This window comes from Gammaproteobacteria bacterium (assembly GCA_035546635.1).
Classification (GTDB): domain Bacteria; phylum Pseudomonadota; class Gammaproteobacteria; order JAURND01; family JAURND01; genus DASZWJ01.
In genome coordinates this window covers 57,672-173,014 of record DASZWJ010000017.1, presented here as the reverse complement: position 1 = coordinate 173,014, position 115,343 = coordinate 57,672, and the positions used below count along the sequence as shown (strand labels likewise).

The window sequence follows — 115,343 nt, the reverse complement described above, 5'->3', positions numbered from 1 at the left end:
TATTGAGGATGATATTGTGGTGACAAAAGAAGGCTCTGACGTGTTGACAGCGGGTGTGCCTAAGACCGTGGAAGCCATTGAGCATTTGATGCGGGATAAGTTTCCAACTCATCCTGCTCACATTATACAAGGAGACTCGGAATGACCAAATACCCAACGACCCCGCAATCGCTGGTGAGTCTGGTAATAACCACGTTAAAAGCTTATCCCACTATTTTTGCGCAGACCTGGCTTTTGGTGGCATTTTCGGCCGCAGTTCATCTCGTTGTGCCGTGGTTTTTTGTCATCAATCCGGCTTTTGGTGGTGTGGCTTTTATTGGTTTTGTCCTGTTTACTTGGTTTTTATATATCGTAATTTTGACACGAGCCAATATCGCCTTGCAGGGCGGTCACATGAAGGATGAAGCCGCCTTCAAAATTGCCAGAAAGCGGTATCTAGCAGTTTTAGGTAGTAACCTGATATTTTTTGGTATCGGCGCATTTTTGTTTTTATTTGAGTTTACTTTAGAGCAGCTGACTAATTTATTAACCCAACATCCTTTTTATTTAATTATCAGCGTTATTATTGATCTGTACATTTTTATTATGCTGTATTTTGCAATTCCCATTATTGTGTTGGAACATAAGCGTGTTTATCCTGCTTTTATCGGAAGCATACAGTTAGTCAGGCATCATTGGTGGCGTACTTTTATCGTGCTTGGTCTATTGGGTGCAGCGATATTAGGTGTTGAAGCGTTAGGAATTTTATTCACGGGGCAGGCGCGGATGTTTTTATTTACCGGCTATCATTTCCTGCTGCAGTTTGTGTTTTATCCGTTGATTGTAGCGGCTACTTTAATTTTGCTACATGATCTTAAGCTGCGTTTGCATCTTAAAGAGGCAGAAACAACGCCAACAGCTGCCAGCCATCCATGATTGAGAAATATGATGTATTGGTGATAGGTGGTGGTTTAGTAGGCGCCACCTTGGCGTTAGCTTTGGCGGATCAGCCTATTAAAATTGGCATTGTCGAGTCATCTAATATCTATCAATCCACCAATCAAAAAAATCAACCTGCCTTGGCACTTTCCAAAGCGAGTGTCAATATTCTCTCCACTTTAGGTCTAAGTGTGGCTTTACAAGCCGTTGCAACAACTATCAATACTGTGCATGTCTCAAGTGTAGGTCAACTCGGCCAAACCCGGATTTCAGCAGCAGATATTCGCTTAGATAGCCTAGGTCAGGTTATTCCGGCACAGTCTTTATTGACCGTGTTACGTGATGCGGTTCGCAAAAAAAGTCATATAAAGTGGTTGTCGCCCGCACATTTACAGCATTTGGAACGGACGGATACCGGTTATCGTGTTGCAGTGAAAATGGGAGAGGATGTTACCACTTTAGACACCAATTTATTGGTGGCAGCTGATGGCAGTGATTCTTTAGTCAGAAATTTATTAGGCATTGCGGTAAAAACTTGGAATCCATTGCAAACGGCCTTGACTGCCATTTTAACGACATCGCAACCGCATCAAGGTATCGCTTATGAGCGCTTTGCTCAATCTGGACCTTTAGCAGCTTTGCCGCTACCTGGGCAACAGTATGCATTGGTATGGGTCTTGAGCACAGCGCAATCGCAGAAATTATATCAACAAGATGATGCTGCATTTTTACGAGGGCTGCAACAAGCTTGGGGCTATCGTTTGGGACGTATATTACAGGTGGAAAACCGGCAGGCGCTGAAATTACACAGCTTATGTGCTTTGCAGCAGGTAGCACCAGGAGCAGTGTTACTAGGCAATGCCGCACATACGCTGCATCCAATTGCCGCACAAGGCTTAAATTTAAGCTTGCGCGATACAGCGGCATTAGCGCAAATCCTCATTGAAGCGATAAAGGCCGGACAAAATCCTGGCGCATTGATGGTGCTGGAAAAATATCGAGCATGGCGTGAGCCTGAACAAACACGTGTGCTGCGTTTTACTGAAGCGTTGAACAATATTTTTTCCAGCACCTTTTTACCTGTAAAACTGGCTAGAAACGCTGGATTGTGCGGTTTGGGCATGATGTCACCGATCAGAAACATGCTGGCTAAACAGGCTATTGGTTTATCGGGAAAAATGCCCAAATTGATTTGTGGGTTAAAGTATTAATCCTATTGGTAATTATTCTTATTGAAAAGCCAGACTGGAAGCAGGAGTAAATTTTAAAAGATCATTTACTTGTTCTGCAAAAATTCTTCCAGATTATTTTTCATTTTTAACAGCTGAGACATCAATTTTTCTACTTCATTAGTAGACATATCTCCTAGAATAGCAGGTCGAATGCTATTACCAATCGCATTAATTTTGTTCATAATGGATTTGGATTTGGGAGTTAAAAAAATGCGTTTAACACGGCGATCTTTTGTGTCACTCTTTTTTTCTATGTAGCCTTTAGCTTGCAGTTTATCCAGAGGTTGAATGAGATTTTGTGGTTCTATATCGATTAAATTAGCGATTTCTACCTGAGTTGCGCCAGAGAAACGTCCAGCCTGAATCATAATCCGCCGTTCAATATTAGAAATTCCCAGTTGCTTATTATGGGCGCTAAAAGCTCTGCGCCATAAGATCGCCACATCACAGATTAAAAATTCAATATCATGCATAGTTACTTAGCTTCCAGTTTAACTGGTTTTATAGCGGTGGCTTGTGCTCGAATGGTGAATACAGCACCCGCAATCGTTAATAAAATTCCGGCGAGAATTGAAGCCGTGACTGGCGTATGCCAAATGATAACGCTGATGATAGCAGCAAACAAAATATTAGATAAGTAGAGTGTGCTTACTATCTGAACATGGGTGTATTTGACTGCATAAACCAAAGTGAGTTGTACGATAAAAAATAATATACCTATACCTATGGCTACGGCAAATACGCTTAATGTGATGGGACTCCAGAACCACAGTGCTCCCAATGCTGAGATCGGCACGGAAAATATAAAATAATAAAATGCTCTAGTCAGGCCGGAATCTTCTTTAGCTTCGCTGATAAATATGATCGAAGTTGCCATACAAATTCCCGCACCTAAAGCCAGAAAAGATGCACTGCTGAATACTTGGCTGTCTGGTTTCAATATGAAAATAATTCCGAGAAAACCAATAATTAAAGGTAGCCAAAGGCGATGATTGAGCCCGCGTGACATAAACAAAAAACCAATAATGGGAACTAACAGCGGCGCGGTATTAGCCAAAAGTACAGCATCGACCAGAGGGATAAATTTGACTGCATAAAATAAAAAATAACTGATGCCTAGGCTGAAAATTGTCCTGAAAAAATGAATGATAGGATGAGCCGTGCGCAGGGTTTGTAATGCAAAGCGCCGTCCTTTGGCCAATATTAACGGTAAGATCAAGATAAAACACACAGTGCTTTGAATAAATACCAGCATCGGAGTTGAGATCTGGCCGCTGATGTGTTTGACGATAGCGGTTTGTATTGCATAAGCTAATGCACTGATAAGAGCAAGGCTCATACCTAGTGAGGATAAATTTTTCATAATGTTTAATGTCTATAATTATTGGTTATAATAATATTGTATTATCAAATTGAATGGGTGTCAAATGAGCTATTGCCCTTATTAATTAGCCAATGTTAATCTATAGTAGATTTTCATGGTTTCCAAATTTTAAAAGGAACTAAACAGATGATACCCATCATAGATTTACAACCTCTTTTTTCCAATGAAACTCGTGGTATTCAAAAAATAGCTGCGGAAATTTATCAAGCTTATTCAACCTTAGGCTTTGCTCAAGTGATTAATCATCAAGTGCCGCAGCAAATAATTACGGATGTGTATACTGCCTCCAGGGATTTTCATAATTTAACCCTTGAAGAAAAAAACCAGATTAAATACAAAGCATATTTACGCGGTTATCTGCCAATTAATATCCAAAAATTTACAAAATCTGATTTGGGTGCGGCCAAAAAACCTAATCAGAGTGAATCTTTTATGTTGTGCAGTGAGCCCCATGATGCCAGGTGGCAAAATAGCATTTTAGGCGGTAAACAAGTTTGGCCGAAACAATTGCCGCAGTTTAAAAATCAGGTGCTGAATTATTATTGGGCATTGGAAAAATTAAGTCAGAAATTAATTCGGGCTTTTTCTTTAGCGCTGGATTTACCGGCAGATTATTTGGATAAATATTTTACCGATCCAAGTATTTTTTTGCGGTTATTATATTATCCGCCAATTTCGAAGAATGCGCCGTCAGATTTATTTAGTGCAGCCCCGCATACGGATTATGGCTTTCTTACTTTATTGCATCAGGATGAGATCGGTGGCTTGCAAGTTCAGGTAGAGGGTGACAAATGGATAGATGTGACTCCCAGGTCAGATGCCCTAGTGTTAAACACTGGCCAAATGATAGTGGTATGGAGCAATGGTAGATTAAAAGCTACTCCGCATCGGGTCATTAATGCTAGTAGCGATAAACCTAGATATTCCATCCCTTATTTTTATGGCTGCAATTTAAGCACGCTTGTTGCGCCCTTACCGAGCTGCGTTTCAGCGGCTAATCCACCCCATTTTGAACCGATCGCTTATGGCGAGCATTTAGAAGAAATGTTTCTAGCAAATTACGCATTTGGGAAATAATAGTGTGTTTGGTGTTGATTGCTAAAAATATTGATCCTGCTTATCCGCTCATTATTTTGTTTAATCGTGATGAGTATTATAGCCGTCCTACTATTCCCCTTTCGCGTTGGCCAAATACTGATATTTATGCAGGTCGTGATGCGCTGAAACAGGGTACTTGGTTGGGTGTGAATGCCAAGGGACGTTGGGGTTTATTGACTAACTATCGTCAAGGAGTCGTCAAAGCGAATCAGTTATTATCACGTGGCAACTTGGTGCGCGAATTTTTAGCATCCGATTTAACCATCAAGGCTTATCTGGAAAATGTCCATTTGACGCATGCCGAGTATAACGGTTTTAATTTAATATGCGGCGACCAACAGAATCTATTTTATTACTCAAGTGCGCTTGATACTTATCAACCATTGGCGTCAGGATTATATGGTTTGAGTAATGCGTTACTCGATACGCCTTGGTCAAAGGTAGAGCGTGCTAAACAGTTGTTCAAGCAATTACTGTCCAATAGAGTCGTAACATTGGAAAATTGTCTGGAATTATTAGCAGATAGAATGATAGCTCCAGATTCTACTCTGCCTGCTACCGGCATTGATGTGGAATTAGAGCGCCAGCATAGTGCCATTTTTGTCGCAAGCGCAGTTCGTGGTACTTGTTCTTCCAGTGTGATATTTGTTGATGCGCAAGGTCAGGGTCAATTTGTTGAAAAAACTTTTTCCAACAGTATGGACAAAGGTAAAGTGGTGAAATTGAGTTTTGTTTGGCCTAAAAACGCGGACGGTTTACTCGATTAGATTGGAAACCATTGTTCTAAATCCTAGATATCACAATTTCCGACTATTAGATATAGGACTTCATAATGGTCTTGACTGTTATGGAGTATAGTATAAATCGGAAGGAGAAAAATATGTCTGTTGCCAAAATCATTGGAAAAATTCATCTCTCAAAACAGCAATTAGTCACTCTCAAAAATTTAGGTGTCTCTTACATAGCTGCAGATAATCCAAATTCGCCAACTGATGAAAAGGAAATAATGCAAAGAATTGGAGAAGCTGAAGCAATTATCATTAACATATCAATTCATATCACTAAAAAAATTATACGGCAATGCAAGAAATTACGATTTATACAAACCTGGTCTACGGGTATGGATAATATTGATTTAGATGCTGCCATGGAAGCGGGAATTCTTGTAAAAAATGTCCCAGATTATTCAACAGAGTCAGTTGCTGAGAAGACTATAGGAATGATGATTTTTATAGCGAATAAAATAAGAGAAGCGCATCAAGATGTACTAAAAGGTAACTGGAATTATTTAAGTTTTCAAGGAGTGGAGCTAAAAAATAAAACATTATTGCTGGTGGGGGTGGGAAGAATAGGTAGCAGGGTAGCAGAATTAGCAAAAGCATTTGGTATGGTAGTCATCAGCGCAGATTCTAAAACGAATAAGGACAATTTAAAAGACATGTATTCTAAAGCAGATTTTATTGTGCTGCATTGTCCACTCAATGAAAAAACCTATCATTTGTTGAGTGATGAAGAATTTAAATTAATGAAAAAAGGGGTTTATCTTATCAATGCTGCTAGGGGAGGTGTAGTGGATGAGTCTGCTCTTTTGAGAGCACTAGATAATGAAATTGTTGCCTATGCAAGCCTGGATGTTTTGGAACAAGAACTACCTAACTCAAGTAATCCTTTAATTGACCATCCCAAAGTTTTTGTGACACCTCATATTATGTGGTATACCAAAGAATCAGTTGAAAGGCTTACAGAATATTGTATAAGAAATTTAGCGGAATACTTATACTCCAAGCGTTTGTCTGCCCAATGACAGTTGGGGCAATTATGACCAAAACATGGACAGATTTTTAAAGCCTAAATAACCCACCAAAACCAAAGCACTGATCCAAAATGATACCGGCCAGTTAGTAATATAAGACAAAATAATTCCTAGCCAAACCATAATGACGCCAATTAATACCGATAGCCCAAGTCCTTTCCAAAATTTTCGGGTGCAGCTTAACGCACTAGCGGGCGGACCTATCAGCAAAGTAAATACCAGTAATATACCAACAACCTGGCTGGCTTCAGTCACAGCAATGGAAACCAACATAAAAAACCATATGGATAAAAAACGCAAAGAAATGCCTTTAGCCTGTGCTAATTCCGGTTCTAAGCTGGCAAACAACAGGCGTTTACCTAATAAAGCCACGCCCAGTAGACTGATTAGAGAATAAATCAGCATACTCTGAATGGTTTTTGTCGATACCCCAAATAAGTCTCCAAATAAAATCACGGTCGCATGACCGGCGTAATTTGTATAAAAATATAAAAATAACACCCCTAACCCGAGAGAAAACGCTAGCGTGATACCGATAGCAATATCGCTTTTGGCAGCTTTTTCACCGAGACTACCCATGCCAATGGAAGCTAAAAGGCTAAGTAGTAATTGCCCTGTTGCGGGTAAAATTCCCACCAATCCTGCACCTGCTGCACCCGCAAAGCCAATATGACTTAAAGCATGTCCGGCAAAAGTCTGGCCGCGTAATACCACAAAATACCCGACGATTGCAGCGACAATGGCAGCGATAGTGCCAGCAGCAAAAGCATTGCGCATAAACTCATAAGCAAATAAATCACTAAATAGGGTCATGATGGTGTGAGTCTCGAAAAATACCGGATTTTTTATGTACGACTAATAGACTTTGCTCCCAGGGTATGACTTCAAGAGGTGTGTCATAAAGCCAGCTCAAGGTGTCGCTATTCACTACTTCGGCAACAGTGCCAATGGCCGCTTTACCATGAGCTAAATAAATAATGCGATCCATCACTTGCAATAATGGATTAATATCATGGGCGGTAAACAATACGGTGATTTTTAATTGCTGCTGAATGTTTTTAACCAAGGCAATCATTTTTTCTTGTTGTTTGAGATCAAGGCTGCTGAGCGGCTCATCCAATAATAAGGCTTGGGGCTGATTGATTAAGGCTTGTGCCAGCCCTAAGCGCTGTCTTTCACCACCGGATAATTGTGCGTAAGGTTGCTCGATAATATCCTCAAGACCGGTTAGAGCGATGACTTCTGCTAGGCGCGCACGTTGTGTCTTATTTAAGAGCGGTAATCCCCAGCCTAATCCTAAAGCAGTTGCTTGGAGATGGGTTTTGCTTGTTAATGGATGTGTTGTACGCTGGGGTCGTAGTTGTGGCATGTAGCCTATATCACGGTTGCCGCGTTGGGGTGGATGGTTATAGACATGGAGGTGACCGCTTAAAGGGCGTAAAAGGCCAAGTATGGTGCGTAACAAAGTGCTTTTGCCGGCGCCATTGGGACCAAAAATGCCGATAAATTCCCCTTGCTGAATGGTCATGCTGAAATCAGTCAACAGTTTTTTTTGTGCAAAGCCAAGGGTTAGATTGTGAAATTCGATTGCGTTCATTTTACTTTTGTTTGCCTAATGCCTCTGCAAGTTCATTTAATTCATGTTGCATCCAACTAAAATAATCTTGTCCTACGGGTTGTGTTTCGCTGACGCCCACTACCGGGATTGACATTTTTTCTGCTAGGTGCCGAAGGTTTTCAGTGAGCGGGTTGTTCACTTGATTATTATATATCAGCACTTTTACCTGATGTGTTTGTAATTTATCTTCAAAATCTCGGATATCGTTGGCGCTGGGTTCAGTATCATTCATGACGCTGAGTTGAAAACTGTTACCATACATTTTTAAGCCTAAGGCTTTTGCCATTTCATTGAATACTGGTTCAGTGGCAATGACAGGTACGTTCTGTAGTTGTTGTTTGAGTGCTGTCATTTGATGGGAGAGAGCGCTATATTGCTGTTTAAATTGAGTGAACTGTTGTTGATACCAATTTTGATGTTGTGGATCCATTTGGCTTAGTTTTTGGGTTAAATTATCTGCAAAGGTTAGCATGACAACAGGATCGTACCAAATGTGCGGGTTATCGCCGCGTTTTTTTCTTAATAAATCAGCAACTACGATAACCTGGCGCGGTTTAAGTGGCGTAGGCGCTAGTAAGTTAGCCATCCACGGATCATAATCCAGGCCGTTGTAAATCACCAAATCAGCTGTGGCAATACTTTTAGCCGTGCTGGGGTTGCTGCTGAATAAATGCGGGTCTTGATTAGGATTGTTCAAAATATGGGTGACGGTGACATAGGGGCCGCCAATTTGTTGGGCAATATCACCATAAAAATTTTCAGCAGCGACGATAGTGATAGGTTTGGCGAAGAGGGAGGTGCTAAAAATTAGCAGTAAAATAAGGATGATTTTTTTTAACATGGTGTATTATTACCTAAGACTACTTGGAGCATTCAAGCGAACCTATGTTATAACGTAACATAGGAATTCTATAAAGAACAGTAGGAAAGTAAAACATGCAGAAATTAAAAGTCGGTATCATAGGATTTGGATTATCAGGTGCAGTATTTCATGCGCCGGTGATTTCGCAAGTAAAACAACTGGAATTAGCAGCAGTGGCTTCGAGACAGCCTGAAAAAGTTAAATATGCTTATCCTTTAGCCACAGTTTATGCAGAGCCAGAGCAGCTAATCGATGACGGTAATATTGATCTGGTAGTGATCTGTTCCCCTAATGAATCTCATTATCCATTAGCTAAAATGGCGCTCGATGCTAAAAAACATGTCGTAATCGAAAAACCTTTTGTGTCAAATAGAACGCAAGGTGAGGAATTAATTCATTTGGCGCACAGAAAAAATCTGCTTTTAAGTGTTTACCATAATCGCCGTTGGGACAATGATTTTCTAGCATTGCAAGAATGTATCAGCCAAGACCGTTTAGGCGATATCAATTATTGTGAAATCCGTTTTGAACGTTTCAGGCCGGAGGTAAACAGCGCAAAATGGCGTGAACAGCAACTGGCGGGATCGGGTATTTTATATGATCTGGGTTCGCATTTGATAGATCAAGCCTTGTGTTTGTTTGGCTGGCCACAGTCTATTTATGCAGATATCACTACTCAGCGTGTCGATGCGGTAGTTGATGATTATTTTCATATTATTCTGGGTTATGAGGGATTGCGGGTGGTATTACATGCAGGCGCAGTAGTGAAAAAATCGGGTCCGAGATTTATAGCGCATGGCTCGAAAGGTAGTTTTATTAAATATGGACAAGATCCCCAAGAGAGTTTGCTCCGTGCGCTGCATGAAAAAACTGAAGTGGATCCGTTATTTGGTGTGAAAAATTATCTGGATAATGTCATGGAAATTACAGTGGATGCCGGAGGACATGATATTGAAGGTAAAATTAATCTGCCTATGGGACGTTATCGTGAATATTATGAAAAAATGTATTTCGCGATTTTAGAAAAAAGCCAACCACCGGTGAGTGCTTATGACGGGCTTAATGTGATTAAGATCATTGAGTTGGCGGTGCGTAGTCATGACGAAGGTAGAAGGCTGAGTATTTGAGTAAATTGACGTAGCTTAGGGGATAGCGAAAGTTATCCAAAATACTTGTCACCCCGCCACTTGATCGCTCAGGCGGATGGCATTTAACTATGGATAGATTGCCAACCCATTAATTAATTTCATCCCGAAAACATCGAGCTAACCGATTCCTTATGATTCACTCGGTAAATCGTCTCCGCCAATAATTCGCTAATACTGAGTTGTCGTATTTTAGTTGCTTGCTGCGCAGTTTCGGTTAGCGGAATGGTATCTGTGATTATCAGCTCATCCAAATCAGAATTTTGTATATTTTCTACGGCCTTACCAGAAAGAATGGGGTGGGTGCAATAAGCTGTCACCGTGAGTGCGCCCCGCTCTTTTAATGCCTTAGCTGCCTGGCATAGGGTGCCCCCGGTATCGACCATGTCATCAACAATAATGCAATTTTTGCCATCAGCATCACCGATAATATTCATAATTTCTGCTTCATTAGGACGCGGGCGGCGCTTATCGATAATAGCTAATTCGCAGTCATCCAGTTGTTTAGCAGTGGCGCGTGCGCGCAATACGCCGCCGACATCAGGCGAAATCATTAATGGATGCGGGTATTTTTTATGGCGAATATCATTAAGTAAAATAGGAGTGGCGTAAATATTATCGACAGGAATATAGAAAAAACCTTGAATTTGGTCAGCATGCAAGTCAACAGTAATAATGCGATCAATTCCCACAACCGAAATCATATCAGCGACAACTTTTGCAGTAATGGGTACTCGGGCAGAGCGGACACGTCGGTCTTGACGGCCATAACCAAAGTAGGGCACTACTGCAGTAATGCCTGCAGCTGAAGAACGGCGCAAGGCATCAGCCATGGCCAGCAATTCCATCAGATTATTGTTGGCAGGTGCACAAGTAGGTTGGATGATAAACGTTTGATGGCCGCGAACATTTTCAAAAATTTCCACCATGGTTTCGCCATCGCTGAAGCTGCTTACTAGTGCTTTGCCTAAAGGTATTTTGAGGTGATAAGCGACTTGTTCGGCGAGTGCCGGATTAGCGTTTCCGGTGAAAATTTTTATATTGGACACTGATAATTCCTCGGTATCATGCGGGAAGAAGTGGGGTGTTGATAACGTGGGTGGCTGGGGTGCCAGGATTCGAACCTGGGTATGCGGGGATCAAAACCCCGTGCCTTACCGCTTGGCGACACCCCAATATCTGTACAACTATTCTAACTAATGCCGGTAGTCTGCTCAAGGCCGTTCGGTGCTGCAAATAAGGGTGAACGATTTACCCCTTCGGCGATAAAGTATTTATAACAGGATGGGACCTGTTTTGCTACCTGCATTGCTTGATTGAATGTAGGAAAGGCTGCAAATACCGAGCTGCCGGAGCCGGTTAAGTGCGCTGTGTTAAATTGTGTCAGCCAGTTTAACGCCTCATTAATCACAGGATAGCGCTTGCGCACCAGCGGTTCAAAATCATTTCGCCCAGCACCTGCTAGAAAGTCGTGTATTGTGATGCGTGGCGTGTCGCGTGTCAATTCTGGATGTGAAAAAATTTCAGCTGTGGTGACTTGGCATTCTGGCACTAGGACTAAATACCAGCTGGGTGGTAACTTCACTGGAGTTAATAATTCACCAATTCCTTCTCCCCAGGCAGAATGACCGTAAATAAAAACAGGGACATCTGCACCCAACTGTTTGCCAATGGCGGCCAGCTGGTTAATGGGCAGATTTAGCCCCCACAATTTGTTTAAAGCAACCAAGGTGGTTGCCGCATCCGAACTCCCTCCGCCAACGCCACCCCCCAGAGGTAAACGTTTTTCCAGTTGTATGGTGATGCCATTTTTTCTAGGCGTTAATGCAGAAAGCGATTTTGCTGCACGCCAGATGAGATTTTGTTCCATGGGAATGTCAAAATCAGACAATAGGAGGATTTGATCGTCAGAGCGCGGTTTGAAATGCAGCGTATCGCCATAGTTCAGCAGTTGAAACACAGTTTGCAAATTATGATAGCCGTCCTCGCGACGGCCGTTGATATGTAAAAATAAATTCAGTTTAGCTGGGGCGGGTAGTGTTAGGGTTTGCATACCAACGGTTTTGTCTCATTTATAATTACTTCTCTTACAACCTTAGCTTTTTTCCTTCTCCCCTTGTGGGAGAAGGAAAAAAGTCATGGCTGTAAGAGCTGTAAGAGGATTACTTATTCTCTAACGCCACTTGCTGCGCAACAGGCGCCACTATCCACTGCCGAATAGCCAGAGTGGCTCGCAGATTAGGATTGGACAAAGTAATCTTTTGCGGTAAATCCACATGATTAACCTGCATAAATCCTAAGTAATTGATAGTCCAACCATTTTGTGTCATAGCGACAATATGGTTTTGTTTGTCAAATTTGAAATCAGCCGTTGCGCCAGGTGCAGCTAAGCCGCGAACCCAATAATAAAGGTTAGTAACCGGCATTTGCCAACCCAGTTGTTGCTGCATTAATGCCTCAGCACTCTTGGCAGATACAGTTGGTTTGCCTGATTGTTGTAGTGTAACGAGGCCAGGTCTTCCGGTAATGGATAAGTGGCCTAAACTTAAGGGACCATAAAGCGCTAACACATAATTGGCACTTTCATGCTGAGTCCAAGATAGCGAAGCCAAATCAGTTTTATTTTGGTGTGTGATGCTCGCTGAACCTAAGACGCTAAAGTGATTAATATCACTGAGTTGTGAATAACGTTGCGGCCAAGAAAGCACTTGCGGTGTGGGCGCAGCTACAGTAGGTGTTTGTGCAGGTGAGGGTGTTACTGGCGGCTTGGTGGTAGCGCAACTAATTAACAACACGCACACAGTGCCGATTAAAAAAGGGCGGATAAATTGCTTTGTCATGATTTAACCTAGTCCATTTTAGTTTAAAGATATGCCGATGTTTGATGTGTAAACGTGTAACGGCTCCTTTATTTTTTCTCCTTCTTCGATAAAGAGAAGGAGGTTCAATACGTTAATACCGTAGTTTAGGTGGAAGTGAGTCTAATGGCAAACATAAAATCATCTGAGAATGCCATCATTTGCAGTTTGAATAGCTGCAAACCCTCAGTTAAATCCCCTTGTCACTTCGCCAGCTAATGGTTTATGCTAAATTATGGCCTTTATCGCATGTGGACTCAATCATAAAACTGCCTCCGTCGCATTACGCGAGCAGGTGGTGTTCGCGCCAGAGAATACCTCTGATACTTTGCGTCAACTTCTGCAAATAGGCGCAGCCAATGAAGCCATGATTTTATCCACCTGTAACCGCACTGAAATCTATAGCCATACCTCTGACCCCGGCCGTTTGGGTCATTGGCTCGCCCAGCATCCCGACATTAAACAAGTTGCTGATACAGATCACTGGTATTGCTACCAAGATCAACAAGCGGTAAGCCACATCATGCGCGTAGCCAGCGGTCTTGATTCCATGGTGTTAGGTGAGCCGCAGATTTTAGGCCAGATGAAACAAGCCTTTGCTTTTGCGCGAGAAGTAGGCGCAGTGGGCACGCATCTCAGTCGGTTGTTGAGTAAAGTATTTACCGTGACTAAACAAGTGCGTACTGATACAGATATCGGAGCTAATCCCGTTTCAGTTGCCTCTGCTGCCGTTAACCTGGCCAAACGGATTTTTGCCAACCTTGCCAAATGTCAGGTGCTGTTAATTGGCAGTGGTCAGATTATTGAATTAATGGCATTACACTTGGCGGACAGTGGTGTAAAGCAGATAGTCATTGCCAATCGTTCTCGCGCCCGAGCGCTGAAATTGGCGCAGCAGTTTTCCGCTCGGGTCATCAGCTTAGAAGAAATCCCCCTCTATCTACAAAAAATTGATATGGTCATTGCTGCGACAGGTAATTCCTTACCCTTGATAAATAAAAACACAGTGGCGCGAGCGTTAAAATCGGGAAAACGTAGGCCGCTGTTGATGGTAGATTTGGCTGTGCCGCGTGATATTGAGCCAGAAGTGGGTCAATTGGAAGATGTTTACTTATACAATATTGATAATTTAAAAGATATCCTGACCGAAAACCTTAAATCCCGTTTAGATGCTGCTGAACATGCTGAACAAATTATCAACGCCCAAGCGCGTTTTTTTATGCGTCAATTACAAGAATTAGATGCCGTCGATACGATTTGTACTTACCGTGAAAAACTGGAGCAGTTGCGTGATACGCAATTGGCTGAAGCGATGGCCCAATTAAAGCGCGGCATGGAACCCGAGGCAGTTCTCAAAGAAATGGCTAGGGTTTTGACTAATCAAATCATGCACGCGCCTACGGTGCAATTGCGTCAAGCGGCTTTTGATGGGGAATTGCAAGTATTGTTAGCTGCGCGTAAGTTGTTTGGCCTCTAATAAGCCTTAGCTTTTTCCCTTCTCCCACAAGGGGAGAAGGAAAAAAGTTACGGCTGTAAGAGAGAATTTTTATTCTTCCAAAACCATCCCCCATTTTGCTATACTTGTCGTTTTATTCTATCACGAGAAACCACAGCCTAATGAGTTTAGCGGACCCTGAAACAGCACAGCAGACCCGAATGCAAACATCGCCTCCTCAAGTTTTAATGGGAACCTTATACGTCATAGCCGCGCCTTCTGGCACAGGCAAAACCAGCCTCACTAGCGCTTTGGTGCGTACCCTGCATGACATTAAAATATCCATTTCTCACACCACCCGTGAACAACGCCCAGGTGAACAGCATGGCGTACATTATTGGTTTGTCAGCATTGCAGAATTTAAGGCCATGCTGGCTCAAGATATATTCCTGGAAAGTGCTGAGGTTTTTGGCAATTATTACGGTACTTCGCGTCATTGGGTTTTGCAGCAATTGGAAAGTGGCACGGATGTGATTCTAGAAATTGATTGGCAGGGTGCGCAGCAAGTGCGCAAATTATTTCCGCAATCCGTGAGTATTTTTATACTACCGCCATCAGCGGATTTATTGCGCAAACGCCTCCAAACCCGCCAACAAGATCATGTCGAAGTGATAGAAAAACGCTTAGCTGCCGCAGCGAGTGAAGTGGCACATTATCGAGAATTTGATTATTTAGTCGTGAATGATTCCTTCGATGATGCCTTGCTGGACATGCAAGCCATTGTGCGCGCCAATCGTCTAATACTATCCAAGCAATTACAGAGAAACCAGAAGCTGCTGGCAGAACTGCAGCAAAAACAGTAATATACTCATCCCTTTTGAAAAAGGGGTAAATGATTAACATTTTTTGCAATCCCCAACTAAGAGGAAAATATGGCAAGAGTCACAGTATCAGATTGTTTAGAGCGTATTTCCAACCGTTTTATATTAGTCATGGTGGCTGCAAAACGTGCCAGACAACTGGAGATGGGTGCCGCGGATCCCTTTGTTTCCTGGGAAAATGATAAGCCAACGGTAGTTGCACTACGTGAAATTGCTGATGGTAAAATAGATACAGGTATTTTAGAAGATGCGAATTCGGTCCTACAGGTTTCAGTTTCAGCAGAGCTTATTGACCACCCGGTTTCTGGAGAAACCGGTGAGGCTGTTTAAAAAATTACAGCAAAAGTTAGATTACTTACCCAAAGAAGCGGTTGATAAAATTTTTCAAGCGTATGTCCTTGCGGCTGACGCCCATAAAGATCAAAGCCGCTTTTCCGGTGAACCTTATATTACCCACCCTTTAGCTGTTGCCTGTATTCTTGCGGACATGCGTATGGATCCAGAAACGCTGATGGCTGCATTATTACATGATGTTATCGAAGATACCCCCACCACCAAAGACATGCTGGCAAAACAGTTTGGTGATTCAGTCGCCGAGCTAGTCGATGGCGTCAGCAAACTCACCTTAATTGAATTTCGTAATCGCCAAGAAGCGCAAGCAGAAAATTTCCAAAAAATGATATTGGCTATGTCGCGGGATATCCGCGTCATGATTATCAAACTGGCCGACCGTCTGCATAACATGCGTACCCTGGTATCATTAACCCCAGAAAAACGTCGACGTATCGCACGTGAAACTTTGGAAATATTTGCCCCCATCGCCAACCGCCTCGGCATGCATGCTATTTTTGTTGAACTGGAAAACTTAGGCTTTGAAGCATTACACCCCCAACGCTTTCGTATTTTGAAAAGTGCTGTCCAGCGTATCCTCGGCGATCAGAAAAAAATCATGCATGAAGTGGACCGGATGCTGCGTGAAGCCATCAGCCGTAGCCAGTTACCGCATTGTGAAGTCATAGGACGACAGAAGAATTTGTACAGCATTTACCAGAAAATGTTGCAGCGGAAAATTTCCTTCAAAGACATCAATGATGTGTACGGCTTTCGCATTATTACGGATTCGGTAGATGCTTGCTACCGGGCGCTGGGTGTGGTGCATTCCTTGTATAAACCCCTGCCGGAACGCTTTAAAGATTATATTGCTATCCCCAAGGCCAATGGTTATCAGTCGTTGCACACTACGTTATTTGGTCCTTTCGGTATGCCCATAGAAGTACAGATCCGCACAAGAGCCATGAATCAGGTCGCTGAAAGCGGCATTGCCGCGCACTGGTTGTATAAACTGGATGAAAAAAATCATGATGATGCCAGAATTCGTGCGCAGCAATGGGTAAAAAATTTGCTGGAAATGCAACAAAAAACCGGCAGTTCGCTGGAATTTATTGAAAACGTCAAGATTGATTTATTCCCTGATGAAGTCTATGTGTTCACGCCACGTGGTTCCATCATGGAATTACCTAAAGGCGCGACCATTATTGATTTTGCTTACGCTGTGCATACTGATGTCGGCAATACGTGTGTGGCTGGCAAGATTGATCGGCAATTGGCGCCACTCTCTACGGTGTTGGCGAGTGGTCAGACCGTAGAAATTATCGTGACAGCCACCGCCCAACCCAATCCAGCCTGGCTGGATTTTGCAGTAACAGCACGTGCGCGTAGCGCCATCCGGCATTATCTGAAAACCGAGCGTCGTCGTGAATCAGTTGCCCTTGGAAAAGAATTACTGAGCAGAGCTTTAGAGCGTCTTTCCTTTAGTATCAAGAAAATCCCAACCCGCGCAGCACAAGCAGTGGTACAAGAAGCGCAGGTAGAAACCTTTGACGATTTATTGGAACAAATTGGTTTAGGAAATCGTCTGGCGGTACTAGTTGCGCACCAATTGGCCATTGCGGCAAGTGGTGCCAAAGAAGCAGAACTCATCACCTTAGCCGAATCCAAACCCTTATTGATTAAAGGTACGGAAGGTGTCGTTGTGCATTTTGCTACCTGTTGTTATCCCATCCCCGGCGATCCTATTGTCGGTGTATTAAGCGCCGGCCACGGATTAATTATTCATGTCGAACAATGCAAGCGTATTGTTAAGTTACGTCAGCAACCGGATAAATGTATGGCTGTGTCTTGGGCTCCTTTCGTAGAAGGAGAGTTTATCGCCTGTATTAAAGTAACTGGCATTAACCAGCGTGGTGCACTGGCCAGACTCGCGCAAGCGATTGCCGATGCGGATGCCAATATCGATGATATTACCGTGTTAGAGCGCGATGCCCGTCATTATGTGAATCAGTTTAAGTTACATGTACGTGATCGGGGACATCTGGCGCAGACTATACGTAATTTACGACGTGTGAAAAACGTGATAAAAGTCGCGCGTAAATAGTTCTTTTGTTCTCTTGTTAACCCCCAATCTTTCCTAACCATAAGGATTTTTCCCGAATGAAACAAATTATTCAAACCCATGAAGCCCCTGCAGCTATTGGCACCTATTCCCAAGCAGTCAAAGCCGGAAACCATGTATACCTATCCGGTCAAATTCCCTTAGATCCGCAAACGATGGAATTGGTCACAGGTGATTTAAAAGCACAGCTACAGCGTATTTTTGATAACTTAAGTGCAGTCGCTAAGGCTGCAGGTGGCAGTTTATCTGATGTCGTCAAATTGACGGTTTACTTACGCGATTTAGGCCACTTTCCTGTGGTTAATGAAGTGATGCCCCATTATTTCTCTGCTCCCTATCCAGCGCGTGCTGTGATTGGTGTGTCGGCGCTACCTAAGAATGCTGAGGTGGAGGTGGATGCGATTATGAAGCTTAAAGATGTTTGAAATGAGGGTAATTTGGCATTAGCTGAGAATTAGCATTGTATGTCCCTCTTCCCTGATAGAGCGTTTGATTAAATCGAATAAATTGAGTATCAATCTATATTTAGTGCAATCCGCCTGAGATCCCGCGATCAAGTCGTGGGATGATGTAGTTGAGGAGATAGCAAAAGCTATCCAAAACACTCGTCATCCCGCGACTTGATCGCGGGATCTCACGCGGATTGCGCTGAACATAAGAAATACTCCTCATTGATTCAACAAAGTTCCTGATAGAAGAGAGAATATGGTACTAATTCTCAATAAAAACCTATGAAAATTGCATCTCAATTTAAAACATCCACCCTTCCATCTGATAAGACAGGCAAAGCCTTATCGCAACTGCCTTGCTCTAGCCTGCGTGGCGTAGGCCCACAACTAACTGCCCACCTGGAAAAATTAGGCATACACACCATTCAAGACTTGTTATTCCACTTACCCTTACGTTATCAAGATCGCACACGCATCATTGCGCTTAAAGATCTGCACCCAGGCGATCATGTTGTTGTACAAGGCACCATAAAAGACACACAACTGCGTCAAGGTAGACGTCGAAGTTTATTGTGCCAAATCACAGATCATACCGGCACAATCACCTTACGTTTTTTCCATTTTAATAAATCACAATTAGACGCATTCGCGCGCAATGGCGCACATATTCGTTGTTTTGGTGAAATACGTTGGGGCATGGCCGGTTATGAAATGGTGCATCCCGAATACCGATTTATCAATCCAGATGAACCGCTTGCCGTGGAAGACAACTTAACGCCAATATACCCAACAACCGAAGGTTTACAACAGGCTAGTTTTCGCAAATTAACCGATCAAGCATTAGCCTTGTTAAAACAGTGCCAAGGTTTGGATGAATACCTGCCCGAGACCTTACTTCAACGCTTTAAATTTTCCGATTTAACTACGGCGATTATGTATGTGCACCGTCCACCACGCGAAGCCTCTCGTGCACAACTGGCTTCGGGACAACATCCAGCGCAGCAGCGTCTGGCATTTGAAGAATTACTAGCCCATCAACTGAGTCGGCGTTGGCTCAAACAAAATTTTCAACAGAAAAAAGCGCCGAGCTTGTCAGAAACACAAGCGTTAATTACCCCCTTTCTGCAACAATTACCCTTTAAATTGACGAAAGCACAGCTGCGTGTTGCAGGTGAAGTACAAAAAGATTTACTGGATGAAAAACCTATGTTGCGTTTGATACAAGGCGATGTCGGCGCAGGTAAAACGGTAGTGGCAGCGCTAGCCATATTGCAAGCCGTAGCCAGTGGCTTCCAGGCAGCATTCATGGCGCCTACAGAATTATTAGCAGAACAACACCATAAAAATTTTAAAAAGTGGTTGACGCCTCTCAATCTCAACGTGGTTTTTTTAGCAAGTCGCCTTACGACACAGGAACGCAAGCAAGCTTTGTCCTCTATTGAAAATGGTCAGGCACAAATCGTTGTTGGTACGCATGCCTTATTTCAAAAAGAAGTCAAATTCGCCCGCCTGGGATTAGTCGTCATTGATGAGCAACATCGCTTTGGTGTAGAGCAGCGTTTGGAGTTAGCAGAAAAAGGTCGTCAGAATGACTTAGTGCCGCATCAACTGATTATGACCGCCACCCCCATCCCCAGAACTTTGGCAATGACAGCTTATGCTGATCTAGACTATTCCGTCATTGATGAATTACCCCCTGGCCGCAAACCCATTACGACAGCAGTGATTTCAAGTTTACGCCGTGAAGAAGTGATGCAGCATATTGATACTGCTTGCCGACAAGGTCGACAAGCCTATTGGGTTTGTACGCTGATTGAAGAATCAGAAGTTTTGCAATGCCAGGCTGCAGAAGCCACGGCAACGTTTCTCACCCAGAGCCTGCCTGGCTTACGTCTGGCATTAATCCACGGCCGTCTTAAATCCACAGAAAAAGAACAAATCATGCTGGCCTTTCGTAATGGTGATATCGATTTATTAGTGGCCACCACAGTAATTGAAGTCGGTGTCGATGTGCCCAATGCCAGCTTAATGGTCATTGAAAATCCAGAACGCTTAGGTTTAGCGCAACTACACCAATTACGCGGCCGCGTTGGTCGTGGCAATGAATCCAGTTATTGCATATTACTTTACCAGTACCCGTTATCGCAGTTTGCTAAACAACGCCTGCAGGTGATTAAGGACAGCCAAGATGGTTTTGTCATCGCGAGCAAAGATTTGGAATTACGTGGTCCAGGAGAAGTTTTGGGCACGCGCCAAACGGGACTGTTGCAATTGCGCATTGCTGATCTGTTACGCGATAAAGCACTATTGCCGGATGTAGAGCAGGCTTCTTTATTATTATTGCAACACTATCCTGAACAGGTCGGCCTGCTGATTGCTCGTTGGATTGCTGCAGGTGGGAAGTATAGTGCTGTTTGAAGTGCGTAGTAACCTACCATAAGTCATTCATTGTATAAATCGCAGGAGAACTAGTGTGTCAGATAAAAAAAACCATAATCCTAAGTCCAAGGCTAAAGCTGCTAGTTTTGAAGAATTAATTCACATATCCCGCAAAGTAGGGGGAGAGATTCAAATACCTACAGCTTCTGCGGAATATTTAAAAAATTTAGCTGAGACTTTAGGAGGAACAGTTTCCCATCAGCCGAGCACGGCAATGGAATCTACGCTATCATTCACTGCTGAGGATGAAGATTTACCAGAGATAACTACTGATATAGTAGATGAACATGAAATTTTGACCCCACCTGCTTCTGCAATAACTGAATCTGAACCGCCTACTCATGACGAAAACGAAGATATATCAAAGCAATCTGAAAATGTAGAAGGAAGAACCGCAGAAAGTTCTATACCGCTGACTCATGTTGATAAAACTTCGACAACACAACTTGACCCAAAGATTATATATATCCGATCAACACTTCCTCGCGAAAAAAAAGATGATGACGAAAGCCTGATATCATCACCACAAGTAGATGAAAAAAAAGTCAGCAATCGAGGCCAATTGCAAAAAAGCCGTAAAAAAGCCAAAAATAAGAAATATAAACAGAATAAACAAGATGAACGGCATAATGACAACAAGGAAAGGTTGGGGCAATATTTGACAAAAGTGTCAACCAAAAAAACACCTGCTCTGCCTAAAACTGTTGGATCAGAAAAAAAATCGCCGCGTCCAACAACGCCAACAATTCAAAATAACCCCATTTTAACTAAACAGTCGACAACTCGCTTAGTCAGTAGTTTATCTCCTACAATAGCGCCGCTAAAAACAGAGTCTACAAAACCGCCCATTGATAAAAAAATTGATTTAATTCCACCTGCTGTAGCAAAAGAAAAAAACCAACCCACCGAGAAAAAAGTAAAAATAAATCCAATTTTTTTTAAGGTGTCATATGGTGTGCTTCTATCATGCCTGAATGATTTGAAAAGCTATCATGATAAAGATTTTGATAAGATTAGTTTTCAAATATACTACAATGCTAGAACTACATTAGCCATAGAGCAATTAGGCTCTCATAGACAGATAGCTTTAGCATTGAATGATCCAGCTTGTCGCGAATATGCTAATAGTTTGGAATCCGTGCAGATTATGTTGGCAGGTTTGGCTATAGAAGCTTATCTTTGGCTTAGCACCCATAATTGTTGTAAAGACACCATCTCAGGATTACGTAGTGGCGAGTTAACTCGATTTTCGGAAACTGATCTCTCTACTACGATAGAACAAATCAGAGTGAATATATTAAAAGAAATGGTAGCAATGGCTAAAAAACCACCTGATATTCCTACAAAAGAAATGCAGGCAATATTTGCGGAATATGCATTTGAATTAAATTCCAATCGCCTAAGAGCTCAAGTTTGGCTTGAAGAAATTAGCATAGAATTAACACAAGCCTATCAGGAAAAAAAACCTACAAACCTGGCTTATCTACATAATTTGCATTTGCCAAAAGCGGAATTAATATATATCGTGGAAGAAGCGCATGAAAAATTTGATGTGACACTTGCATCATTTAAATTAAATCCAAAACCAATGGATCAAAACGCACAAGAATTGGCACGCATTGCCTATCAATTAACCATTGCTTTGGAAGAATTAAAAGTAAATTATCGTAACTTGGAAAGTCGAAAAGAATTTGCGGCCGTTTTTTTTAACGAAGGCCGTGTCAAGGTAAAGGCTAAACCTACATTTCCAAAATACACTGATATTCGAAGCTGTGAATTAGAATGCATTGCCATCTATAAGCGACATCAACAGAAACTTAAACTTAATCAATTAAACTTAAGTCAATTTGGACTCAATTTATTAGAAATAGAAATACAGCCGCTTTTATTATTGCATGAAAAACAAATGCCTAATTCAAAACCGTGGTTGTCTCAAGAGGTGCAAAAAACGACTTTGTTAGCGTTAAATGATGCTTTAATTGCGGATAATGTTTCAGAATCTCAAGATAAAATTAAAAAAGCTGTTTCGAAATTAGAGCAAACATCCGTGAGTATGAAGAGACGTTTCGATATGACGGAGGTTGATCGATTGATAGAACCTAGCCTAAGAGGATTAAAAAAAATATCAGAATTATATCTATTGTCTGAAAAATTGAAACATAATCATCGAATCATTCAGGCTGAAGAAAAACGTTTCTTGAGACTACAACCTCAAGAAAATCACTTAGAAATTGCCAAAGCCCAGCAAAAATTACAAACCATACGCCAGGGTTTGGGCAGTGAAACATCACGCCAGCTTGATGAAATAAATCATTATCTTCGAGAGTTAAATTCTTCGCGTCATGTGGAGAATAGAGCCTTGCTAGATTTAAAAGATACCCTATATTATTTTTTGGCAAGAGCGTTTGTCATAATGAAAACGCAAGGTCAAAGGATAAACGAATTGTTACAGCCCAATATACCCAACGTTACCGGTAGTGAAAAAAAGCAGTTAAGTACTGCAGAATCTACAGTTCAAAGATTAACACCAGCAGAGACAGAAAGAGAAACGCCTAAATTACTGGCCGGAAGTTCGCGATTTGTGGGAAAAACAACCTCAGTTAAGTCACTTGAAGTACAAAAAGCTGAAATTTCTACTATGGTTGCAGAGACGACAAGCGAGTTGCTACATTAGTTTTTTATAATTTAAATCGTTAATTGTATGATGCATTGGAGAACTTTATGTCAGATAAAAAAAATGATAATCCTCAACCGTCCAGAGATGTCCATTCTATACAAGAATTAGAAGAGATATCCGCAACTTTGATAGCAGGACTTGCAATCAAGCAAAAAGAAATGGATAGCGACCCACAACAATTAAAACAGCAAGAGGACTCTCTAAATTACCTAAAACAATATCGTTTACAAGTAGAAGCTGAGTCTGAAAAATCGATAACTTTAGCCAGCAGTGAAGATTTGCCAGTCATGTCCAGCGATGTAGAAAATCAGCCTGAAGAACTTATCTCGGCTCCTCCCGTAATTGAACGTAAAAAACCACAATCTTTAAACAAAGGTAGTGTCATTTACACCAATAGAACACAACGAGGAACAGCGCTTCCTCAAGCTTCTGAAAATTCACCGCCCATACCACCAGAAAGAACAAGCCCTGTTACACATGGATTGGCGCCTGTTATAAATATGCCACCGGCTACAAACCTCAATACCGATGGTGAAGATCCTAAATTTTCTAATTCCAAATCTTCGGCGATAAATACAACAACCCAATTACGACTAGAACGTAAAAGAGAAAAACAGAAACAATATGAAAAACGCAAGAAAGAGCAGCGAAAAACTCAGCAAGTTAGAATGTGGAATCAATTTTTACAACGATCTGAGGTATCAATATCAGCAAAAAAAACTGATGTACAACTAGAGACTGCTGAAACAAAAAAACAAATTCAAACACCTGTTTTAACAAATAACTCAGTGCAGAATAGTTCTGTAACTACACCTGAACTAACGAATATTGTAGTTGAAGTTCCTGGGTCAGAAATAAAACTACAGTCTATAGTTTCAATCGAGAGGTCAGTTCAAGAAAATTCTGTGATTGTACCTGAAGTAGCGGATACTGCGCTTGAAACTACTGAGTCAGAAATAAAATTACAGCCTCTTGTTGCAACTAAGAGCCCAGTTCAGGATAGTTTTGTGACTGCACAATCGACCCCTTACTTGGTCAGTAGCGCATCTCCTGCAATAGTCTCACCCACATCACAACCCATCGCTGAATTAAAGGCATCAGATAAAGCACCTGCGGAAAAAAAAATGGATATGGACCCCATTTTTTTCCTAGAACTGCCTTCTCTTATTATAAAACCCTGTCTAGAAGAGCTGAAAGCTAATCGCGCAGAAGCCCTATTGCTTAATGAAAAAACTGAAAAGTACCGTGAGAAAATTTTTATAGCTAATGTTGAATTACGTACCCTTAGTCAGATCATTTTGGCACTTAATCGTCCAGAATTTAATGGATACCTGGAAGATTGGTTCAGGTTACGAATATTAATGCTAGCTTTAATAGGAGAGTACCATGCTTGGTGCTATATAAATAATGGCTGTGAACAGTCAATTTTAAATATGCGTAAAGCAGCCGTAATTAAGGCTACTCCTGATCTCAACGAAGACCCAATCGATTTTTTAACAAAACAACTGCGAGGAAGTGCGCCCAAAAATTTAGTAGAAATAATTCCTGGGGTAAAGACCCCGTGGGAAGAAGCATTCGAAGCTGAATTAATTTTCTATCGTGATAAAGGGAAAGAAAAATTAGAAAGAAATATCATTGAATTAGGACAAGTTGGACGAAGAGTTTTAGAGCAAAAAAAACACCTAACGGGTTTCATTAGTATATTTACGGTAGATCCTAAAGAAAATCCCATGAAGGAAGATCTAGATCAATTGCATCAAAGAATGTCTGATGAGATTGAAAAGGTGAAAACCAGTAGAACAGATATTGGAGAAAATATACAATGGTTAGCAGAGATAGCTTATCAATTGAGAATTAACTTGGTAAAATTAGAAAAGCAGCATAATAATCTGCAGCAGGCTCGAATGGAATTAATATCTAATTTTCTTAATTTAAAGGATAATGTTAAAGTAAAAAAATATTTTCTGAAAACAAAAAAAAATGTTCAGCAATGCGAATTAAGCTGTGTTGGTATATATACGAAAAATCAGCCGCGGCTAGATTCTTTAAGTTTAACAAGGTTCGGACTTGAGGAATTAGTAGTAAAGATCCAGCCGTTGTTGTTACGCCGTGCAAAGCTAGCGCCGTCTTCAGAGTTGTGGGTGACTCAGGTGGTGCAAAATGCTATTTCACAAGCTCTGGATGATGCATTCATTACTGATAAGTTTTCACTAGCTATAGCAAAAATTAAATCCGCCACCACGAGTTTAGAACAAGCAGCCAAAAATTTGAAAAGATCCGAGACTGCCGTACAGATCAATATACGCTCTTGTCTTGAAGGATTGAAAAGATTATCTCAGGTATATCAATTAATGGATGAGTTGAGAAATATTCAGGGGAAAATTAGCCACATACAATTACCCACAGGTGCTTTAATTGAGAAAGATCAGCGTCCCCTAAAAAGGAACTTGCGGAAAATAGCTCTAGATTTAGAAAATAAATTACAAGGACTTTCTGAAATAGATGCTTATATTAAGCATTATTTAGTGTCAAAAACTATCAAAGAACCGTTGTTGAGTTTGGCAGAAATACTAATTGAACTTCGCGCCATAGTGTCTAAAACTATCACAAGACAGCAAGAGAATGTTGGAAATAAGCAGCGTAGTTTAGAGCCTGTATCTACAGTACCAGAGCAAAAAAATAAAGATGTTGTAGAAGTAAAAAATACGCTTAAGACAGAAAACCCACCTAAATTATTGGCTGAAACTTCTCGTTTTGTGGGCAAAACACCCTCAGTTAAGTTGCTTGAACCAGAAAATAATGAAATTGCTGTTGTGGCTGATCCACTTGCTAACACACAAGTTGAAACTACTACTATTAGTACTTCATCCTCTAGTACACAAAACGAAGCTTTGACTACGTTTCACAGTTAAAGTAATGACCTCACCCCCTTTGAAAATGGGGGTGGGCATATATCTTTAGGTTATATAATGCAACTCTCTTTAGATGTAAATTTACTCAATCAATGCTTGAATAAAATCGCCAATAGTTTGCCTGGTTTTAAAAAGCGTCCTACACAGTGGCACATGATTAAGGCAGTTTATGCGACATTGATGAATAGTGAAGCGCATAAACCGCAAGCAGACGAAAATGGTGTCATGCCGTCAAGGCGTGGTGAATCTATTTTGGTGGTAGAAGGGCCAACTGGTACCGGTAAAAGCTTAGCGTATCTATTACCTGCCGTGATTGCAGCCAAGTCACTGGGTAAACATTTGGTTGTATCCAGCGCTACCGTCATGTTGCAAGAACAACTGGCCTACAAAGATATTCCATTTTTGGCGCAGCATGCCGGATTAGATATTACCTATGCGATCGCCAAAGGACGTGGACGTTATGCCTGTACTTATAAACTTTATCAACATACCAGTCATGCTACTCAGTCGGATTTTTTGGGGCATGATTCAGAACTGCCCCCCTGGGATAGAAAACCCACACCGCAAGAAATAGCAACCTTACAACATCTAGCCGGAATGCTGCATGATAAAAGTTGGATAGGTGATCGTGACACTTTGACACAACCAGTGCCTGACTTGTTATGGTCACGTATCACCAATGATAGACATGGTTGCACCAAGCGCGAATGTCCGCACTTCAAAGACTGCCCTTTTTATAACGCTAGAGCGCAGTTGGAAACGGCAGATATGGTGATTGCCAATCATGATTTGCTATTGGCGGATTTAAGCATGGGTGGCGGTGTAATTTTGCCGGTGCCAGAAGATACGTTTTATTGCATTGATGAAGCGCATCATTTAGCGGATAAAGCCATTAAACAGTTTGGCGCTTCTCATGCTTTGCAGGGCACGCTGTTGTGGTTAGAAAAATTAGGTACTACGGTGGCTAAAGTAGAAGCAGCGCTCAAAGAATCCCATGCCAGTGTTAAAGTTGCCACGCATGCAGAGACGATTGCTTTGACCTTGCAGGAGTTAAGCGTGGCATTAAAAGCTTTACCAGCATTGCAGCCTAAAGAGCTTAATATCCCCGTCATATACCGTTGTCATCAGGGAATTTTGCCTAAAGGTTTTGAAGAATTCTGCCACATTTTACTTCCGGCCATGAAATCGATGTTAAGCACTTTAAATTTGTTGCAGGAAACTTTGCGCCGTAGAAAAGCTAAAGTGGAAGGCCTTGCAGACGAAGCCTTATTTGACCGGTTGGCAGTTGATCTGGGATTTTTTATCACGCGTGTGGAAAATTTAACTGCAGTTTGGACTTTATTGGCGATGCACATTCCCCCAGAATACCCGCCTATTGCGAAGTGGATTGCCGCACAGTGGGTTAATCGGGGCGCTGAGATAGAGTATGTATTGTCTGCTTCTCCTGTCAGTTCTGCCGGTGTATTGTCAGAACGGTTATGGAAAGTGGCTGCTGGCGCCATATTAACCTCTGCCACACTGCGTTCTTTAGGGTCTTTTGATAAATTACTTCGCGATACGGGATTAAGTCATTATCCACAAACCCGCACCATTGCGCTGGAATCACCTTTCAATTTGACCGAGCAAGGCATTTTAAATATTCCGCACATGCAACATGATCCCAAGCAGCCGGATGCGCATACCAGGGAAGTAATTCTATTGTTGCAGGAGTTATTAAAACCGCTGCCAGGTGAGGGTACGTTGGTGTTATTTACTTCTAAAAAACAAATGCAGGAAGTGATTGCAGCGCTGCCGCAACCCATTGTTGCATTATTATTAGTGCAGGGCAGTCAATCAAAAGAAGCGTTAATCAGTGCGCATTTTGCGCGCATAAAGGCGAATTCCGCCAGCATTTTATTTGGTCTTGCCTCTTTTGCCGAAGGGTTGGATTTGCCTGGAAAAGCCTGCACACATTTAATTATCACGAAACTGCCGTTTGCAGTACCGGATGATCCGGTAAGCCAGACTTTGGCGGAATGGACTGAATTGCGCGGGGGCAATGCTTTTGCCGATCTGACTTTGCCGGAAACCAGTGTGCGCCTGATTCAAGCTGTTGGACGCTTGATTCGCTCAGAAACGGATTACGGTAGGGTCAGCATTCTCGATACACGTTTGGTGACGATGCCGTATGGCCGTCAGTTACGCAAAGCGCTGCCACCGTTTAAAACGATTATCTATGGGAAAGAGCAGGAGCTACTGATGTAGGGATTTTAGGTGATTCCACTGGTTTTGGAACGGAGGTGGTTTTGCTATCCGCTATGCCAGTAGAAAACTTTCCTAAAGTGCTTATCATTTTAGCAGGCGTTTTTTTTGATTTAGACTCAATGTTATCCAGTTGTCGGGCTACGGTTAACAGTTCAGAGCGATATTGGTCGGCCTTCAGCAACCAATTTTTTTGTACATCGTTGTAATCATATTCATCACACTGTACTTTTTTTACTCCAGTCTCAATGTTTCGTGCTAACTGAAGGTAAATAGCTACCCGTGTTGCGTTGTCTAGGGTAGTAGAATTCACCGCCAATCTGGTAGCCAATTCTCTGGTTAAGCTAAATGGATTGGTGGCTAGAATCTCTCTCAACCATGGAGGGATATAACCCTTTTGCATAGGTGCTAAGCATTGATACATGACAAAACGGTATAAATTTTCTTTAATTCCTTGGTGCCCGGCTTCTATGGCTTTTTGATAAATCGCAGCCTGTTGCTCCCAGGCTGAAGCACAAACTAATTGCTGCTTGCGCTTTTGTGTTCCTGAAAAATCTTCTGGACGTAATAATGGCGTATCATAGGTCATCATCAGCACAATAAAATCTTGTACCGCAGCCGCTGAACCACCTGCTATGGCCTGACGGTATAAATGCAGTGCTTGATTTTCACGGGTTTCATAAAAATCTGCCGGTTCGATATCTCCGGTTTCAGTTAACCCTCCCAGCCGCCGAAGTGCTTCGCTTGAACCTAATATTGCCGCCTCACGGAAGAAAACGGCGGCCTGTTCTACCGGTGGTTCTTGCAGAAAGGCTTGTCTATCTATGCTTTCAGGCAAATCACTGACCTGTAACACTAGATCTTCTGACAAAATCAAATTTCCAAAATATAGAGCAATTTTAGCTCTCATTTCCTGGTTGATTGCATCCAGAGTTAAAATATCGCGTAAGATATTTGCCGCATAAGCTTTAGATGTTTCCAGGTCTTCACTTTCTAATACTATTTCCGCCAGCTTAAGCAAATCCTGTGGATTTTTAGGTTCAGATTGCATTAGGTAGGCGTGATAAATTTTGACAGTCGGTAAGTCTGCAATAGGCTCCCAATATTGAGATAGGCGCTTCCAGGGTTCTTTTTGATACGTTGATTTAGGGTGTTTTTCAGACGATTTTAAATAAGATTGCCAAACTGAGTTGTCCTCACTAAATTTTTTAAAATCGGTTGATATCCTTTGGTTCTTGGCATTTTCACTAGGCTGCAAAAAGCGAGATATTATATCGCGCTTTATTTCTTCCGGTATTTTGTCCAAATTTGGCTTTGAGTCGCTTTCTTTCATTTTTTCATTACTAGACATATGGTTTCTCTCAAACGGATACATAACCTGGCGCTGCTGAATTACTAAATTACTCTCTTTTTATTAAATTAATATTAGGATGGGTGTAGTGTTTAAAATTTCTTGGTCGAATAATTAACTTTTAACTGATAATACAGCAAGTGCTTTTATCATTATCGGTTTGTATAGGTGGTGATGGTCTTCTTAACAACGGAGTAGTTAAATCTGCATTTTTTTTATGTTTTTGCTCAAACCAGCCTTTTGAAAAAGTAAGACTTGCTGGATTTTTCAATTTGATTTCATTATTCCATTTCGGCTTTGAGTATTTTGAATCGGTAATCTCATCAACAATGCTTGGTGTAGGATATAGCATATTTTTTATATAGGTAGCACCTTGCCGAATCAACCATTCATTCACTATATCAGCATCATCAAGTACCGGTGGATTTTTATCTAAAACGATAGGTATGCGTGCTAAGGAAATTTCTTGTTCATTAAGCCCTGCATCAATGAGTTGTTGTTCACTATAGCTGTCAGGGTTCAAACGTGATGAAGTAATCAGAAATCTTTTCAAGGCGATGCGTGTTGCTTGGAATTGAGAAAAATGCTCATTTTCCTTAATGCCTTCTTGATCTTTTAGGTACTGTTTTAAAAAATCGCACGATTTGACGATATAGTTAGGATCCTTGCTAATGAGGCTTTCTGCTCCCAGCATCATGGGGATGTCGTATTTATTATATATCTCTGGCAAATTTTCCCAGTCAATGGGTTCCGTTCCACCTACCATGATAAATGGAATCCAGCGTTTTTTCGCCGGTGAGTGTGAATGACCTTTTTGATAAGTATGCGTTAAAATGTCAGCTAAAAAATCTTCCAATTTGAGTTTTGCTTCATCTGGAGAAAGAGCCAACTCTTCAAAATCACAACCTTCTAACTGAGCTATGTCGCCTGATACACTTTCACCTTGAGGGTTAAAAAGTCGGTATTGTAATACTAGACCTTTTTCTTGATCGCGAATGAAACTAAGATAAATGGTGTCTTTTTTAAGGGTTATTTTTGTCAGGTCTGATACGAGTGAAAGTGAATATCCTGAGGAATTATAGCCAGTTGATTGATAAAAAGCTTGGCCATCAATAACAGCCATTAATCTATAGTCATCCTCAACTCCGTACTTAATGCAACTGATAGGTTTACTCTTGGCTTCGCGATGTTGATAGGTCATGTGAATATCCTGTAAAAATTTATTAAATTATATGAGGATATTCTTAATGTATTATGAACTACCGTGGTTTGACATACTGAGATTAGCTGACAGACTTTGATTCATTAATATGTTATAATATTTTCCATGAATACAGTTCAATTTCAATTCTGCTACACAATCAATCCAATAATCATTATCTCTGTCCCTGCCTTGCCAGGCACTATCTTAACTTATGAGCCTCTATGAAGCGTAAATATCTTCTGGTTTGCAGTATTTTAGTTATCGTTGTGATTGCTATCTATTACAGTTTTCATCATAAAATGGGTCCTGCAGCTACGGGGCCGTTGGTGGCTGTGAGTTTGGCTGAACAGAAAAATGTCCAGATAAAAGAACAAGCTATTGGCACGGTGGCAGCCGCTGCTACGGCTCAAGTGCGTTCTTTGGTGGATGGGCAATTGCAGCATGTTGCGTTTAAAGATGGCGAGATGGTGCAGCAAGGGCAGTTATTGTTTGAGATTGATCCTCGCCCCTTTCAGGCGCAATTAAACCAGGCTCAAGCCAATCTGGCCCGCGATCAGGCACAGCTAGATAATGCCAGTGCCATTCTGGCGCGAAATAATAAACTATTAAAGGATGGCTATGTAGGTGTGCAGGATTATGACAGTTTGAAGACTGATGTTGCTAAGTTCAAAGCCACAGTGGCAGCGGATCAAGCGGCTGTCGCCACTGCCAGTTTGCAGCTGGAGTATTGCACTATTCGCGCGCCGTTTACCGGCCGTGCGGGTGAAGTGTTGGTGCAGGCAGGTAATTTGGTCAAAGCCAGTGATCCCAATCCGCTGGTGATTATCCGGCAAATTGCCCCCATTAGCGTGAAGTTCTCTTTACCTGAGCAAAAATTGCCGGCATTACAGCAGCAAATGGCCAAAGGAAATATTGCGGTAGTGGCTAAAACTGGCAAAGATGGGGTAGTGTTAGGGCAAGGTCAATTAAGCTTTTTAGATAACACCGTGGATGCCACCACAGGCATGATTACTTTGAAAGCGACCTTTGCCAATACTGACCATAAATTATGGCCAGGGCAGTTTGTGACTGTGGAATTGCCGCTGCAAGCGCTTGACCATGCGGTATTAGCGCCAACACGGGCAGTGCAGAACGGACAAACAGGTAATTATTTATATGTTGTGACTGCAAATGGTAGGGCGAACTATAGATCGGTGGTGATAGGACCTGAGGTTGATGAGAATACGGTGGTGTTGCAAGGATTAAAACCAGGAGAAAAGGTCATTACCGAAGGCCAGTTGAATTTGAATGATGGGGCTAAGGTGAGGCTGCAGTAGATGCTTCATAGCATTTTCTTTCCCTTTCGCACTGTATCCCTCTCCCCTTAGGGGAGTATGGGAGAGGGAGTGCAGCAGAAGAAGCATACGCAAAAAAACGGAAAATCCATAACCCAGATAAAACCAAACCATGAACTTAAGTGAAATCTTCATACGCCGCCCAGTGATGACTATCCTCTTGATGCTGGGATTATTGATCTTAGGCATCAGCGGCTACAAAAAATTACCCGTCAGTGACCTTCCCAACGTGGATTTTCCTACTATCCAGGTCAGTGCTACTTTACCTGGAGCTAGCCCGGAAACCATGGCGACCGCGGTAGCCACGCCGCTGGAGCAGCAATTCTCCAGTATTGCCGGTATCGATTCCATGACTTCTAGCAATACCTTAGGCAATACCCAGATCACCATTCAATTTGACTTAAATCGAAATATCGATGGTGCAGCGCAAGATGTTCAAGCCGCCATTTCCGCAGCATCAGCACGTTTGCCTAGCGATATGCCGAGTTTACCCACTTACCGCAAAATCAACCCGGCGGTAGCGCCCATTATGTACTTAGTGCTGCGTTCACCGAATTTACCCCTATCCACTGTAGATAAATACGCAGAGACCCTATTAGCACAACGTATTTCCATGATTCAAGGCGTAGCGCAGGTGAGTGTGTTTGGCTCACAGAAATATGCTGTGCGCATCCAGTTAAATCCTGATTTATTAGCAGCCCGACAGTTGGACTTAAATACTGTCATGCAGGCTGTACAGAGCAATAACGTTAATTTACCTACAGGTACTTTAAACGGCCCCAAACAAAACTACTTAATTCAGGCGAATGGCCAATTAGAAGATGCAAAAGCGTATCGGCCGTTAGTCGTAGCTTACCGTAATGGTGCACCTGTGCGCTTGCAGGAATTAGGAAAAGTCATAGACAGCGTGGAAAACACCCGCCTCGCCAGTTGGTACAACGATAAACGCGCGGTGGCATTAGCCGTGTTACGTCAGCCAGGTGCTAACACCATTGCGACGGTCGATGCCATCCATGCCATGTTGCCGCAATTCCAAAAACAACTGCCGGCCGATATTGAGCTGAAAGTCATTTATGATCGTTCGGAATCGATACGTGCCTCGGTGCATGAGGTGCAATTCACGCTAGTGTTGGCAGGCTGCTTAGTCGTCATGGTGATCTTTTTATTTTTACGCCGTGCGCAAGCAACCTTGATACCCAGTATTGCGTTGCCGCTATCGATCATCGGCATATTTGCGTTTATGTATTGGTTAGGTTATAGCTTGGATAATTTATCGCTTTTGGCACTGACCCTGTCCGTAGGTTTTGTCGTCGATGATGCGATCGTCATGCTGGAAAATATTGTGCGTTACATCGAACGCGGCGAGACACCATTGACCGCGGCACTTAAGGGTTCTAAGGAAATCAGTTTTACTATTTTATCTATGACTTTGTCGCTGACTGTGGTGTTTGTGCCATTGTTATTTATGGGTGGGTTATTAGGGCGACTATTTCATGAGTTCGCGGTGACGATCTGTGTCACCATTTTATTATCGGGATTTATTTCGTTAAGTTTAACACCCATGTTGTGCGGCCGTTTACTAAAGCTTGAAGTAGCACACAAAGAATCTAACCGATTTTTCGTGCAATCAGAGCGGTATTTTCAAAAGTTATTAGCGCTTTATGAGAACAGTCTGCAATGGGCATTGCGGCATAGGCGTATTATGCTAGGCGTATTTGGCTTAACGCTGATAGTCACTGCGCTATTGTTTGCTATTGTTCCCAAAGGATTTTTACCGAGCGAAGATACCAATCAATTATTTGCTTATACTGAATCTGACCCCGCTATGTCGTTTGATGAAATGTCAAAACGCCAAAATCAGATTGCACGCTTAATTCAACAGAACTCGGATGTGGAAGGCGTTTTATCCAGCGTTGGCGCCGGCGGTTTTAGTGTGACGCCTAACTCAGGACGTTTGTTTGTGCGGTTAAAACCGCGTGACCAACGCCGATTAAGTTCAGATCAGTTGGTGCAAGCATTGCGCCCGCAGCTTGAGAGCGTTGCTGGTATTAATGTGTATTTGCAGAACACGCAGAGTATTCGTATTGGCGGTAAAGTCAGTAAAAGTCCATATCAATACACATTACAGGATACGGATACAAAACAGCTCAATCGCTGGGCAGCGATATTAACCGATAAAATCAGCCAGCTTCCCGGATTACAGGATGTGACGACGGACGTACAAGATACCGGTCCGCAAGTATTTGTAAATATACAACGCGATAAAGCGGCGAAGCTTGGTATTACACCAGAACAAATTGAAATGACACTGGCTAATGCTTTTGGCGGCCAGCAAATTTCGACGATTTATTCAACGATTGATAATTATCAGGTATTGCTGGAATTAGATCCCAGTTATCAGACTGACCCTTCTGCCTTATCGCGTCTTTATCTTCGGGCTAACAGCGGTGAGTTGGTGCCGTTAAACGCAGTGGCAGAACTCACCCAGAGTTATGGTCCACTTACGATAAATCATCAGGGACAGCTACCGGCGATTACGATTTCTTTTAATGTGAAATTGGGTACTTCCATTGGCGATGCGATTACTGAAATCCATAAAATGGAACGTGGATTGAGTTTGCCTGCGACGCTGACTGCGAGCTTTCAGGGTACGGCACAAGCATTTAAAGATTCTAATCAGGGCATGGGTTTGTTATTGCTGCTAGCAATTATTGTGATTTATATTTTATTAGGCATGTTGTATGAGAGTTTTATTCACCCGCTGACGGTGTTATCGGGTTTGCCTTCGGCTGGGGTGGGTGCGTTGCTGGCATTGTTAATATTTCATATTGAATTAGATATGTATGCGTTTATTGGTATCATTATGTTGACGGGTATTGTAAAAAAGAATGCGATTATGATGATAGATTTTGCGATAGAGGCACAGCGCAAGCAGGGGCTTCCCGCATTTGATGCAATTTATTCAGCCTGTTTGACGCGGTTTCGTCCGATTATGATGACGACGATGGCAGCATTGATGGGTGTATTGCCGATTGCCTTGGCATTTGGTGCCGGTTCCGAGACACGACGGCCTTTGGGGGTTGCTGTGGCGGGGGGATTGGTGTTGTCGCAGTTATTGACACTTTATATTACGCCGGTGATCTATTTGTATTTAGAATCGTTAAAAGCTAGATGGAGTGGCAGAAAAACGGCAAAGACTGTGGTTGCAAAAGCTACAGAATCGGTGCATTTGGAAGGAAGCCATTGATTTTGAGTTTAAAGTTTGGGGGTGGGATGTGCGCTCCATGGTGCATCCCACCCCCAAACTTTAAACTCAAAATCAATGGCTTTATGCCTGCGGATGCTATTTTTGCCAACTTTATTTCCTCAAAACCATCATGATTTTCGACTATTCTGCAGCGCATTGGAGAAAAGTCTTGACTTTTCTCCAATGCGCTGCAGAATAGTCGGATGAGACGCATACAAACCACCGCTATTCTCAATGATCTAGACAAGAAAATGGTCTTGCTAGTCGGCCCACGCCAGGCGGGTAAGACCTGGTTGGCCAAGCAAATAGCTCAATCATTTTCATCTAGCATCTATTTAAACTACGATCAGTTAAACGATCGCCCTATCATTTTGCAGCAGAATTGGTTGGCTGGAACAGAATTGGTAATTCTGGATGAACTGCATAAAATGCCTGAATGGAAGAATTATCTCAAAGGACTTTATGATACCAAGCCTGCAGCGACTAGACTGTTAGTCACCGGCAGTGCGCGCTTGGATATTTTTAATCATGTTGGTGATTCATTAGCGGGACGTTACTTTCGTCATCGTTTATTACCTCTATCTCCTGCCGAGTTATATCAAACAGGCATGCCAGTTGATTTAGAAAAACTATTAAAACGTAGTGGTTTCCCTGAGCCATATTTAGCTGACAATGATATTGATGCTGAACGTTGGCGTTTACAATATATGAGTAGTTTGTTGAATACGGATATTTTTGAATTTGATAGTATTCAACATATTAAGGCAATGCAGCTGATTTTTAATTTGTTGCGTCAGCGTGTAGGTTCACCTGTTTCTTATCAATCATTGGCTGAGGATATTGGAATATCGCCTACGACGGTAAAAAAATATATTCAAATTTTGGAAGCGGTTTATATTGTCTTTCGAATTACGCCGTATTCAAATAATATTAGTCGTAGTTTGATTAAGGAACCCAAAATTTATTTTTTTGATACGGCTTTGGTTGAGGGTAATGAAGGTGTGAAATTGGAAAATTTGGTAGCTAATTGTTTATTAAAGCATGTTTATGCTAAATATGATTATGAGGCGGCTGAATATGAGTTACATTATTTGCGTACTAAAGATGGTGAGGAAGTAGATTTTGCTATCAGTAATAAGGGCGTTATAGAAAAGATCATTGAAGTCAAAGCCGGTAACCAGAAATTATCCACTGCACTCATAAAGTTTCATAAGAAGTATGCTTATCCTGCGGTACAAATTGTGAAAAATTTACGCCATGAGTTAGTGCAGAATGGAATTGAAATTATTCGAGCTGAAAATTTTTTGCGGAGTTTATTATTATAAGTAGTTGGGGGCGAAATTTAAAAAAGGCACGTCGTCCCGGCATGGATGCCGGGATCCAGTCTGCAGGGATGCAAACTTTCACCTTCTTGTGACATGGATCCTGGCATTCATGCCAGGACGGCGTGCATTTTTTTGAATTTCGCATCAGCGATTAACACCTCTCGGTTAACATTATAAATTTTGAGAAAATCAGATGTTTAAAAAATTAATCACTATAATATTTTTAACCAGTTTTTTTATCATTGCCACTTATGCTAATGCTAAAAGCAATCCTCTGCCTTTAGGCACTGTGAAAATTAATAGCATTGTTTATCAGGTAGAAGTTGCGGATAACGATGCAACACGTATGCAAGGATTATCTGGACGTTCCGCGCTTGGAAAAAATAAGGGCATGTATTTTGTGTTTCCATACGCAAAAACCTTATCATTTTGGATGAGAGACATGCAGTTTCCTTTGGATATTGTATGGATTAAAGATCAGGTTGTCATAGGTATCAGCCGCAATATCCCGCCTCCAGCACCAGGAACGCTATTGCAGGATTTAGCACATTATATTTCGCCGCAACCAGCAGATAGAGTATTAGAGTTAAATGCTAATGCTGCATCAACCATACAGATTGGCGACACAGTAGTTTTCTCGTCTAAATAATTTTCCAAAATAAAACCGCATCAGACATAATCAAGTTGCTGCCGCTATAGCAGCAGCATAATCAGGTTCATTCGTCACTTCTGCGACTTGTTCACTGTATAGTACCTTACCTTTTTCATCCAGCACGACAATCGCTCGTGACAACAATCCCTGTAAAGGTCCTTCAGCAATAGTCACCCCAAAATTTTTACCAAACTCAGGATGACGAAAAGTTGAGGTGATAATTGCATTGTTAATTTGCGCGGCATCGCAAAAACGAGTGGCAGCAAAGGGTAAATCTGCCGAGACGCAGACCACATTGACATTTTCCAATTCATTTTTTTTATCATTAAATTTTTGCACTGACAAGCTACATACGGGGGTGTCTAGACTCACATAAATATTCAAAATGACTTTTTGTCCGCGCAGGTCTTTGGAACTGATTTCACTCAGATCATTTTTAGTGAGGGTGAATTTAGGTGTGGTGCCTTTGGCAGGTAAAGCGCCAATGGTGCTGATCGGATTTCCTTTAAAAGTGATGTTTGTCATAAAAACTTCCTTCTATTTAACAGGATTGAGTTATTCTGTTTTAACCGGAAAAATACAAATGAATGTACTGCCTTTCCCAGGTTCGCTAAGAATTTTTAAATTAGCTTTATGTAATAATAGCACATGCTTAACGATTGCCAAACCTAAGCCGGTACCGCCGCTTGAACGTGAACGTGCTTTATCTACACGGTAAAAACGCTCCGTGAGACGCGGAATATGTTCGGCTTTGATGCCTATGCCAGTATCGGTAACTGATAGGCAGGCATTATTGCCTTCTTTGTACCAGTGAATGGTAATGTGGCCTCGAGCGGGCGTATAGTTCACCGCATTAAAAATTAAATTAGAAAACGCACTGCGTAATTCATTTTCTAGTCCGTCAATTTTAAGTTTATGATCGGCGATGAGTTTAATGTGATGCAGATGACTGCCACTTAATGCCTTGGCATCGATAGTAATGGCCTTCAGTAGATTGGCGACTGCAACCGTTTTGAAACGTTCATTTTCTGTAACCTCACTCTCCAACCGCGATAATAACAATAAATCTTCAATTAATTTCTGCATGCGTAAACTTTGTTGATACATCTGTTCCAGCATTTTTTTATAGGGCTGTAGCTTGCGATCATCCTCGTCAAGTAACATTTCCAAATAACCATGCACTACAGTCAATGGCGTGCGCAATTCGTGGGAAACATTGGCGACAAAATCCTGGCGGATTCGCTCCAGATGATGCAGTTGGGTGACATCACGCATAATCAGTAAATACTGATTATCCTGCCAAGCCACCAGTGACAGCGATAAATCCATGTCCGGGTGATATAAAGGGGCAGTCTCAATCGTTGGATGAGATTTTTGTCGCGCTAGTTTTTCAAAATTGACTTTATTGAAGATTGTGTTGATGGGTTGCTGAAAATGTTTTTTAGCATTTAAATTCAGCAGATTTTTTGCAGCGAGATTCCATGATTGGATACGTAATTCATGATCTAAAAAAATCAACGGAATGGGTAATAAATCCGGTAATTGTTGATTGTTTTGCACAGACTTAGTCATTCATTGTCTTCCGAAAACAGATAACCCGTTCCGTAAATGGTATGTATGTAATGATCGTAGCCGTAGTTTTTTAACACTTTGCGCAGCCGCCTTATCTGCACATCGACTGTACGATCATTAATATCTTTATCGCCACCCCACACATGCTGTAACAATTGTTCTCGGGTATAGACGCGGTTTTGATGGCGTATGAAAAAATATAGTAAATCATAAATAATCGGCGATAATTCCAGAGATTTTTCGCCGATGCTGACACTGCGTGTATGTGTATTCAGTACTAAATCTTTGATGGTGATAATGCCTTCTGTACTGACTAATGGTCCCCGCCGTAATACAGTTTTTATGCGGGACAGTAATTCGCGTGGCGAGAAAGGTTTGGTGATGTAATCGTCAGCGCCTGCATCTAATCCTTTGATTTTATTTTCTTCTTCTGCTTTGGCGGTTAAAAGAATAATGGGGATATGCATGGTGGTAGGGTCGTTGCGTAATTTTTTGATGTAATCGACACCACTTTGGCCGGGAAGCATCCAGTCTAGTAGAATGAGATCAGGAATACGCGCTGCGTTTTTTTCTTCTGCTGCTTTGGTGCTGCTCGCGGTTGTAGTGGCAAAACCTGCCATATTTAATGACAGCTGCAGCATTTCTAAAATAGCGGCTTCGTCTTCTACGATTAGGATGAGTGGTTTTTTCATATTACAGCCTTAATCTTTTTCCTTCTCCCATCCCACAAGGAGATTTTCTTCGGTCACAGACGGGAGAAGGAATTCAGAGAAAAATTTTTTAATTAACCAACCCGCCCCGTCACAAAATCCCGCGTTGCAGGTTTGGAGGGATTATTAAAAATAATTTCCGTCTCATTGTATTCAATCATCTCGCCTAAATACATATAAGCGGTGTAATCAGATATGCGTTTGGCTTGATGCATATTGTGAGTCACGATACAGATAGTATAATCAGGCTTCAATTCACCGATCAGTTGTTCTATATGTTTGGTAGAAATAGGGTCGAGTGCTGAAGTGGGTTCGTCTAATAAAATCACATCGGGTTTAACGGCGATGGCGCGAGCGATGCATAGACGCTGTTGCTGTCCGCCGGAGAGACTCAATCCGCTATGGCGCAATATATTTTTCACCTCTTTCCATAGAGCGGCTTTTTGCAGCGCCCATTCGACGCGACCTGCTAATTCATCGCGGTGTAATTTTTCATAGAGTTTGACGCCAAAAGCGACATTATCAAAAATTGACATTGGAAAAGGTGTCGGTTTTTGAAACACCATGCCAATTTTACTACGTAGCATATTTAAATCTTGGTGGGGTTGTAGGATATTTTGGTGGTCTAAAAGTATTTCCCCAATCGCATACTGATTGTCGTACAACTCATACATGCGGTTAAAAGTGCGAAGTAAAGTAGATTTACCACAACCGGAGGGACCAATGAGTGCAGTGACCGAATGCTTGGGGATGGTAAAGTTGATGCTTTTTAAGGCGTGGAATTTTCCATAATAAAAATGTAGGTCGCGAGTTTTGATTTTAATAGGCTTGCTATTGGACATGGGTTTTGATTCCGAAATAAAATAAATACAGCCTTAGCTTCTTCCCTTCTCCCATCCCACAAGGGGATTCCCTTCGGTCACAGACGGGAGAAGGAATAAGGAATTTTTTATGTAATAGGCGATTTCTGTTTAAATACTACTCTGACCACAATATTGAGCCCTAGCACACAACCAGTAATTAACAGCGCCCCCGCCCAGGCTAGTTTATGCCAGTCTTCATAAGGACTCATGGCGTATTGAAAAATAACTGAAGGCAAATTGGCTATGGGATGATTCATGTTTAAACTGAAGAACTGGTTATTCAGCGCAGTGAATAAAAGCGGTGCAGTTTCGCCGCTGATACGTGCCAAAGCCAGTAACATACCGGTTAAAACCCCGGTTCTCGATACGCGCAGCACGATAGAGGCAATGACTTTCCAGCGTGGTGCGCCTAAGGCAGCAGCAGCTTCACGCAAAGTGTTAGGCACGAGGATAAACATGTCTTCGGTGGTACGCACCACAATGGGAACTACTAATAATGCCAGCGCGAATGAGCCTGCCCAACCGGAAAAATGCTGCATTTTGACCACATAAATCTGGTAAATAAATAACCCTAATAAGATAGATGGCGCGCTTAATAACACGTCATTGACAAAACGCACAATGTTAGCAAAGCGAGAGTTTTTACCAAATTCAGCCAGATAAGTGCCAATTAACAAACCTATGGGGGCACCAATTAACACGGCGGAAATAATAATTAGGCCACTGCCGACAATGGCATTTAATAAGCCACCAGCAGCGCTTCCCGGTGGCTGTGTGTTGGCAGTAAACATATGCAGTGACAAACCTTGCCAGCCATTTTGTATCAAGCTAACCAGTATCCATGCCAGCCATGCAAGACCAATCAACATAGCCACTGTTGCTAAGACTAAGCTCACGGAATTTATAAAACGGCGTTTGTAATATAGAAAAGACATTTTTATACTGCCCGATAATTCTGTAATCGCTTCATTAGCATTTTAGACATTACAAAGACCAATAATGTAATCCCAAATAAAATCAGACCCAATTCACTTAATGCTGAGTTATAAAGTGTCCCGGTAGCTTCGGTGAATTCATTGGCCAGCGCGGAAGAAATACTGGTACTAGGCATCAACAAAGAACTGGAGAGCTGATGCGCATTACCAATCACAAAGGCTACGGCCATGGTTTCTCCCAAAGCCCTACCCAAGCCTAGAATAATGCCCCCGACCACCCCAACTCGCGAATAGGGCAAAATAATATTCCAAACCACTTCCCAGCGCGTAGCGCCTAATGCATAAGCCGATTCTTTAAGTAAATCGGGGACAATTTCAAATACATCGCGCATGACAGAAGCAATGAAAGGAATCACCATAATGCTCAAGACAATCCCCGCCGTCAAAAGACCAATACCCAAGGGCGCGCCTTGAAATAACGGACCTAAAAAAGGTCGGCTACCGAGATGCTCAATCAGCCAGGGTTGAACATTATCTGCAAACCAGGGGGCAAAAATAAACAATCCCCACATACCGTAAATAATACTGGGAATGCCGGCTAGCAATTCAACCAAAATGCGCAAAGGTTGTCTTAGTATCTCTGGTGCAAGCTCGGTGAGGAATAGCGCAATGCCAAAACTAATAGGAATGCCAATTAATAAAGCAATAAATGAAGTAATTAAAGTACCGAGAATAGGGACTAGTGCACCAAAATCATGTGTAACTGGGTTCCAGGATGCATTGAACAAAAAGTGCAATCGAAAGGCTTTGATACTAGGGGTGCTGGCTTGAAATAATTTAATCACTATCGCAATGGCCAGCACTAACAAACAAGCGGCGAAGAACGCCGCTACCAGTTGTATGATTTTATCCAAGTGGTTTTGTTTGCGAAACAACCGCGCAACTTTTTCATCAATAGCAGGGCGATGTACACCATCTGTTAATGTGGATGTATAGTCCGCATAATTTTCCGGCTTTAATGCCATATGGGATTGCCTTTCTGATCTTTGAGGTTTTCTTTCCATGCTGCATGTATCAAATCTATGGTTGGTTCTGGCAGAGGTACATAATCCATATCCTTTGCCATTTGTTTACCATGCTGATAAGCCCAGTCAAAAAATTTCAATACGTCATGAGCTTTTTCAGCATTATCTTCTGAAGTATGCATGAGGATAAAGGTTGCACCGACAATAGGCCAGCTTTGGCTTCCCGGTTCATCGGTTAAAATTTCAGCGAAATTTGTTTGGCTGCTCCATTTGGCATTCGCGGCAGCTGCGGCAAATGTATCGATAGAGGGGTTAACCAGGTTACCGTCTTTGTTTTTAAGTTCTACGGATACCATTTTATTTTGTTGGGCATAGGCATATTCTACGTAACCAATGGCGCCTTTGATGCGTTGTACATAGGAAGCGACGCCTTCATTGCCTTTACCGCCAATGCCAGTTGGCCAAGCTACGGCGGTATCTGCTCCGGCTTGAGTTTTCCAGTTGTTGTTTACTTTAGATAGATAATCAGTAAATAAGAAAGTGGTACCGGAACCGTCAGAGCGATGTACGACAGTAATGGCGGTATTAGGTAGTTGTATGCCCGGATTTAAGGCACTGATTTGCGGGTCATTCCAGTTTTTTATTTTCCCTAGATAGATATCGCCTAACACATTGCCTGAAAGTTTAACTTGTCCGCTTTGTATGCCAGGTAGATTAATAACAGGAACGACTCCACCGATCACTGTGGGGAATTGGGTGAGGTTGTTTTGTTTGAGTTCATCGCTGGATAGGGGTTTGTCGGAAGCACCAAAGTCGACGGTATTGGCTTGGATTTGTTTGATACCGCCGCCTGAGCCTATGGGTTGGTAGTTGAGTTGAACGCTGGTTTCTTTTTGGTAAGCTTCCGCCCATTTGACGTAAAGCGGGTAGGGGAAGGTTGCGCCTGCGCCTGTGATGATTTTACTGTCAGTGGCGGCATGAGCAGCTACGAGTGTACCGAGCAGCCCTAATTGAGCGAGTAATTTGAATTTCATTGCTGGGTTTCTCCGTGTGAGAATCAGTGGGTGTGGTGAGCAGTGTATATCGCAGATGTTACAAAATAATGACAATTAAGTTTAAAGCTTTATGCAACTCTAATGGTGCCTCAATACGCACTCAAGGAGGTGGGTTAGGGAGGGCTTAAACGAAAACGCTGTGAATACGTCCTTGTACGCTCCGTTGTTTCATCCATGAAACAAAGGTTTCGTTTAAGCCCTCCCTAACCCACCTCCTTGAGTGCTCGCTTCTCTGCCTTCTCAAGTTCTCCACCCCTCACCTCTCATCCCTTACCCCCTTTGAAAAAGGGGGTGAAAGCTTCAGGAGGGGAGTTACAGTAGAGTTCCCGAGTTCCCTACCTCGGCGCAATCATCTCTTCAGGCCGTACCGCACGGTCGAATTCCTCAGCGCTCAAATATCCAAGCGCGACACTGGCCTCCTTGAGCGTGGTATTTTCATGATGGGCTTTATGCGCAATTTGCGCAGCTTTATCGTAGCCGATCACGGGGCTTAACGCGGTGACCAGCATCAAGGATTGTTCCACATTATTTTTGATTTTAGTCTCATCGGCTTTCATACCCAGTACGGCAAATGCAGTGAAAGAGCGGCAAGCATCCGCGAGTAAACGCACTGATTGCAATAAGTTATGGATCATAACCGGTTTAAAAACATTTAATTCAAAATTGCCTTGTGAGCCGGCTATGCCGATGGTTGTGTCATTGCCCATAACCTGTACGCACACCATTGTCATGGCTTCGCATTGGGTGGGATTAACCTTGCCTGGCATAATCGATGAACCGGGTTCATTTTCCGGCAGAATGAGTTCGCCAATGCCAGCGCGGGGTCCTGAGGCTAGCCAACGAATATCATTGCTAATTTTCATTAAAGACACGGCCAAAGTTTTCAAGGCGCCGCTGGCCATGACGATGGCGTCATGCGCGGCTAAGGCGGCAAATTTGTTAAAAGCGCTGATAAAGGGCAGGCCAGTGATTTTGGCGATTTCAGCGGCAGTGCGCTGTCCGAATTCAGGGTGGGCATTTAAACCGGTGCCTACGGCGGTACCGCCGATGGCTAATTCATAGAGTCCGGGTAGTACGCTGTAGATGCGCTGTATATCAGCTTCCAATTGCGCAACATAACCTGAGAACTCCTGCCCCAGGGTCATGGGTACGGCATCTTGTAAATGCGTGCGGCCGATTTTGATGAGGTGGGCGAATTCCTGTTGTTTTTCCGCTAAGGCTTCAGTGAGTTCGGTTAATGCCGGTAACAGGCGATGCGTCAGCATTTCCACCGCGGCGATATGCATGGCAGTGGGGAAGGTGTCGTTAGAAGATTGCGACATGTTGACTTGGTCATTCGGATGGATGGGTTTTTTACTGCCCAACTCGCCACCTGCTAATTCAATGGCGCGGTTGGCGATGACTTCGTTAGCGTTCATATTGGTTTGGGTGCCGCTGCCGGTTTGCCAGATATGCAGGGGAAAATGTGCATCGAGCTTACCTTCGATGACTTCATCAGCTGCTTGAGCGATTAATTTGGCCTGTTCGGCAGATAATTTTCCAAGTGAGGCATTGGCTAATGCTGCGGATTTTTTCAGGATACCAAGAGCTTTGATTAATTCACGTGGCATGATTTCACTGCCAATATTGAAATGGTGCAGGGAACGCTGTGTTTGTGCGCCCCAGTAGCGATCGGCTGGAACTGCAATTTTACCCATGCTGTCGGTTTCTTGGCGGGTTTCAGTGGTCATGCGATATCTCCGGTGGGTGATTAGCGGTGCGGATTATAACATCTATCGATGGGTTGAAAAGTACGTAACTCTTTCTCTCTTGAGCTATGGCTCTCTTTCCTGCACTGTAACTTTGTTTTTTGCGCCATAACTTTCTCCCTGCACTGTATCTCCTCTCCACTTGAAATTAACTAAATAATCAGATAAAAGTTTTTTAATTGAAATGGCCTATGCTCCCCCTCTCCCTAACCCTCTCCCTAACCCTCTCCCACAAGGGGAGAGGGGATACTGTGCTTAGGGATAGGAAATGCATCGTTTAGAGAAGTAATGCATTTTAGAAAATAAATGCATGCTTAGGAGAGACTGCAGTATTTAGAAGTGCTTAAGCTGGTACTGCATTAATGGCAACAAACCTCATCGGAAATACCATTGCGAACCAGACGTTCAGCATTCACACCATCCAAGAAATGCCACAATGCCGCACAAGCCGTTTCTGTCGCTTGCTTAACTTCTTCTTCTGAGGCACCGAGTTCATCGATCATGGATTTCTCTTGTGCAGAGTGCCAGGCATCCACTTCTTTATGCACTTCAAAGAAACACAGAGCGCGTTGATCTTCAATGCCGTAAAAACGTTTTAAACCATCGATCTTGCTCTGACTGATGGCAGGCAGTTGCGATTCGTAAGCATATAACATGGAAAGTCCCACGGCAGGATTGGGGTGTGCTGCCAGCTCCATCAAAGTACGCACACATTCTGCAGTTTCTGCGTTTAATGGCGCAGATATCACTTCATCACGGTTGCAGCCGACACCTTCAGCAAAACGCAGCCACAGCTCACGGTGATTTTCAGCGCCTAATTCTTCATCATTAAGGTTAGCTAAAATCGCCTGACGCATGCTGGGCTGATCGCAAGTAGAGTGAATACGGCTTAACAAACGTGGAAAGGTGGTTTCCAGGGCATAGTATTGTTTGGCATACATTTGTAGATCTGGAAGGGTTAATTGGCCGGCAGACCAAGCAGTATAAAATTTATGTTTCAGTAAAGATTTATTTTGTATACAGGTGTCAATGGTGTTCCAATCCATTTTTTTCTCCTAAAGAAAAAGGTTAGTGAAGGTTTGCGAATGCAGTGGAGGGTAAACAAATGCGGATGATAGTATTTATAGGCAGAAACGGCAAGTCATGAAAAGGCAGTTTGATTTACGCGTAACTTACCTTTTCTAATCAACCGGCATTATGTAAAGATCAGGCGTAAAAGTCTTTATCATTCATTGGGTGATGATTTATGAGTCATCGGTTTCCCTTAAATTTAATTTGCGAATTACCTCTTGCCGCTACTGTCATCCTTCTGCGCTACTAGGAAAGGATGGCAGTAACCTTTCTCAAGCTGCCACTTTCTCCATGCCCAGTATATTCAATTCCAATTTGCCATCCTTAACCTGTACTTTAACCGAACCGCCGCCGTTTAATTTACCAAACAATAATTCTTCTGCCAGTGGCTTTTTGATGTACTCCTGGATCACTCGCGCCATCGGTCTTGCGCCCATTTTGTGGTCATAGCCATGCTCAGACAACCAGTTGCGGCTATCGGTGTCTATGGTCAGGGTGACATTCTTATCTTGCAACTGTAATTCCAGCTCCAAAATAAATTTATCCACGACCCGATGTAAGGTTTCAACACTTAAATGCTGGAAGGAAACAATCGTATCCAGACGATTTCTGAATTCAGGTGAAAATAGTCGCTTTATCGCTTCCATATCATCCGTACGAATGCCATGTTCAGTAAAGCCCATAGTCATTTTCTCAATATCTTCGGCGCCGGCATTAGTCGTCATAATCAGAATCACATGGCGAAAATCAGCCACCCGGCCATTATTATCCGTTAACGAACCATGATCCATGACCTGAAGTAACAGATTAAAAATATCGGGGTGTGCCTTTTCAATTTCATCCAGCAATACGACGGCATGCGGATGCTTGATAACAGCTTCGGTTAATAATCCGCCTTGGTCATAACCGACATAACCTGGCGGTGCACCGATTAAGCGTGAAACAGTGTGACGTTCCATATATTCAGACATATCAAAACTAATTAAATCGATGCCCAATATTTTCGCCAATTGTCGCGTTACTTCAGTTTTGCCTACGCCGGTTGGACCGGATAGTAGGAAAGAACCAATCGGTTTAATCGGTTCGCGTAATCCAGAGCGTGCGAGCTTAATGGCGCCTGCCAGCGATTCAATGGCCTGGTCTTGACCAAACACCTGCATCTTCAGGTTACGTTCCAGATTGCGTAGCACCTCTTTATCTGAATTCGAGACATTGTTTGAGGGGATGCGTGCCATACTCGCGACGATTTCCTCAATTTCACGACAGCCTATGACTTTTTTGCGCTTAGCCAGCGGCTGCAGCCGCTGGTATGCGCCGGCCTCGTCCACGACATCTATCGCCTTGTCTGGTAAGCGTCGATCTGTGATATAACGGTCAGATAACGCTGCGGCTGATTTCAGTGCGCGCAAGGTGTAGATGACATCGTGGTATTCTTCGAATTTTTGTTTCAGGCCTTTTAAAATTTGATAGGTTTCTGGAACAGTGGGTTCCGGCACATCGATTTTCTGAAAGCGGCGCGTTAAGGCGCGGTCTTTTTCAAAGATATTGCGGTATTCTTGATAGGTGGTTGAGCCCATACAGCGGATTTCGCCATTGGCCAGCAACGGTTTGATTAAATTGGAGGCATCAATGGCGCCACCAGAGGCTGCACCTGCGCCTATTAGGGTATGGATTTCATCAATGAAAACGACGGCTTGTGGCATTTGTTTGAGGGCTTTTAATACAGCTTTAAAGCGTTTTTCAAAGTCACCACGGTATTTGGTGCCGGCCAGTAAATAGCCAATATCCAAGTTATAAATCACGTTGTTAAGCATAGGTTCAGGCACTTGGCCTTCGACAATCATAGTAGCCAGACCTTCAGCAATTGCAGTTTTACCTACGCCCGCTTCGCCGACGAATAGGGGATTATTTTTATGACGTCGACACAATACTTGGATGGCGCGAGATATTTCTTCTTTGCGCCCGATCAGCGGGTCTATTTTGCCGATTCTGGCTTGTTCGTTGAGGTTAATGGCATAACGCTCTAATATATTTTCCACAGGTAAATTTTCTAAATCCATTTCGGCAGGCGGTTGTTGGTGTTCTATTTCCATATCAGGTTCGTTAAATGAATGCATTTTGCCGCTGCCTTGGGCAATAAAATTGTTGATGTCACTGCGGTTGATGTTCTCTTGATTGAGAAAATAAGCGGCTTGACTTTCTTGCTCGCCGAAAATGGCAGCGAGGACATTGGCGCCAGTGACTTCAACTTTGCCGGTCGATTGTGCTTGGAATACTGCACGTTGTAGGACGCGTTGGAATCCCAAGGTGGGTTGTACGTTTAGCACTTTATGGGCTGGCACGTGAGGGGTGGTTTCCTCAATGAATATGTCTAAGCCGGTGCGAATACGTTGTAAGTTGGCTCCGCAGGCGATTAAGACTTCTGCTGCCTCTTGGTTTTCCAATAAGGCCAAAAGTAAATGCTCGACGGTCATGAATTCATGACGTTTTTCTTTGGCTTTGGCAAACGCGAAATTAAGAGTCATTTCTAGAGATTTGCTGAACATGGCGTTGACCCTCCCTTAACACCCGGTCAGTTTTAGGGTGTGTTGTTAACAACTATAGGCAGAAGTTCTAAGCTACGAAGCTATGAACTTTTTGATACTTCTTGGGGAATGAATTACTTGCGCTATGCAAGCAATAGAGCCCCAGGAGTGTTTCATCTGGTCTTTAAGTCACAGTACTATCTCAATCTTGCGCGTTCATTCTAGTGTTTCATTTGACTGCCTTTTTGGTGACTTTCCTTGTCTTAGGCATAGGTATTATTGCCTATATAAGTAACATTAGTAGAGGTTTGGGATTTTTGCTTGGGAAAATGAGGAATTATTTTATTGCTACAAATCCCAACATAAATACCCTAGAATACCCGCCATTCTTTCTATCTCAACCGGAGCTAAAAACATGTCTTATTCCAAGGTAAAACTGCCTGAAACAGGCGAAAAAATAACAATAAACGCTGATTTTTCCGTTAACGTCCCCAATCAACCGATTATCCCTTTTGTTGAGGGTGATGGTATTGGGGTTGATATTACTCCTCCAATGCGTCACGTTGTTGATGCGGCTGTGGCCAAAGCATATGGCGGCAAGCGCAGTATTTCCTGGATGGAAATTTATGCGGGGGAGAAATCCACCCAGGTGTATGGCAAGGATGTGTGGTTATCCGATGAAACCTTGGACATCATGCGTGATTATGTGGTCAGCATCAAAGGTCCATTGACGACGCCGGTCGGCGGTGGCATCCGCTCTTTAAATGTGACTATGCGTCAGGTGTTGGATTTATATGTCTGTTTAAGACCGGTGCGTTATTTTGATGGTACGCCCAGCCCGCTCAAGCATCCTGAAAAAACTAATATGGTGATTTTCAGGGAAAATTCTGAAGATATTTACGCAGGTATTGAATGGCCGGCAGATTCCGAAGAAGCTAAAAAAGTTATTGCGTTTCTGCAAAATGATATGGGTGTGAAGAAAATTCGTTTTCCCGAACATTGCGGTATTGGTGTTAAACCAGTGTCCAAAGCTGGTTCACAACGACTAATTGCTCGTGCGATTCAGTATGCGATTGATAATAATCGCCCTTCAGTGACCCTGGTACACAAAGGCAATATCATGAAATTTACTGAAGGTGCGTTTAAAGAATGGGGTTATGAAGTTGCCCGCGAACGCTTTGGTGCCGAGCCTTTAGAGGGTGGTCCTTGGCATGTGATCCGCAAAAATGGCAAAGACATTGTGATTAAAGATGTGATTGCCGATAATTTTCTACAGCAGATTTTATTGCGCCCAGAGGAGTATAGTGTAATTGCTACTTTAAACTTAAATGGTGATTACATTTCGGATGCGTTGGCGGCACAGGTAGGTGGTATTGGTATTGCGCCAGGTGCCAATTTGGGTGATAAAGTTGCTTGCTTCGAAGCCACCCACGGCACTGCACCTAAATATGCCGGCAAAAATATGGCTAATCCTGGCTCATTAATTTTATCTGCGGAAATGATGTTGCGTTATATGGATTGGAAAGAAGCTGCGGATTTAATTATCAAAGGCATGAGTGGAGCGATCAAAGCCAAGACGGTTACTTATGATTTTGAACGTGCTATTTCGGGTGCGACCTTATTAGGCTCAAAAGAATTTGGTGATGCAGTGATAAAAAATATGGGCTAAAAGTTTGTGCATTCCCAGGCTGAAGGCGTGGCCTGGGATGATGCATTGAAGAAAAAATAGGCTAATTTTTTTATTTCAGTTGCTTCATCTCGGCATGAGGCTGGGCAATACTGCTTTAGCAATCCCATTAGCCATCTGCTCAGCCAGTTCTCCTTCCTCGTCATCTGGCCATAATTTTTTCAGCTCTCTAATAAAAAAACCGCTACTTACCAATGCTGTTCCAAGGGCTAGCTTAAAAGCGGGAGTCCCTTGTTCCGAACTTAAAATTCCGTATAAAGCAAGCGCAAAGCAGGTGAGAGATATAAGAGATGTACGACCCGATAAAATAGTACTTAGGTCTTGTGCTGGTCTTTTTTCATCAGCCATGAGTTTCTCCTGGGGTGTTGTATTTGAGTTTTATTAGCACGCAGGACTTAAGACAAACTGCCATCAACCAAGGTTAAAGTTCGGTCCATTTTTGCGGCCAGGGTTAAATCATGGGTCACAATCACCAAACTGGTTTTCAAACGCGAATTTAAATCCAACATCAAGTCAATCACATGTTCGGCATTGCGGTGGTCTAGATTGCCAGTGGGTTCGTCGGCTAGCACACAAACAGGATTGTTTACCAAGGCGCGAGCGATGGCTACACGTTGCCGTTCTCCGCCAGAAAGTTCACCCAGTCGATGCAATAAGCGATGCCCCATGCCTACTTGTTCCAGCATGGCTTTAGAGCGCTCCTCAGCTTGTTTGGGTGGGCAGTTGCCGATTAATAATGGCATGGCGACATTTTCCAAGGCATTGAATTCGGGTAACAAATGATGAAACTGATAAATAAACCCTAAATATTGATTGCGCAGCTGACTTTTTTTACTTTCAGATAAAGCATGTACCTCGTTGCCGGCTATCCACACTTTACCAGTAGTGGGTTTATCTAAACCACCTAAGACATGCAGCAACGTGCTTTTGCCAGCGCCGGAGGAACCAATGATGGCGACTCTTTCACTGCGATGAATGTTGAGATTAACCGAACGTAATACCTCGACCTTTAATTTCCCTTCAGAGAAATGTTTGGACAGATTGGCACATTGCAAAACAAGGTCAGAATTATTCATAACGCAATGCCTCCGCAGGTTGGGTGCGAGAAGCTTGCCATGCTGGATAAATCGTTGCCAGCAGGCTCAAACCCAAAGCGATGGCGCAGACGTGCCATACATCCGGCCATTCCAGACGTGAGGGGAGGTAATTGACGAAATAAACAGATGAAGAGATAAACTCAACATGAAAGACGTTTTGGATAAAGTTTACTACCGAGCCGACATTCAAAGCCAAGATAACTCCGCCGATCAAACCTAAAAAAGTGCCAATGAAGCCGAGTAAAATGCCTTGCACCATAAATGTGGCAAGAATGGTGCGTGGGGTGGCGCCAAAGGTACGTAAAATGGCGATATCTGCTTGTTTGTCATTAACAGCCATTACCAAAGAAGAGACTAAATTAAAAGCTGCGACAGCAATGATGAATACGAGTAACAAGAAAATCATAGTTTTTTCCATGCGCATCGCTTTAAAAAAGGTGCCATATTCTTGCGTCCAGTTGGTAACAACAAACTCAGAAGACAACGAATCTTGCAATGCATTGGCAACCGCGGGTGCGGCATAGAGATCTGAAACTTTCAAGCGTAAACCGATGACGGCATTTTCCAGTTGATAGAGCAATTGCGCGTCACGCATATTGATAAATGCCAGGCTAGTATCCATGCTGGGATTTTCATCAATGTGAAAGATGGCGCTGACGGTGAATTGTTTGAGGCGCGGATAAATGCCTAGCGGTGAGGCGTTGAGCTGGGGAGTATACATCACGACTTTATCACCCACGCTTAAACCTAGATTTTCAGCTAGACCTTCACCAATGACAATATTAAAACTGCCGGGTTGTAAGGTGTCGAAACTACCTTGTATTAAGCGTGATTGCATCGAGGAAACGCGTTTTTCCTGATCGGGCAAGATGCCGGTGACCATCACTGGGGCAGTACCGCCTTGTCGTACCAGCATGCCTTGGGCGTTGACAAAAGGTGCAGCGGCCACCACATGTGGTTGCGCTTCGACTTGTTTGATGAGTTGTTCCCAATCATTGATGCGACCGTCCATGCGGCTGATCGTAACTTGGTTGGCGAGGTTGAATAGGTGGTTACGAATTTCATAATCAAAGCCATTCATGACGGATAGAACGGTGATGAGTATAGCAACACCTAGGCCAATGCCTAACATGGAGATGAGCGAGATAAAGGAGATAAATTGATCGCGACGTTTTGCGCGGGTGTAACGTAAGCCAATATACAGTGCAAGCGGTCTGAACATGAAAGGGTCTAGTGGTTAAATTTTAACGTAAGTATCTACATAAGTAGAGACTAAATCCTTCTCCCCTTGTGGGAGAAGGGAAAAAGCTAAGGCTATTTTGAGGTGGTGCCCGGGGCCGGAGTCGAACCGGCACGGGATTGCTCCCGAGGGATTTTAAGTCCCTTGCGTCTACCTATTCCGCCACCCGGGCGAGGCTGGGGTCGGAATCGAACCGGCGTCCACGGCTTTGCAGGCCGCTGCATAACCACTCTGCCACCCAGCCAAGGCGGAGAATAATCTCACATTTGGGCGGGGGGAGTAAAGGGGATCATGTGTCAGACTAAGCACTGCACTTCTTCCGTGCCTCTTACCCCCTTTTTCAAAGTGGGTGAGAACCTGGGTGCAGTGTTATAGGTTAAGAATTTCAGAACAAAATAATTTGTCACCGCACCAATACCCCTGTAAACTTTGCCAAAATAGTACGGAAACAGTACTATATAAAAATTCTACCAAGAGTTTTTCCCCTCATGTTACGAATCAGTAAACTCGCGGACTATGCAACTGTCATTATGCATCATTTAGCTGTACAGCCCGATCAATGGGTCAGTGCCAGTGAAATTGCAGAGCAGGTTCATCTAGCGATTCCCACCGTGAGTAAAATTCTAAAAATGCTATGCGAGGCCAGCCTGGTTATTTCTGCTCGTGGCACTGGTGGTGGTTATAAACTCGGTAAGCCAGCGTCGGCTATTAGTGTAGCTGAAGTGGTGACAGCCATCGAAGGTAAACCATCTTTGACCGAATGTGCCCAGGGAGCCCAGCTATGTGTTCAGGAGGGTGTATGTGCAGTGAAACATAATTGGCGTGCAATTAACCGCTTTGTGTTTAACACGCTGCAGAATGTGACCTTAGCTGATATGGCGCAGCCATTATCATTGCCGGCGGCACTTTTTCCTTCTCGTGCAAAAAGCGCAGTAATTTCAAATAGGTAAGAGATAAGTAATGCCAAAAGAACGTGACTATATAGACAAACTCGTCAATAAAAAATATCAACACGGTTTCGTCACGCCTATCGAATCTGATGCCTTGGCTCCCGGTTTAAACGAAGACACCATTCGTCGCATTTCGCAGAAAAAAAACGAACCGGATTTCATGCTGGAATGGCGATTGAAAGCCTTTCGTCATTGGCTGACCTTATCACCGCCGGAATGGAGCCAATTACATTACCCACCAGTTGACTATCAGAAGATCGTGTATTATTCAGCACCCAAATCGCAAAAAAATGCCCCTAAGAGTATTGAAGAAGTCGACCCAGCTATTTTAGAAACCTATAAAAAACTCGGTATTCCGTTGCATGAACATGCACGTCTGGCAGGCGTGGCGGTAGATGCCGTATTTGACAGTGTTTCAGTGGCGACGACGTTCAAAGAAAAATTAGCTGAAGCAGGGGTAGTATTTTGTTCTTTTTCCGAAGCCGTGCAAAACCATCCAGAATTGGTTCAACAATATTTGGGTAGCGTGGTGCCTTACCGCGATAATTTTTTCGCGGCCTTAAATTCTGCGGTGTTCAGTGATGGTTCATTTGTCTATGTTCCCAAGGGCGTGCGCTGTCCCATGGAACTTTCGACGTATTTCCGCATTAATGCGGCAAATACTGGACAGTTTGAACGCACCTTGATTATTGCTGACGAAGGGGCTTATGTCAGTTATTTAGAAGGTTGCACTGCGCCTATGCGTGATGAAAATCAGCTGCATGCCGCTGTGGTTGAATTGGTAGCGTTGTCAGGCGCGCAAATTAAATATTCAACTGTGCAAAACTGGTATCCCGGAGATAAAGACGGTAAAGGCGGCATATACAATTTTGTGACTAAGCGCGGCGCATGCCGCGGTGCGCATGCCAAAATTTCTTGGACGCAAATTGAAACGGGTTCGGCTATTACCTGGAAATATCCTAGCGTTATTTTGCAAGGCGATTATTCAGTGGGTGAGTTTTACTCCGTTGCGCTGACCAATCATCACCAACAAGCAGATACGGGTACTAAAATGGTGCATATCGGTAAGAATACACGTAGCACTATTATATCCAAGGGCATTTCCGCAGGTTTGGGTCAGAATAGCTACCGTGGTTTAGTGCGCGTCAATCCAGGAGCAACCAATGCCAGAAATTATACGCAATGCGATACTCTATTACTGGGGGATCGCTGCGGAGGTCATACTTTCCCCTATATTGAAGTGAAAAATAACACCGCACGTGTCGAGCATGAAGCCACAACCTCTAAAATCAGTGAAGCGCAGTTGTTTTATTGTCAGCAACGTGGCATCAGTAAAGAAGACGCCATTTCCATGATTGTCAATGGATTTTGCAAGCAGGTGTTTAAAGAGTTGCCTATGGAATTTGCTGTGGAAGCGCAGAAATTAATGGAGGTTAGTTTAGAGGGAAGCATAGGGTAATCGCTAAAAATTCTTCTTATACAAGGAGAGAAGAATTTACATTCATTCACCAAGAGTCACAACATGTTAAATATACAAAACCTGCACGTAAATATCGCCGAAGGCAAAGAAGTGTTACGCGGTGTCAATTTAAATATTCAACCTGGTGAAGTCCATGCCATCATGGGTCCTAACGGTTCAGGGAAAAGCACCCTGGCCAATGTGTTAGCAGGTCGCAGTGATTACATCATCACCCAAGGTAAAGTTAATTTTTTTGAGCAAGATTTATTAGCACTGAGTCCAGAACAACGCGCGGCCAAAGGTTTATTTTTATCTTTCCAATATCCAGTAGAAATTCCTGGCGTCAACAACATGTATTTTTTGAAAGCCGCTCTTAACAGCATACGTAAACAACGTGGCGAACAAGAACTGGATGCATTTGAATTTATGCAGAAAATCAAAAGCCTGATTAAAGAACTAGACATGGACGAAAGTTTTTTAAAACGTTCAGTGAATGAAGGCTTTTCCGGCGGTGAAAAAAAGCGCAATGAAATATTACAATTGCTGGTATTACAACCGCGGCTGGCGATTCTAGATGAAACCGATTCTGGCTTAGATATCGATGCGCTACAAGTAGTCGCCAAAGGTGTCAACAGTTCACGCAGCAAAGATCGCGCGATCATGTTAGTTACCCATTATCAGCGATTGCTAGATTACATCGTTCCCGATTACGTGCATGTATTTGTCGATGGTCGCATCATTAAATCCGGTGGTAAAGAATTAGCATTAGAATTAGAGGCCAAAGGTTATGGTTGGCTCGATCAGAGCCAGGCTGGGGAACAGGTATGAAGGTGGTTGCTGGCGAAAACATGATAAACGCAACAGATTTTTCTGCTATTTTTCAAAAAGCGCAACCGCAGCTGATAGGTCAGAATTTACCAAAGTTGCAAGCATTGCGTAAAGCTGCGCTAGCAGAATTTTTACAGCAAGGTTTTCCCTCGCGCAAAGAGGAAAATTGGAAATATACCGATCTGACATTTTTAGCTAAGCAACCATTGGTTTTAGCTAGCGGCAACACCGATAAAATGACAGTGCCAATTGATTTTCCTGCACATCAATTGGTATTTGTCGATGGCCATTTTTCACAAACATTATCATCCATACATGATTTGGAAGCGGGGGTATTGTTGTTGCCACTTGGCGTAGCATTAACTAAGCATGCTGAAAAACTGCAAGCCTTTTTGCAGCAACTCGTTGCGACAACACCATTGGTCAATTTCAATACTGCATTTTTTAGTGATGGTGTTTGTTTATGGGTACCACCGAATACGGTGGTGAAAAAACCAATACACTGCGTATTTTTAACTTCAACGCAACAAGAGGTGTGTTTATGTTCTCCTCGCAATATCTTGGTATTAGAGGAAAACAGTAAGGCGGTCATAGTAGAACAACATTTGTCGGAATCAGCTAGCCATCATATCTACTATAAAAACTTAGTTACCCAAATAGAGGTGCGAAAGAATGCTGACTTAAGTCTTTATAAAATTCAACAGGAAAACCCAGCAACTATCCATACAGCAATGACCGTTATTAACCAGCATGCTGATAGTCGGGTGCGTAGTTGTAGTATTTCTTTAGGTGCAAAATTGGCGCGCGATGACTTAAATTTTTCTTTAAATGCACCTGGGGCGTATTGTCAATTGCGTGGACTTTATATTGCTTCCGGCCAGCAGCATGTCGATCATCACACCCGCATCGATCACCGAAGTACGCATGGCACTTCCGATGAATATTATAAAGGCATATTGTCAGATCAAGCCAAGGGCGTATTCAATGGCAAAGTGATTGTGCATCCTTTCGCACAGCATACGCAGTCGCAACAGACGAATAAAAATATTTTGTTGACGCAAACGGCAGAGATGAATACCAAACCAGAATTGGAAATTTACGCCGATGATGTGCAGTGTACACATGGTGCAACGGTGGGGCAGATTGATGATGAAGCGCTATTTTATTTGCGTTCACGTGGGTTGGATGCAGCGACTGCGACTTCGCTGTTGACGGAGGCGTTTGCAAAGGATGTGCTAAGTCAGATCAATGAGCCGGAAATTGCAGAGTATTTGCAGAGATTGGTATTAAAAAAGTTATCATGAAGCGTTGTCATTCCCGCGCAGGCGGGAATCTATCCTGACTTTGTCTCCGTGCCGGAAAAGAAATAGATTCCCGCCTGCGCGGGAATGACAGTGTTTTTTACAGGGTGAGTAGTTACTAGGTTGAGGCTCGATGTATTCGATTTATTCAACAACGCCCCGCAAGCTTAATTACGAGAATAGTCATGACACCACATATAACCGCTAAATCAGCGACACTAGACATTACTCGCATCCGTGAAGATTTCCCCATCTTGAAGCAAAAAATCCACGGCCATCCATTAGTCTATGTCGACAACAGCAATACCACACAAAAACCCATAGCCGTTATCAAAGCTATGAATGATTATTATTGCAATGACAACGCCAACATCCACCGCAGTGTTTATTTATTAAGCGAACGTGCTACCGCACTTTACGAAAGTACACGCGATAAAATTCAAAAGCTAATTAATGCCGAACACCGCCATGAGATTATATTTGTCAAAGGCACTACCGAAGGCATTAACCTAGTAGCTAGCTGTTTAAGTCGAATACAGATTAAAGCTGGTGATGAAATCATTATCAGCGCTATGGAACATCACGCTAACATTGTGCCTTGGCAATTTGTTTGTGAGCAAATCGGCGCCAAATTAAAAGTCATCCCAGTGACTGATGTCGGCGAATTGGATTTAGATGCCTATGCGAAATTACTCAATGCGCGTACACGCCTGGTTGCCATCACCCATGTTTCCAATGTGCTTGGCACCATCAACCCGGTAAAACAAATCATTGCCATGGCGCATGCGCATGACATCCCCGTGTTAATTGACGGTGCCCAAGGTGTGCCACATATGCCGGTTGATGTGCAGGATTTAGATTGTGATTTTTACACATTTTCCGGCCACAAAATGTATGCACCCACAGGTATTGGCGTATTATATGGCAAGACACGCTGGCTAGAGGCTATGCCGCCTTATCAAGGTGGCGGCAATATGATTCGTCAAGTCACCTTTGAAAAAACCACTTACAATGATTTACCCTATAAATTTGAAGCGGGCACTGCCAATATTGCAGCAGTAGTTGGTTTTGGTGCAGCATTAGATTACTTAGCAACCCTAGGCATTGATCGCATTGCTGCGCATGAACATGATTTGCAACAATTAGCGACACAACGCTTCAGTGAAATACCTGAACTGCGTATGATCGGCACCAGCCAACATAAAGCAGCCATCCATTCTTTTGTATTGGAAAATATTCATCCGCATGATATTGGCACCGCATTAGACAGTTTTGGCGTGGCCGTGCGGGTAGGGCATCACTGTGGCATGCCGTTAATGGAAAGATTTGGGCTTGCGGCAACGGTACGGGTGTCATTCGGTTTGTATAATACGGCTGAAGAAATCGAGATTGTGGCAGCGACTTTAACTAAAGTGATTAGGTTATTTCAATAATGTCTGAATTACACGAATTATATCAAGAAGTCATTATCGATCATGGTAGAAGACCGCGCAATTTCGGTGTGACATCGACTGCTAACTGTGTGCTGGAAGGGTTTAATCCATTATGCGGTGATCGTTTGACGGTTTATTTAACTGAGGATAAGGGCGTGGTAACTGATGCGACCTTTCAGGGAACAGGTTGTGCAATCTCGATGGCCTCGGCTTCTTTGATGACGGAAGCGATTAAAGGAAAAACCCTAGATGAGGTGCAGAGAATTTTTCAGCGCTTTCATCAATTGGTGACAGGGGGTGAAACGGCAGAAGTGGAACAGTTAGGAAAATTATCCGTGCTGGCTGGTGTCGCTGCCTACCCAGCGCGCGTGAAGTGTGCCACTTTAGCTTGGCACACGATGATGAGTGCACTGAGGCATGAGTAACCTCTTCCACGAGGAGCGTTGTTAAGTTCTCACCCCTTTTTCAAAGGGGGTGAGGCTGGAAAGATACCACCCACTATCAACGAGAAAAATATGTCAACCAACCATTCAGAATCCATTATTTCAATAACCGATGATGCCCGCAATCACCTAAGACCTTTTTTAGCCGATTTAGGTGAAACTGCCGGCATCAGTATCGGTGTTAAAAAAACCGGCTGTTCTGGTTTTTCTTACTTAGTTGATGTGGCACGGCAACCACGCCCAGATGATATCTGCGCCACCATCAATCAGATACCGGTATTTTTAGCCGCAGATTGTGTGAATATCATCCGTGGCACAGTAATTAATTTTGTAGACAAAGGCAGCGGTCAAAGGCAATTAGTATTTGATAATCCTAACGCTAACGGCTTATGCGGTTGTGGCGAGAGTTTTACAATAAAAGCTGACACCTAGACAAATATTTTACTTTTCTGTGAGCGTTGATAGCCATCTGCGCCACAGCCTAGATAGGTAAACCATGACAGATCACACTATCATCATATTATCGCGCAACGTAGATGCGTTACTCATTCCCTCAGGCGCGCCTATTTATTTAACCGCCGGAACAGAGGTCACCATCACGCAAGAATTAGGTAATACCTTTACCGTCAATGTTTACGGAAATCTGGCACGTATTGATGGCAAAGATGCTGACGCTTTAGGTAGAGAAATTGCGCCGGCATTGGTGGAGCTGCCTGAAGGTATCACCTTGCAAGATCTGGTTTGGGAACGTCTCAAGACTTGTTACGATCCAGAAATCCCGGTGAATATAGTGGATCTGGGGCTGATTTATGATTGTAAAATTACTGAGAAAGACAATGGCGAACAGCATATCGCTATTAAAATGACATTGACAGCGCCAGGTTGTGGGATGGGGCCGGTTTTAGCTGAAGATGTGAAGCAAAAATTACTGGCGCTACCTAAAGTTAAAGAAGTCGACGTTGAATTAGTATTTGATCCGCCTTGGGATCGCAGCATGATGTCTGATGTTGCCAAGTTAGAGTTGGGGATGTTCTAGTAAGCGTGATAGTTCAGAGAGCATACTGCCATTACATATTGATAGAGATTCCTAAGCTATGTTACTGTGGACATACTCTATAAAAATTTCGAGTTTGTATGACCGCCCTTGATCCCAAAATTGGTTTTGTCAGCCTGGGTTGCCCCAAAGCACTGGTTGATTCAGAACGCATACTGACCCAGCTGCGCGCAGAGGGTTATCAAATTGTGCCGCAATACCAACAGGCCGACTTAGTCGTCGTTAATACCTGTGGATTTATCGATGAAGCAGTGACTGAGTCACTGGAAGCCATTGAAGAAGCCTTAGCTAAAAATGGCAAAGTCGTTGTTACTGGCTGCCTTGGTGCTAAAAGTGAATTAATCCGCAAACAACATCCTGATGTGCTGGCCATCACTGGTCCGCAGGATTACACTGCTGTGATGCAGGCCGTCCACACCCATCTACCACCCCCTGCTGACCCATTTACTAGCCTGGTTCCTCCCCAAGGCATCAAGCTCACACCACGCCATTATGCGTATTTAAAAATTTCCGAAGGCTGCAATCACAAATGCGCTTTCTGCATTATCCCATCTATGCGTGGTAAATTAGTTAGCCGTTCCATCGCTGAAGTGTTGAATGAGGCTGCATTATTAGTCAAAGCGGGCGTCAAGGAATTGCTGGTGATTTCTCAAGACACCAGCGCCTATGGTGTCGATGTAAAATACCGCACTGAAATTTGGCAGGGCAAAGCAGTCAAAACACGCATGACAGAATTGGCCGGTGCCTTAGCTGAATTTGGTATTTGGGTGCGTTTACATTATGTGTACCCTTATCCGCATGTGGACGAAGTGATTCCCTTAATGGCACAAGGCCAATTGCTACCTTATCTGGATATTCCATTTCAGCACGCCAGTCCCCGCATATTAAAATTAATGAAGCGCCCCGCCAGCAGTGAAAACAATTTGGCGCGTATCAAGGCTTGGCGTAAAATCTGCCCAGAAATTACCTTGCGCAGCACTTTTATTGTAGGTTTTCCTGGGGAGACGGAAGCAGAATTTGAGGAATTATTGGAATTTTTAACAGAAGCTGAATTAGACCGTGTGGGTTGTTTTCAATATTCACCGGTTGCAGGTGCCACCGCCAATGATTTGCCAGATCCAGTGCCAGACTCCCTTAAACAAGAGCGCTGGGAGCGTTTTATGCAAACGCAAGCCGAGATAAGCGCACGGCGTTTGCAGCGTAAAGTGGGTCAGACTTTACAAGTTTTAGTGGATGAAGTCGATGCTGAGGGGGCAATTGCTCGCAGTGCCGCTGATGCACCTGAAATTGATGGGAAAGTTTATATTCGTGATGCGACTAGACTTAAACCAGGTGACTTCGCGCAAGTGTTGATTGAAGAAGCAGATGCGTATGATTTATATGGTGTGTGCAGTTAGTTGGCATTGTAAATTTTTCTCCCCTACACAGGAAAAAGAGTAACTACTCCCCTTTTTTCAAAGGGGGTGAGTAATTACAAAAAAGAATAAATTCCCCGGAGTCCGCAATGGATACTCAAGAAATCGTTACCGAAAACACCTCTTCTTTTACTCTGCAAATGACAGCAGATTCCTTCTTGCCGCTTGCGGCAGATATCCACGAACAACGTATTCTTATCATCGATTTCGGTTCCCAATATACCCAGTTAATTGCCAGAAGAGTGCGCGAATGCGGTGTTTATTGCGAGATTATCGGAGCAGATACGGATGCATTTGATATAGCGATTGAGGGCACAACGCCAGATGGCATTATATTATCAGGTGGTCCAGAAACCGTAACCGCCAGCGATACGCCACGAGCGCCAGGCATTGTGTTTGAGCTGGGCTGTCCCGTATTGGGTATTTGCTATGGAATGCAGACCATGGCTGCGCAATTAGGGGGTGAAGTGGAATCTTCCACACAACGCGAATTTGGTTACGCGCAAGTCGAAGTACAAGGCCATTCTTCATTATTAAGCGGCATTGAGGATCATACCGGCGCGGGTCATGTGCCTTTGCTCGATGTCTGGATGAGTCATGGTGATAAAGTCATCACGTTGCCGCCGGGATTTAATTGTATCGCCAGTTCTAAAAATTCTCCTTTGGCAGGTATGGCCAATGAGGAGCGGCGTTTTTATGGATTGCAATTTCATCCTGAAGTCACGCATACCCGCCAGGGGATGCGAATTATTCATCGTTTTGTACATGATATTTGTGGTTGTACCGCATTATGGACACCAAAAAATATTGTTGAAGACCGTATTATGCAAATCCGTGAACAGGTGGGTGATGATAAGGTATTGCTGGGTTTATCAGGCGGTGTCGATTCAACGGTCGTTGCTGCGTTATTACATGAAGCCATAGGCGATCAATTAATTTGTGTGTTTGTCGATACTGGTTTGCTGCGCGCAGAAGAAGGCGATGAAGTGGTCAGTAATATCAGCGAACATTTTGGTATCCAGGTGATACGCGTCAATGCCGCCAAGCAATTTTTTGCTGCGCTCAAAGGTGTTAAAGATCCTGAGGATAAACGTCGCATTATCGGGCGTGAATTTATTCGCATTTTTGAGCAAGAAGCCGATAAACTGACCGATGTGCGTTGGTTAGCGCAAGGCACGATTTATCCTGATGTGATTGAATCGGCTGCGACTAAAACCGGTAAAGCCCAAGTGATTAAATCACACCATAATGTCGGTGGTTTACCGCAGCATATGCGCTTACCGTTGTTGGAACCCTTGCGTGAATTATTTAAAGATGAAGTGCGCACCATTGGTTTGGAATTGGGTATCCCTTATGATTTGGTTTATCGCCATCCTTTTCCTGGTCCAGGCCTTGGCGTGCGGATTTTAGGCGAGGTGAAATCGGAATATGTCAAAATTCTCCAGCATGCCGATGCTATTTTTATTCAAGAATTACGTGATGCCGACTTGTATCACAAAATCAGTCAGGCATTTGCCGTATTCTTGCCGGTTAAATCAGTAGGGGTGAAAGGAGATGCGCGCAAATATGAATATGTGATTGCATTACGCGCTGTAGAAACCTTGGATTTTATGACGGCGCATTGGTTTGAATTACCTTATGCGGTGTTACATAAAGTGTCACAACGCATCTTGAATGAAGTCGAAGGCGTATCGCGAGTGGTTTATGATGTTTCGGAAAAACCACCGGCGACGATTGAGTGGGAATGATGAGTGAAAAATTTCCTTACCCACCTTGCCTCCCCCTTATTTTTTGAACATGTGTGTCAACATTTTTCCTTGGGTACATTTTTGCAGTCAGAAGAAATTTCCAACGGCTTATTACACCATGTTTGGCGCATCCAAACGACCCAAGGGGAGTTTGCCGTCAAGCTTTTAAACAGCGCAATAAAAAAACTCCAAGGTCATAAAATCCTGGGCTACGATCAAAGTCAACACATTGCTGCCCAAATGCAAAAGCGTGGTATTCCTGCAGTGGGTGCTATTCCAGTTAAGGTGAATTCCAGGTTAAGTTATCTACTGAATACCGATTCCGGCCGCATTATGGTGCACCCTTGGGTAAATGGTCGAAATGACATTTCTATAACCAACTTACATGCAGCGGCGATAGGCCGCTTGCTTGGGCAAATTCATAATCTGCAATTATCCGCAGCGCAATTTGCTTCACCCCTGTGGGGTGTTTATTCCTCAGCACAATGGCGGCGTTTGTTGCATGAGATAAGTCAGGCGCAAATACCTGAATTAACATTTCTCGCTGAAAAACTTGATTGGTTGGTTGATTTAAGTGCAGAAGCACAACAAGCTTTTACCTTACTGAATTCAAATTTAATACTTAGCCATCGTGACTTAAATCCGAAAAATATTCTATGGCAGGATAACGCTGCTCCTTGGCTGATTGATTGGGAATATGCAGGTCCCATCAATCCGCAATTGGAACGATTCATTGTGGCGTGTAACTGGAGCAATATAACCACTCAAAATCCCAACAAAAATTTATTTCAGGAAGTGATGGCTGGCTATGCAAGCGAAGTTCAAAGCACTGCAAAAATCTTTCCTGAAAAAACTGTGCTGGCAGGTTATGCAGGTTATGTGTTGGACTGGATTATATTTAATTGTCGGCGCGCCATTAATATGCCGTTGCAAAGACCATCATCCATCGAAGAGGTTAGGGGGTCTTTGCGAGCGTTGGATAATGCAGACGCGTTTTGATACGAATTAAGGCACCGGATATATTTGGTATTGTACATTACACGTATTTGGTGCGCTCCGCCTGAGATTCCGCGATCAAGTCGCGGGATCTCAGGCGGAGCGCACCCAAGCTTAAGAGACATTCAGCCACTTCCCACAAGATAAGAGAGCCACCACTGCGAGAGTCAAAAGCCTATCAATTTCAAACCTCGATTTTTCCGCCCTTAACCGGTTATAATCCACAAATTTTCTTCCCCACTTTAAGGAGTATTGAATCTATGAGCTACGCTGACGTCCCCGCCGGTAAAACCCCCCCCGATGATATTTACGCCATTATTGAAATCCCCGCCCAAAGTTCCCCAGTCAAATATGAAATGGATAAAAAACTTGGCGTACTGCTGGTCGATCGTTTTCTAAGCACTGCCATGTTTTATCCCTACAACTACGGCTATGTCCCACAAACCCTGTCCGAAGATGGCGATCCCTTAGACATTATGGTGTTAACCCCATTGCCTTTAGTTCACGGCTCAGTCATACGCTGCCGTCCCGTGGGTATGTTGGCCATGACGGATGAAGCTGGCGTAGACACCAAAGTCTTAGCAGTACCGGTAGATAAACTCTGCGCTACCTATAAACATGTGAAATCAGTAGATGACTTGCCCCAGGAACAATTAGCAGCCATCGGCAACTTTTTTGAAAACTATAAAGCTTTAGAACCCGGAAAATGGGTAAAAGTGGAAGGTTGGAAAGGACTAAAAGCAGCGCAAGAAGAAATTGTCAGCAGTATAAAACGCTATCAAGCACAATATGAAAAAGTGAGTTGTTAAGATTTTCTTCTCACAATGATAATCCCGAAGCCTGACTTACCCCCTTTTTCAAAGGGGGTGAGAGAAGTATATATTTTATCTAACTTTTGAGAAGAACAGAGAAAACCCTATGAGCGCTTTTATTTTCCCCAATGAGCTACAAGAACAATCCCCATTACGCCTTGCTCTGACTCAGGCTTATCGTCAAGATGAAACCGAATGTTTGCAGGCGTTGATTACAGCAGCCGAGCTACCTGAACCTGTTCTGCAAAGTATCAGTGACACAGCACAGATGCTGGTCACCAAAGTGCGTGAACAGCGCATTGGCAAAGGTGGTCTGGATGCATTTATGTATCAATATGACCTGTCCAGCGAAGAAGGGATTGCCTTGATGTGTTTGGCGGAAGCGGCGCTACGTGTTCCTGATTCAGATACAAGGAATCGCTTAATCCAAGATAAAATCGCTTCAGCAAATTGGGAATCACACCGTGGCAAAAGTGATTCCTATTTCGTCAATGCCGCCAGCTGGGCATTAATGCTTACCGGTAAAATTATTAAGCCTGAAGAATCCAGCGAAGGATTTTTTGCCCCAGTATTAAAACGCCTTTTAAAGCGTACCAGCGAACCCGTCATCCGCAAAGCAGTTGCAGAAGCAATGCGGATTATGGGTAGTCAGTTTGTGATGGGGCGCAATATCAATGAAGCTTTAAACCGCTCTAAGAGTTTGGCTAAACAAGGCTACCGTTTTTCCTACGATATGCTGGGAGAGGCGGCACGCACTGCCGAAGATGCAGAACGTTATTTTCAATCCTACCAACAGGCCATTACTGCCATCGGTAAAGTCGCTAAAGGTCAGAGTCTGGAACAGGCGCCTGGGATTTCGGTTAAATTATCGGCATTGCATCCGCGCTATGAGTTTGCCCAGCGTGAACAAGTGCTGCCGCAATTGATTGAGCGCTTACACAGTTTAGCACTGCAAGCCAAAACTGCCGGTGTAGGATTCACTGTCGATGCGGAAGAAGCAGATCGTCTTGAGCTATCATTAGATATTATTGAAAAAGTCGCCACTTCCCCAGAATTAAAAGGTTGGGATGGCTTTGGCCTGGCAGTGCAAGCCTACCAAAAACGGGCGTTTTATTTGCTAGATTGGTTGGCGGATTTAGCCAAGCGTAACCAATGTCGCTTAATGGTACGTCTGGTCAAGGGTGCGTATTGGGATACCGAAATCAAAGACAGCCAAGTCAAAGGCTTATCCAGTTATCCTGTCTTTACCCGCAAGGTCAACACCGATTTGTCCTATCTGGCCTGCGCAAAAAAAATGATCGATTACGGTCATTTGTTTTATTGCCAATTTGCAACACACAATGCCTATACGGTAGCCGCTATATTAACCATGATGGGTAAACGGCGTGACTTTGAATTCCAATGTTTAAAAGGCATGGGCAATGCGCTGTATGATGAGATTGTGCCTAAAGATAAACTGGGTATCCCGTGCCGAGTGTATGCGCCTGTCGGTCGACATGAGGATTTATTGCCATATTTAGTCAGACGCTTACTGGAAAATGGCGCCAATTCTTCTTTCGTCAATCGGATTGTCGATGAAAATACTCCAATTGCTGAATTGATTGCTCACCCGGTTATCAAAGTTAAACAGCTTAAAAGCACGCCGCATCCGCGCATCCCGTTGCCGGCAGATATCTATATGCCGGAACGTCAGAACTCCCAAGGCGTTGATTTTACCGATCATCGGCAATTGCAGGATTTAGCACAAGCGATGACTTTATCGCTTAATCATTTTTGGTATGCCATGCCCACCTGCAATCGTAAAGCAGGTCCTGTACGAGAATTAAAGGGCGGCCGAGATGTTACCGATCCCAGCGACCGTAAGCAGGTGATAGGCACAGTGGTTCATGCGACCCGGGAGGATTTAGAAACCTCTTTAATTCGCGCAAAATTAGCCGCCAATAGCTGGAGCCATCAAACAGTACATGAGCGGGCTGCCTGTCTAGATCGTTTAGCGGTATTGGTAGAAGACAACCGCTCAGAATTGATGGCACTTTTGGTACGCGAAGCGGGTAAAACCTTGCCGGATGCCTTGGGTGAAGTGCGTGAAACGGTAGATTATTGCCGTTATTATGCAGCATGCGCACGCCAACATTTAGCACCTAAAACGCTGGCCAGTCCAACTGGAGAATTCAACCAGTTACAATTTCATGGCCGCGGCGTGTTTTTATGCATCAGCCCGTGGAATTTCCCATTGGCTATTTTTTCAGGGCAAGTATTGGCAGCATTAGTTGCCGGTAATTGTGTGTTGGCTAAACCGGCTGAGCAAACTTCATTGATCGCTGCGCGCATGGTGGAGCTAATGCATGAGGCGGGTATTCCTACGCATGTGGTGCAATTACTGCCAGGCAAGGGTTCAGTCATCGGTGCAGCTGCTGTAGCCGATTCCCGCATTGCCGGCGTGATGTTTACCGGCTCCACAGAAACTGCCCGCGGTATCAATCAAACCTTAGCTAACCGCGAAGGTCCCATCGTACCATTTATCGCCGAAACTGGTGGCCAGAATGCCATGATCGCAGATACTACGGCTTTACCTGAGCAGTTGGTAATGGATGTGGTGATGTCGGCATTCAACAGCGCTGGACAGCGTTGTTCAGCATTGCGGGTATTGTTTTTACAGTCTGAAACGGCGGATCATGTGATTCACATGTTGAAGGGAGCAATGGCCGAATTGAAAATAGGTAATCCTTCCTGGCTAAACACGGATATTGGTCCGGTGATTGATGACGCGGCTAGGATGACATTGGCGGAGCACGCCAGCCTTATGCAAAAAGAGGGTAAGTTAATTGCTGAAGTTCCTTTAGGCAATCAAACCGGACAGGGTACATTCTTTGCCCCCTGTGCTTTTGAAATCCCCAGTCTGTCTTTATTAACCCGAGAAGTTTTCGGCCCCATTTTGCATGTTATCCGCTATAAAAGCTGTGATTTGGATAAGGTGATTCATGCAATTAATGCGACCGGCTACGGTTTGACTTTGGGTATCCACAGCCGTATCAATGCCACTGCAGAATACATTCAACGTCGCACCCATGTGGGTAATACTTATGTCAATCGCAATATGATAGGTGCGGTGGTTGGCGTGCAACCCTTTGGCGGCGAAGGTTTATCCGGAACTGGACCTAAAGCCGGTGGCCCCAATTATCTGCAACGTTTATGCCACGAACGCTCTTTAGCTGTGAATACTTCTGCGGCTGGGGGTAATGCTTCTTTGATGTCGATTGGGGAGTGATGGATTTTGAAGCTTGGCAATGTTCAATAGAAGAGCAAGCCGAGCTTTAAGCCATCCGCCTGAGATTCCGCGATCAAGTCGCGGGATGACGTAGCCGAAGTGGATAGCAGAGGCTATCCCAAAAGCTCTGTCAATATTTTAGTTCCAAACAGAAAATACAGTATTTCATATTTTCTTAATAATATGAGCACATAATAATTTTATTAATTATTAGTTATTATTTGGTGAATATGATGAGTCAGATTAAACAGCCGAAAAAGAATCTCGGACTTGATCAGGGTGAGAAAAAAAATACCAGGTGGGACTGGTTTGGAAAGCCTAAAATTCCACAAACTATTGGCGCCGATCAGCATGGGGAAGAGGTAAAAATTAAAAGCCTCTGGCTTGAAAAACCTCAGCCTTTAACTAAAACAATTGAACTAATGGTGTCGGAAGATACTCCAGGAAGATTGTCTAGTCGCTTAAATCAATTTCGAGGACTCCCTACAGATAACCCTTTGTTTTCTGCAAAAATTGCATTAATGGTATTAGCATCATTATTAGATAGTAAAAATATTAAAAATGAATCACATGCAGTTAAGAAGATTTCAATACTCATGGAAGAAATAATACATAAAGGGACTTGGGGTGAAATTGAACAATTAAAAGAATTTTTACAGAATTATGGTTCGGCTAGTAAAGATCATTCTAAACCACTGGTTAGTGCATTAAAGGATTCGTCTTCGCCATTATTAAAATTAGATGATTATTTTTTTAGTTGGCGCAAACAAAAAGAACTCCAAACAACTGCAGGGTTAGATGACTATAAGCAAAAAAATCCACAATATAAAATGGGGTGGTGGTTCAAGATTAGTCAGCTCTTATCACATATTCTATTAGCTTTGGATACTGAAAACCCGAAGAAAAATCAAGCTCTGTTGGAACTGGCTGAAACATTAGGTATGCTCCAAGTAAAAGTAGTGAGTTCAAAAGATTTTAAAAAAATCTCAGCATATGACTCTAAATATTTGAATATACATGCCAACTCAATGAATGATGATGAGGATGAAGTCCCCCCACTTCCAAAAATTTCAAGTGCTGCCTTCCCCCAATATCTAACAGGATTGCGGGAGGCTTGTTCTAATCTCATAACTAGGCAGCATCAAGATTTAACAGCAGAGGAATTAGAGAAAATAAGGTTGTTGCCGACAGTACTTATAAAGCTGATCCAGGATTATATCAAATTCGAAAAAGATGGTGTAAAAGATACTGATCTGGAGGCTTTAGCGGTTATAGAGCCTAGGCGATTTTTTTAATATATGGATCTATAGCAATTTAGACCCGTATCCGGGTTGCTTTTATTTCTTCAGCAATTCCATTCCATTGCACGGCAATGACCGACTAGCGTCTCAAAGCTTGTTATTTGAGGATTAAAAACGCGAATTTAAAAAAAGATTCATGGCGCCCCGGGCAGGATTCGAACCTGCGACCTATCCCTTAGGAGGGGATCGCGCTATCCTCTGTGCCACCGGGGCGCACGCTTTTCAATATATTTCATTTGACTGCGTATGTAAATCATACCAAAATGCACCCCTGGCTTTTTCCAAACCCTCCCTAAATTCCGCCTGGAACAGGCAAAATGTCTGAGAATGGCGTTAGCAGAGAGTTTATCTATCCAAAGTCATAAAGCGAGAGTGGCGGAACTGGTAGACGCGCTGGATTTAGGTTCCAGTGGGGCAACCCGTGAGAGTTCGAGTCTCTCCTTTCGCACCAAAATTCAAGAAATTAGCATCCATTTAGAGGTTACACATGCAAGTCACTGTAGAAGTATTACCCGGTTTAGAACGAAAAGTAGTAGTCAAAGTACCTGGAAGCGGGGTGCAAAGCGAAATTGAAAAACGTTTAAAAGATTTAGCGCCCAAGGTCAAAATTGATGGCTTTAGGCCAGGAAAAGTGCCGTTTAATATCGTACGTCAGCGTTTTGAAGATTCTGTACGCCGTGAAGTCGTCTCCGAAGTGATTGGCTCTTCCTATCAGGAAGCCATCCAACAGGAAAAATTAACCCCCGCTGGACTGCCGAAAATAGATTTAGCGACCGTTATTCCGGGTCAGGCATTGGAATTTGAAGCCACATTTGAAATCTATCCCACCATCGCACTGAAAGAATTGCAAGATGTTGAAATAGAAACCGTCAAAGTCAACATTGATGAAAATGATGTCGATCAAATGCTGGAAAAACTACGTAACCAACAAGCTGAATGGGTAGAAACTACCGAGCCTGCGGAAAAAGGCAACCGCGTACTCATCGATTTTGAAAGCACCCTGGATGGCAAGTCATTTGAGGGTGGGACAGGTAAGGACGTCACGGTGCAGCTGGGTACAGGCGCTGCAATTCCTGACTTTGAAAATGCCTTGCTAGGTACAGCAGCCGGGCAGGAAAACATCACCTTTACCATCCAATTCCCAGTTAATTATCATCGTAAGGATTTGGCAGGCAAATCTTCTGCTGTCACTGCAAAAGTTCATAAGGTGCTGGTTGCTAAGCTGCCGGAAGTCGATGAAGAATTTGCTAAAAAATTGGGAGTGGCGGATGGTAACATCGAACAGTTACGCAAAGAAATCCGCGATAACCTACAGCGTGAGCTAGATTACAACGTTAAAAACCAACTCAAAGGCCAGGTGTTAACAAAATTGCTTGAGTTAAATCCTGTAGAATTGCCTAAAGTGCTGGTAAATGAAGAAATCAAGAATTTACAGAAGCAAGAGCGTGAGGCTGGCAAACACCATGCGCATGACCACGATCATGACCATGAATGCGATCATGACCACGATCACGATCATGACCATGAGCATAGTGAAGATCATGCACATTCTGAGAACAAAACACAGTTTGAGCAAATGGCGAAGCAGCGTGTAGGATTAGGCTTATTATTCGGAGAAATCATCCGCAATCACCAGCTTAAAGTCGATTCCGCCCAGGTTCAAGCTAGACTGGAGCAAATAGCTGCCCCTTATAAAGATCCACAGCAGGTGGTTGCTTGGTATCGTAACAATAAAGAGCAGATGGCACAAATAGAAGCCTCGGTCATTGAAGACCAGATTGTGGATATCCTCACGAAACAAGTCAAACTGAAAGAAACTGTCAAAACTTACCGTGAACTGGTAGGCCAACAACAAGCAGCAGGGAATGCAAACCTATGATAATTGAAAATAAACATCTTGGCGCCTTATCCACTCAGGCGCAATTGGTGCCAATGGTTGTCGAGCAAACCGCTCGTGGCGAGCGCGCTTACGATATCTATTCGCGCTTATTAAAAGACCGCGTGGTGTTTTTGGTCGGTGAAATTGAGACCCATATGGCGAATCTGGTAGTGGCACAATTATTATTTCTGGAAGGAGAAAATCCTGACAAAGAGATTTCTCTGTATATTAATTCCCCAGGCGGTTCTGTCAGTGCAGCTTTATCTATTTATGATACCATGCAGTTTATTAAACCGGACGTCAGCACGTTATGTATCGGTCAAGCAGCGAGTGCGGGGGCGTTGTTATTAGCTTCCGGCGCAGCCAAGAAACGCTATTGCCTGCCACACTCCACGGTGATGATCCACCAAGTGTTGGGTGGTTTCCAAGGGCAGGGAACTGATATAGAAATCCATGCTCGTGAGACTTTACGCATTGGGGCGTTGATAAATCAGATTTTAGCTAAGCATACTGGCCGAACCCTGGATGAGCTTAAAAAAGACACTGATCGAGATAATTTCATGGAGCCGTCTAAAGCTGTGGAATATGGGTTGGTGGATGAGGTACTTGAGAAGCGTAAATAATGGTTTATGGCTGCCTGTCGCCCTCATATCATTAACCAAAGTAGGCACCTCCCTTCTCCCACAAGGGGAGAAGGAAGGCGTCTATTTGTGGATAATGAGAGAGGGTGAGAGTTGTCTCAAAAATTTCCCATGTTCAGTGGGAAAAACTCCCCAAAACAGCCCAAAATGCCTATATTATGCAAATATTTTCACTTGAACCCCTGTTGTCCATTGAAATCCCACGAATACCACCCCATTATGTACTATAATGGTTGCATTCTAAGCATTTTTTGGCCGAATCGCGCTATTCGCACACCTTGATTCTATTTAACTGGGGGGACTGAACCATGACTAACAAAGAAAAAATGCCCAGCTGCTCTTTCTGTGGAAAATCCAAAAAAGAGGTGCAAAAACTCATTTCAGGTCCTTCAGTTTTCGTCTGCAATGAATGCGTGAAGCTTTGCAATGACATTATCCGTGAAGAAGAAGAGGCCAGTGCGGTTCCTGAGAGTCAAACCAAGCTACCAACCCCAGTTGAAATCAAAGACTTCCTGGATGAATACGTCATCGGCCAGAATGATGCCAAAAAAGCCTTAGCCGTTGCGGTATACAACCATTACAAACGTCTGTACAGCCGCATAAACAGCGATGATGTCGAATTGGGAAAAAGCAATATTTTGCTCATAGGCTCAACTGGTAGCGGTAAAACCTTATTGGCCGAGACATTAGCTAAATTCTTAAACGTGCCCTTCGCCATTGCTGATGCTACTACCCTTACCGAAGCCGGTTACGTAGGCGAAGACGTAGAGAACATTATTCATAAGCTACTGCAAAGCTGTAATTACAAAGTAGAAAAAGCCCAGACGGGTATTATCTATATCGATGAAATCGATAAAATTTCCCGCAAATCTGAGAACCCTTCCATTACCCGCGATGTTTCAGGTGAGGGCGTACAACAGGCGCTCTTGAAATTAATCGAAGGTACGGTCGCTGCCATCCCGCCGCATGGTGGGCGCAAACACCCGCAACAGGAATTTTTACAGGTCAACACTGCGAGCATTTTATTTATTTGTGGTGGCGCTTTCGCTGATTTAGAACGTATTATTCGTGCGCGCACTGAAAAGAGCGGTATTGGTTTTTCTGCTGAAGTCCGCAGCAAAGATGACAAACGCGCTATCAGTGAAATATTGCGTCAAGTTGAGCCTGAGGACTTAATTAAATTTGGGCTCATTCCTGAATTTGTCGGTCGTTTGCCAGTGGTATCAACGCTAGAAGATTTGGATGAAGAGCATTTAGTGCGCATATTGACCGAACCTAAGAACGCCTTAACTAAGCAATACGCGAAACTGTTTCAGATGGAAGGTGTTGAACTTGAGTTCACCGACACCGCCTTACGTGCGATCGCTCAAAAAGCCATGACGCGAAAATCGGGTGCTAGAGGGTTGCGTTCTATTTTAGAACATGTCTTGCTAGATATTATGTATAAACTGCCTTCGATGAAGCATGTGGCCAAAGTCATTATTGATGAGCCTGTGATTAGCGGTGAGTCAGAACCTACACTGATTTCTAAAGAGGATGAACCGACGCAGGCGGCATGATTTTGCATTCCTTCGACCAATTCTCCTTCTCCCACAAGAGGCATAGGTGTTAGGTTAAGCACTGTAGTCCCCTCTCCCACAAGGGGAGAGGGGACTACAGTGCTTAACCAGATGCCTATGCCCATAAGAGGAGAAAGAGAGTATGACTCAATAAATAAAATATCGGAACTTTCCCCACATGAACAAGATTTCTGAAATGACTCTTCCCGTCTTACCATTGCGTGATGTCGTTGTCTATCCGCACATGGTGATCCCACTATTTGTTGGCCGACAAAAATCAGTAAAAGCCCTGAAAGCTGCCATGGCAGATAGCAAACAGGTTTATCTCATTGCGCAAAAAGATGCCACCTTAGAAAATCCGCAGATCACTGATTTTTATCCCATTGGCACCGTTGCCACCATTTTACAATTACTCGAATTACCCGATGGCACCATCAAAGTACTAGTTGAAGGCAATAGCCGCAGTCGTACCAAAGAATTCCGCGAAGGAGAAGAATATTTCACTGCCGTCGTTGAATTGATCTCTGATGAAGAAAGTGACAAAGGCGCTGAAATGGAAGTTTTGGCGCGTTCTATTCTGTCGCAATTTGATCAATATATTAAATTAAACAAGAAAATTCCGCCGGAAATCCTAACTACTTTGGCTGGTGTTGAGGATTTAGGTCGCATGGCTGACACCGTAGCTGCTCACATGTCGCTTAAAGTGGAAGACAAACAAAAGATACTTGAAAAAGCCAATACCTTTGAACGCATGGAGTTAGTTTCTAGCTTGCTTGAAGGTGAAATTGAATTGCTGCAAATGGAAAAAAAGATCCAGTCGCGTGTGAAAAAACAAATGGAAAAAAGCCAGCGCGAATATTATTTGAATGAAAAAATGAAGGCCATTCAAAAAGAGCTGGGCGAACTGGAAGAAGGGGGTACCACTGAAGAGCAATTAAAAGCTAAGATTGAAAAATCCGGCATGACCCAGGAAGCCAAAGAAAAAGCCCTGGCTGAACTCAATAAATTAAAAATGATGCCACCCATGTCGGCTGAGGCCACAGTTTGCAGAAACTATTTGGATTGGCTATTAGCCGTACCCTGGAAAAAACGCAGCAAGGTCAGCCGTGATTTAGTGAAAGCGCAGAAAGTATTAGACAAAGATCACTATGGTTTAGAAAAAGTCAAAGAACGTATTATCGAGTTTTTAGCAGTACAGACGCGCGTCAAAAAAGTCAAAGGTCCTATTTTGTGCTTGGTAGGTCCTCCGGGTGTCGGCAAAACTTCTTTAGGACAATCCATTGCCAATGCGACTGGACGCGAATTTATTCGTATGTCATTGGGTGGCATTCGTGATGAGGCTGAGATTCGTGGCCATCGTCGTACCTATATTGGTTCCATGCCAGGACGCATCATTCAAAAATTATCGAAAGTGAAAGTACGCAATCCGCTGTTCATGCTGGATGAAGTGGATAAAATGGCCATGGATTTTCGGGGTGATCCCGCCGCAGCGTTGCTGGAAGTGTTAGATCCTGAACAAAATCATGCGTTCAACGATCATTACTTAGAAGTCGACTATGATTTATCTGACGTCATGTTTATCGCTACTGCGAATTCTCTGAATATTCCTCCGGCATTACTGGATCGTATGGAAATTATTCGGATTCCAGGTTACACCGAAGACGAAAAACTCAGCATTGCCTTGCGTTACTTAATACCCAAGCAGATCAAGGAATCCGGTCTGAAATCTGCTGAAATCAAAATTCTTCAGGGTGCGGTGCGTGATATTGTGCGCCATTATACCCGCGAGGCTGGGGTGAGAAATTTAGAGCGAGAAATTTCAAAAATTTGCCGCAAAGTCGTTAAATCGGTACTTATTAAACCTACGAAAAAACAAACGACAATCACTCCACGTAATCTTGAACATTACCTGGGCGTGATTAAATTCCGTCATGGTTTAGCTGAGCAGCATGACCAAGTTGGGCAAGTCACAGGTTTGGCTTGGACTGAAGTGGGTGGTGAATTATTAAAAATCGAAGCGACCATTATGCCAGGTAAAGGGAAATCCACTTATACCGGCAGCCTAGGCAGTGTTATGCAAGAATCCATCCAGGCTGCTGTGACCGTGGTGCGCAGTCGTGCGCGTATTTTGGGTATAGCAGAAGATTTTTATCAGGAAAAAGATATCCATATCCATGTGCCTGAGGGTGCCACGCCAAAAGATGGCCCCAGTGCCGGCGTCGGTATGTGTACTGCCTTGGTATCTGCATTAACTGGCATTCCGGTTAAAGCCGATGTTGCGATGACGGGAGAAATCACGCTGCGCGGCGAAGTGCTACCCATTGGTGGTTTGAAGGAAAAATTACTGGCTGCTTTGAGCGGAGGGATCAAAACCGTTATCATTCCGCAAGAAAATCAGAAGGACTTAAAAGAGATTCCGAAAAATATCACCGAAGGATTGGACATTCGGCCGGTGCGCTGGATAGATCAAGTATTGGGGATGGCTTTGCAGCATATGCCACAGCCTTTACAGGATGAAGCGGGCGGACAGGAAGTGTTGGTGGTCAGCGGTATTAAGCGTAAACGTAAAGATGACCAGATAAGCACGCATTGAAATTTTTCTCTGGGCACTATATTTGTTTAGCACTGTATCCCCTATCCCTTCTTCCCTGGTGGGCTAGGGTATGCACATATCTCTCATAAGCTTCCACGCTAAGGATTAGCGCTGTAACTCCCTCTCCCGCGAGAGGGGTTTGAAAGAACTCTAAACACATTCGCGGGAGAGGGAGTTACAGTGCTAAAGGGAGAGGGAATATAGTGCTAAGGGGGGAAGAAATACAGTACTGAAAAGGAACACAGAGCTCACCAGGAGAAAGGATTTAATCCCCGCTCAAAAAAATTCACAACCAACCTCACCAGTCAATCACCATGCCAACAATCAACCCCACCACAGAAACCCAAACCCCTGAAAATCTAGTCCGCTCCATGCTCGATCAGGCGAAACAAGCCGGAGTCACACAGGCAGAAGCCACCTTCCGCAATGAAGCAGGTTTTTCAGTCACAGTACGCAAGGGTGCTGTTGAGACCTTGGAACACCATCGCGCTAAAGGATTGAGTTTAACCGTCTATTTTGGTCATTGTTCAGGCAGTGCTGTCACCTCCGACCTAACACCCAGTGCATTACGTACTACCCTGGAAAAAGCGTGTAGTATCGCCCGCTTTACCGGCAACGATCCCTGCTCAGGATTAGCTGATGCCGAACTAATGGCCTACAACTATCCTGACCTTGATTTATTTCATGAATGGAATATCACCCCCGAACAGGGTATTGAAATAGCCACAGAATGTGAATCCCTAGCGCGCGGTTATGACAAACGCATTACCAATTCCGAAGGCGCCACTGTCAATACCTTTGCCCATAAAGAAATTTATGGAAACAGCCATGGTTTCTTAGGTGTATCCAATACCACTTATCACTCAGTGAGCTGCGCCTTGATCGCCCAGCATGGCCATGATATGCAAAGCGACTCAGACTACACTTGTGCGCGGGATCCAGAAGATTTACTCCCTATTTCAACAGTTGCTAAAAATGCAGCAGAGCGTACTGTTAAACGCCTAGATGCTCGCCGCTTATCTACCCGCAGTGCACCAGTCATTTTTCGTGCTGATGTAGCACGTGGCTTACTTTCCCATTTTTTAGGTGCAATCAGTGGCTCTAATTTGTATCGTAAATCTTCTTTTTTAGTCGATCAGTTAGGAAAACAAGTATTTCCGACGCAAGTGAGCATTGTCGAGCGACCGCATCTACTGAAAGCCCTCGGCAGCGCTGCCTTTGATGATGAAGGGGTTGCCACTTGTGAACGAGAAATCGTCAAAGAAGGTTTATTACAAGGTTATTTATTAGGCAGCTATTCCGCACGGAAATTAGGCATGAAAACCACAGGTAATGCCGGTGGCGCGCATAATGTGTTTATTAATACCTGCGATCAGGATCTAGCGGGTTTGTTGAAAGAGATGCAAACGGGTCTTTTGGTCACCGATCTGATGGGGCAGGGCGTGCATATGGTGACGGGTGATTATTCACGTGGGGCTTTTGGCTATTGGGTAGAAAATGGCGAAATCCAATATCCAGTACAGGAAATTACCATTGCCGGTAATTTAAAAGACATGTTTTCGAAATTAGTTGCCGTGGGTCATGATATTGATAACCGCGGTAATATCCATACCGGTTCTATTTGGATCGATTCTATGATGATCGCTGGGGAATAGTGATTTTCTATATCAGCCCTAACATTTTTCCTTCTCCCATCCCACAAGGGGATTCCCTTCGGTCACAGACGGGAGAAGGAAAAAGGTTATGGCTGTAAGAGGAGCTTTCTCGAGTTTGCCGTATTAAGCATTTCCTGTTACTCTTCCGTTTCCATAAAAAATAGGAGTATTTCCGTTGATTCAACGTACTTTATCTATTATTAAACCCGATGCCGTCGCTAAAAATGTGATTGGTGAGATTAACCGCCGTTTTGAGCAAGCAGGCTTAAAAATTGCCGCAGCTAGAATGTTGCAACTCAGTAAAAATCAGGCTGAAGAATTTTATGGTGTACATAAAGCGCGTCCATTCTTTAACGATTTAGTACAGTTCATTAGTTCAGGTCCCGTATTGGTGCAAGTACTGGAAGGGGATAATGCAATCGTTAAAAACCGCGATCTGATGGGAGCGACTAATCCTAAAGATGCCGCACCTGGCACTATCCGCGCTGACTTTGCTGATTCCATTGATGAAAATGCCGTTCACGGTTCAGATGCGCCTGAAACCGCCGCCTGGGAAATCAGCTTCTTTTTTAAACCGGAAGAGATTTTCAGCCGTTAATGGAAACAAAACCGCAAAAAATTAATCTCCTAAATTTCGATCGCGCAGCCATGGCGCGCTTTTTTGCAGAAGATTTAGCTGAAAAACCCTTTCGTGGCGATCAAATACTCAAGTGGGTGCATCAGGCTGGTGTGACGGATTTTGACGCCATGACAAATATCAGCAAGAGCTTGCGTCAAAAATTACACGAACGCGCCTATGTGCAGCTGCCACTTTCCATAATCTGGGAGAAAGTTTCAGAAGATGGCACGCACAAATGGCTGTTACGCCTGGAAGAGGGTAACTCCGTGGAGATGGTATTTATCCCAGAAGCACGCCGTGGCACCTTGTGCGTGTCTTCCCAGGTGGGTTGCGCCCTGGATTGCAGTTTTTGTTCCACCGGCAAGCAGGGTTTCAGTCGCAATTTAACTGTCGCGGAAATTATTGGCCAATTATGGATTGCCGTACGCCGTTTGGCGGCCTATGGCAAAAAAGGCGAGCGACCGGTCATCACCAATGTGGTGATGATGGGTATGGGTGAGCCCTTGTTAAATTTTGACAATGTGGTATCAGCCATGAGCTTGATGATGGAAGATCTGGCTTACGGCCTTTCCAAACACCGGGTCACTTTAAGCACTTCTGGCGTTATTCCGGCCATGCAACGTTTAAAAGACGTGAGTGAAGCCGCTCTAGCCGTGTCATTGCATGCGCCCAATGATTTGCTGCGTAATACTTTAGTGCCGCTGAATAAAAAATACCCGCTGCAAGAGCTGATGCAAGCGTGTCGTGATTACTTTAAAAATCAACCCAAACGGGTTGTGACATTTGAATATGTGATGCTCAAAGGTATCAATGACACCCCAGAGCTTGCTCGGCAGCTTGCGGATTTATTGCGCAATGTACCGTGTAAACTGAATTTAATTCCCTTTAATCCCTTTCCCCTTACGGAATACCAGTGCTCTTCTTTTGAAGTGATTCGGGAGTTTCAGAGTCTATTGCAGAAAAGTGGCATTCACGTAACCATACGCAAAACGCGCGGCGACGATATCGACGCGGCCTGTGGTCAACTGGTGGGTAAATTTCAAGATCGTACGCGGCGCAATGATCGTTGGTTGAAAAAGCGGCTTTTGATTCCGGTAGTGGTCGCCAGCGACTAGCTACAGTATGAAATTTCTTAATCTGGGGGTGAACATTTGTCAAGACTCGTTTAAAATGCCCCCTTTGGATTGCCCATATAACTGGAAGAGTTGAGGAGTAAAGCATTATGACAGACCGAGAGGGTGTTGAATTTTCTGCAACCACCGCCAGCAGGCTAGAAGGTCCAGGAGCCTACCTGCGTAAAATCCGTGAAGAAAAAAAAATCGAATTAGATGAGATGGCCAAACAACTACGGTTTACACCGCAGCGTTTGGTGCAGCTTGAAAATGATGACTACAGTACCATGGGTTCCTCCACCTTTGCGCGAGGTTATCTGCGTACTTATGCGCGATTGCTTGGCATGTCTGAAACTGAAGTTGGACAAACTGTAGCGTTATTTGACTCTCAGGGTCTAAAGGTCAATATCCGCTCTAATACACCCCAGCTTATCCATGAGAAAATGGCGCATTCCAACCACAAATTCATGCGTGGTTTTAGTTTGTTAGTGATATTAATTGTGGTGATACTGGCCGGATTTTGGTGGCATAACCGCAATTCAGCTGCGGATAAAATGACTTCAGACAGTCCCAGCGGCAGCTCTCAAGAGGCCGTAGGCGTCAATCCTAACCCGCCGCCTGTGACCAATAGTGCGCTTGAACATCCTATTCCATTAACGACAACACCTCCTGGAGATAATGGTGCAACGCCGCCTGCATCAGCAGCCGCAGCGACAGAGCAACCTCAAGCGACTGATGCACCGTCCAATCCATCGGTTAAGCCGGCTAAAAATACACGCAGCAGGAGATTGTCTCAGGCGCAAGCAAACCAGAGTGATGAATAACAGATAAGCTTTTTCTCACCCGAATGGATTATCATTTCCTGGTAGTGTAACCGTAGTTATCTTGGACGATCTTTCCCAGCTTCTTTTTTTGGAACATTGTTAAATAAATTTCTAATCTTTCACCTTCTTCCCTTGCGGGAGAAGGTGCCTTCTTACAGCCTTGGCTTTTTTCCTTCTCCCGTCTGTGACCGAAGGGAATCCCCTTGTGGGATGGGAGAAGGTGCCCTCTTACAGCCTTGGCTTTTTTCCTTCTCCCCTTGTGGGAGAAGGGAGAAGGTATTAAAACTATTAGAGAGGTAAAACCCTTGCCACAAAATATCCAAGCCATTCGTGGTATGCGCGATATATTACCCCTGGAAAACCGCTACTGGCGCCACCTGGAGAATTGTCTGCTCGACGTCGCAGCTGCTTATGGTTATCAAGAAATACGCCTGCCGTTGCTAGAGCAAACAGCCTTATTCGAACGCAGCATAGGCGGAGCCACCGATATCGTTGAAAAAGAAATGTATACCTTCGCCGATCGCAATGGTGACAGCCTGACATTGCGTCCTGAAGGCACGGCCGGTTGTGTACGTGCGTGTATTGAACATGGTTTACTCTATAATCAAATTCAACGCCTATGGTATTGGGGGCCCATGTTTCGGCATGAACGACCGCAAAAAGGTCGCTATCGCCAATTCTACCAGTTTGGTGTGGAAGCCTATGGTATGCCAGGTCCCGATATAGACGCCGAAATCATTTTCATGAGCGCCAGAATATTGGATTTGCTAAATCTACGGGGTAGTTTGACCCTACAACTGAATTCTTTAGGTTCGCAAGCAGCGCGTGCTAGCTACCGTGAACAATTGGTTGCTTACTTTTCTGCCCATCATGACCAATTAGATGAAGATAGCCGCCGCCGTCTGTCCACTAATCCGCTACGTATTCTCGATAGCAAAAACCCTACAATCCAGACATTAATCGCCGCTGCCCCCTTGTTGACGGAATGCTTGGATGATGTTTCCGCACAGCATTTTGCCAAGCTGTGTGATTTACTGGATACCGCGGGCATTGCCTATCAAATCAATCCGCGTCTCGTCAGAGGGCTCGATTATTATGGTGGCTTAGTGTTTGAATGGACCACCGAGGAATTGGGTGCGCAAAGTGCGGTATGTTCTGGCGGTCGTTATGATGTATTAGTTGAATTGCTAGGCGGCAAACCAACGCCTGCAGTTGGTTTTGCTTTAGGTATGGAGCGGATGGTTGCTCTTTTAGAAACGCGCTTGCAATTGGCTGATTCAGTCAATGCTTATTTGATTTTGGTGGGTCAAATGGCGGAAGAACAGGGGTTAATTTTAGCGGAACAATGGCGGCGAGAATTGCCGGGATTGCATTTACAAGTCAATTGCGGTGGTGGTAGTTTTAAAAACCAATTTAAGCGTGCTGATAAAAGCGGTGCGAAGTTTGCGTTTATTTTAGGACAAGATGAAATCGAGTCACAAACGGTTTCAGTAAAATTTTTGCGCGAAGAGCGTCCGCAGTTAATTGTGCCTATATCGGATATGCAACAGTTTTGGCAGACACAACGCTAAATACTTCTGGAGAACAACATGCAAGAATACAACAACGATCAAGAACAATGGGAAGCGATAAAAACCTGGTGGAAAGCCAATGGTATGCAATTGGTCGCGGTAATTGTTCTAGGATTAGTTATCAGTTTTGGTTATCAGTTTTGGCAGCAGCATAAAGCACAGCAGGCTGAAAAAGCTTCGTTTTTATATGACCAGATGTTGGCAGGCTATGCGAATGGAAGTATGAAATTATTTGCTGATCTGGCTAAAGAATTGGAAGATAATTTCAGTGCAACCCCTTATGCAGGAATAGCGGCCTTATTTGAAGCTAAAATTGCTGCAGAAAAAGGTAATTCTGCGGGAGCTTTGCAAAAACTACAGTGGGCAATGGATCATGCACGTGGCGATTCATTCCGCCAGATTGCCAGATTGCGTGCGGCGCGTATATTATTGGCACAACAAAAACCCGATGCAGCACTTTCGCTATTGCAAAAAGTGGATAATAAAGGTTACTTACCTGCGATTAATTTGGTAAAAGGCGATATTTATTTAGCGCAAAGTAAAATGGCTGATGCCCGTACGGCTTATCAGGCGGCTTTGCAGGCAATACCTGCTGACCAGCCATTGCATGCAGATTTACAAATGCGAATTATCCAGCTGCCCTCTTAAAGCCTTAGCTTTTTTACAAAAAATTATCAGGAATCTATCATGTTAAAACACCTAAAAACAGCATGCCTCCTATTAGCTTTGTTAACCCTAGTAGCTTGCAGTGGAAAAAAAGAAGTGGTCATGCCGCTGCAAGAATTCACCCCAGTCTTCCCAGTACAAGAAATTTGGTCAACGCAAACTGGAAAAGGTGTCAAAAAAGAATATCTTAAACTCTCTCCAGCCTTGGTCGGAAACCAGATCTACACTTCGAGCTATTCCGGCCGCGTTACTGCAATTGATGCCAGCACTGGAAGAGTCATCTGGCAAGTCAATACGAAACAAAATTTAACGACAGGTGTCAGTGTAGATGGCGGTGCAGTTTACGTTGGCACTGAAAAAGGTCAGGTATTAGCTTTGAGCCGTTCTAATGGCGCTAAATTATGGAGTACTTTACTCAGTAATGAAATATTGGCTAACCCCAATGCTCAATCTCCTTATGTTTTAGTCAAGAGTATTGACGACCATTTGTATGCATTAAACAAGCAAACTGGTCAGCCGGTGTGGAATTATAAAGAAGAGACTCCCAGCTTGATTCTGCGAGGTGGACAATCTCCAAAGGTGGCTGGCAATTTAGTAGTAGTAGGTTTTGCTAACGGTCAAGTGGGCGTGTTCAGCATTGCCAATGGGGAGATGTTGTGGAAGCATGCCGTAGCGGAAGCCAGTGGTTTATCCATCGTCGATCAAATGGTGGATATTAATGATACTTTGGCGGTGGCAGGTAATACTATTTATGTTGCTACTTATCAAGGTAATTTATCGGCGCTGGGTTTAAGATCAGGTGAATTGTTGTGGCAACATGATATTTCTTCTTATGCAGGTTTAGCTATAGACGATCGCAATGTGTATGTCACTGATGCGAGTAGTAAAGTATGGGCTTTCAGTCGAAGAAGCGGCCAAGTGGTGTGGGAGCAGGATAAATTAATGGGTCGCGGCGTGACTGGTCCGCAGGTGATGGGTAATGCGGTGGTGGTCGCTGACAGTAAGGGTTATGTGCATTGGTTGTCTGCTGATAATGGTAGTTTTGTTGCGCGCACGTTGGCGGATAAAAGCGGGGTATTGGATACGCCGTATGTGCAGGGCAATTCGGTATTTGTCTATACCAATAATGGTAAGTTGATTAAATATCGGATTTAAAGGTAAGGTACAGTATGATCCCCGTCATCGCAATTATTGGTAGACCCAACGTTGGTAAATCCACTTTGTTTAATTATCTTACTCGTTCTCGTACGGCGTTGGTGGCTGATGAGCCCGGTGTGACGCGTGATCGGCAATATGGTGAGGGATTATTTAATGAGCGACCGTTTATCGTTATTGATACCGGGGGTATGGAGCAGGATGAGAAAAATCTTGAAACTTTGATGCTCAAACAAACTTGGGCGGCGATTGAAGAGGCTAATGTTATTTTTTGGGTTGTCGATGCGCGTGTTGGGTTAACACCGGGGGATTCTCATATTGCTGAACAATTGCGGCGCTTGCAAAAAACGATTTATGTTGTAGTTAATAAGGCAGAAGGTGGGAATAAAGAATCTGCTTGTGCGGAATTTTATACTTTGGGAATGGAACCTGTGCTGCCTATTGCCGCAGCACAAGGCATAGGCGTGCATGATTTATTAGAAACCGCGTTGCGGCAATTCCCAGTGACTGAAGCAGTACAGGAAAATAAATCACAGGGTATCAGGGTTGCCATCGTTGGGCGACCCAATGCTGGAAAATCGACATTGGTCAATCGGATTCTCGGAGAAGAGCGAGTACTAGTTTATGATGCTCCGGGTACCACGCGTGACAGTGTATTTGTGCCTTTTACACGTCGTGACAAAGATTATGTGTTAATCGATACCGCGGGTGTTAGGCGTAAACGTAGTGTTGAGGCAGGTATAGAAAAATTTTCAGTGGTTAAAACTTTGCAGGCGATTAATGAGGCCAATGTGGTGATATTTGTCCTTGATGCGCGTCAAGGGGTTGCCGAGCAGGATTTGCATTTGCTGGGTTTTGTGATTGATTCTGGAAAAGCCTTGGTGATTGCGGTAAATAAATGGGACGGTTTGGCAGAAGATGAGCGTGCTTCAATGCGTAAAGCCATAGATCGCCGTTTGCAATTTGTGACTTATGCGCGTGTCCGTTATATTTCGGCACTGCATGGGACTGGGGTGGGGGGGCTATTCCCCGATGTTGAAGAAGCTTACCGTTCGGCAACCAAGAAATTTTCTGCCTCAAAGTTGACGGAGTTGTTAAATAAAGCCGTAGAGTCTCACCAGCCGCCAGCGGTATTAGGTCGCCGCATTAAACTGCGCTATGCCCATGTAGGCGGCAGTAATCCTCCGGTTATTGTGATTCATGGCAATCAAACAGAAGCACTGTCATCATCTTACCGCCGCTATCTGGCCAATTATTTTCGTGAACAATTATCTTTAGTTGGAACGCCGATACGCATAGAATTACGTAGTGGTGAGAATCCTTTTCAGGATAAAAAAAATGAGCTGACGCCACGGCAGGTGAAACGTCGAAAACGTTTGATGGAGCATGTTAAGAAGAAATAGGTCAAGCTGTCATTTTGAGTATTGGCTGTCATCCTAACAAGGAGAATCAACATGAAAAAACTATTATTTTTATTATTAGCTTGTACCAGTCTAATCACTGTGGGCTGCGAAAAACAAAAGCTGGCGAGTGACAGCATCAACGTGGGTGCCATTGTCGAATTAACCGGCAGCATTCCTGCAGTAGGCGCTTCCAGCAAAAATGGCATGGAGCTGGCTGTGAACGAAATCAATGCACAAGGCGGCATCCTGGTGAATGGCAAAAAAATGCCAGTCAGATTAGATGTCCAAGATAACGGCGCCCAAGCGGATCAATCAGCCTCCGCAGCGCAAAAACTGATTTCACAGGATAACGTGGTCGCTATTCTTGGACCAAATGCCAGCTTAGGCGCTATTCCAGCTGCGGAAATTGCCGAGGGCGCTAAAACCCTATTAATTACCCCCTGGTCGACAAATCCAAAAGCCACACGCAATTCCGCTACTGGCCAACCCAAACACTATGTATTCCGCGCTTGTTTTACCGATCCATTTGAGGGTCATGTATTAGCCAGTTTTGCCCGCAACAACTTAAAATATCAGACCGCCGCAGTTTTATATGATGTGTCTTCTGAGGCGCCTACCAGTCAAGCCGCTATATTTAAGCAGGATTTTGAAAAACAAGGTGGCAAAGTTGTCGCATTTGAAACTTACTCGACCAATGATAAAGATTTTTCGGCACAATTAACTAAGATTAAAGCGGCTAAGCCAGATGTATTATTTTTACCGGCTTATTACAATGATGTGCCGCTGATTGCACAGCAAGCTAAGCGCTTAGGTTTACAGGTAGCATTTTTAGGTAGTGATGCTTGGAGCAGCCCAGAATTGCTCAAACTAGCCAATGGTGCTGTGGAAGGTGCTTATTTTGCGAATCACTATTCTCCAGATGCCAAAACAGCAGCGACTGAGAAATTTGTTACCGATTATCAAAAAGCCTATGGTAAAACCCCTGACGATGTGGCGGCTTTAAGCTATGATGCTGCGAAAATTTTGTTTAATGCCATTGCTGCCGCAGGGACATTAGATCGTCAGGCCATTCGTGACAGCATGGCGAAGTTGCCTGTGTATGCGGGTGTGACAGGCGATATTAAATATTCAGCTGATTCAGGCGATCCGGTTAAAAGTGCTGTGATTATGCAAGTGAAAGGGAATCAGTTTGTTTGGGTAGCTAATGCGAGTGCTGGTTTGTGAGATGGGATTGAAGTAGCTTATCAGTCGTGACTCTTTCCTTCTCCCACAAGGGGAGGAGGATAGTAAGAGAACCTTCGCTTGCGCAGAAGATATTAGCACTGCTAGCATGTTGCATCTGCAACCTGGACGCACGCATGATCTATTTCCTACAACAGACTTTAAACGCCCTACAATTAGGCAGTATCTATGCACTCATCGCCTTAGGTTACAGCCTTGTTTATGGTATTTTGCGCTTATTCAATTTCGCCCACGGCGATATTTTCATGGCGGGTGCCTTTGTTGGGTTATATAGCGCTTTGGGACTGCATTTTGGTTTTTGGCCGAGTTTAGCTCTGGGTATGCTAGGCAGTGCAGCCATTGCCGTTTGCGTAGAACAGCTGGCCTATAAACCACTGCGAAGAGCGCCTAAAGTTTCTATGCTGATTACCGCCTTAGCTTGCGGTTTAGTCATAGAACATTTATTTTTGATACAAAATCCTTATCCACAATATGTACCCACTTTAGTTCCCAATCTGATTTGGCATTTTGACGGCTTGACGTTTTCTCTGCTGCAAATTTTAATTATTGCTATCAGTGTTGCCTTGATGTTAATTCTAGATTGGCAATCCCGATGTACGTTACTGGGTTTAGCACAGCGTGCCATTGCCAATAATAGTCAAGAATTAGTTTTAATCGGCGTACCGCTAAACCAAGTGATTATGTATACCTTTGCCATCAGCGGGGCTTTAGCAGGTGCTGCAGGCGTTTTATATGCCCAATCTTATCCAGTGATCGATCCTTATATGGGGGTGAGTTTGGGTTGGAAGGCTTTTACAGCAGCGGTGGTTGGGGGCATTGGTAATATCCGCGGTGCGATGCTGGGAGGATTTGTATTAGGTGCTGTTGAAATTTATATGGTCGCTTTTTTTCCATCCAGTTATCGTGATTTTGCAGCCTTTGGTTTATTGGTGTTGTTTTTAATTTTTCGTCCCCGTGGTTTATTTGGCGGTATGCTCATGGAGAAGGTATAACTACCATGCGCAAATTTATTATGTTGGCTGTCATCATTCTTATCGGATTATTTAGTTTTCTGATACCGCAATTTCAATGGTTAAGTAGCTACTATCAATTAGTATTAATGACCATTGGCATCAATATCATACTCACATTAAGTTTAAATTTGGTCAATGGCTTCATGGGTGAATTTTCGGTAGGTCATGCCGGTTTCATGTCTATCGGTGCCTATGTTGCTAGTGTATTTAGCCTGCATGTTTTTCCAGAAAATTTATTTATTATCAGTATTTTATCAGGCGGAATTGCTGCAGCCTTCGGGGGGGTGTTAATAGCAATATTATCATTTAAAACACGTGGCGATTATTTAGCTATCCTCACCTTAGCGTTCTTAATGATAGTCAAATCCATCATTGAAAATATACAAAGTATCGGTGGTGCGCGGGGTTTATCTGGCATTAGTCAGTTGACGACATTACCTTGGGTATTTTTCTGGTTGCTGGTGACATTTATATTGATGCGCAATCTCGTTTATTCGCGTTTTGGTCGTAATATTTTAGCCATTCGTGAAGATGAAATGGTTGCAAGATTGATGGGTGTCAATACCCGACAAACTAAAATTTTGGCGTTTGCTATTTCGGCATTTTTTACGGGTATTGCCGGGGGACTTTATGCGCATGTATTACAGTTTATTAATCCATCCATGTTTAATCTGGCTAAATCCACCGATATATTAATCATGGTTTATTTAGGAGGTGCAGGTTCATTAAGCGGTTCGATTATTGGTGGCACGTTATATACGTTATTAATGGAAATATTGCGCCCATTGGCAACCTGGCGCATGGTGATTATGCCGATTATTTTAATTTTGTTAATGATTTTCCGTCCTTCAGGCATTATGGGGTACAAAGAATTTTCCTTGTTTCGTCCTAGTCAGAAATATTTTCGCCCTAAAAAGGCGCTCAAGGCATGACGGTCTTGGCCATAAAAAATTTATCGCATACATTTAGTGGCTTGCACGCGATTACTGATTTTCATCTCCAAGTTCAATCGGGTGAAATAGCCGGCGTGATTGGTCCTAATGGTGCAGGTAAAACCACGCTTTTTAATGTGTTATGCGGCGTTTATCCGATACAGCATGGAGAAATTAGCTTAGATGGTAAAACTTTAAATGGTTTAACTACAGAGCAAATTACCCGAGCTGGCATTGCCCGCACTTTTCAAAACATCCGTTTATTTAAAAAACTTTCTGTGTTGGATAATATCCGAATTGCTGTGGGTAGTTGTGATTATCCCTTGCGGTCGGCAATGTTGCGACAGTCGAGATTTTTACAACAAGAACAAACTACTTTGGATATGGCATATGATTTACTTGCGCGTTTTGGCTTAACACAATATGCGCAATCCTATGCCGAAAATTTGCCCTATGGCTTGCAGCGGCGTCTTGAAATCGCCAGAGCCTTGGCGATCAATCCTAAAGTATTATTATTGGATGAGCCGGCCTGCGGTATGAATCCACAGGAAACAGTAGAGCTCAGTTGTTTAATTAAGGAAATATTTCAAGAAAGAGCGCTAGCCATTTTATTAATCGATCATCAAATGCGTTTTGTTATGTCATTGTGCCAGCATATTACCGTGTTAAATTTTGGCAAAATTATTGCAGAAGGTGACCCGGAAATGATTCGTAAACATCCAGAAGTTATACAATCTTATTTGGGTGGATGATTTTTTTAACCTACCTTTCTCCTACAAAGCTAGGGTATGCACACAAGTAACTAGTAGCAACAAATCCTTCTCCCCTTGTGGGAGAAGGATTTGTTGCTACTTATGTGCATACCTTAGCCTACAAGGGGAGAAGGAAAAAATTAAAACCATGCTAACCATCTCACAACTCAGTTTAAAATATGGCACTATTCCCGCGCTGCATGATATTTCACTAGAAGTAGCCGACAATGAAATTGTAACGCTTCTAGGCAGTAACGGTGCAGGCAAAACTTCAACCTTGCGCGCCATTTCAGGTTTGGTTCGTTACCAAGGCATTATTAAATATCAGAATCAAGATTTAGCTGACATTCCCTCACATAAGCGCATTAATTTAGGCATTGCGCATGTGCCAGAAGGTCGAGGAATTTTTAGTGACTTAACAGTCATCGAAAATTTGCGCTTAGCCGGTTGGGGAGTGCGCAACTTAGATTTCAATGCAGTTTATAAATTATTTCCACAATTGCGTGAGCGGCACAAACAAGCTGCTGGCACCTTATCAGGTGGTGAACAGCAAATGTTGGCTATTGCCCGTGCCTTATTACGTAAACCCAAACTGTTATTACTGGATGAGCCTTCTATGGGTTTATCTCCCAAATTGATGCTGGAAGTTTTTGCTGCGTTAAAAAAGATTCATGCAGAAGGCGTCGGAATTTTATTGGTAGAACAAAACGCCCATTTAGCATTAAATCTGGCACAACGTGCTTATGTATTGGAAAATGGCCGTATTGCTTTAAGTGGTAATGCGGCAGTTCTTATGAAGGACAGCCGGATCAAAGAATTGTATTTGGGAGGCTAATTACTCCTCTTTAAAAAACGATAACGGGGTTGCGAGGGGATTTAAAGAGTTTGGGTAGCTCAATTGTCTCCTTAAATCCACTTGGCGTTTTAAAAGTCATTTGGGTGCAGGTGCAGAGGGTAAAACTACTGATTCGTTCAATTTGTCGATCTGTTTTTCCATAGCTTTCAGCTGACTGAGGATAATTTGTGGCAGTGTCGGACGAGAAAAAAATGATAACCGCGAGGGTTTACTATTTGGAAAGTCAGTATGAAATTGAGAAATAATAGATTTTAAATCTTTCTGTGCTTGCCTTTTATCACTTGCTTGCTGTGATATTATTAAATGCATAATTTCTTGTAGTTTCTGCAGATAATAATCAAGCTTTCTAATAGACTTCTCTGATTTTGCAGTATCTTTTCGATGATTGGTGCTTAATTGCGATAGTTTGGTCGCGAATAAATTTGAGTCAGTAGATTTTCCGGTTACATTATTACTCAGCTTTTCAACTTCTAGGTCAAAATTCTTAATAGCAGAATTAAATCGAGATTCATAATTTTTTTCCAAAGAAATGAGCCGTTGAGATTCCTGCTGTCTTAGCTGGAGGAATAAATTATTAACAGCATTAAGCGAATTAAGGATTTCAGCAGTAACCTGCCACGCAGGAGTTATCATAAATACATCCCCCGATAGAAGAAAGACATGCATTGCGGATTATTTCGATTCGATGTAATGGATTTTAGCGTGTAAATATTAAAATAGTATTAATGTTACCTTATGGCGCCTACGAGAAAATTGTTTCTCTATGCTAGATAATTGATGCCCAGGCGGAGTATTGATAAGATTTAGTAAGTTTTGCAATGCGGGTTCTACGTCTTGTGCCGCCATAAAAAATAAAGAACCGAATTTATGTAAAGCATCATCGCGAACACCAGGTTTATCCTTGCCTAAGGCAGGTTGTAGGCTGCGATAGAGTTTATTGAGTTCTTCCAGTGTTAATGTCGGTTGTGATTCAGCAAAGGCTACAAATTTATAATAAGTGCTGACCATGCTATTGAGTACTTCTTCGTGTAATAGGTCTTTTTCTTGAGTGGATAAATCACTGTAATGCAGGGTTAGGGTGGAGTACTTTATTTGAACATCGTATCAATCCACCCAAAGCTTGCAGAAAATCCAGTGAAATATAAGAGTCCTAATATTTTGCCTAATGGTCCTGAAAAATTAGGGATATTGGAGTGATTATTGGCTATTTGATTGATTTGCTGCTTAATATCAGGGATTTCCGATGAAGATTCCATGCTGTTTCTCTTAATATTGATTTATCGATAAGCATCAATTACAATTACGTCATACAAATTATTAATCGATTGGGAATTTTATGCAAGTAGTGATTTCTCCTAAATTTCAAATTGTTATCCCTAAAGAAATTCGTGAGTCCATGCATTTACGACCTGGTGAAAAACTATGTGTTTTTCGCTATCAAAACCGTCTTGAATTTATACCTGTTAAAGATATTAAAAAAATGCGAGGTTTTTTAGAGGGAATTGAAACAGTGATTGATCGAGATAAAGATAGATTATGAAAAAAAATGTAGTTGATTCTTCAGGTTGGCTTGAATATTTTGCTAATGCAGAGAACGCAGATTTTTTTGCGCCAGCAATCGAAGATATAAAAAATTTGATTGTTCCAACTATTTCACTCATTGAAGTTTTTAAACATGTTTTGCGTCAACGCTCTGAAAAACAAGCTTTTGAAAGTATTGAGGGTATGATGCAAGGTACTGTGGTAGATTTAAATATCGAAATTTCATTAAATGCTGCAAAATTAGGTGTGCAATATAAAATTCCACTTGCGGATAGCATTATTGTTGCTACAGGGATGGCTTGTGAAGCAACTATCTGGTCTCAAGATGCAGATTTCAAGGGTCTGCCAGAGGTTAAATACATCAATAAAAAATATTGATCCACTGTAACTTCTTTCCTCCCTTGAAAAAAGGAGTGAGCAGTTACGATAGAGTTTTATTCAAAAAAATCAAAGCTTTTCAGGACAACGAAACTCGCTCAGAATCAATGGCACAAACGGATTAATCGGTTTGTCCGCCAGCAATTGATAAGTCACATTAGTACCATTCACATTAAACAATAACTGATAAAGCTGACTATTATGTGATGGCGTTAAGCGCCCTTGCGCCAGTAGCTTAAATACCGCCCAAGGACCATTCTCTTCAAAGAAAACAATTTTTTTGCTGCCTTGCATCAACGCCAATTGTGCATGATCTTGGTGAGCGCCCGGCCAATTGATTTTTTTGTTCTGATGAAAATCATTCAAATAATTAATCGTCTGACCATTTAAGTTTAATACATAATTTGTTGCCATCAGCGCTGAGTCCACAGGCATAATAGAAAAACCAACGGTTGGCATTTTTTGATTATTACTAAAATACATTTTTTGGATCAAAGCAGCGCGATCGAGCATTTCCAGAGATTTTTGAGAAATGTGCAGTGTTTGTCCATCCACGTATTTCCATTTCCAATAGAGTTGGCTGTTATCGATAAAAGCAGACAACTGCTTGGTGAATGTATCAATTGTGCCCTCCGGCCCAAAAAAGTGGGCAAATTCTGTCAGATTCATATCCAGAGTTGCATCACTGAACACGGGATAACGGTTATTGATGTATTCGTTGTAATCAGGGATCACCTGAGTCAGCCATAACAGATTAATATGATTAGAGGCTGTTTTCAGTATGGAACGCCATGAGTTTTGTGCTAAAGCATTGAGCCAATTATTTAACGGAGCAGGTGCGGAATTGGCGACGGTATATAACTGACTGATGGCATCGTTTTGACCGTCATTATGCATGCGGTGTTTTGCAGCATTTAATGCTGCCTCCCCGCTGTCTTTGGCATTGACAATGCCGTCCAAATATTTAGTTAGCCCAATGAGTGCTTTTTGTACGTTGCTGTTCTTTGCTGAATCTAATAACAGATTTTGTAATTGCTGTAATGTTTGTATGCTAGCTTGGGCTTCAGGATAGTTGGCAATGGGTTTTAGATTAGCGGAAACCGTATCCAATAGCGGCATCAATGGTGAATCAACACTCGTTAACGTGCGGGTAAAGGCGCTGGCATCGGCCAGAGTACTGAATTGACCGGGTTGTATATTCAATAATTCTCCTAGCCAAAAATCAGCATAACGCTGAATATACATGTGACGAAGGCTAGAAACTAATTGCGCAGTTAAAGCAGTTGTTAAATTGGCCGGTAGCGTCAAATTCAATACCCAGTTGTCGCCAGTGGCAATTTGTTGCACTAATTGTGGAATTTGCGTTTGGTAAACCGCATTGAAATTTTTAGCCTGATAAAGGGGCGCGTGTTCTGGAGGTATAGAAAATGCAGGATTCACAGTGTCGGCACTGGTATTAGGCGCAAGTGTCGCTGTAGCTTTATAACTTTCTTGCAATGTCAGATAGGCAATTTCGGCTAAGGGTAAGCTGTTCAGACGCTGTCTGGCAAGTTGCACGATCTGCGCATCAGTTGCAAATTCTAGTGGGCGTTGTTTAAGCCAGAAAGCTAAGTGCGCGTTGAGTTGTTTCCTTTTCTGGGGATTATTCGCTAAGTTTTCTCGCCAGTAACGGTTAAACCAGCCAATCACAAAGTCGGTGTCCAGATGTGAGCTGTCTTCGAGCATCAGATAGGTTTTTAATGCGTCAAAATATTCTTGCGGTTTGACATGGGCTGTTGCTTGTAATTGTTGTTCCAATATTTGTTTTAGCAGGGGAGCTAACTGTGAATTCAGCGCTTGGATATAAGTTGTTGTTAAATCATTTTTGATAGTGCGTGCCTGATGAAATACCAGCGTCAGCAAGGGATTAGAATGTTCTCTGGCTTGATCCACTGCCCGACGCAGGATGTTCAATGACGGCAAATAAGCCTCAGGAGTGTTATTGTCGGTGGCGGGTTGGTACTGCGCCATGATTTCTTTGGTGCGGGATAGGGTATGCGCATTATAAAAATATTCAGGAATCAAAATTAGACAGGCAACGGCTAGCAGCGCCCCCCAACCCATATAAAAATGTTTGCTTTGCCAGTTTAAAAGAGCGGGTACTTTTTTTATCGGGATAATTTTATGGTGGATAATTTTCTCAAGCGGCTGATGAATAAAAAACGCCCGTTGTTGTGGCTGAAAATTCACCTGTGGAATTGTTGGTAGTCCAAAAGTGTAGAGTAAGGGGCTTAAACCATCGGTGATTAAGCCGTCTTGATGGCTACTGGTAAAATAAATTCCACTTAAGCTAGTGCGCGTGCTGTGCAGTTGTGTGGCTAGGGTGATGATGTCTCTTTTTAAGGCTTCGAGCTGCAGCGGGAAATCTTTAATACGGTTACGCTTTTCCAGATTGTGTTCGCGATGCAAGCGTGGAATCAGCTGTTCATTTAAGCGGCTCAAAAAAAGATTGAATTGTTGTTCCAAATGGGGTGCAAGATTTTGTTGCATTAAATTTTGTGGCAGTGAAATGCCAAAAGTCTGTTGGCAATCTTCTGGGCTTAATGTATTAAAAGAATCAGTAAATCCAGCGATGCGGTCACATTTAGTAAAGATCAGGTAAACTGGTAAGGTTTTTAAATACTTGGTTAAGCTCTGCACACGATGGCGCAGTATATCGATTTGCAGCTGCCGCTGCCCACGGTTTTTGCTTAAAAACTGGTGTAGATCAATGCAAATCATTAGCCCATCGACTGCGCGGTAACGGTGGCGGTTTTGATGCAGTAGTTCTATAAACTTTTTCCAGATCAGATGCGAGTCATTTTTCGGATCATCAGGCAGCATTAAAGCGCCGTTAACGTCAATAAACACGGCCTCTTTGCCAAATAACCAGTCGCAATAAGCAGTGGTGTGGGGGAGTTTGAGCGGCTGGTTATTGGTGGAAAGGAGGTTGAGGTCGCTCATGCCTAACAGGCTGGTTTTACCTACTCCTTCGGCTCCTAGAACCAGGTACCAAGGCAGTTTATGACGGTAAAAAATACTTTTACGATATTTTTTTTTCAGGAAACGTAGGGCGTCTTTAATACTTTGTTCTAGGATAGTTAATTTTGCAGTGGCGTGTTCAATGCGCCAGTCATCTTGCGATAGCGCTCTAGAAGGCGTTAATGATTGTTGGCGGTTTAAAGTTTTTCTGACAAATTCGCGGATCATATCCTGACCAGTGCTGTAAATAGTTCAAAGCTTAATACTTTTATTCCTTCTCCCATCCCACAAGGAGATTCCCTTCGGTCACAGACGGGAGAAGGAATAAAGTGTAAATGTTATAAGGAAGATGCTTAATTAAGGGGAATCACTATAAGAAGTCTCGTTAAAAGTTTCCAGATTATAATGCAATTGCCCATTTAATAAACAATAGCTTGTGATAATTACAACAATTGTTGAGAATAGCAACAACATCCTACCGATCAAGCGTGATAAAAATTTTTCAGGTGGTGCTTCTTCTGGTGCGGCACTGGTGATTTCCAGCTGTTTGTACACTTCTTTACGGTGGCGCTGGATGGTATGAAATAGTGTGTCTCTGATTTCTGCCAGCAGAATATAACCGCGCTCCTGGTAACGATATTCCCCTTCAAATCCTAGACTTAAACATAAATATAATAATTCTAATAGATCAATATAAGTGACAGGGTCTTGCAAACAGTGTTTTAACACGAAAAAAAAGGATTTATTTTCCAGACCATCAGGCTGGGTGGTTTCGGTTAGGGAATATTTGCCCCAATCACTTTCACGTCCCCAGCGTGTACATAGCACCATTTCATCTACCCACAGTGACATAATTAGCTGCGCTGCCATGATGAAATTGACGCGATAACCATAGCTTTGTGCCTGATGTTCAAAGGCTTTGAGTTCGTGGGTTAGATCTTCATGTAATTTGACCAAGCCAGGCGAGTATTCGAGTGATTGGAATTTTTCTGCCAAGTAAAAAAGTGGGGCGGCCGCGGTGATTAATGGGTTGATGCCTGATTGGCTGACAAAAGCTTTGGAGCGGTAATAGGCGGGCGCTTTTCGCGCTAAAAGGTTGGATTTAATCAGGCCTAAGGTATTATTTTTGCCTTCGACTTCAGTCCAATCTGCTTGGTAGGGTTTCATTTCCATATGGGTTACCTGGAGCTTTGTATATGTAAGTAGTCACTCACGCATAATAGCACGATAGCCAATGTCCCTGCGGTAATAAGCATTTTCCCAGGAAACCTGCTTCGCCAATGCGTAAGCCTTAAACTGTGCATCTTTAATCGAATCGCCAAGGGCAGTGGCGCAAAGCACCCGTCCTCCAGCTGTTTTAACTTGTTCGTTATCTAATACTGTTCCCGCATGAAACACTTTGCAATCCGCTGCAACTGCTTCAGACAAATGCTGAATAACATCGCCTTGTGCATAACGATCAGGATAGCCTTTGGCTGCCAACACCACACCAAGTGCCGGTCGCTGATCCCAGAGCAGTTTAACAGTATTCAATTGACCATGCAGTGCGGCAAGACAGACGGAAACTAAATCTGATTGCAGGCGCATTAAAATCACTTGGGTTTCAGGATCGCCTAAACGGCAATTAAATTCCAGTACTTTAATTGCATTTTGTGGAGTAATCATTAAGCCGGCGTACAAAAAGCCAGTATAAGGCGTGCCTTGTGCCGCCAGACCCCGTAAGGTTGGATAAATGACCGTTTCCATTATTTTTGCGTGTAAGCTTGATGTGATAACAGGGGCTGGGCTATAAGCTCCCATGCCGCCGGTGTTCGGTCCGGTATCGCCGTCATCGCGGGTCTTGTGATCTTGTGAGGTGACTAAAGGCAATGCATAGGTGCCATCCGCCATGACAATGAAACTGGCTTCTTCGCCTTGGATAAATTCTTCAATGACGATTTGCTGTCCGGCATTGCCTAAGGTTTGACCGCTCAGCATTTCTTGAACAAAGGCTTGAGCTTGAGATTCACTTTGGGCGATGACTACACCTTTGCCGGCAGCTAAGCCATCGGCTTTAATAACAAGCGGGAAAGATTGTTGTTTAATATAGGTTATGGCAGCAGATAAATCCGTAAAGGTTGCATAATGGGCAGTTGGAATGTGGTAGCGCGCCATAAAATCTTTGCTGTAGGCTTTGGAAGATTCTAAGCGTGCAGCAGCTTGGCTGGGTGCAAAGCAGGGTAATTGCTGTTGTTGGAATTCATCCGCAATGCCGGCAGCTAAGGGTGCTTCAGGACCGACAATCGTTAAGTCTATGTGCTGTTTTTTGGCAAAATCGATCAACTTCGGGATATCGGTGGCATTGATGGGTATATTTTCAATGCCAGGTTCCAGTGCAGTGCCTGCGTTTCCGGGGGCGACAAAAACCCGAGTAGCTTCTGGCGATTGTCGGACTTTCCAGGCTAGGGCATGTTCTCTGCCGCCGTTGCCGATGATGAGGATGTTCATTGCAGTGTTCCTGGAAGTTGAGCTGCTGATTAATTAGTCATTGGCGCGAAATTCAAAAAATGTTGTTTAATGCCGAAAATGCCTAAGCCCAGTAAATAACATCGCAATGCCCGCTTCATCTGCCGCTTGTATCGTCTCTGCATCACGTACTGAGCCACCTGGTTGAATAATGGCAGTAATCCCTGCGGCAGCTGCTGCATCAATGCCATCACGGAAGGGGAAAAATGCATCCGAAGCCATGACCGCTCCGGCCACCTCAAGGCCGGCGTCGTTAGCTTTCAAACCGGCAAGGATTGCACTGAACACCCTGCTCATTTGGCCTGCGCCTATGCCGACTGTGGCTCGATCTCGCGCATAAACAATGGCATTGGATTTTACACATTTCACAATTTCCCAGGCAAATAACAGATCGGTAAATTCCTGAATCGTTGGCTGACGCAGCGTCACAATTTTTAAATTATTAGGAGATAGCGTCATAGTATCACGGTCTTGTATCAGCATGCCGCCAGAGACTCGTTCATAGTCTAAAGCAGGATTGGGACTTTGCCATTGACCTGTGGATAATACCCTGACATTCGGTTTATGTGCCAGAATGGTCAGTGCTTCAGTTTCAACTTCAGGTGCGATAATCAATTCCACAAACTGATTATCAATAATAGCTCTGGCAGTTTCAGCCATTAAGGGTTGATTGAAAGCAATAATTCCACCAAATGCCGAAGTTGGATCAGTGGCAAAGGCGCGTTGATAGGCGTGTAGCTGCGAGTCAGCTAAAGCCGCACCACAAGGATTGGCGTGTTTTACAATCACGCAGGCTGGGGTGCCATTTAGCACTTTCACACATTCGAGTGCGGCATTGGTGTCAGCAATATTGTTAAATGATAATTCTTTGCCTTGATGTTGTTTAGATGTAGCAATGCTGGCTTCATTATTGGATGCTTCTACATAAAATGCGGCTTTTTGGTGGGGATTTTCCCCATAGCGTAGGTCTTGTTTTTTTTGAAATTGCACGGTGTAAATTTGCGGGAAATCGTCTTTGGTATTGTCTAGATGTATGGCGTTGAGATAATTAGCAATTTGAGCGTCGTATTGTGCGGTGTGCGCAAAGACTTTTTGTGCTTGGCGGAAGCGAGAAGCCAGTGTGGTAGCGCCTTTACAGTGTTCAATTTCACTAAGTACAGCGGCATAATCTTCAGGATCGACCAGGGTCATGACACAAGGGTAGTTTTTAGCAGCTGCCCGCAGCATGGCAGGACCGCCAATATCTATGTTTTCAACTGCCCTTGCCAGGTTGCAGTCTGGATTTTTCACGGTTTCTGCAAAGGGATATAAGTTGACTACCACCAAGTCGATACGGTCTATGCCATGTTGTTGAATCACGGATTCGTCCACATTACGGCGTGCTAATAATCCACCGTGAATTTTTGGGTGCAGGGTTTTCACTCGGCCATCCATGATTTCTGGAAAGCCAGTGTAATCTGCGACTTCTTCAATCGCTATGCCGGCATCTCGAAGTAAACGCGCAGTGCCGCCGGTGGAAAGAATCTGTATATGTTTGGCTTTGAGTGCTTGAGCAAACTCAATCAAACCGGTTTTGTTGGAAACACTCAGCAAAGCACGTTTGATGATGGGCTCATCGGTTGCAGAAAAAGCGGTCAGGTCAGGTCGGTCATTTTTAGTCGAGATCATAGTGTTTTAGCTTTTTGCGTAGCGTGCTTCTGCTGATACCCAGAAGGATGGCGGCTTTGCATTGATTGCCGCGGGTATATTTTAAGGTGGCTTCGAGTAAAGGGGGTTCTACTTCTTCCAGTACTAAATCATAGAGCTGAGTCGGTGGCAGCGCTGCATCCAGGTGTGCAAAATAATTATCCAGCGCTTGGCGGACTAATTGGCGCAGTGGCTTGATGATTTCGGTTGCGTGTTTCTCGTGCACAACGGCTAAGTTTTCGGCAGTTTTCATAAACAGGTTATCCGTTAACAAGGGTAGTGGTCAATCCCGGAATTCCCTGTGTTCTGAGGCGCTTACAGGGAGGCAAGGTTCAAGGCGTGGTCTCTTTACCTGAAATTCAGTTGTCGTTAAAACACCGAAAAAACATTAAATACGCTTAAGCTTGACGTATGGAGTATAGATTCTCGAGATAAATTTTGCAGGGGAGCCCAGTGCAGGCGGGATTATAACCTAAGAGTTGTGAGGGGGGAAGGAGAGAAGGGGTAGACTGCCAGAGTTATCAAAAAACAGAAAATTCAATCTCTCCACGTTGACAAGATCAGCGTGCCAATGATAGAAGCAAAAGCATACTAGCTTCAGACACTGAGTAATAAAAAACATATGGGGAAATAAAATGCGCGATTCGGTCGTAGGTTCGTCTAATGAATTACAAAATAATTATGGTTCTTATTTTAATAAAAAAATTAAGTCTGATGAGGTGTTCTTTAAAAAGATAGAGAGTTTAATAAAGAAAAATCAATATAATGTTGCATTTTGTCTAGCCGCTGGTCGAGGCGAAATTGCAACAATGGAACAGTTAATAAAATTAGGTGCGACCCCCAATGCCCGTTTTCAAGGCATGTCTGCGCTCCACTATGCGGCAAAATATGGTCGAGTTGAATCTATAGCCTATTTGGTGAAAAGGTGTGAGGTGGATGCAAATTCCCAAAGCGAAATTGACGAGGTACCTAAACCTTTATGGCTGGCGGTAAGATACCGGCATTTTGATGCTGTTAAAGCACTTTCTGACAAAACTGACCTTAAGGGTCTGTTTGGGGACAGGACGGTTATTCATGAAGCCATCCACTATGCACCAGATGAAATTTTAAGATGGCTATTGAGTAAAGATCCTTCAGGCGTGAACATGCCGCTACAAGATAAAAAAGGGTCTGCTTCACCACTACAGCTGCTTTTATCAAGAGCACATAAGGGTTCTGCTATTTCAGTGCATTCGTTAGTTAGTTCTGGTGCTCACTGGGATATCAAAGGAACAGTTAATTTTCCCCGACCATTACAAATCGCTATGATGCGAGATGATATAGAATCTGTGAGAGTTCTACTAAAAGCCAAGGCTTCGTTAGAGTCTGAGCTTAAAAAAAATCCAGGCTTGGTCAATGAGCTTATCAGGTTAGGTTGCACAAAAGTTATAAAAATGCTCCTTGAAAACAAACTTATAAATCCTAATCCGTCTGACACCACTACCTCACCTTTGTATTTGGCAACTTACTACAACCACCCTAAGCTTATTGAGCTATTTGTTGGGGCTGGGGCGATTGTCACTCCAGAGATAGCCAAGCTGGCTGCGGGAAAAGATGAAGCCGTTATTTCAGCCTTAACAATTAAAAAAGATAGCAAGCATCCATCTAGACCAAACCCACAGGTAGATCCAAGCCATTTCCCTTCTTTTTATGCTTCTTCTACTGAGGATAAAAAATCGATTCAGCAGGAACCTAAGGACGTAATAGAAATTGAAGACTATCAACATTTAGACTGGATTATGCACTCAAATAATTAGTCGCAGGAATGATAGGGGAATTGAAGTGAAGGGGTTTTAGCTTTTGACCCCTTCATCGCTAACGCCAACCGTCTTTATATTCATAAACTCATGCATACCAATTTCTGCTAGTTCCCGCCCAAAACCTGAAGCTTTGACGCCACCAAATGGCAGGCGTGGATCAGAATTAACCATTTGGTTCACATAGCAGGTGCCGGCGGTTAATTGTTCTCTCGCAATTTTTTCACCGCGGGCAATATCCTTTGTAAATACTGCTGCAGCCAGACCATAGCGGTTATCATTGGCGATGCGGATGGCATCACCCTCATCTTCGGCCTCTATCAAAGTAATCACCGGTCCAAATATTTCTTCATCATAGGCGGGCATGCCTTTTTTTACTTGATCTAATACGGTCACGGGGTAATAAAAGCCAGGCGTATCTTCAGGTAGTTCTCCACCTTGCAATAACACTGCACCTTGTGCAACTGATTGTTGTACTTGTTGATGGACAGTCAGACGCAGATCTTCGCGCGCCAGTGGGCCTAAGTCGACCTGTTCATCCAGCGGGTTACCCATTTGATAACGGTTTAACTCTATCATCACGCGGTTTTGGAATTGCGTTTTGATGGATTTAACGGCAATGAATCTTTTGGCGGCTATGCAGACTTGGCCGCTATTGGCAAGTCGTGATTTGACACATTGCAGTGCGGCATTGTTCAGGTCAGCATCTTCTAAAATAATATAAGGATCACTGCCGCCTAGCTCGAGTACCGCTTTTTTGATATGGGTGCCGGCTTGACTGGCGACTGACTTGCCGGCACGTTCGCTGCCAGTTAGGGTAACGCCTGCGACGAGAGGATCGGCGATCACTTGGCTGGCTTGATCTTCATTGATGATAAGCGTTTGGAAGAGATATTTGGGAAAGCCGGCTTGACGAAATAAAGTTTCAATGGCTAAACCGCAGCCAGTGACAATGGGTGCATGTTTTAAAAGTGCGGCATTACCTGCCATTAAGTTGGGCGCAGCGAAGCGGAATACTTGCCAGAATGGGAAGTTCCACGGCATGATGGCGAATATAACGCCTAGGGGTTGATAGGTGATGTAGCTACTATCTAATTCAGTGGTGATGTGGCGGGGTTTAATAAATTCTGCGGCGGAAGTGGCAAAATAATGGCAAACTTTGGCGCATTTGCTAACTTCACTGCGTGCGTAAGTAATGGGCTTGCCCATTTCAGTGCTGATTAGGGTGGCATAGTGTTCATTGTCGGTTACCAATAGGTCAGCTGCACGCAGCATGAGTTCGCTACGTTGGGTGATGGGTAGTTCTCGCCATTGCAAAAAGGCTTCATGACCCTGCTGTATGCTAGTTGTGACTTCGCTTTGGGACAGGGTTGGGTAGGATTGGAGTAGCTGGCCGGTAGCGGGATTGATAGTTTGGATATCCATGAGAATTGTCCTTTGGTTTGTGATGGTTGTTAGTTTGCATCATCTTGTTTTAGCTGTCATCCTGAGCGTAAGCGAAGGATGACAGCTAAAGTATATGATGGATGTATTTTGTTTTTTAAGAAAATTGGGTAATCTAAATACTAAACGAAAAGGCCTTCAAAAAAATAAAAAGTTTTCCGTTAAAAAAATAGTAACTACTCGCACCCTATTTAGACCGTCGTCCCGGCAGGATGCCGGGACGACGTGCGAGTAGTTAAAAAAATATTAGTAACTGCGGAGTAAAAAATGGCTGAAGAAAAAAAAGATGATAAGTATTTGAAGTTACATTTTGATATGAATGTGAGAAAAGAGGTTAAGCGTTTACAATCAGGAGTGCAACAGTGCTATGAAGATGTTTGTAGAGTCAGAGATAGTAAAAATTTTCCCATCAAAAGCCAGGGACATGTTAGCAATGCAGCTTCGGTTTTTCAAGAAAGCTTGGCAGAAAAATTACAAAAATTTGTGACCCCAGAGAGTCGACAGAAACTACAGCAACAACAGCAACAACAGCAACAAGATGAAGAATCTTTAGTAGAAGAAACTTCAGAATATCCAATGCATCCTGAACGAAAATCAACACTATCTGTGCAAGAAGATGAGAAATTTTTAAGAAAATTATCAGAGAAATTTCCGGGGAAAACCCTGCACCCTGATATTCGTGCATTCTTAACAGGAAGTGAATTGACTATGCCTGAGAAAGAATTTTTACTTGATTTTTTGCCTCCCATAAACAACGAGTACCAATCCTTAGCAGAACAAAATAAATTTCTGCAATGCTTGCAAGAAAAAATGACTCAAATGAAATTGGTAGATGTTTCAATAGTTGACCTCGTTGCAGAATTTTACAAAACCTTGTTAAAGCAGTGCGATACTGTCAATGATTGCCAGGAAACTCCAAAAGAAGAAACGGAATTAGATAAGCAAAAAATTATGGTTGATAATTTTATTAAAGGTGAAGTCACTGAAGCTATGAGAATTAATTTTGTCAGCAATTTGCAAAGATCAGCAGAAAAATTTGCGAAGAAATTGTTTTCTGATGTTAAGAAAAATCCAAAATTTAAAAATTATTTCTCAGTACATGAAATATTAGAGGAAAAATTTAATGAGGTTCTAATAAGATTGTCTGAGGCAAAAAACAAAAAACAAAAAGAAACAGCTTCAGCAGATGAAATTGCTTCTAAAACCCTTGACTATATTGCCGCTATTCCAATTGAATATGGACAAGCAATATTGGAGGACTTGCAAAAACAAGCAGAAGAAAGACGTGGAGCACTTGACATACTAACCCTGCAACTGGAGCAGGCTAAAGGTCAATTGAAAAAAATAAAGAATTGTTTAATGGCTGGGAAAATGCCAGAAGCAGCTGATATGACATTTTTCCCATTTGCCAATCATTATAAGTGGTTGATTGAGAAAGAAACAGAGTTATTGCGCTCAGGGGAAAAATATTTTTATCTAATGGAGTTTGTCAATCGCCCAATACATGCTATCAGTCTAGATGAAGCATTAGCATTTTATGCTAAAGATAAGGATGATTTAGCGAAGTATCACGAAAATCCAGAAGTTGGTTCTTATCCACCTGCTATGTCCAGGACTTTAGTAAAAATGGCGCCATGGTTGAGGGGAAAAGTTTATTTTCAAAATGGTTTTATTCAGGTAGGTTCTGGTGGGATTACGCCAGAAAATTCTCAACCTTCGGTGTGGAGTGGCTCATCAAATTTTCATAAGCCAGCGAGCTTGAGTAGTTCGCCAAAATCTTCTTTATCTCCCTCTCCACCTGTATCTCCCTCTTCAAGCTTATCGTTTGAAATTTGAGATAGCGAAAGAAGCACTTTCACCCCCTTTTTCACAGGGGGTGAAACTTCAACAACGCCTTTCTTGAGGATAATATTAATCCGTCAACCAGATCTTCACAGCACATAATCTAACCCAATCTTCCTCAATTTCTGGCGGTGAAAATTTAAACCAGGGCGCATAAGCTTGTTTAACCGCTTCTGCTTGATTGGATAAAATGCCTGATAGCACAATATGGCCGCCAGATTTTACTTTATTTTCTAAGAAAGCTGCCAAACTGATGAGAGGATTGGCGAGGATATTGGCGATGAGCACATCTGCGCAACCTTTAGCGATAGTTGGCGGAGTGGTTGTGGCTAGCAGTGTATGTAATTGTGTGAGGTTGATGCCGTTGCGATGGGCATTTTCCAGTGTGGCTTCTATTGCTTGGGGATCATTGTCCACAGCCCATACTTGTGACGCACCGAGTTTAAGCGCAGCAATGGCTAGAATGCCTGAACCGCAGCCGTAATCAATCACCTGCTGGCCGGGTTGAATGTGCTGCGCTAGCCATTTTAAACATAAAGCAGTAGTGGGATGGCTGCCAGTGCCAAAGGCGAGTCCGGGGTCGAGTATCATGCTGGGTTTATCGGTAGCAGGTGGTTCGCTCCAACTGGGATAGACCCACAATTTATCGGCAAAGCATATGGCTTGAAAGGAATCGGTGCAGACTTTTTGCCAATCTTGATCGGGTAAGGTTTCTAGGGAGTGATGGGCGAGTTGATAGGGTGCGATAGCTTGGCTGACTTGAATTAGCACTTGGGATATGTCGACATCGGGTGTAAACAAGCTCTTGATGCAAGTTTGTTGCCATAGTGGTGTGGTGCCTAATGGTGGTTCAAAGAGCTCTTCTTCTTGGGCGGATTCGAGAGTAACTGATAAGGCGCCGGTTTCATTGAGTAGGTCGTCGACGGGCTCAATTAAGTGGGATGGTAGGTATAAGGTGAGTTTTTGCCAAGGCATAAAGTTTCCAACAATCTCTTGCTTCCTTTGCGGGTATAAGCGGGATGGGGCAAGTTCTCACCCCCTTTGAAAAGGGGGTGAGGAGTCTGAGCTTCAAACGCTCTTCAGCCCCAGCTTCTTTTCCAAGTAATGAATATTTGTTCCCCCAGCTGCAAAATTTGGATCATGTAAAATATCCTGCTGCAGAGGAATATTGGTTTTAATCCCTTCAATAATAATTTCTTCCAATGCATTCTGCATACGCGCAATAGCAATTTCGCGCGTTTCGCCGTGGCTGATAATTTTGCCGATCATGGAATCATAATAAGGCGGCACGCGATAGCCGGTATAAATATGCGACTCAACACGAATGCCTGAACCGCCAGGCGCGTGAAAGAGTGAGATTGTTCCTGGCGAGGGAATAAAAGATTTAGGATCTTCCGCATTAATGCGACATTCAATGGCATGGCCATGGATTTTTACATCATGCTGTTTATAACTTAAATGTTGGCCGCTAGCGATACGCAGTTGTTCTTTGACGATGTCGATACCGGTCACCATTTCCGTCACCGGGTGTTCTACTTGGATACGTGTATTCATCTCAATAAAGTAGAACTCGCCGTGTTCATAGAGAAATTCAAATGTACCGGCGCCGCGATATTTAATGCTTTCACAGGCTTTTACGCAGCATCCGCCAATAAATTCCCGTTCTTTGGCGGTGATGCCGGGGGCGGGTGCTTCTTCCAATACTTTTTGATGTCGGCGTTGCATAGAGCAATCGCGCTCCCCTAGGTAAATGGCATGTCCGCGACCGTCGCCTAGTACTTGAATTTCGATATGACGGGGATTTTCTAAAAACTTTTCCATATAAACGCGTGAGTCGCCAAAGGCGGCTTCGGCTTCGGTGCGGGTCATGGCAATAGAATTAAGCAATAATTCTTGATTATGCACCACGCGCATACCACGTCCACCGCCACCGCCAGCAGCTTTAATGATGACGGGATAGCCGATTTTATCAGCGATGCGGAGATTTTCTTCGCTATCATTGCCTAAGGCGCCATCTGATCCGGGAACGCAAGGTATACCAGCTTTTTGCATGGCGTTGATAGCTGAAACTTTATTGCCCATCAGTTGAATGGTGTCGGAGGTTGGACCGATAAAAACAAAGCCGCTGGTTTCTGCGCGTTCAGCAAAATCAGCGTTTTCTGCTAGGAAACCATAACCTGGATGGATGGCATCGGCGTAGGTGATTTCAGCAGCACTGATAACTGCGGGAATATTGAGATAACTGTCGGCGGAGTTAGCGGGACCGATGCAGACGGCTTCATCAGCGAGTCGGACATGCATGAGATTTTCGTCAGCCGTGGAATAAATCGCTACAGTTTTTATGCCGAGTTCTTTGCAAGCGCGTAAAATGCGCAAAGCGATTTCACCGCGGTTAGCGATGAGGACTTTTTTTAACATACTGAGTTACTCAATGATGAACAGAGGTTGGTCATATTCAACCGGCGTGCCGTTTTCAATCAGGCGGGCGCTGACTATGCCGGCTTTATCGGCTTCAATTTGATTGAACATTTTCATGGCCTCAATCACGCAGATGGTATCGCCGATATTGACGTATTGTCCTACTTCGACAAAAGGTTTTTCACCCGGGGCAGAAGACAGGTAGACAGTGCCGACCATAGGCGATTTAACTGTGTGGCCTTCTATGGCTTTGGAAGCAGGGACTTCTTTCGTTTCTGCTGTAGGAGTTTGCAGTGAGGCAGGGGCTACCGATGGGGCAGGGGCTGCGGGCGCTAGATAGTTCACCGCTGCAGTTGGGGGAGTTGCGCCATAACGGCTGATGCGAACAGATTCTTCGCCTTCGTGAATTTCGATTTCACCTATGCCGGTTTCTTGCAGTAACTCAATAAGTTTTTTAACTTTACGTATATCCATGGATAGGTTCGCTTTTGGTTTTAAAAATGTTGGCTATTATGCCTTAGTGGATAGTTGCTGTCTATATCGCAGAGGATGTATGCAGAATTAATGATTTTGTAAGCTGTCAGTTAGATTAAGCACCACCTGCCACTTGCTGCAAGTGTTGTATCAGGATTTTCGAATCTATTTTGCCTACCAGAGTTGCGTTCTTCATTTGCTCACCCTGAGGATTAAAAAACAGTAAAGTCGGTGGAGCAATCACCTGGAAATGCTGCATCAGGGTTTTATCTACGGCATCGTTGGCGGTGACGTCCGCTTGTAGCACTACAAATGGCTTCAGAGCAGCAAGTACGGCAGGGTCTTTAAAAGTGTAGCGCTTCATTTCTTGGCAGCTTAAGCACCAATCAGCGTAAAAATCGAGAAATACGGGTTTATGCTGTGATTTTGCCTCAAGGACGGCATGGTTTAAGTCATCTAAGCTTTTAATGCGAGTGAATAAAGCTTCATTAGTCCCGGATATGGCGGCTTTTGCAGTCAGTGTCAATGGTTTGAAAGGATCATCATTGCCTTCGGCAACGCCCACCATCATTAATATCCCATACACTAAAAATACGAGTCCTAAGCCTTTCCATAATTTACCCCAGCCGTGATTGACGGTGGGAGATAAAGCGCCCATGTAAATTGCGCTGACGATTAGCAGTGCCGCCCAAAGTAACAAACTCACAGTAGAGGGAATGACTCGATCCAGCATGAAGATGGCCATGCCTAGAAACACTACCCCGAAGACAGCTTCTAGTGTTTTCATCCAGGCGCCAGCTTTGGGCAATAGTTTACCCCCGGCAGTTCCCACGATCATGATGGGTAGTCCCATGCCTAATCCCAATGCAAACAAGGCAATGCCCCCTAAGGTAGCATCACCGGTTTGGCCAATGTAGCCTAGCACGCCAACCAGAGCTGGTGTGACACAAGGAGATACAATCAGGGTGGCAAGACATCCCATGATGGCGACACCAATATAATGGCCTTTTTTTTGGTGACCGCTGAATTGGGTAATGAGTTCTTCTAGTTTTCTAGGCATTCTGAGTTGATAAAACCCAAAAAAAGACAAGGCAAGTGCTACAAACAGCGCACTGAAAAGCACAAGTACCCAAGTTTTTTGAAACCAAGCTTGGACACTGCCGCCTAGCATACCGACGAGTACGCCCGCCACAGCATAAGTGATGGCCATGCTTAGCACATAGACAAAAGAGAGGCGCAAAGCTTTTCCGGTAGTGATATTTTCGCGGTGGCCGACGATAATTCCAGATAGAATCGGCAGCATGGGTAATACGCAGGGTGTGAATGAAAGTAAGATTCCAAAGCCAATAAATGCGAAAAAGATAGTGATTAAATGGCTGTTGCTGAGTATTTGAGAAAATTTTTGTTCTTGGTTGCTGGCAGTATTGTTGTTGACAGTTGTTGTGCTGATAAGGTCAGTTGTGACGGTTCGAGTGGTAAAGTTGATATTCATTTGATGGGTGGTGGGTGGATAGCAATAGCCGTCTTCAGCGCAGCCTTGAAAAGTTACTTCAAGAACCGTTTTTTCCGGATTGGCTTTGATAATGGGAATGGGTAGGGTTAATTCGCCTGGATAAACTTCATATTTGCCGAAGATTTCATCTTGTTTAGGTTTCCCGGAAGGGTAAATAATGCTGCCAATGCTGGCGGTAGTGGGTGAGAGAATTTTAAATTTAAAACGATCACGATAAAGGTAATGGTCAGGAACGGTATTCCAATGCAAAAGCACTGTGTCGTTGCCAAATAATTCTGCTGAAAATGGAAAAGCTTTGTCCACAGGAAGCGGCTGTTGAGGGGCGCTGCCCCAAATGGAGCAGCTCAGCAACAGCAGCAAGCCTGCGAACAAAAGTTTTTTCATAATCCATTAGCCTTTGGCAGCTTTATTTATCAGCGCTTGCAGATTTTTTTCTGCGTTATTACTGCCTAAAAACAAGTATTGTGGATTAGCATTGGATGGCTGTCCGGCAGTTTGTGTACGAGTAATAATAAATGCGGGGGCAGCGCCCATGTTGAGTTTTGCTGCCAGGGCAGTGTTGGAGACTACCTGTTGTTGTACGGCTTTACTGTTCATGACTTTTTGAAACGCCTGGACATCAAGTCCGATGGATTGTGCGATGTTTAGCACTTCGGCAGTGGTGAGAGGATGTTTGGAAGTCAGTAATGCTTGGTGCATTTGTAGGTATTTATTTTGTTGAGCGGCTGCTAATGCGGCAGAGGTTGCTGGAATGGAGGCATCACCAAATAACAGATATTCTTTGTAAACTACTCTGAGATTAGGGTTTTTCTTAATCAGTTTTTGGATAGTGGGATTTAAACTGCGGCAAAATGGGCAGTTATAGTCAAAGAATTCTACTAATGTAACGGTGCCTTTGGGGTTACCGGCGATGGTGTTGCCTTGTGGGTTATATAATTGTGTGGCTATAGCGGGTGGTACAGGTTGTAAAACAGCATCGCCCATTTCAGCCCACGCAGCTGGGAGTAGCATGACACCTAGGAGCAGGTAAGTTGTCCATTGTTTCATCCAACGTTTCATTAAGAAGCCTCCTTTGGGAATAGAAGTAAATTGGCGGAAGTATAACAAAGTTTTTTGTTAATTTGTGTAGAATTTGTTAGATGAGCTTGGATATGGTTACACCGGGGAATAAAAAGATAAGAGAGTTTTTGGAGTAATTTGTGGCGAGGGGTTATCATGGATGAATACCTAATCTATGTTTACTCTTACTCTTTTAGCTGCTGTCTTGCGACTTGCCTGGCAGTGCCGTTCGTTAGCTTTAATCAAAATCACTTTTAGAAAACTTTAATTTACTTCTATGCAACTCTTATGAAAGTTAGTTTTGTTCACTATGGTTCATAAAGGTTGATTTGGTTTTTTTATTCTCATTTTGAAGCCGGACCATGGTGTAGTCGCTTTTGATTAAATTATCGCAGCATTCTAAAGGTTAAAGTCTTATCTAAAAAGTCATTCATTGTTTAAAGCAAAAATAATTTATCGAGGTGTTTTGTGGAAGAGAAGAAGAAAATACTTGGCAAAAGTCAAGAAATTACATCTGATGAATCTCCTTCAATCGTAATGGAATTTGCAATAAAAAATAGAGAAAAATTCATAGGTAAAGGCGGGCGATCAACTATTATTCTTAGAAGTAAAAATGATGAGTTATTAGCAATTAAGGTGATGGGTTTAACGGCCGAACCTCCGGTGCAGGAAGCTAAAATGTGGAAGGCTGCTCAGGGAGTGTCATCTCGTGTGATTTCATTGAAAAAAGCTGACGATGATGCTTTGGTAATGGGATTAATGGTTAATGGCTCGCTTTATGAACTATTAAAGAGTGATGACATATTACCTTGGAGTCTTCGCTTAAGTATTGCGATTGATATTGCTCAAGCCATTGAAGATTTGTATAAAAATGACATTGTTCACGGTGATATAAAAAGTTTAAATATATTGCTGAGTAGTGATTGGCGAGCAATGTTAACTGATTTTGGCAATTCTTGTTTTGTAGGTGAAAAATCAAAGGAAGTAAAAGTATCAACTCCAGAATGGCAAGGCCCCGAGGTTTGGACAAAAAATGGATATTGTAAAGCTTCTGACATTTATAGCTTTGGTGTAGTACTATGGGAATTGGTTACACGCTCTTTACCCTATAAAGAATTATCAAGGGAGCAAGTAGCAAAAACAATTGTGATAGATAAGAAAACTAACCCAATTCCTAAAAATTGTCCATGCCCGTTAAGACTAGAAAATATTATTAAATCCTGTTGGCATCTCGAACCTCAACAACGCCCATCAGCCTCTCAGCTGAAAACAAGCTTAATGTTATTGTGGCAGGAATGCACAATGGGAAAAATTTGGCAGGATGATACAAAAAGACAACCGCCCACCGGAAAACTTAGAAAATCTGCATCTGTGCCGAATTTAAGAATACCAAATTCAGCATGCTCTCCCGGTTTTTTTGACCATGCTTCTGTTCCTATAGCTACTTTTCATATTAATTCAGAGGTGCAAGAAAATATTAAGCAGCAATTGATAGCTTTAAAAAAATAGAGTTATCGCGTTCAAATACACCGCTTTCGGCAACTCTTTTCACAATGGGGGAGGGGAGGATGCATGCTTGTGGGTGAACCAGCCCCATCAATGGTGATTTCTCTATTATAAGCTAAAATAAACATATGACTGTGATCTTTTTAACAATATTTCTGATTTATTATGAAAAAAACCGTTATTATCGTCGATGGCTACTCAACCGGCCGTTTTTTCGCCAAGGCATTTTTAAAATATGGCCTTGTGTGTTGGCATATAGAATCCCTAGAAAAAAAACCTAGTAGCTGGGATGGTCAATTTGTAGCAGAAAATTATATTGGGCATAGCCAGTGGCAGAATAATTTCTCACTCATTCAGCAATCCTTACCCGAAGATACTCAGGTTGTGGCTGTGTTGGCTGGTTCAGAACCTGGCGTAGAACTCGCTGATTTTCTAGCCAACCAGTTTCACGTGATGGGGAACCCGCCCACAACCAGCCTGCGTCGGCGCAACAAAGCAGTTATGGCGCAGGCCTTACGTCAGACGGGGGTGCGCACGATTGAGGATTGTGTGGTAGAAAATACTGCCCAAGCAGCTAATTGGCTACAACGGCACCATCGTTATCCGGTGGTTGTCAAACCCATTGATAGTGCGGGCACCGAAGGCTTTCACCTTTGTCATGATTTCACCCAAACCATGAACGCTACGCAAATGCTGTTGGGTCATGTCAATGCGTTTGGAAAAACCAATGAGCAGATTCTGCTGCAAGAATATATTCATGGAACTGAATATATCGTCAATACCGTTTCCTTAAATGGCGAACATTTTCTCATCGATGCCTGGCAATCGAATAAACAAGAAATTCATGGCAGTCGCATTTATGATCGTGAAATACTGCTCTCGCCGCTTGACTCTGTGGTCAAAGATAAATTGCTACCTTACCTTCGACAAGCCCTCTCGGCTTTAGATGTGCAGTACGGCCCTTGTCACAGTGAGCTGTTCATCGATGATATTGGTGTTGTGTTGATTGAATCTGGCGCTCGGCCACACGGTGCTACTTCCCCTGCTGCTATGCGATATGCAACAGGTTGGTCTCACTTGGATGCGGTCACCGAACTTGTTGCTGATCTCCAACAATTTCGTTTAACAGCAGAGCAGCGTGAGTTTATGCCTTTATCAAAATTTGTGTTTTGTGTGGAGCATATTGCGCATAGACATGGCAGAATATCTGGGCAGGCTATGGAGTTAATCCGGCAATTGCCCTCCTATTTCATGAGTCAATGGGTAGTGACTGAAAATCAAGAGGTAAATATCACTCGCGATCTTTTCAGCTGCCTGGGCAACACCTATCTGATTCATCATAATCTGGATTGCTTGGAGCGGGATTACCAGCGCCTGCGTCAAATCGAAAGGGATTATTTGATAATATCTTAGGATAAGCATAATCATGGTTGGTTCTCTCCAAAAAAAAGCCTCAAGAGGAACTCTTGGCTTAATCTTTCTTATAGCTTATGCCATCTTTGGTGGATTCAAGGACATTATTGTCGGCCATCAAGGCGGACATTACGATATTTTCATGATGGTTTTTGTGGTATTTGGAATAACTACGCTGTTCTTTCAAATACTCTGGCATGTCAAGCGGCAATCGACACCTGGTTTACGACAGTTGGCTCGAATTCCCGGTGCGCAGCGCGATTTGATTTTGCTCAATGTAGCTACCATGATCGCCTGGCTTGGAACTTACAAGGGACTCGTCTTGCTTGAGCCTGCATTGGCCGCTGCATTATGGGGTGGTCTTGCTCCCATCTTGATGTCTGTGGGTGACTGGTTATTGCGTGGGAAGCGACCCAATCGCGTGGATTGGTGGGTGGGTGGAAGTATTATGGCGGTTAGCTTTGGTATTATGGGGCTCACCCTTAGTGGATACAGTGCAAAATCACAAAATCTTGCAGCACTGGGCATTGTCCTTTGCTGTTTTACTGCTTTGGGGATGGCGCTAGTCAGCCTGTTCGCTAAGCGTTTATATGACCACGGGTGTAGCGCTGTGTTTATTATGGGAAATCGGTTTTACGTATTACTCATAGTTGCATTGCTGCTGCAGCAGGACCCCACTAAACTGATCTCTTTTATCGCCAATGAGTGGCATTGGCTTGTGCCGTTGACCGGTATCGGTGTTATTCTCAGCCTATATTTACTGCAGGAAGGCACGCGACTGTGCCAACCTATTACAGTGGGTTTGATTTTCGCCATCTCGCCATCGGCAACGCTGTTGGCCCAGGGTTTCGACCCAGAAATTCATATATTGGCATCGTCGGTTGCAGCCAATCTACTGGTGGTTGTTATTAGCTGCGCTGGTGTGTTGTGGCATTGGAGGCGGGGTTTGCTTTGAAGCTGAGTATTGTCTGAATTGTACCAAGATTTTTATTGCTTTTGCGAAATTGAAATTAACTTTAGTCAATACAGCCGTAGGTTAGGGGGGAGCTGATAATAATCCAGATCAGCCTCCAAGAGAGCATCACTCTTGGAAGTATTAAACTGCGGTGAATCTGCTATAATCCAGGGGCCACGCAAAAAATCACGCAAACATGTTTCTATTAGAAAAAAGCAAGTGAAACAAGTTCTTGTAAGTTGCTGATTTTACAAGTATGTTATAGCTTATGGGCCGTTAGCTCAGTTGGTAGAGCAGTTGACTCTTAATCAATAGGTCGTAGGTTCGATCCCTACACGGCCCACCAAAAAATCTAATATAATCAAAAGATTGCGAGATATCATTTTGTCATTTTTCCTAATGCAAAACCGCTTGCGTGAATTTTGCGTGACCCCCATTCACATTCATTGCTTCCCTAGAGTTTAAAATTTCCAATAGCGATGCTTTTTTAGCAGCTAGTCTACGAGTGTCTGTCGCATTATTTGCTATATAGCTTGAGTTTAAATCCATGTGGCGGGCTGATGCTAAAACTGAAGAATAACGTTTTATACACGCTTTATTTGCTGCTGTAATTAAATTGGCTAATTCAGCAGCAGAATAATGTGTAGTGATACGTTGACTCTTGTGGCCTAACAAGTCTTGACGATCTTCAAAACTTACGCCCGCTGCTCTTAAACGGCGACCAAAAGTGTGTTTCAAATCATGCACTCTGACATCTATTCCAGCTCGTTTGCGTGCTCTTTTCCAGGCAGTATTCGACATCCGCGTCATAGGCCTATTACGAAAAGTAAAGACATAGACTGGATGTTGTCCTCTGACTTCGTTAATAACAGACCAAGCAATATCATTAAGAACAACTAATCTGTCCTCACGATTTTTCACATTTTCGTCTGGTATGATAAAAACAGAGCGATTTAATTCAGGAATAGGAACTTCCCATTCCCAACGCAACCGGCAGATTTCAGTGTCGGATCTACATCCGGTATTAACTGCAAACAACGCCATTTTCACTAGATGGTCAGGTAATGTTGGAAACAGCAATTCCTGATCTTCCCAGCTTATAGGGTGCGGTTTGCGCTTATCTGATTCGGGTAACAGCTTAATCTTGGGAGCAGTTGCCAACCAAGTAAGGCCATATTCATCAAGCCATTGTCCAGCTGCTAGGTTCAGTATCTGCCTGGTGATTTGCAAACCATAGTTAATGGTTCGATTTTTTGCGCCCTGCTTTTTACGATCTGC

General features: G+C 43.3%; 97 protein-coding genes and 6 tRNA genes (2 of these 103 cut by a window edge). 61 read left to right on the top strand and 42 right to left on the bottom strand.

Annotated elements, in window-relative coordinates:
* The 3 genes in view from pepP to VHE99_03585 are tightly spaced (each overlapping or abutting the next) and all read left to right on the top strand, a layout consistent with a single transcriptional unit that may run on beyond the window.
* A protein-coding gene (pepP, locus tag VHE99_03595; protein ID HVV68107.1) for a Xaa-Pro aminopeptidase crosses the window boundary here: on the top strand, positions 1 to 145 show its final stretch. It extends 1,214 nt beyond the left edge of the window; only the last 145 of its 1,359 coding nucleotides appear in the window; its start codon lies off the left edge, out of view; its stop codon occupies positions 143 to 145.
* Entirely contained in the window at positions 142 to 915 is a 774-nt protein-coding gene (locus VHE99_03590) for a hypothetical protein (protein ID HVV68106.1), read from the top strand. Before pepP ends, VHE99_03590 begins: the two co-directional genes overlap by 4 nt.
* Complete coding sequence (locus VHE99_03585; GenBank protein ID HVV68105.1) at positions 912 to 2,129, top strand: FAD-dependent monooxygenase; 1,218 nt, start codon at positions 912 to 914, stop codon at positions 2,127 to 2,129. Before VHE99_03590 ends, VHE99_03585 begins: the two co-directional genes overlap by 4 nt.
* A 65-nt stretch (positions 2,130 to 2,194) precedes the next feature.
* Here VHE99_03585 and VHE99_03580 read toward each other — a convergent pair whose 3' ends face one another.
* Positions 2,195 to 2,623 (bottom strand): MarR family transcriptional regulator, encoded by a 429-nt coding sequence (locus VHE99_03580; protein HVV68104.1) that lies wholly within the window; start codon positions 2,621 to 2,623, stop codon positions 2,195 to 2,197.
* A 2-nt stretch (positions 2,624 to 2,625) separates the two neighbouring features.
* Positions 2,626 to 3,513, bottom strand: coding sequence for a DMT family transporter (locus VHE99_03575; GenBank protein ID HVV68103.1), 888 nt, complete (start codon positions 3,511 to 3,513; stop codon positions 2,626 to 2,628).
* Between the two features lie 147 nt (positions 3,514 to 3,660).
* Between VHE99_03575 and VHE99_03570 the strand changes: the two genes are divergently transcribed.
* From VHE99_03570 to VHE99_03560, 3 genes are all read left to right on the top strand, one after another.
* On the top strand, positions 3,661 to 4,611 hold the full coding sequence (locus tag VHE99_03570) for a 2OG-Fe(II) oxygenase family protein (GenBank protein ID HVV68102.1): 951 nt from the start codon (positions 3,661 to 3,663) through the stop codon (positions 4,609 to 4,611).
* A 2-nt stretch (positions 4,612 to 4,613) separates the two neighbouring features.
* Complete coding sequence (locus VHE99_03565) at positions 4,614 to 5,399, top strand: NRDE family protein (GenBank protein ID HVV68101.1); 786 nt, start codon at positions 4,614 to 4,616, stop codon at positions 5,397 to 5,399.
* A 113-nt stretch (positions 5,400 to 5,512) separates the two neighbouring features.
* The gene (locus VHE99_03560; GenBank protein ID HVV68100.1) at positions 5,513 to 6,436 is read left to right on the top strand and encodes an NAD(P)-dependent oxidoreductase; all 924 of its coding nucleotides are present in this window, start codon (positions 5,513 to 5,515) and stop codon (positions 6,434 to 6,436) included.
* Positions 6,437 to 6,448: 12 nt separating this feature from the next.
* Here VHE99_03560 and VHE99_03555 read toward each other — a convergent pair whose 3' ends face one another.
* The 3 genes from VHE99_03555 to VHE99_03545 are packed head-to-tail and all read right to left on the bottom strand — an operon-like array spanning position 6,449 to position 8,904.
* Positions 6,449 to 7,258, bottom strand: coding sequence for a metal ABC transporter permease (locus tag VHE99_03555; GenBank protein ID HVV68099.1), 810 nt, complete (start codon positions 7,256 to 7,258; stop codon positions 6,449 to 6,451).
* Positions 7,245 to 8,042, bottom strand: a complete 798-nt coding sequence (locus VHE99_03550) for an ATP-binding cassette domain-containing protein (GenBank protein ID HVV68098.1) — start codon at positions 8,040 to 8,042, stop codon at positions 7,245 to 7,247. Before VHE99_03550 ends, VHE99_03555 begins: the two co-directional genes overlap by 14 nt.
* Position 8,043: 1 nt before the next feature.
* A complete protein-coding gene (locus tag VHE99_03545) occupies positions 8,044 to 8,904 on the bottom strand; it encodes a zinc ABC transporter substrate-binding protein (GenBank protein ID HVV68097.1) in 861 nt (286 codons plus the stop codon).
* Positions 8,905 to 8,999: 95 nt separating this feature from the next.
* On the opposite strand from VHE99_03545, the gene VHE99_03540 reads away from it, so the two are divergent.
* A complete protein-coding gene (locus VHE99_03540) occupies positions 9,000 to 10,052 on the top strand; it encodes an oxidoreductase (protein ID HVV68096.1) in 1,053 nt (350 codons plus the stop codon).
* A 119-nt stretch (positions 10,053 to 10,171) separates the two neighbouring features.
* On the opposite strand, the gene VHE99_03535 is transcribed toward VHE99_03540, so the two are convergent.
* The 4 genes from VHE99_03535 to lolB form a co-directional block, all read right to left on the bottom strand.
* Positions 10,172 to 11,119 (bottom strand): ribose-phosphate pyrophosphokinase, encoded by a 948-nt coding sequence (locus VHE99_03535; protein ID HVV68095.1) that lies wholly within the window; start codon positions 11,117 to 11,119, stop codon positions 10,172 to 10,174.
* 51 nt (positions 11,120 to 11,170) lie between these two features.
* Positions 11,171 to 11,245: transfer RNA gene (locus VHE99_03530), tRNA-Gln, on the bottom strand.
* A gap of 17 nt (positions 11,246 to 11,262) precedes the next feature.
* On the bottom strand, positions 11,263 to 12,123 hold the full coding sequence (gene ispE, locus VHE99_03525) for a 4-(cytidine 5'-diphospho)-2-C-methyl-D-erythritol kinase (GenBank protein ID HVV68094.1): 861 nt from the start codon (positions 12,121 to 12,123) through the stop codon (positions 11,263 to 11,265).
* Positions 12,124 to 12,232: 109 nt separating this feature from the next.
* The gene (gene lolB / locus VHE99_03520) at positions 12,233 to 12,910 is read right to left on the bottom strand and encodes a lipoprotein insertase outer membrane protein LolB (protein HVV68093.1); all 678 of its coding nucleotides are present in this window, start codon (positions 12,908 to 12,910) and stop codon (positions 12,233 to 12,235) included.
* Between the two features lie 253 nt (positions 12,911 to 13,163).
* Here lolB and hemA point away from each other — a divergent pair, with 253 nt between their 5' ends.
* The 9 genes from hemA (at position 13,164) to dinG (ending at position 28,417) form a co-directional block, all read left to right on the top strand.
* Complete coding sequence (gene hemA, locus VHE99_03515) at positions 13,164 to 14,405, top strand: glutamyl-tRNA reductase (GenBank protein ID HVV68092.1); 1,242 nt, start codon at positions 13,164 to 13,166, stop codon at positions 14,403 to 14,405.
* Between the two features lie 179 nt (positions 14,406 to 14,584).
* Positions 14,585 to 15,226, top strand: coding sequence for a guanylate kinase (gmk, locus tag VHE99_03510; protein ID HVV68091.1), 642 nt, complete (start codon positions 14,585 to 14,587; stop codon positions 15,224 to 15,226).
* A 69-nt stretch (positions 15,227 to 15,295) separates the two neighbouring features.
* Complete coding sequence (rpoZ, locus tag VHE99_03505; protein ID HVV68090.1) at positions 15,296 to 15,574, top strand: DNA-directed RNA polymerase subunit omega; 279 nt, start codon at positions 15,296 to 15,298, stop codon at positions 15,572 to 15,574.
* Positions 15,561 to 17,678 (top strand): RelA/SpoT family protein, encoded by a 2,118-nt coding sequence (locus VHE99_03500; protein HVV68089.1) that lies wholly within the window; start codon positions 15,561 to 15,563, stop codon positions 17,676 to 17,678. Before rpoZ ends, VHE99_03500 begins: the two co-directional genes overlap by 14 nt.
* Before the next feature lie 56 nt (positions 17,679 to 17,734).
* Positions 17,735 to 18,121, top strand: coding sequence for a RidA family protein (locus VHE99_03495; protein HVV68088.1), 387 nt, complete (start codon positions 17,735 to 17,737; stop codon positions 18,119 to 18,121).
* A gap of 306 nt (positions 18,122 to 18,427) precedes the next feature.
* Complete coding sequence (gene recG / locus VHE99_03490; protein ID HVV68087.1) at positions 18,428 to 20,563, top strand: ATP-dependent DNA helicase RecG; 2,136 nt, start codon at positions 18,428 to 18,430, stop codon at positions 20,561 to 20,563.
* A 55-nt stretch (positions 20,564 to 20,618) separates the two neighbouring features.
* A complete protein-coding gene (locus VHE99_03485) occupies positions 20,619 to 23,258 on the top strand; it encodes a hypothetical protein (protein HVV68086.1) in 2,640 nt (879 codons plus the stop codon).
* Positions 23,259 to 23,305: 47 nt separating this feature from the next.
* Positions 23,306 to 26,173 carry a hypothetical protein gene (locus VHE99_03480; GenBank protein ID HVV68085.1) on the top strand — a complete coding sequence of 956 codons (2,868 nt, stop codon included), beginning with the start codon at positions 23,306 to 23,308 and terminating at the stop codon, positions 26,171 to 26,173.
* Between the two features lie 57 nt (positions 26,174 to 26,230).
* The gene (gene dinG, locus VHE99_03475; protein ID HVV68084.1) at positions 26,231 to 28,417 is read left to right on the top strand and encodes an ATP-dependent DNA helicase DinG; all 2,187 of its coding nucleotides are present in this window, start codon (positions 26,231 to 26,233) and stop codon (positions 28,415 to 28,417) included.
* Here the strand turns inward: dinG and VHE99_03470 are convergent.
* On the bottom strand, positions 28,383 to 29,765 hold the full coding sequence (locus VHE99_03470; protein HVV68083.1) for a hypothetical protein: 1,383 nt from the start codon (positions 29,763 to 29,765) through the stop codon (positions 28,383 to 28,385). The genes dinG and VHE99_03470 overlap by 35 nt on opposite strands.
* A 121-nt stretch (positions 29,766 to 29,886) precedes the next feature.
* Positions 29,887 to 30,966: a hypothetical protein gene (locus tag VHE99_03465; protein ID HVV68082.1), complete on the bottom strand. Its 1,080-nt coding sequence runs from the start codon at positions 30,964 to 30,966 to the stop codon at positions 29,887 to 29,889.
* Positions 30,967 to 31,190: 224 nt separating this feature from the next.
* Here VHE99_03465 and VHE99_03460 point away from each other — a divergent pair, with 224 nt between their 5' ends.
* The 4 genes from VHE99_03460 to VHE99_03445 all read left to right on the top strand — a co-directional run bounded on the left by VHE99_03460 (position 31,191) and on the right by VHE99_03445 (position 37,524).
* On the top strand, positions 31,191 to 32,285 hold the full coding sequence (locus tag VHE99_03460; GenBank protein HVV68081.1) for an efflux RND transporter periplasmic adaptor subunit: 1,095 nt from the start codon (positions 31,191 to 31,193) through the stop codon (positions 32,283 to 32,285).
* A 130-nt stretch (positions 32,286 to 32,415) separates the two neighbouring features.
* Positions 32,416 to 35,550, top strand: coding sequence for an efflux RND transporter permease subunit (locus VHE99_03455; GenBank protein HVV68080.1), 3,135 nt, complete (start codon positions 32,416 to 32,418; stop codon positions 35,548 to 35,550).
* Positions 35,551 to 35,753: 203 nt separating this feature from the next.
* The gene (locus VHE99_03450) at positions 35,754 to 36,875 is read left to right on the top strand and encodes an ATP-binding protein (protein ID HVV68079.1); all 1,122 of its coding nucleotides are present in this window, start codon (positions 35,754 to 35,756) and stop codon (positions 36,873 to 36,875) included.
* A gap of 193 nt (positions 36,876 to 37,068) precedes the next feature.
* On the top strand, positions 37,069 to 37,524 hold the full coding sequence (locus VHE99_03445) for a DUF192 domain-containing protein (protein HVV68078.1): 456 nt from the start codon (positions 37,069 to 37,071) through the stop codon (positions 37,522 to 37,524).
* A gap of 30 nt (positions 37,525 to 37,554) precedes the next feature.
* On the opposite strand, the gene tpx is transcribed toward VHE99_03445, so the two are convergent.
* The 10 genes from tpx to clpA all read right to left on the bottom strand — a co-directional run bounded on the left by tpx (position 37,555) and on the right by clpA (position 49,052).
* Positions 37,555 to 38,052: a thiol peroxidase gene (gene tpx, locus VHE99_03440; protein HVV68077.1), complete on the bottom strand. Its 498-nt coding sequence runs from the start codon at positions 38,050 to 38,052 to the stop codon at positions 37,555 to 37,557.
* A gap of 30 nt (positions 38,053 to 38,082) precedes the next feature.
* Complete coding sequence (phoR, locus tag VHE99_03435; protein HVV68076.1) at positions 38,083 to 39,099, bottom strand: phosphate regulon sensor histidine kinase PhoR; 1,017 nt, start codon at positions 39,097 to 39,099, stop codon at positions 38,083 to 38,085.
* On the bottom strand, positions 39,096 to 39,791 hold the full coding sequence (locus VHE99_03430) for a response regulator (GenBank protein HVV68075.1): 696 nt from the start codon (positions 39,789 to 39,791) through the stop codon (positions 39,096 to 39,098). The genes phoR and VHE99_03430 overlap by 4 nt, the downstream gene beginning before the upstream one ends.
* A 92-nt stretch (positions 39,792 to 39,883) precedes the next feature.
* The gene (pstB, locus tag VHE99_03425; protein ID HVV68074.1) at positions 39,884 to 40,651 is read right to left on the bottom strand and encodes a phosphate ABC transporter ATP-binding protein PstB; all 768 of its coding nucleotides are present in this window, start codon (positions 40,649 to 40,651) and stop codon (positions 39,884 to 39,886) included.
* A gap of 107 nt (positions 40,652 to 40,758) precedes the next feature.
* Positions 40,759 to 41,607: a phosphate ABC transporter permease PstA gene (pstA, locus tag VHE99_03420; protein ID HVV68073.1), complete on the bottom strand. Its 849-nt coding sequence runs from the start codon at positions 41,605 to 41,607 to the stop codon at positions 40,759 to 40,761.
* Between the two features lie 2 nt (positions 41,608 to 41,609).
* The gene (gene pstC, locus VHE99_03415; protein ID HVV68072.1) at positions 41,610 to 42,632 is read right to left on the bottom strand and encodes a phosphate ABC transporter permease subunit PstC; all 1,023 of its coding nucleotides are present in this window, start codon (positions 42,630 to 42,632) and stop codon (positions 41,610 to 41,612) included.
* A complete protein-coding gene (gene pstS, locus VHE99_03410) occupies positions 42,623 to 43,666 on the bottom strand; it encodes a phosphate ABC transporter substrate-binding protein PstS (GenBank protein ID HVV68071.1) in 1,044 nt (347 codons plus the stop codon). The genes pstC and pstS overlap by 10 nt, the downstream gene beginning before the upstream one ends.
* Positions 43,667 to 44,022: 356 nt before the next feature.
* On the bottom strand, positions 44,023 to 45,417 hold the full coding sequence (gene fumC, locus VHE99_03405; GenBank protein ID HVV68070.1) for a class II fumarate hydratase: 1,395 nt from the start codon (positions 45,415 to 45,417) through the stop codon (positions 44,023 to 44,025).
* Positions 45,418 to 45,794: 377 nt separating this feature from the next.
* A complete protein-coding gene (locus VHE99_03400) occupies positions 45,795 to 46,481 on the bottom strand; it encodes a CADD family putative folate metabolism protein (protein HVV68069.1) in 687 nt (228 codons plus the stop codon).
* 297 nt (positions 46,482 to 46,778) lie between these two features.
* On the bottom strand, positions 46,779 to 49,052 hold the full coding sequence (gene clpA / locus VHE99_03395; GenBank protein HVV68068.1) for an ATP-dependent Clp protease ATP-binding subunit ClpA: 2,274 nt from the start codon (positions 49,050 to 49,052) through the stop codon (positions 46,779 to 46,781).
* A 394-nt stretch (positions 49,053 to 49,446) separates the two neighbouring features.
* On the opposite strand from clpA, the gene icd reads away from it, so the two are divergent.
* Positions 49,447 to 50,700: an NADP-dependent isocitrate dehydrogenase gene (icd, locus tag VHE99_03390; GenBank protein ID HVV68067.1), complete on the top strand. Its 1,254-nt coding sequence runs from the start codon at positions 49,447 to 49,449 to the stop codon at positions 50,698 to 50,700.
* An 84-nt stretch (positions 50,701 to 50,784) separates the two neighbouring features.
* On the opposite strand, the gene VHE99_03385 is transcribed toward icd, so the two are convergent.
* The 5 genes from VHE99_03385 to VHE99_03365 all read right to left on the bottom strand — a co-directional run bounded on the left by VHE99_03385 (position 50,785) and on the right by VHE99_03365 (position 53,299).
* The gene (locus VHE99_03385) at positions 50,785 to 51,066 is read right to left on the bottom strand and encodes a hypothetical protein (GenBank protein ID HVV68066.1); all 282 of its coding nucleotides are present in this window, start codon (positions 51,064 to 51,066) and stop codon (positions 50,785 to 50,787) included.
* A 47-nt stretch (positions 51,067 to 51,113) separates the two neighbouring features.
* Entirely contained in the window at positions 51,114 to 51,794 is a 681-nt protein-coding gene (gene lolD, locus VHE99_03380) for a lipoprotein-releasing ABC transporter ATP-binding protein LolD (protein ID HVV68065.1), read from the bottom strand.
* Complete coding sequence (locus tag VHE99_03375) at positions 51,787 to 53,037, bottom strand: lipoprotein-releasing ABC transporter permease subunit (GenBank protein HVV68064.1); 1,251 nt, start codon at positions 53,035 to 53,037, stop codon at positions 51,787 to 51,789. The genes lolD and VHE99_03375 overlap by 8 nt, the downstream gene beginning before the upstream one ends.
* A 103-nt stretch (positions 53,038 to 53,140) precedes the next feature.
* A tRNA-Leu gene (locus VHE99_03370) sits at positions 53,141 to 53,227 on the bottom strand.
* A 1-nt stretch (position 53,228) separates the two neighbouring features.
* A tRNA-Cys gene (locus VHE99_03365) sits at positions 53,229 to 53,299 on the bottom strand.
* A 244-nt stretch (positions 53,300 to 53,543) separates the two neighbouring features.
* Between VHE99_03365 and VHE99_03360 the strand changes: the two genes are divergently transcribed.
* The 14 genes from VHE99_03360 to VHE99_03295 all read left to right on the top strand — a co-directional run bounded on the left by VHE99_03360 (position 53,544) and on the right by VHE99_03295 (position 70,057).
* The gene (locus tag VHE99_03360) at positions 53,544 to 54,005 is read left to right on the top strand and encodes an SUF system Fe-S cluster assembly regulator (protein HVV68063.1); all 462 of its coding nucleotides are present in this window, start codon (positions 53,544 to 53,546) and stop codon (positions 54,003 to 54,005) included.
* 10 nt (positions 54,006 to 54,015) lie between these two features.
* Positions 54,016 to 55,464 carry a Fe-S cluster assembly protein SufB gene (gene sufB, locus VHE99_03355; protein ID HVV68062.1) on the top strand — a complete coding sequence of 483 codons (1,449 nt, stop codon included), beginning with the start codon at positions 54,016 to 54,018 and terminating at the stop codon, positions 55,462 to 55,464.
* Between the two features lie 63 nt (positions 55,465 to 55,527).
* Positions 55,528 to 56,292 (top strand): Fe-S cluster assembly ATPase SufC, encoded by a 765-nt coding sequence (sufC, locus tag VHE99_03350; protein HVV68061.1) that lies wholly within the window; start codon positions 55,528 to 55,530, stop codon positions 56,290 to 56,292.
* A complete protein-coding gene (sufD, locus tag VHE99_03345; GenBank protein ID HVV68060.1) occupies positions 56,289 to 57,596 on the top strand; it encodes a Fe-S cluster assembly protein SufD in 1,308 nt (435 codons plus the stop codon). Before sufC ends, sufD begins: the two co-directional genes overlap by 4 nt.
* A gap of 182 nt (positions 57,597 to 57,778) precedes the next feature.
* Positions 57,779 to 59,026 (top strand): cysteine desulfurase, encoded by a 1,248-nt coding sequence (locus VHE99_03340; protein ID HVV68059.1) that lies wholly within the window; start codon positions 57,779 to 57,781, stop codon positions 59,024 to 59,026.
* The gene (locus VHE99_03335) at positions 59,026 to 59,451 is read left to right on the top strand and encodes an SUF system NifU family Fe-S cluster assembly protein (GenBank protein ID HVV68058.1); all 426 of its coding nucleotides are present in this window, start codon (positions 59,026 to 59,028) and stop codon (positions 59,449 to 59,451) included. Before VHE99_03340 ends, VHE99_03335 begins: the two co-directional genes overlap by 1 nt.
* A gap of 90 nt (positions 59,452 to 59,541) precedes the next feature.
* Positions 59,542 to 59,901 (top strand): iron-sulfur cluster assembly accessory protein, encoded by a 360-nt coding sequence (locus VHE99_03330; protein HVV68057.1) that lies wholly within the window; start codon positions 59,542 to 59,544, stop codon positions 59,899 to 59,901.
* Between the two features lie 64 nt (positions 59,902 to 59,965).
* Positions 59,966 to 60,505, top strand: coding sequence for a putative Fe-S cluster assembly protein SufT (gene sufT / locus VHE99_03325; GenBank protein HVV68056.1), 540 nt, complete (start codon positions 59,966 to 59,968; stop codon positions 60,503 to 60,505).
* 98 nt (positions 60,506 to 60,603) lie between these two features.
* Positions 60,604 to 61,920, top strand: coding sequence for a 30S ribosomal protein S12 methylthiotransferase RimO (gene rimO, locus VHE99_03320; protein ID HVV68055.1), 1,317 nt, complete (start codon positions 60,604 to 60,606; stop codon positions 61,918 to 61,920).
* A 158-nt stretch (positions 61,921 to 62,078) separates the two neighbouring features.
* Entirely contained in the window at positions 62,079 to 63,686 is a 1,608-nt protein-coding gene (gene guaA / locus VHE99_03315; GenBank protein HVV68054.1) for a glutamine-hydrolyzing GMP synthase, read from the top strand.
* A 3-nt stretch (positions 63,687 to 63,689) separates the two neighbouring features.
* On the top strand, positions 63,690 to 64,685 hold the full coding sequence (locus VHE99_03310) for a phosphotransferase (GenBank protein ID HVV68053.1): 996 nt from the start codon (positions 63,690 to 63,692) through the stop codon (positions 64,683 to 64,685).
* A gap of 257 nt (positions 64,686 to 64,942) precedes the next feature.
* On the top strand, positions 64,943 to 65,491 hold the full coding sequence (ppa, locus tag VHE99_03305) for an inorganic diphosphatase (GenBank protein HVV68052.1): 549 nt from the start codon (positions 64,943 to 64,945) through the stop codon (positions 65,489 to 65,491).
* Positions 65,492 to 65,600: 109 nt separating this feature from the next.
* Positions 65,601 to 68,762 (top strand): bifunctional proline dehydrogenase/L-glutamate gamma-semialdehyde dehydrogenase PutA, encoded by a 3,162-nt coding sequence (gene putA, locus VHE99_03300; protein HVV68051.1) that lies wholly within the window; start codon positions 65,601 to 65,603, stop codon positions 68,760 to 68,762.
* Between the two features lie 233 nt (positions 68,763 to 68,995).
* Positions 68,996 to 70,057 carry a hypothetical protein gene (locus VHE99_03295; protein HVV68050.1) on the top strand — a complete coding sequence of 354 codons (1,062 nt, stop codon included), beginning with the start codon at positions 68,996 to 68,998 and terminating at the stop codon, positions 70,055 to 70,057.
* Between the two features lie 143 nt (positions 70,058 to 70,200).
* On the opposite strand, the gene VHE99_03290 is transcribed toward VHE99_03295, so the two are convergent.
* Positions 70,201 to 70,276 (bottom strand) — tRNA-Arg (locus tag VHE99_03290).
* A 153-nt stretch (positions 70,277 to 70,429) separates the two neighbouring features.
* Here VHE99_03290 and VHE99_03285 point away from each other — a divergent pair.
* From VHE99_03285 to VHE99_03200, 18 genes are all read left to right on the top strand, one after another.
* Positions 70,430 to 70,514 (top strand) — tRNA-Leu (locus VHE99_03285).
* Positions 70,515 to 70,550: 36 nt separating this feature from the next.
* The gene (gene tig, locus VHE99_03280; protein HVV68049.1) at positions 70,551 to 71,942 is read left to right on the top strand and encodes a trigger factor; all 1,392 of its coding nucleotides are present in this window, start codon (positions 70,551 to 70,553) and stop codon (positions 71,940 to 71,942) included.
* Positions 71,939 to 72,565: an ATP-dependent Clp endopeptidase proteolytic subunit ClpP gene (gene clpP / locus VHE99_03275; protein HVV68048.1), complete on the top strand. Its 627-nt coding sequence runs from the start codon at positions 71,939 to 71,941 to the stop codon at positions 72,563 to 72,565. The genes tig and clpP overlap by 4 nt, the downstream gene beginning before the upstream one ends.
* Positions 72,566 to 72,891: 326 nt before the next feature.
* Positions 72,892 to 74,142: an ATP-dependent Clp protease ATP-binding subunit ClpX gene (clpX, locus tag VHE99_03270; GenBank protein HVV68047.1), complete on the top strand. Its 1,251-nt coding sequence runs from the start codon at positions 72,892 to 72,894 to the stop codon at positions 74,140 to 74,142.
* Positions 74,143 to 74,320: 178 nt separating this feature from the next.
* Positions 74,321 to 76,735, top strand: a complete 2,415-nt coding sequence (lon, locus tag VHE99_03265; protein ID HVV68046.1) for an endopeptidase La — start codon at positions 74,321 to 74,323, stop codon at positions 76,733 to 76,735.
* 314 nt (positions 76,736 to 77,049) lie between these two features.
* Positions 77,050 to 78,390 carry a metalloprotease PmbA gene (gene pmbA / locus VHE99_03260; GenBank protein ID HVV68045.1) on the top strand — a complete coding sequence of 447 codons (1,341 nt, stop codon included), beginning with the start codon at positions 77,050 to 77,052 and terminating at the stop codon, positions 78,388 to 78,390.
* Positions 78,391 to 78,565: 175 nt separating this feature from the next.
* Positions 78,566 to 78,988 carry a nucleoside-diphosphate kinase gene (ndk, locus tag VHE99_03255; GenBank protein ID HVV68044.1) on the top strand — a complete coding sequence of 141 codons (423 nt, stop codon included), beginning with the start codon at positions 78,566 to 78,568 and terminating at the stop codon, positions 78,986 to 78,988.
* Positions 78,988 to 80,124 (top strand): 23S rRNA (adenine(2503)-C(2))-methyltransferase RlmN, encoded by a 1,137-nt coding sequence (rlmN, locus tag VHE99_03250; GenBank protein ID HVV68043.1) that lies wholly within the window; start codon positions 78,988 to 78,990, stop codon positions 80,122 to 80,124. The genes ndk and rlmN overlap by 1 nt, the downstream gene beginning before the upstream one ends.
* A gap of 107 nt (positions 80,125 to 80,231) precedes the next feature.
* The gene (locus VHE99_03245) at positions 80,232 to 80,945 is read left to right on the top strand and encodes a helix-turn-helix domain-containing protein (GenBank protein ID HVV68042.1); all 714 of its coding nucleotides are present in this window, start codon (positions 80,232 to 80,234) and stop codon (positions 80,943 to 80,945) included.
* A gap of 305 nt (positions 80,946 to 81,250) precedes the next feature.
* A complete protein-coding gene (gene hisS, locus VHE99_03240) occupies positions 81,251 to 82,516 on the top strand; it encodes a histidine--tRNA ligase (GenBank protein ID HVV68041.1) in 1,266 nt (421 codons plus the stop codon).
* 18 nt (positions 82,517 to 82,534) lie between these two features.
* Positions 82,535 to 83,164: a tetratricopeptide repeat protein gene (locus VHE99_03235; GenBank protein ID HVV68040.1), complete on the top strand. Its 630-nt coding sequence runs from the start codon at positions 82,535 to 82,537 to the stop codon at positions 83,162 to 83,164.
* 39 nt (positions 83,165 to 83,203) lie between these two features.
* Complete coding sequence (gene bamB / locus VHE99_03230) at positions 83,204 to 84,337, top strand: outer membrane protein assembly factor BamB (GenBank protein HVV68039.1); 1,134 nt, start codon at positions 83,204 to 83,206, stop codon at positions 84,335 to 84,337.
* A gap of 14 nt (positions 84,338 to 84,351) precedes the next feature.
* Positions 84,352 to 85,740: a ribosome biogenesis GTPase Der gene (gene der / locus VHE99_03225; GenBank protein ID HVV68038.1), complete on the top strand. Its 1,389-nt coding sequence runs from the start codon at positions 84,352 to 84,354 to the stop codon at positions 85,738 to 85,740.
* A gap of 51 nt (positions 85,741 to 85,791) precedes the next feature.
* Entirely contained in the window at positions 85,792 to 86,964 is a 1,173-nt protein-coding gene (locus VHE99_03220) for an ABC transporter substrate-binding protein (protein ID HVV68037.1), read from the top strand.
* 134 nt (positions 86,965 to 87,098) lie between these two features.
* Positions 87,099 to 87,974, top strand: coding sequence for a branched-chain amino acid ABC transporter permease (locus VHE99_03215; GenBank protein HVV68036.1), 876 nt, complete (start codon positions 87,099 to 87,101; stop codon positions 87,972 to 87,974).
* Between the two features lie 5 nt (positions 87,975 to 87,979).
* On the top strand, positions 87,980 to 88,927 hold the full coding sequence (locus VHE99_03210) for a branched-chain amino acid ABC transporter permease (protein HVV68035.1): 948 nt from the start codon (positions 87,980 to 87,982) through the stop codon (positions 88,925 to 88,927).
* Entirely contained in the window at positions 88,924 to 89,679 is a 756-nt protein-coding gene (locus VHE99_03205; GenBank protein ID HVV68034.1) for an ABC transporter ATP-binding protein, read from the top strand. Before VHE99_03210 ends, VHE99_03205 begins: the two co-directional genes overlap by 4 nt.
* 148 nt (positions 89,680 to 89,827) lie before the next feature.
* Complete coding sequence (locus tag VHE99_03200; GenBank protein ID HVV68033.1) at positions 89,828 to 90,514, top strand: ABC transporter ATP-binding protein; 687 nt, start codon at positions 89,828 to 89,830, stop codon at positions 90,512 to 90,514.
* Between the two features lie 96 nt (positions 90,515 to 90,610).
* On the opposite strand, the gene VHE99_03195 is transcribed toward VHE99_03200, so the two are convergent.
* From VHE99_03195 to VHE99_03185, 3 genes are all read right to left on the bottom strand, one after another.
* A complete protein-coding gene (locus VHE99_03195; GenBank protein ID HVV68032.1) occupies positions 90,611 to 91,168 on the bottom strand; it encodes a hypothetical protein in 558 nt (185 codons plus the stop codon).
* Positions 91,169 to 91,246: 78 nt separating this feature from the next.
* Entirely contained in the window at positions 91,247 to 91,543 is a 297-nt protein-coding gene (locus tag VHE99_03190; GenBank protein HVV68031.1) for a hypothetical protein, read from the bottom strand.
* An 80-nt stretch (positions 91,544 to 91,623) separates the two neighbouring features.
* Positions 91,624 to 91,791, bottom strand: a complete 168-nt coding sequence (locus VHE99_03185) for a hypothetical protein (GenBank protein HVV68030.1) — start codon at positions 91,789 to 91,791, stop codon at positions 91,624 to 91,626.
* A gap of 80 nt (positions 91,792 to 91,871) precedes the next feature.
* Here VHE99_03185 and VHE99_03180 point away from each other — a divergent pair, with 80 nt between their 5' ends.
* Positions 91,872 to 92,075, top strand: a complete 204-nt coding sequence (locus VHE99_03180; protein ID HVV68029.1) for an AbrB/MazE/SpoVT family DNA-binding domain-containing protein — start codon at positions 91,872 to 91,874, stop codon at positions 92,073 to 92,075.
* A complete protein-coding gene (locus VHE99_03175) occupies positions 92,072 to 92,455 on the top strand; it encodes a type II toxin-antitoxin system VapC family toxin (GenBank protein HVV68028.1) in 384 nt (127 codons plus the stop codon). The genes VHE99_03180 and VHE99_03175 overlap by 4 nt, the downstream gene beginning before the upstream one ends.
* A 69-nt stretch (positions 92,456 to 92,524) precedes the next feature.
* Here the strand turns inward: VHE99_03175 and tssM are convergent, their stop codons facing one another.
* The 5 genes from tssM to fis all read right to left on the bottom strand — a co-directional run bounded on the left by tssM (position 92,525) and on the right by fis (position 99,899).
* Entirely contained in the window at positions 92,525 to 95,683 is a 3,159-nt protein-coding gene (gene tssM / locus VHE99_03170; GenBank protein HVV68027.1) for a type VI secretion system membrane subunit TssM, read from the bottom strand.
* 129 nt (positions 95,684 to 95,812) lie between these two features.
* Positions 95,813 to 96,628, bottom strand: coding sequence for a type IVB secretion system protein IcmH/DotU (gene icmH / locus VHE99_03165; protein ID HVV68026.1), 816 nt, complete (start codon positions 96,626 to 96,628; stop codon positions 95,813 to 95,815).
* Between the two features lie 33 nt (positions 96,629 to 96,661).
* Positions 96,662 to 97,942 carry a phosphoribosylamine--glycine ligase gene (purD, locus tag VHE99_03160; GenBank protein HVV68025.1) on the bottom strand — a complete coding sequence of 427 codons (1,281 nt, stop codon included), beginning with the start codon at positions 97,940 to 97,942 and terminating at the stop codon, positions 96,662 to 96,664.
* Positions 97,943 to 98,008: 66 nt separating this feature from the next.
* A complete protein-coding gene (gene purH / locus VHE99_03155) occupies positions 98,009 to 99,628 on the bottom strand; it encodes a bifunctional phosphoribosylaminoimidazolecarboxamide formyltransferase/IMP cyclohydrolase (GenBank protein HVV68024.1) in 1,620 nt (539 codons plus the stop codon).
* Positions 99,615 to 99,899: a DNA-binding transcriptional regulator Fis gene (gene fis / locus VHE99_03150; protein ID HVV68023.1), complete on the bottom strand. Its 285-nt coding sequence runs from the start codon at positions 99,897 to 99,899 to the stop codon at positions 99,615 to 99,617. The genes purH and fis overlap by 14 nt, the downstream gene beginning before the upstream one ends.
* 382 nt (positions 99,900 to 100,281) lie before the next feature.
* Here fis and VHE99_03145 point away from each other — a divergent pair, with 382 nt between their 5' ends.
* Positions 100,282 to 101,442: an ankyrin repeat domain-containing protein gene (locus VHE99_03145; GenBank protein ID HVV68022.1), complete on the top strand. Its 1,161-nt coding sequence runs from the start codon at positions 100,282 to 100,284 to the stop codon at positions 101,440 to 101,442.
* A gap of 36 nt (positions 101,443 to 101,478) precedes the next feature.
* On the opposite strand, the gene VHE99_03140 is transcribed toward VHE99_03145, so the two are convergent.
* The gene (locus VHE99_03140; protein ID HVV68021.1) at positions 101,479 to 102,867 is read right to left on the bottom strand and encodes an NAD-dependent succinate-semialdehyde dehydrogenase; all 1,389 of its coding nucleotides are present in this window, start codon (positions 102,865 to 102,867) and stop codon (positions 101,479 to 101,481) included.
* A 285-nt stretch (positions 102,868 to 103,152) separates the two neighbouring features.
* Here VHE99_03140 and VHE99_03135 point away from each other — a divergent pair, with 285 nt between their 5' ends.
* Positions 103,153 to 104,721, top strand: coding sequence for a hypothetical protein (locus VHE99_03135; protein HVV68020.1), 1,569 nt, complete (start codon positions 103,153 to 103,155; stop codon positions 104,719 to 104,721).
* 75 nt (positions 104,722 to 104,796) lie between these two features.
* On the opposite strand, the gene prmA is transcribed toward VHE99_03135, so the two are convergent.
* The 5 genes from prmA to VHE99_03110 all read right to left on the bottom strand — a co-directional run bounded on the left by prmA (position 104,797) and on the right by VHE99_03110 (position 110,191).
* Positions 104,797 to 105,702, bottom strand: coding sequence for a 50S ribosomal protein L11 methyltransferase (gene prmA / locus VHE99_03130; protein HVV68019.1), 906 nt, complete (start codon positions 105,700 to 105,702; stop codon positions 104,797 to 104,799).
* Positions 105,703 to 105,795: 93 nt separating this feature from the next.
* Entirely contained in the window at positions 105,796 to 107,145 is a 1,350-nt protein-coding gene (accC, locus tag VHE99_03125) for an acetyl-CoA carboxylase biotin carboxylase subunit (GenBank protein HVV68018.1), read from the bottom strand.
* 6 nt (positions 107,146 to 107,151) lie between these two features.
* Complete coding sequence (gene accB / locus VHE99_03120) at positions 107,152 to 107,619, bottom strand: acetyl-CoA carboxylase biotin carboxyl carrier protein (protein HVV68017.1); 468 nt, start codon at positions 107,617 to 107,619, stop codon at positions 107,152 to 107,154.
* A gap of 115 nt (positions 107,620 to 107,734) precedes the next feature.
* The gene (gene dsbD / locus VHE99_03115) at positions 107,735 to 109,516 is read right to left on the bottom strand and encodes a protein-disulfide reductase DsbD (protein ID HVV68016.1); all 1,782 of its coding nucleotides are present in this window, start codon (positions 109,514 to 109,516) and stop codon (positions 107,735 to 107,737) included.
* Positions 109,517 to 109,522: 6 nt separating this feature from the next.
* Complete coding sequence (locus tag VHE99_03110; protein HVV68015.1) at positions 109,523 to 110,191, bottom strand: DsbA family protein; 669 nt, start codon at positions 110,189 to 110,191, stop codon at positions 109,523 to 109,525.
* A gap of 468 nt (positions 110,192 to 110,659) precedes the next feature.
* On the opposite strand from VHE99_03110, the gene VHE99_03105 reads away from it, so the two are divergent.
* The 4 genes from VHE99_03105 to VHE99_03090 all read left to right on the top strand — a co-directional run bounded on the left by VHE99_03105 (position 110,660) and on the right by VHE99_03090 (position 114,411).
* Positions 110,660 to 111,700 carry a protein kinase gene (locus VHE99_03105; protein ID HVV68014.1) on the top strand — a complete coding sequence of 347 codons (1,041 nt, stop codon included), beginning with the start codon at positions 110,660 to 110,662 and terminating at the stop codon, positions 111,698 to 111,700.
* 162 nt (positions 111,701 to 111,862) lie between these two features.
* Complete coding sequence (locus VHE99_03100; GenBank protein ID HVV68013.1) at positions 111,863 to 113,110, top strand: ATP-grasp domain-containing protein; 1,248 nt, start codon at positions 111,863 to 111,865, stop codon at positions 113,108 to 113,110.
* A gap of 13 nt (positions 113,111 to 113,123) precedes the next feature.
* Positions 113,124 to 114,065, top strand: coding sequence for an EamA family transporter (locus VHE99_03095; GenBank protein ID HVV68012.1), 942 nt, complete (start codon positions 113,124 to 113,126; stop codon positions 114,063 to 114,065).
* 270 nt (positions 114,066 to 114,335) lie between these two features.
* Positions 114,336 to 114,411 (top strand) — tRNA-Lys (locus VHE99_03090).
* A 50-nt stretch (positions 114,412 to 114,461) separates the two neighbouring features.
* Here the strand turns inward: VHE99_03090 and VHE99_03085 are convergent.
* Positions 114,462 to 115,343, bottom strand: partial view of a tyrosine-type recombinase/integrase gene (locus VHE99_03085; protein HVV68011.1) — the 3' portion only. It continues 336 nt past the right edge of the window; 882 of the gene's 1,218 nt are visible here — the last part of the coding sequence; its start codon lies off the right edge, out of view — the gene reads right to left on this strand; its stop codon occupies positions 114,462 to 114,464.

What these genes read in the sequence shown, in the direction of transcription:
- VHE99_03590 (HVV68106.1), top strand. Translation starts at nt 142, where the DNA reads ATGACCAAATACCCAACGACCCCGCAATCGCTGGTGAGTCTGGTAATA.
- VHE99_03585 (HVV68105.1), top strand. Translation starts at nt 912, where the DNA reads ATGATTGAGAAATATGATGTATTGGTGATAGGTGGTGGTTTAGTAGGC.
- VHE99_03580 (HVV68104.1), bottom strand. Translation starts at nt 2,623, where the DNA reads ATGCATGATATTGAATTTTTAATCTGTGATGTGGCGATCTTATGGCGC.
- VHE99_03575 (HVV68103.1), bottom strand. Translation starts at nt 3,513, where the DNA reads ATGAAAAATTTATCCTCACTAGGTATGAGCCTTGCTCTTATCAGTGCA.
- VHE99_03570 (HVV68102.1), top strand. Translation starts at nt 3,661, where the DNA reads ATGATACCCATCATAGATTTACAACCTCTTTTTTCCAATGAAACTCGT.
- VHE99_03560 (HVV68100.1), top strand. Translation starts at nt 5,513, where the DNA reads ATGTCTGTTGCCAAAATCATTGGAAAAATTCATCTCTCAAAACAGCAA.
- VHE99_03555 (HVV68099.1), bottom strand. Translation starts at nt 7,258, where the DNA reads ATGACCCTATTTAGTGATTTATTTGCTTATGAGTTTATGCGCAATGCT.
- VHE99_03550 (HVV68098.1), bottom strand. Translation starts at nt 8,042, where the DNA reads ATGAACGCAATCGAATTTCACAATCTAACCCTTGGCTTTGCACAAAAA.
- VHE99_03545 (HVV68097.1), bottom strand. Translation starts at nt 8,904, where the DNA reads ATGTTAAAAAAAATCATCCTTATTTTACTGCTAATTTTTAGCACCTCC.
- VHE99_03540 (HVV68096.1), top strand. Translation starts at nt 9,000, where the DNA reads ATGCAGAAATTAAAAGTCGGTATCATAGGATTTGGATTATCAGGTGCA.
- ispE (HVV68094.1), bottom strand. Translation starts at nt 12,123, where the DNA reads ATGCAAACCCTAACACTACCCGCCCCAGCTAAACTGAATTTATTTTTA.
- lolB (HVV68093.1), bottom strand. Translation starts at nt 12,910, where the DNA reads ATGACAAAGCAATTTATCCGCCCTTTTTTAATCGGCACTGTGTGCGTG.
- hemA (HVV68092.1), top strand. Translation starts at nt 13,164, where the DNA reads ATGGCCTTTATCGCATGTGGACTCAATCATAAAACTGCCTCCGTCGCA.
- gmk (HVV68091.1), top strand. Translation starts at nt 14,585, where the DNA reads ATGCAAACATCGCCTCCTCAAGTTTTAATGGGAACCTTATACGTCATA.
- rpoZ (HVV68090.1), top strand. Translation starts at nt 15,296, where the DNA reads ATGGCAAGAGTCACAGTATCAGATTGTTTAGAGCGTATTTCCAACCGT.
- VHE99_03495 (HVV68088.1), top strand. Translation starts at nt 17,735, where the DNA reads ATGAAACAAATTATTCAAACCCATGAAGCCCCTGCAGCTATTGGCACC.
- recG (HVV68087.1), top strand. Translation starts at nt 18,428, where the DNA reads ATGAAAATTGCATCTCAATTTAAAACATCCACCCTTCCATCTGATAAG.
- VHE99_03480 (HVV68085.1), top strand. Translation starts at nt 23,306, where the DNA reads ATGTCAGATAAAAAAAATGATAATCCTCAACCGTCCAGAGATGTCCAT.
- dinG (HVV68084.1), top strand. Translation starts at nt 26,231, where the DNA reads ATGCAACTCTCTTTAGATGTAAATTTACTCAATCAATGCTTGAATAAA.
- VHE99_03470 (HVV68083.1), bottom strand. Translation starts at nt 29,765, where the DNA reads ATGTCTAGTAATGAAAAAATGAAAGAAAGCGACTCAAAGCCAAATTTG.
- VHE99_03465 (HVV68082.1), bottom strand. Translation starts at nt 30,966, where the DNA reads ATGACCTATCAACATCGCGAAGCCAAGAGTAAACCTATCAGTTGCATT.
- VHE99_03460 (HVV68081.1), top strand. Translation starts at nt 31,191, where the DNA reads ATGAAGCGTAAATATCTTCTGGTTTGCAGTATTTTAGTTATCGTTGTG.
- VHE99_03455 (HVV68080.1), top strand. Translation starts at nt 32,416, where the DNA reads ATGAACTTAAGTGAAATCTTCATACGCCGCCCAGTGATGACTATCCTC.
- VHE99_03450 (HVV68079.1), top strand. Translation starts at nt 35,754, where the DNA reads ATGAGACGCATACAAACCACCGCTATTCTCAATGATCTAGACAAGAAA.
- VHE99_03445 (HVV68078.1), top strand. Translation starts at nt 37,069, where the DNA reads ATGTTTAAAAAATTAATCACTATAATATTTTTAACCAGTTTTTTTATC.
- tpx (HVV68077.1), bottom strand. Translation starts at nt 38,052, where the DNA reads ATGACAAACATCACTTTTAAAGGAAATCCGATCAGCACCATTGGCGCT.
- phoR (HVV68076.1), bottom strand. Translation starts at nt 39,099, where the DNA reads ATGACTAAGTCTGTGCAAAACAATCAACAATTACCGGATTTATTACCC.
- VHE99_03430 (HVV68075.1), bottom strand. Translation starts at nt 39,791, where the DNA reads ATGAAAAAACCACTCATCCTAATCGTAGAAGACGAAGCCGCTATTTTA.
- pstB (HVV68074.1), bottom strand. Translation starts at nt 40,651, where the DNA reads ATGTCCAATAGCAAGCCTATTAAAATCAAAACTCGCGACCTACATTTT.
- pstA (HVV68073.1), bottom strand. Translation starts at nt 41,607, where the DNA reads ATGTCTTTTCTATATTACAAACGCCGTTTTATAAATTCCGTGAGCTTA.
- pstC (HVV68072.1), bottom strand. Translation starts at nt 42,632, where the DNA reads ATGGCATTAAAGCCGGAAAATTATGCGGACTATACATCCACATTAACA.
- pstS (HVV68071.1), bottom strand. Translation starts at nt 43,666, where the DNA reads ATGAAATTCAAATTACTCGCTCAATTAGGGCTGCTCGGTACACTCGTA.
- fumC (HVV68070.1), bottom strand. Translation starts at nt 45,417, where the DNA reads ATGACCACTGAAACCCGCCAAGAAACCGACAGCATGGGTAAAATTGCA.
- VHE99_03400 (HVV68069.1), bottom strand. Translation starts at nt 46,481, where the DNA reads ATGGATTGGAACACCATTGACACCTGTATACAAAATAAATCTTTACTG.
- clpA (HVV68068.1), bottom strand. Translation starts at nt 49,052, where the DNA reads ATGTTCAGCAAATCTCTAGAAATGACTCTTAATTTCGCGTTTGCCAAA.
- icd (HVV68067.1), top strand. Translation starts at nt 49,447, where the DNA reads ATGTCTTATTCCAAGGTAAAACTGCCTGAAACAGGCGAAAAAATAACA.
- VHE99_03385 (HVV68066.1), bottom strand. Translation starts at nt 51,066, where the DNA reads ATGGCTGATGAAAAAAGACCAGCACAAGACCTAAGTACTATTTTATCG.
- lolD (HVV68065.1), bottom strand. Translation starts at nt 51,794, where the DNA reads ATGAATAATTCTGACCTTGTTTTGCAATGTGCCAATCTGTCCAAACAT.
- VHE99_03375 (HVV68064.1), bottom strand. Translation starts at nt 53,037, where the DNA reads ATGTTCAGACCGCTTGCACTGTATATTGGCTTACGTTACACCCGCGCA.
- VHE99_03360 (HVV68063.1), top strand. Translation starts at nt 53,544, where the DNA reads ATGTTACGAATCAGTAAACTCGCGGACTATGCAACTGTCATTATGCAT.
- sufB (HVV68062.1), top strand. Translation starts at nt 54,016, where the DNA reads ATGCCAAAAGAACGTGACTATATAGACAAACTCGTCAATAAAAAATAT.
- sufC (HVV68061.1), top strand. Translation starts at nt 55,528, where the DNA reads ATGTTAAATATACAAAACCTGCACGTAAATATCGCCGAAGGCAAAGAA.
- sufD (HVV68060.1), top strand. Translation starts at nt 56,289, where the DNA reads ATGAAGGTGGTTGCTGGCGAAAACATGATAAACGCAACAGATTTTTCT.
- VHE99_03340 (HVV68059.1), top strand. Translation starts at nt 57,779, where the DNA reads ATGACACCACATATAACCGCTAAATCAGCGACACTAGACATTACTCGC.
- VHE99_03335 (HVV68058.1), top strand. Translation starts at nt 59,026, where the DNA reads ATGTCTGAATTACACGAATTATATCAAGAAGTCATTATCGATCATGGT.
- VHE99_03330 (HVV68057.1), top strand. Translation starts at nt 59,542, where the DNA reads ATGTCAACCAACCATTCAGAATCCATTATTTCAATAACCGATGATGCC.
- sufT (HVV68056.1), top strand. Translation starts at nt 59,966, where the DNA reads ATGACAGATCACACTATCATCATATTATCGCGCAACGTAGATGCGTTA.
- rimO (HVV68055.1), top strand. Translation starts at nt 60,604, where the DNA reads ATGACCGCCCTTGATCCCAAAATTGGTTTTGTCAGCCTGGGTTGCCCC.
- guaA (HVV68054.1), top strand. Translation starts at nt 62,079, where the DNA reads ATGACAGCAGATTCCTTCTTGCCGCTTGCGGCAGATATCCACGAACAA.
- ppa (HVV68052.1), top strand. Translation starts at nt 64,943, where the DNA reads ATGAGCTACGCTGACGTCCCCGCCGGTAAAACCCCCCCCGATGATATT.
- putA (HVV68051.1), top strand. Translation starts at nt 65,601, where the DNA reads ATGAGCGCTTTTATTTTCCCCAATGAGCTACAAGAACAATCCCCATTA.
- VHE99_03295 (HVV68050.1), top strand. Translation starts at nt 68,996, where the DNA reads ATGAGTCAGATTAAACAGCCGAAAAAGAATCTCGGACTTGATCAGGGT.
- tig (HVV68049.1), top strand. Translation starts at nt 70,551, where the DNA reads ATGCAAGTCACTGTAGAAGTATTACCCGGTTTAGAACGAAAAGTAGTA.
- clpP (HVV68048.1), top strand. Translation starts at nt 71,939, where the DNA reads ATGATAATTGAAAATAAACATCTTGGCGCCTTATCCACTCAGGCGCAA.
- clpX (HVV68047.1), top strand. Translation starts at nt 72,892, where the DNA reads ATGACTAACAAAGAAAAAATGCCCAGCTGCTCTTTCTGTGGAAAATCC.
- lon (HVV68046.1), top strand. Translation starts at nt 74,321, where the DNA reads ATGAACAAGATTTCTGAAATGACTCTTCCCGTCTTACCATTGCGTGAT.
- pmbA (HVV68045.1), top strand. Translation starts at nt 77,050, where the DNA reads ATGCCAACAATCAACCCCACCACAGAAACCCAAACCCCTGAAAATCTA.
- rlmN (HVV68043.1), top strand. Translation starts at nt 78,988, where the DNA reads ATGGAAACAAAACCGCAAAAAATTAATCTCCTAAATTTCGATCGCGCA.
- VHE99_03245 (HVV68042.1), top strand. Translation starts at nt 80,232, where the DNA reads ATGACAGACCGAGAGGGTGTTGAATTTTCTGCAACCACCGCCAGCAGG.
- VHE99_03235 (HVV68040.1), top strand. Translation starts at nt 82,535, where the DNA reads ATGCAAGAATACAACAACGATCAAGAACAATGGGAAGCGATAAAAACC.
- bamB (HVV68039.1), top strand. Translation starts at nt 83,204, where the DNA reads ATGTTAAAACACCTAAAAACAGCATGCCTCCTATTAGCTTTGTTAACC.
- der (HVV68038.1), top strand. Translation starts at nt 84,352, where the DNA reads ATGATCCCCGTCATCGCAATTATTGGTAGACCCAACGTTGGTAAATCC.
- VHE99_03220 (HVV68037.1), top strand. Translation starts at nt 85,792, where the DNA reads ATGAAAAAACTATTATTTTTATTATTAGCTTGTACCAGTCTAATCACT.
- VHE99_03215 (HVV68036.1), top strand. Translation starts at nt 87,099, where the DNA reads ATGATCTATTTCCTACAACAGACTTTAAACGCCCTACAATTAGGCAGT.
- VHE99_03210 (HVV68035.1), top strand. Translation starts at nt 87,980, where the DNA reads ATGCGCAAATTTATTATGTTGGCTGTCATCATTCTTATCGGATTATTT.
- VHE99_03205 (HVV68034.1), top strand. Translation starts at nt 88,924, where the DNA reads ATGACGGTCTTGGCCATAAAAAATTTATCGCATACATTTAGTGGCTTG.
- VHE99_03200 (HVV68033.1), top strand. Translation starts at nt 89,828, where the DNA reads ATGCTAACCATCTCACAACTCAGTTTAAAATATGGCACTATTCCCGCG.
- VHE99_03195 (HVV68032.1), bottom strand. Translation starts at nt 91,168, where the DNA reads ATGATAACTCCTGCGTGGCAGGTTACTGCTGAAATCCTTAATTCGCTT.
- VHE99_03190 (HVV68031.1), bottom strand. Translation starts at nt 91,543, where the DNA reads ATGGTCAGCACTTATTATAAATTTGTAGCCTTTGCTGAATCACAACCG.
- VHE99_03185 (HVV68030.1), bottom strand. Translation starts at nt 91,791, where the DNA reads ATGGAATCTTCATCGGAAATCCCTGATATTAAGCAGCAAATCAATCAA.
- VHE99_03180 (HVV68029.1), top strand. Translation starts at nt 91,872, where the DNA reads ATGCAAGTAGTGATTTCTCCTAAATTTCAAATTGTTATCCCTAAAGAA.
- VHE99_03175 (HVV68028.1), top strand. Translation starts at nt 92,072, where the DNA reads ATGAAAAAAAATGTAGTTGATTCTTCAGGTTGGCTTGAATATTTTGCT.
- tssM (HVV68027.1), bottom strand. Translation starts at nt 95,683, where the DNA reads ATGATCCGCGAATTTGTCAGAAAAACTTTAAACCGCCAACAATCATTA.
- icmH (HVV68026.1), bottom strand. Translation starts at nt 96,628, where the DNA reads ATGGAAATGAAACCCTACCAAGCAGATTGGACTGAAGTCGAAGGCAAA.
- purD (HVV68025.1), bottom strand. Translation starts at nt 97,942, where the DNA reads ATGAACATCCTCATCATCGGCAACGGCGGCAGAGAACATGCCCTAGCC.
- purH (HVV68024.1), bottom strand. Translation starts at nt 99,628, where the DNA reads ATGATCTCGACTAAAAATGACCGACCTGACCTGACCGCTTTTTCTGCA.
- fis (HVV68023.1), bottom strand. Translation starts at nt 99,899, where the DNA reads ATGAAAACTGCCGAAAACTTAGCCGTTGTGCACGAGAAACACGCAACC.
- VHE99_03145 (HVV68022.1), top strand. Translation starts at nt 100,282, where the DNA reads ATGCGCGATTCGGTCGTAGGTTCGTCTAATGAATTACAAAATAATTAT.
- VHE99_03140 (HVV68021.1), bottom strand. Translation starts at nt 102,867, where the DNA reads ATGGATATCCAAACTATCAATCCCGCTACCGGCCAGCTACTCCAATCC.
- VHE99_03135 (HVV68020.1), top strand. Translation starts at nt 103,153, where the DNA reads ATGGCTGAAGAAAAAAAAGATGATAAGTATTTGAAGTTACATTTTGAT.
- prmA (HVV68019.1), bottom strand. Translation starts at nt 105,702, where the DNA reads ATGCCTTGGCAAAAACTCACCTTATACCTACCATCCCACTTAATTGAG.
- accC (HVV68018.1), bottom strand. Translation starts at nt 107,145, where the DNA reads ATGTTAAAAAAAGTCCTCATCGCTAACCGCGGTGAAATCGCTTTGCGC.
- accB (HVV68017.1), bottom strand. Translation starts at nt 107,619, where the DNA reads ATGGATATACGTAAAGTTAAAAAACTTATTGAGTTACTGCAAGAAACC.
- dsbD (HVV68016.1), bottom strand. Translation starts at nt 109,516, where the DNA reads ATGAAAAAACTTTTGTTCGCAGGCTTGCTGCTGTTGCTGAGCTGCTCC.
- VHE99_03110 (HVV68015.1), bottom strand. Translation starts at nt 110,191, where the DNA reads ATGAAACGTTGGATGAAACAATGGACAACTTACCTGCTCCTAGGTGTC.
- VHE99_03100 (HVV68013.1), top strand. Translation starts at nt 111,863, where the DNA reads ATGAAAAAAACCGTTATTATCGTCGATGGCTACTCAACCGGCCGTTTT.
- VHE99_03095 (HVV68012.1), top strand. Translation starts at nt 113,124, where the DNA reads ATGGTTGGTTCTCTCCAAAAAAAAGCCTCAAGAGGAACTCTTGGCTTA.